Below are 115,343 nucleotides of genomic sequence, written 5' to 3' on the forward strand. Positions count from 1 at the left end.
GATTCCGATGACTGAAAAGCTGTTAGAGATCAAAGGTGTGGGAATCAGGACAGTGTCAGGATTCCTTGCAGAAGTAGGTGATATCAGCCGCTTCAACAATCCGAAGGAACTGCAGAAACTTGCAGGATTGGCATTGGTTGAAAATAGTTTGGGAAAGCACAAGGGCGAGACAACAATAAGCAGACGAGGTCGAAAGAGACTTATATATCTACTCTTTGAGGTTGCAATGTCACTTGTGTCGAAGAACCAGGAGTTCAGGGAACTCCATAATTATTACACAACCAGAAGACTAAATCCATTGAAGAAAATGCAGTCACTTATGGCAATTGCAGCTAAGCTGATACGAGTCTTTTATGCCATTCTGACGAAAGGTGTGGATTATGATCCGAAAAAGATGGTCAGTGACATCAAGAGACCAGCAGTTTATCTACAGGCTGCGTAAGAAAGATAAGTAACTGTAATGGAGGCTGTCATGTGGACAGCCACTGAATCAAGCGGAATGTAACAGATAACGTCCACTGATCACAGTGCTGGAACAGGAAGCGAGTCAGTAATCAATAATACAAAGAATGAGCCAGTAGTCGGCAGAAATCATCACCAAGGGGCATGACCCCGTAAAGGAGCATAGCTGACACCCTGGTTATGGGTAGGCAGAACGAAGGAAGTTAGGACCTCTGGAGACAGAGATGATCCTGGTGGATATAGGAGGTTAGCTGCCATAGAGGGAAGGGCATACGCAAGACCAGTAAAGCGAAAATCAATGACGTTTTATTTCGTATACCATTCAACCGCTATTTCAGTACCTGATACATCGAAATGCTCATAGCTGTGGCTTATTCACTGAGATATGAAAGGTTGAAAAACCTTGAATTTTCAATAAAAAACACTTGATTATATGAGGAGGAGATCTGTATGCGACTGGAAGAACATCCTGTCCTGGATTTTGACCGGGGAGAAGAGGTCGTTTTTTACTATAACGGTCAGCCCATCACCGGCTTTACCCACGAAACCATCGCCGCCGCCCTGCATGCGGCTGGCATCCGCACACTGGGACACAGTCCCCATCTGCACCGTCCAAGAGGTCTTTTTTGTGCCATCGGCAACTGTTCCTCTTGTTTCATGACTGTAGACGGTGAGCCAAATGTCCGCGTCTGCGTGACCCGCGTAAAGGCCGGCATGAAAGTGGAAGAACAGCACGGAAAGGGGGTTGTCCTATGATCAAACAGACCGAAATTCTCGTCATCGGAGGCGGACCGGCGGGTCTCTCTGCTGCCTGTGCCGCCGCCGAGCTGGGAGCCAGCGTCCTCTTATGTGAGCGCGATTACCTCCCCGGCGGTCAGTTAGTCAAACAGACGCACAAATTTTTTGGTTCCGAAAAACAATATGCCGGAGAACGCGGCATCCACATCGGAAACCTGCTGATAGAAAAAGCGAAACACCATCCAAATATTGAAATTTTGACAGAAGCAACCGTGCTGGGAATCTATGAGGACGGCATCGTTACTGTTTTTTATCACGGAAAACACATGAAAATCCGCCCATCCAAAATCATTCTCGCCACCGGCGCTTCTGAAAAGTTTCTGGAATTTCCCGGCAATGATCTTCCCGGCATCTACGGTGCCGGTGCCGTGCAGACCCTCATGAATGTCGCCGGCGTCAAACCGGCTGAACGTGTTTTAATGGTCGGTGCAGGCAATATCGGTCTGATTGTCTCCTATCAGCTGATGCAGGCAGGGGTTGAGGTTGCCGGCATTATCGAAGCCGCCCCAAAAATCGGCGGTTATCTGGTCCATGCCTCGAAAATCCGCCGCTCCGGTGTTCCTATCCGGACTGGCTATACGATCGAAAAAGCGTATGGAACCGATGCCCTTGAGGGCGTTGTCATCGTACAGGTTGACTCCCAGTTCCAGCCTGTCCCCGGCACGGAAGAGACGATTCCCTGCGATACGCTCTGTCTGGCAGTCGGACTGGCTCCGCTGACCGAGCTTTGCTGGCAGGCTGGCTGTGATATGGCATTTATCCGCGAATTATCCGGGCATATCCCGCTGACCGATGAAAACCTGGAAACCTCGGTTCCGGGCGTCTATGCAGCCGGCGATGTTTCCGGAATCGAAGAAGCCTCTTCCGCTATGGTGGAAGGCCGTCTCGCCGGATGTGCCGCTGCCGAAAGCCTCGGCTATGAGCCTGTCCGGGCGGCAGCCGAAAAGGAAGCTGCCCGTTCGGAGCTTTCTGAACTGCGCTCCGGTCCTGCCGGTGCCAGAATTTTAAGCGGTCTGGAAAAAGCCCGTAAACTTCGCCTGGAGCATGACATATGCAGGAAAGGAGGCGCGTCCGTATGTTAATTCAGACAGGAATCCCGGATAAAGAAGCCATTGAAGCAGTTACGCCGAATGAAACACGTTTTTTAAAGGGCGCCGTTGCCATCGCAGAGTGTTTTCAGAAAATCCCCTGCAATCCCTGTACAAAGGCCTGTGTAAAAAAAGCAATCCACATCGAGCCGGATATCAACGAGACACCCAAAATTGATTTTGATGTCTGCAATGGCTGCGGTGCCTGTATGCTGAAGTGCCCGGGTCTTGCCATTTTCATCGTTGATAAAACATACAGCCCGACCGAAGCCCTCGTAAAGCTTCCGTTTGAATTTCTGCCGCTTCCTAAAAAAGGAGAGCTTGCCTGCGGTCTGAACCGCTCCGGCGAAGCTCTCGGCTGGTTCCCGGTCGTACAGCTCATCCAGGGCGGCGCTAAAAATAAAACCAACATTGTCTGTCTGGCGGTTCCGAAGGAACTTGCATGGACGTTCGGGCAATCAAAGTAGGGGGGTATCAAAATGGATGATAAAAACACAATCCTCTGCCGATGTGAAGATTTAACCCGCGAGGACATTTTAAAATGTATTCAGGATGGTTACCGCACCATCGACGAAATTAAACGTGTAACCCGCGCTGGAATGGGTCCCTGTCAGGGACGTACCTGCCGGATGTTGATCGCACAGGAACTCTCTTCCTATTATAAACTTCCTCTGGAAGAGGTCCTGATGCCAACCTTCCGCCCTCCTGTCAAACCTATCAGCATGGGCACTCTGGCAGACGCCTGGGAAGAAACCGTCCGGGACGGGGATGAAGGTTCTTACGGATCCTACGATCCGTCTGCTACAAAAGGAGGTGGCTGCGAATGAAAAAAGCCTACGATGTCATCATTATCGGCGGAGGCATTATTGGATGTGCCACCGCATTTGAACTCGCCAAGCGTGGAATCACGGACATCCTCCTGATTGAGAAACGCTTTCTGACCTCCGGCGCAACGGGCCGCTGCGGCGCCGGTATCCGCCAGCAGTGGGGATCCGAGCTGAACGCGCGGATCGCTCTGGAAAGTACCCATATCTTTGAACATCTGGAAGAATATACCGGCTATACGCGCAGCTGCGGTCTCCATCAGGGCGGCTATCTTCTGGTTGCTTATACAGAAAAAGAATGGGCACAATTTCAGGAAAACCTCAAAGTCCAGCATAAGCTCGGCATTGATTCCCGCGCCGTCGATTTAAAAGAAGCAAAAGAGATTGTTCCATACCTGAATACCGACGGTATGTTTGGCGCTACCTTCTGCCAGAAGGATGGTCACGCAGATCCGTTCCAGTGTACACAGGCCTACGCACAGGGTGCCAAACGGATGGGTGTTGAATTTCTGACCTACACCGAGGTCACCGGGCTTCAGACGAAAGCCGGACGCATCCACGCCGTTGAGACAACAAACGGAACCTTTGAAGCCAGAACCGTCATCAACTGTGCCAACGTCCATGCGCCAGAGCTGGCTAAAATGGTTGGTGAGGATATTCCTGTTACCTCGGAACGCCATCAGGCGCTGGTAACCGAGCCGGTTGCACCTCTCATCGACTGCATGGTTATGTCCTTCCACCGTTCCTATTATGTCCAGCAGACACCACATGGAAGCTTCGTCATGGGCATCGGTCCCCACGAAGCCCCCAGCTACAATTTCAATTCTTCCTGGCAGTTTCTGGAAAAGAACTGCGCTGTCATGTGTGAAGCACTTCCGATTCTGCGGAAACTGAAAGTGGTCCGCCAGTGGGCTGGACAGTACGATTTAAGCCCGGACTGCAACCCTGTCATCGACGAGGCGGCTGAGGCAAAAGGATTTTACAGCGTCTGTGGGTTCTCTGGTCACGGTTTCATGGTCTCCCCCCGCATCGCCATTCTCATGGCAAACCATCTCGCCGGGCAGGAGGACAGCATGGATATCAAGTTATTCAGCAAAGAACGCTACAAAACCGGCAAGCTCCTCCTGGAGCCGGCGGTTGTATAGATATAGCATAAACGCAAAAATCGGCAGTAAACGAACCAATTTTCGTTTACTGCCGATGCTTTTACGCCTCTTTCGTCCCTTTATTCTTTCGATCCAGAATAACCAGAACCACAATCAGCGCTGCGAATCCCACGCCGGTTCCCACCCAGCCATTGGCGGTAATTCCGGCCGCCAGATAACCGAGGAAACAGCACGCCGCTACGCACAGCACATACGGGATCTGGGTCGATACGTGGTTGATGTGGTGGCACTGGGCGCCAGCCGACGCAAGGATGGTCGTATCCGAGATCGGGGAAACATGGTCGCCGCAGACCGCACCTGCCAGAATCGAAGCCGTCACGATTGTAAGGCTGTTCATATTTTCAGCGCCAACCACCGCAAATGCAATCGGAAGCAGAATACCGAAGGTACCCCAGGACGTACCGGTCGAGAACGCCAGCCCCGCCGCGATGACGAACATCAGGGCCGGCATCAGGGAGCCGACCAGCGCATTGCCGCCCACTACCTCTTTGACATAGCCGCCGATGTTTAAGTAATCCGCACTGCAGATACCAGACAGAGTCCAGGCAAGGCACAGAATCATGATCGCCGGGATCATCGCCTTGACGCCGATCGTGAAGGATTCACAGAACTCATTGAACCGGATGACACGGCGGATCATGTAAAATGCAAAGATAAACACCAGTGTGAAGAAGGAACCAAGCACCAGGCTCAGTGCCGAATCACAGTTGGCGAACGCCTCGACCAGACCAACGCCGTCCAGGATGCCGCCTGTATACAGCATACCGCTGACGCAGAACGCAATCAGAACCAGGATCGGAAGAATCAGATCGATAACCTTTCCGTTGCCGGAGATCTCCATCGCCTCCGCCTCGACCGTCGTCTCTTTTCCGGTCTTTTTCACCTGTTCTTCATAGCGTTTCATCGCCGCGAAATCAAAATCGCCTGCTACCAAAAAGAGCATGAAGCAGATCGTGAGAAGCGCATACAGATTAAACGGAATCGTGTGAAGGAACAGACTGAAGCCGTCCACTCCGCTGTCCTCCGGAAGCGAAGAACCGACCGCTGCCGCCCAGCTTGAGATCGGCGCGATGATACAGATCGGCGCCGCCGTCGCATCGATGATGTAGGCTAACTTCGCACGTGTGATCTTGTGCTTGTCCGTCACCGGACGCATAACCGTGCCGACGGTCAGGCAGTTAAAATAGTCATCCACGAAAATCAGCATTCCGAGGAACATGGTTGCAAACAGCGCGCCCTTCTTCGTGCGGATCGCGTGGGACGCCCACTCACCATAAGCCTTCGACGCACCAGACTTTGTGATCAGTGCTACCACGATGCCGAGAAATGCCAGGAAAAGCAGAATGTTGACATTGCCCCCGATCTTCTCGCCCATGATCGCGATCATTGTTTCCACCGCATGAAGCGGATTTGGACCCGTAAATAAAAACGCGCCCGACATAATACCTATCAGCAGAGACAGGTACACCTCTTTCGTAATCAATGCAAGCGCAATGGCTACGATAGGCGGTATTAAAGAAAAAATCGTACCGCTCATAATTACCCCCTTATGGATTATCTGTACACATTCGGGCAAATTCTGCCCGTTTTTGAGCACACTATATCTACATAATAAATGTCCCCGGGCACTTTGTCCAGCGTCCGGGGACATTTTTTCATATTTTCTCTCTTTTTACTTTCTTTTCCTGCTTTTTACTCTGCTTTCTCCAGCTCTGCCAGTTCCAGAGCTGTCGCCTCGTATTTGGCAAGAATGACATTTTGAATCATGTCTCTGGTTTCCGAATTAATCGGGTGGGCAATATCCCGGTATTCTCCATCCGCAGCCTTACGGCTCGGCATAGCAATAAAAAGTCCTTTCTCTCCCTCAATAACCTTGATATCATGAACCACAAATTCATTGTCAAGTGTGATGGATACGATGGCTTTCATCTTACCTTCCTTCTCTATCCGCCGCACTCTTACGTCTGTAATCTGCATACCCATTTACCCCTTCCGTCTGTTCTTTGATGTACCCTATAATGTAAACCGCTCGTTCTTCTCAATGACAATCTTTACATCTTCCGGCGTACCGATGTGCGTCGTGTTGGCGCGGATCGTATCACGGCTCTCTACAATACAATTCTCAATCACTGTATTGTCCCCGATGTAAACATCATTTAAAATAACAGAATTCCGGATGATACAGTTATTGCCTACATATACCTTCTTAAACAGAACCGAGTTCTCCACCGTACCATTTAAGATACAGCCGCTGGATACCAGGCTGTTCTTGACATTTGCACCCGGATTGTATTTTGCCGGCGGAAGATCATCTACCTTGGAGTAGATCTCCGGGTATTCCTTGAAGAAATAGTGGCGTACATCCGGTTTTAGGAAATCCATGTTCGTCTTGTAGTACGAATCAACCGAAGCGATGTTGCTCCAGTAAGTTCCTAACTTATACGCGTAAATGCGTTTGAGGTTCTTATATCTGACTAAAATATCGGTAACAAAATCATACCGATCCTCTGCTGCACAGCGCTCCAGAAGTTCGATGAGCTGACGGCGGCGGATTACATAGATACCGCAGGAGATCATGCTGGAGGTCGCCAGCATCGGTTTTTCCTCAAAATCTGTGATACGTCCGTCATCATTTAACTTCACCAGACCGAAGCGGGTAACGTCCTCCTCCGGAGGCATCTCCTTGCATACTACGGTAATATCCGCTTTCTTTTCAATATGATACTCCAGTACCTTGCCGTAATCCAATTTATAGACACAGTCGCCGCCTGCAATGACCACATACGGCTCATGACTTTTCTTTAAGAAATCGAGGTTCTGATACAGCGCATCTGCGGTACCGCGGTACCAGTCGCTGCTCTCTGCCGTGATCGTCGGTGTGAATACATACATGCCGCCCTGCTTACGTCCGAAATCCCACCACTTGGAAGAACTCAAGTGCTCATTCAGGGAACGGGAGTTGTACTGCGTCAGTACCGCCACACTCTGGATGTGGGAATTGCTCATATTGCTCAGAGCAAAATCGACACTGCGGTAGCTGCCTGCGATAGGCATCGCTGCGATGGCTCTCTTATTGGATAATTCTCTCATTCTCTTGCTGTTGCCGCCAGCTAAAACAATCCCGATCGCTCTCATTGTATTCCACCTGCCTTTATGATATAATCGCCGCTCTCCAGCTCGCCGCCGTGATAATCGTCTGCCGTCGTCACACCGGAAATCGCTGTGTTCCGTCCTATCTTCACTCCATCCGGTATCACGGAGCGCTCTCCGATCGTTACCAGATCGAACTGATATACCTTCTTGTCGTACTTGCTCTCGGCATATTCTCCGACGCCGACCTCGGCATTCTCACCGATGGTAACGTCCTCCGCCACGATCGCCTTATCCACAACCGTGCCAGCGCCGATCGTCGTGCCCTTCATGATGATCGAATCACGGATCACCGCACCTTCTCCGATCGTAACGCCTGCTCCGATGACCGAGTTAATGACTTCGCCGTATACCTCGGTGCCCTCGCCGATGATACTGCGCTCTATCTTGGACTGCTCCGATATAAATTGTGGGGGAATAATATCGCTCTTCGTGTAAATCTTCCAGTATTCTTCATACAGGTTGAACTCTGGAATGATGTCGATCAGTTCCATGTTTGCCTCCCAGTAGGAGCCAAGGGTTCCGACATCTTTCCAGTAGCCGTTGTACTCGTATGCGAAGATACGTTTTCCAGCTGCATGGCAATACGGGATAATGTGCTTTCCAAAATCACATCCAGGCTCGTCCGAGAGCTTGATGAGCGCTTCCTTGAGCACCTTCCAGCTGAATATGTAAATACCCATGGAAGCTAAATTGCTGCGCGGATTCGCCGGTTTCTCCTCAAACTCCGTAATGCGGTTGTTGTCATCGGTTATAACGATACCGAAACGGCTTGCCTCCTCCATCGGAACCTGCATCGCCGCGATCGTCACATCCGCATTGTTTGCTTTGTGGTATTCCAGCATTACCTCGTAGTCCATCTTGTAGATGTGGTCGCCGGACAAAATCAGCACATACTCTGGATTGTACGTTTCCATGTATTCCAGGTTCTGGTAGATCGCGTTCGCCGTACCGGTGTACCAATCGCTTCCTTTGCTCCGCTCATACGGCGGAAGTACCGTCACACCACCTACGTTGCGGTCCAGATCCCACGGAATACCGATTCCAATATGTGCATTCAGCCGCAGCGGCTGATACTGGGTCAGAACGCCTACCGTGTCCACTCCCGAATTGATACAGTTACTTAACGGAAAATCGATGATTCGATACTTTCCTCCGAAAGAAACCGCAGGTTTTGCTACTTTTTGAGTTAAGACACCCAGACGACTGCCCTGTCCGCCTGCCAACAGCATAGCTATCATTTCCTTTTTAATCACGATATCACCCCTCGATGCTCACATATAATGTGTATTTTAAACCTGTTTTTATTATAACATACTTCACGAAAATAGTGAACAAATTTTTAATAGAATTTGTCCCAATTTTGTACATTTTCCGACATTTTTCGTTCCTTTTACATAATATTTTCGTAATTCCGGGATGTGGAATCTACCTTTGATTTTCCCATGGATAACCCCACGCTTCGCTTGGATATGCAGATGCAGTATTAAGTTCCCGTCATTTTGCTGCCCAGTGAAAAAGACTGATAATTTTTTCCTTCTATCCCCCCAGATTTTCCCTCCGTCCCTTGAATCTACAAGGAAAATACAGTATAATGAAAGTTAAACACGGTCTGCACACTGCAGGGCAGTCCGCATGAGAAAGTTTATTTTGCAAAATAAGGAGTTTACTGAGATGAATTTAACCACTGTAAGAGAAATTTACCGTTCCAGAGAGACGTATCTGGACAAAGAAGTTCAGATCGGCGGCTGGGTACGAAGCGTGCGCGGTTCCAAGAACTTTGGCTTCATCGTTGTGAGCGATGGCAGCTACTTTGAGACGCTTCAGGTTGTTTACCATGATACAATGCCGAACTTTGCGGAGATCTCCAAGTTAAACGTAGGCGCATCCATTATCGTAAAAGGTACCCTGGTTGCGACCCCGGAGGCAAAGCAGCCGTTCGAGATTCAGGCGACCGAGGTAGCCGTTGAGGGACCGTCCGCTTCGGATTATCCGCTTCAGAAAAAACGCCACAGCCTTGAATATCTGCGTACCATCTCCACCTGCGTCCGAGAACCAACACCTTCCAGGCTGTGTTCCGTGTACGTTCCCTGGCAGCTTACGCGATCCATCAGTATTTCCAGGAGCGCGATTTCGTGTATGTCCACACTCCACTGATTACCGCAAGTGACTGCGAGGGCGCCGGTGAGATGTTCCAGGTTACCACGATGGATCTGAACAATGTTCCGAAAAAGGACGACGGCACGGTTGACTACTCCCAGGATTTCTTCGGAAAACCAACTAACTTAACTGTCAGCGGTCAGTTAAACGGCGAGACCTACGCGATGGCATTCCGCAATATCTACACCTTCGGACCGACCTTCCGCGCAGAGAACTCCAACACGACCCGTCATGCAGCTGAGTTCTGGATGATCGAGCCGGAGATGGCATTTGCGGATCTGAACGACAACATGGAAGTTGCCGAGGATATGTTAAAATATGTCATCCGCTACGTCTTAGAGCACGCACCGGAAGAGATGAATTTCTTCAACCAGTTCATCGACAAGGGACTCCTTGACCGCTTAAACCACGTATTAAATTCCGAGTTCGGTCATGTAACCTACACCGAGGCTGTCCGCATCCTCGAAGAGCACAACGACGAATTCGACTACAAGGTATTCTGGGGCTGTGACTTACAGACCGAGCATGAGCGCTACTTAACCGAGAAGATCTTCCAGAAACCGGTCTTCGTTACCGATTATCCGAAGGAGATCAAGGCATTCTACATGAAGATGAACGAGGACGGCAAGACCGTTGCAGCGATGGACTGTCTCGTACCGGGCATCGGCGAGATCATCGGCGGCAGCCAGCGTGAGGACAGCTTAGAGAAGTTAGAGGCGCGTATGGACGAGCTTGGACTCAAAAAGGAGGACTACGATTTCTATCTGGATCTGCGTAAATACGGTTCCGCAAGACACTCCGGATTTGGTCTTGGATTCGAGCGCTGCGTGATGTACTTAACCGGCGTTTCCAACATCCGTGATGTCATCCCGTTCCCGAGAACCGTAAACAACTGTGAACTGTAAACAATAAGCAACTATGGGGCTGTCGCAAATACTGGAATCCGCTTTCTGCTATTTGCAGCAGTCCCTTTTCTATTATTATTTCAATATGTACATACGGAGTGACAGACTCCTGAAAGGGGGAGAGAATGTGAAATTTATCCATACCGGCGATATCCACTGGGGCATGTCCCCGGACAGCGACAAGCCGTGGAGCCGGGAGCGCAGCCGCGATATCCGCGATACGTTTACCGCCATCATCGCCAAGGCAAAGGAACTGCGCGTGGACTGCCTGTTCATCGCGGGGGATCTGTTCCACCGCCAGCCGCTGCTGCGCGACCTGAAAGAGGTCAATTACCTGTTTTCCACGATCCCGCAGACACAGGTTATCATCATCGCAGGCAATCACGACCGGATCCGCAAAAATTCCGCTGTTTTAAGCTTTTCCTGGGCTTCCAACGTGACGTTTCTGGAAAGTGAGGATGTCTCATCCGTCTATTTTGAGGATATCAACACCGAGGTGACCGGCTTTTCTTACTATACTGCGGAGATCCCGGAGCCGCGCCTCGATACTCTTGAAGCGCCGGAGGATGGAAAAATCCACATTCTGCTGGGGCACGGCGGCGACGCGAACCACGTCCCGATTGACCGGGCGGCGCTGGCTTCCTCCGGATTTTCGTATATCGCACTGGGGCACATCCACAGGCCAGAGATCCTACTGGACAAAAAGATGGCATACTGCGGTTCCCCGGAGCCGCTTGATAAGACCGAGACCGGCAGGCACGGCATCCTTTACGGCGAGATCGACCCGGAAAGCTGTCAGGTAACGACACTGGACTTTATTCCGATGGCGAAGCTCCGCTACATCCCGCTCATCGTCCGCGTCACGCCGGATACGACCAACACGGAGCTGTACTTAAAAATTGCCCATGAGATCGAACAGCGCGGCAATGACAATATTTTCCGCTTCAAGGTGCAGGGCATGCGCGATCCCGATATTTCCTTCGATCTGGACGCCTTAAAGCTGCGTTTCCGCATCGCGGATATCATCGATGAGACGGAACCGCAATACGATTTTTCCGCCCTGTTTGCCGAGCATCCAAGCGATATGATCGGCTTTTACATCCAGGCACTGAAAAAACCGGACATGAGTCCGGTGGAGAAAAAGGCGCTGTTTTACGGCATCCACGCCCTGCTTCTCACCACCGATGAAAGGAGTTAGCTTCCATGCGTTTTCTTGATCTTTATATCAGTGGGTTTGGAAAATTTCATGACACAGCCGTCTCCTTTGAGGACGGGTTAAACGTCATTTACGGTAAAAATGAAGCCGGCAAATCCACGATCCACACCTTTATCCGCGGCATGCTCTTCGGCATCGAGCGTCAGAGGGGGCGCGCCGCCAGAAACGACATCTACAGCAAATATGAGCCGTGGGAAAACAGCGGCACCTACGAGGGGCAGCTCCGGCTTGAATCCGACGACGGCACCATTTACCGGATCGAGCGCTCGTTCCAGAAAAACAAGAAGGAATTTACCGTCATCAACGAGACGACCGGACGCGAGGAACCGGACGGCCGCGCCGTATTGCAGGAAATTTTGGGCGGCATGAGTGAAACCATGTACAACAACACCATCAGCATCAGCCAGTTAAAGAGTGCGACCGATGAAGGTATGGTTTCGGAACTGAAAAACTATATTGCTAACATGAATACCTCTGGCAATATGGCGCTCAATATCACTAAGGCGACCGCCTATCTGAAAAATCAGCGCAAACAATTTGAATCCCAGTTAAGCCCGGAGGCTTCGGTCAACTATACCTCCCTTCTTAGCGAGATCCGCGCGCTGGAACGCGAGCTTTCTTCGCCAAAATATGAGAATCAGTTACAGGAATACTCAAAGCTGCGTGACTCGGTTCGAAATGAACTGGAACATCAGAAAATAGAAAAAGAAGATTTATCCGACCGGCTGCAGAAGAGCCGTCAGGTACTGGATGAGTTTTCCTTTACGGATGAGGCGTCCATCGAGGCGTACCGCAGTCAGGCTGAAACACTCTACCAGGACTATCAGCATGCACAGGTGTCTTCCTCCAGCAAGGGATCCCGGTTTTTCCAGGTGTTTTTCTTTATCGCAGCGGCGATCTGCGCCATCTGCGCGGCATACTGCGGATATCTGGCGTTCTTCCCGCTTCCGTCCCCGTGGCTGGGAGCTGGTCCCACCGCCCTCATCTTTGGCGTCGCTGCTCTTGTGCTTCTCATGCTGGGAATCTGCGTCACACGGCACCGGAGCCGCCGCAGGCAGGAGGCGGAGAAAAGCGCCTCTGTTTTATCGGAGATTTTGCGCCGCCACCTGGGCGAATCCGAGATTTCGGATGAATCCATGAAGCTTTTGTCCCAGCGGCTGGACCGCTTCATCACGCTCTGCCACGCCGTTACAAACTCGGAGGATTCACTGGTAAAACGTTCCGAACAGATCTCGGCGCTGATGGCAAAGCAGAATGACTGCAGCCTTGTCATCGAGGAACAACAGCGCGTCCAATGGGAGTTAGAAAAAAAGCTGGAGCACCTATCCGCCTGCAAAGACCGGGCAGCGGCGCTCAAACACATTTTAAATGAAAATGAGCGCATCCATCAGGAGATCGCCTCCGTGGATCTGGCGCTTGATACCTTAAAAGAGCTTTCCACGACCATCCGGGATTCTTTCGGCCTGTACTTAAATAAGACTGCATCCGACCTGATCGCCGGAATTACCGGCGGAATTTATTCCAGCATCAGCATCGATGAGAACCTGAATGCGTTTTTAAACACCCGCCGGAAGCTGATCCCGCTTGAACAGGTCAGCAGCGGCACCGCCGACCAGATCTATCTGGCGCTGCGCCTCGCCGCCGCCCACTTTATCCAGGGCGATGCAGACCGGCTGCCGCTCATCTTTGACGACAGCTTCGTCCTCTACGACGACGAGCGCCTGAGAACCGTCCTCAAATGGCTGCCAAGTGCCTATTCCGGGCAGATTCTTGTATTTACTTGTCATGAGAGGGAGATGCGGGTGCTGAAGGAAGAAGGAGCTGCGGTGCATGAGGTGCGGTTGTAGGACCCTTTTCATACATAACCGTGACGTTGCCTGTTTCCTATGACATTAAAAAGAACGCCATTTTCTGACATGTACTGGTCCGGAAATGACGTTCTTTTTGTTTCTATTTTAAAGGTCTATTTTTAGTCCCGTATTCCCGCCCGATACTTCGCCAGCAGCTTATTGATACGTCCAGTCGGATTTAACAGCTCGCTTAAGGAGGCATCGTGGTTCAGGTTATCGATGATGAGCGCGATGTATTTGCTCATATCGACGCTGATATAGTACGGTCTGGAGAGAAGCTCCGGTGTCTGGTATACCAGGTTGGTGGTCAGGACGCGGTCGATCAGACCGTTCTCATAGTACTCGTCAAACTTCTGCAGTCCGTTGGTAAACAGACCGAAGGTCGCACATACGAATACCTTTCTCGCCTTGCGGCTCTTTAATTCCTTCGCTACATCTAACATGCTCTCGCCGGAGGAGATCATATCATCGATGATCAGGACATCCTTGCCCTCTACGCTGGATCCCAAGAACTCATGAGCAACGATCGGGTTGCGTCCGTTGACGATCCTGGTGTAATCGCGGCGTTTGTAGAACATACCCATGTCGAGTCCCAGCACGTTGGAGAAGAAGACAGCGCGGGACATACCGCCCTCATCCGGGCTGATGACCATCATGTGATCGCTGTCAATCTCCAGCTCTTTCTCATTTTTCAGCAGATATTTGATAAACTGGTAAATCGGCTGAACGGTCTCAAAACCCTTGAGCGGAATCGCGTTCTGGACACGCGGATCGTGTGCGTCAAAGGTAATGATATTCTCAACGCCCATATCTACCAGCTCTTCCAGTGCCAGCGCGCAGTCTAAGGACTCACGGCCGGAGCGCTTATGCTGGCGGCTCTCATACAGGAACGGCATGATTACGTTGATACGGCGTGCCTTTCCGCCTGCTGCCGCAATGACACGTTTCAGATCCTGATAATGATCATCCGGGGACATATGGTTTACCATGCCGCACAGAGAATATGTCTGGCTGTAGTTGCAGACATCCACGATCAGATATAGATCATCGCCGCGCACCGACGCTTGATCTCGCCCTTTGCCTCGCCGGAACCAAATCTCGGTGTGTTTGCCCCGATGATGTAGGAGTCTCTCTGATAACCTGAAAATGCGATCGACGTCTTGTGCTCGCTCTCGCGCTCATTTCTCCAGTCCACCAGATATTTGTCTACCTTACCTACCAGTTCCTCACATCCCTTTAATGGAATCAGTCCCAGCGGACCTACCGGTATCGTCTCAATGATTTTCTCTTCGTACAGCATTTTCCATTTTCCTCCAGCCTGTTTACTCTCTGTTAATTCGCTTTTTTTGCATATGTTAGCGCATTCTAACGTCTCTTTTATATCATTATGTCCCTTATAAGTCAACCCATTACCGGTTTTCCAGCTTTTTTCGTATCCGGATATCCTCGCCGTAGAGCGGAATGATCTGATACTGGCTTATGATCCGTGACATGACGCGATCGGTAAACTCGTCGCGCATCTCATTGACCGGCAGATTGGTGGAAATGATCGTGCCTTTCTTCCGGTTTAAGCGCTCGTTGACCACATAGAAGAGCTGGGAAGTCGTAAACGTATTCACCAGTTCCGTCCCCAGATCGTCGATGATCAGCAGATCGCACTCTAATAAATACTGGGAGCGGTCGCGATCCTCATCGGTCGCATCATTTGCGAAGCGGTCCCTTGAAAATATCTCATACATCTCCACCGCTGGGAGATACACGACGCTGAAACAGCGCTCAATCAGCTCTTTCGCGATGCAGTTGCTTAAAAACGTCTTTCCAAGCCCCGTTTTTCCGGTAAATAAGATATTTCCCTTTTCTTCTTTAAATCCGTCCACATAGCGGTGGCAGAACGCCGTCACTTGCTCCATATACGCGCGGGCAGTCTTGCCGCTACGCGGATCGATCTTCGTGTCATCAAAATAATCATAGGAAAAATGAGAAAAATTTTCCCGCTCCAGCACTTCCCGGATATTCGACTGGGCGTATAACAGATCGATCTCCCGCTGACGGAAACAGTGGCATTTTTTGCCGTCTTTGTACCCGGTATCCTTACAGTTCGGACAATTATACTGCATCTCCAGATAGTCCGCCGGATAGCCGTAGGCGCTCATCAGCACCTGGCGCTGCTCTTTCAGGTCTGCGATTGTCCCTCGCAGACGTTTCACCGCGTCCGCATCGCCCGCCAGAAGCTCTTTCGCGCTCTTGACCGCCGCGGCGGCGATCGCGTCGTTCATCTCCCGGACCGCCGGTATTTTCTCATAGACCTCATCAACCCGCGCGTCCAGCTCATGTTTCTTCTGAAGCTGTGTCCGGTTATAAACACGCATGATCGATTCATACTGCGAATTACTGAGTGCCATCGTCCCCTCCTGTCTTCTGCGCTCCGTTTATCATGCTCCATACCATCTCGTCGTAATCATATCCGTGTTCCTCCAGATTGTGGAACCGGTTGGAAGAACGGCTGCTGCCTGCAGACGCCTGCCGGCGCTTCGCCCCGCCTTCTTCCTTCCGTTTTTTATCTAGCTCTGACACATCCCGGAAGCTCTTGACCCCGGCATTTTTCCAATCCCGCAGGATCTTGTCTGCATAGTCAAACGACGGTTTATGTATCTGCCGGATCGTGCGGCTGCACGCCTCGACGATCAGCTCGCGTGTGAAACCGTACTCCCAGAACCATTTTTCGATAAATTCACTCTCGACCTCCGCCGGGCTCCGGTCCGAAAGCCCCATCGCCCGCATAACCGCGAATGAACCCTTCGTGTAGCCTCTGCCGCTCGCTTTCGCCTGTTCCACATCCTTGATGCCGCGCTTATGCCAGCCGAGCGCCACCTTTTCCATATAGCGCAGGCTGGTGTGGTGGTTCTGCACGCAGTACTCAATCAGGTATTCCAGCAATTCCCCGGAAAATCCCAGATTCGAATAGAGATTTCCAAGAATCTGGCAGTCCGTCGGTGTGAGCAGCTTGTTTAAATACTGCTGGGCAATATAAATAAGCTGCTTAAACGACTCATCCGAGGTCAGGCGTGACATATCGCAGGCTGCGGCTTCCCGCGCGGCAGTTTTTGTAGATGGCGCAAAGGAACCAGCGCCTGCCAGGGATTCCGTTGAAGCAAAAACCGGCGAAATTTGCTGTCCCGGCGTCTCCTGAAACGATCGCTGTGCCTCTTCACCGACTTCCGTTCCCAGCACCCCGGCTCTCTGCCAGTATGCCAGCGCGCGCTGCACGTCCGCCTCCGTGTGGTTGAGCGCGTCCGCGATCTGTCCGATCGAGACTTCCTCCTGCTGGTGGCGGAGCAGGTACAGATATACCTTCACATATTCTCCACTGGCTCCCGCCATATATGTATCAATAAATACGTCCGGAACCGGCGTCGCGCCCACCGCCAGCCGGTTTTTGAGTCCTATTCCCATCTTCTAACTTCCCTCTTAGCCATTCTGCGTTCTCACATTTCCTGTTACCATTTATCTATCAGCAGCCTGTGGCTGTGTGAACCGTTCAAACTGCTGTATTTTACTTTCATTTTAAAATATTCTCTATTTGTTCCATCTAAATCTTCCTGTTTTCTTACTTTTCCACCGTTTTTATTTTGTTTCCGGACTTTTCCACAGTTTTGCTCCGGACAAGACAATTTTCATCCATTTATCACAGGCTCACTGCGTCTGTTCCTATCATAACATACCTTTTTTTAAAAAGAAATACTCCTAATTATGGTTCGCGACCGACACTTTTAGACCGATTTTTCCACTATTTTGATTGTGGATAATGTGGATAATGTGGAAAAAGCCTTCAAGAATCCTCAAAAAACAACCCTGCCCCCGACAAAATCCTTATTTTATCAACATTTTCGGCATTTCGCCATTTTCACATTTAGGCGCAAAAAATCCACATAGTTCCTTTACATAATATGTTGAAAACTATGTGGATAATGTGGATAACTATATGTACTCTGGGAGTGCATCTATTTCGCAAGGAGGTTTTCCCCTACATTTACAACGTCTCCGGCGCCCATGGTTATCAGCAGGTCACCCTGTGCACAATGTTCCATGACAAATTTTTCTATTTCATCGAACGTCGGCAGATACCAGGCTTCTTTTCCTTTTTCTTTTAGAAGCTTCACGATATCCTCCGAGCTGATGCCCAGTGTGTCGGTCTCGCGCGCCGCGTAGATATCCGCCAGAATGACCTTATCTGCCAGTGAGAGCGCCTCGGCAAACTGCGGCAGAAATGCCTTCGTCCGCGTGTAGGTGTGCGGCTGGAAGATGCACCAGAGTGTCTTGTGTGGATAGTTCTGCGCCGTCTTTAAGGTAGCCTCGATCTCATGCGGATGATGCGCATAGTCGTCGATGATGGTAAATCCATTTACCTCACCCTTCTTTTCGAACCGGCGGTTGGTTCCAGTAAAATGTGCCAGTCCCACGCGGATGGCGTCCATGGAGATGCCATTTTCCAGGGAAACAGCGATGGCTGCCAGCGCATTGTATACATTGTGCTCACCTGCCACACCGAGCGTCAGGCGCTCTTTCTTCTCACCGCCGATATAAAGATCGAAGGACGGATGCGCGTAATCGTCATACTGGATATCACCGGCACTGTAATCGTTGCCGCGGCTGTGACCAAAAGTAATAACCTTGCCTTTTGCCGCTTCTATGATCTCCTGATAGTTCTCGATATCGCCGTTGATGACAATCGCGCCCTGAGCCGGTACGCGCTCGGCAAACAGCTTGAAGGAATGACGGATATCCGCCAGATCCTTGAAGAAATCGAGATGGTCTTCTTCTATATTAAGAATGACCGCCATCGTCGGGTAGAAGGATAGGAAGCTGTTGGTATACTCACACGCCTCCGTCACGAAAAATTCCGGTCCGCCGACGCGGATGTTGCCGCCGATCGCCGGAAGGATGCCGCCGACCGAGATCGTCGGGTCATTTTTCGCCTGCAAGACAATCTCCGTTACCATTGAAGTGGTTGTCGTTTTGCCGTGTGTTCCAGCAATCGCGATCGCATTTTTATAGTTCCGCATCATCTCGCCCAAGAGCTCTGCACGGGTCAGCATCGGAATGCCGCGCCGTTTTACTTCCTGAAATTCCGGGTTATCCGGGTGAATCGCTGCGGTATAGACAACCACATTGATGCCATCCTGGATATTCTCCGCTTTCTGTCCGATATATACCTTCGCGCCGCGCGCCTCCAGGTTATCGGTCAGCTCCGAACGGTGTGCGTCCGAGCCGGACACAGTGAATCCCTCGTCCATCAAAATCTCTGCCAGTCCGCTCATGCTGATACCGCCGATTCCGATGAAATGGACGGATTCTGGTTTATTAAAATCAATCTGATATACATTCTCACTCATATTTGTGCATTCCTTCCCCGCCGCAGGCGGTTTTTGTTTTCGCAGACGCCATAGAAAAACGATATGGAACCGCGAGGCATTGTGTTTTCACGTCCTTTTAATTTAACTTCTTTTACATGAAATTGTCAATATAAGGCAAAAAAAAATAAAAGATACACGCCAGCCATCGCACTGCGATCCGTCTGTAACATGCATCTTTTATATCATTTAAGTTATGTCTTTTTCTTAGCGTCCCGTTGCCAGACACTTGCCGAACAGCATGGTTTTATAACGGTTTAACGCCGCCAGAAGAATGCTTCCCAGCACGCCGATTGCCAGCACCTCGCCGATCCCGACAGTCAGCATCATGAACGGAATCAGATCCTCAGAGCCGTATGCAAACCGGAGCACCCACGGTACAATGATCGTGTTAGCCAGGATCGGCGGTACACATACTAAAACCTTACTCTTGCGAAGCGCATAGGAGCCGACGGCACCGATCAGGGTTGCCAGGCTTCCGAATACGATATCCAGTCCGGCTGCCCCGCAGAACAGATTGGATAAAAAGCATCCGACAAAGAGTCCCGGAATCGCTGCCGGGGTAAAGAACGGCAGGATGCAGAGTGCTTCCGAAATACGGAACTGCACTGGTCCGAAGCTGATCGGCTGGAATGCCATCGTCAGCGCTACGTAGATGGCCGCGATCGCCGCGCCATACGCCAGAAAATACGTGTTTTTCAGGTTGTTTTCTTTCATATTCAATTCTCCTTTAGTTTTGTTTTACGAGTGGAAGGTCACGAACACTCGATTCATTTTACGCCGGAAATCGGCGGCAGCCCTGTAAGACCTTGTTTTTGCGGGCTTTGCAACGGGTATGAGTATAACATAGAGCAGATAGAAATACAAGTTTTCTTTTCGCTTATCGCCACTTCAAGTTCTGCCACTGGCCACACGGAACACGGGCAAAAATTTTTTCTCTATTTCTCTATCACTCTGCCATAAAAAAGCACTTTCCCTTTCTTTCTATCTCCTGTATAATAGAATCCACATGATTTTGTGCCGGATGCTGCACAGACAGTTGAATCATTCGGGAGATATTGCATTTGCACATTTGACTCAGCTCCCCGACACTCGTCAACCCCATTTCATCATCACAAAGGAAGTATGTATTTTATGAAAGCACTCTATGAACGCTGGACAGCCATCAGCCTGCCTAAACGAATTCTGGGCGGCATGATTCTCGGCGCTGTCCTGGGAATGATGATTCCGCAGGCAGTCGGACTCTCAATCCTTGGAAATCTATTTGTCAACGCATTAAAGGGCATCGCGCCCCTGCTCGTATTTTTCCTTGTTATCAGTTCCCTCTGTCAGGCAAAGCAGAGCCACGGCGGCATCATCCGCACCGTTGTCTGCCTTTACCTGTTCAACACACTGCTCGGCTCTGTGATCGCGGTCGTCGCAAGTAAACTGTTCCCGATCACCCTGACACTTGCACAGGCTGCAGAAGAAACCTCTGCCCCACAGGGAATCGCAGAAGTCCTGCAGACACTTTTATTAAATGTCGTAAAGAACCCGATCACCTCCATCGCAGAGGCAAACTACATCGGTATCCTGGCGTGGGCGGTTCTCTTCGGCGTGGCGATGCGCGGCGCCAGCGAACGCACGAAAGAAATTATGGACAATTTTGCGGCGGCACTGTCCAAGGTTGTTACCTGGATCATCAACTTTGCCCCGTTCGGTATTCTCGGACTTGTGTTTGACACTGTATCCACCAACGGTTTACAGGTATTTACCGAATATGGACGGCTTCTCGCCGTGCTGGTTGGCTCGATGCTGTTTATCTACTTCGTAACCAACCCGATTCTCGTATACTGGTGCATCCACCAAAACCCGTTCCCGCTGATTTTCAAGTGTCTGAAACGAAGCGCGGTCACCGCCTTCTTTACCCGGAGCTCAGCGGCAAATATCCCGATCAACATGGAAGTCTGCGAGGAAATGGGACTGGACAAAAATACCTACTCCGTTACCATCCCGCTCGGTGCGACCATCAATATGAACGGTGCGGCTGTTACCATCACCGTCATGACGCTGGCGGCAGCCAATACGCTGGGAATTCCGGTGGATATTCCGACCGCCATCATTTTAAGCGTCCTGTCGGCACTTTCCGCCTGCGGCGCATCCGGTGTTGCCGGTGGTTCCCTGCTCTTAATTCCGCTTGCCTGCTCCTTGTTTGGCATCTCCAGCGATGTGGCCATGCAGGTCATCGGTGTCGGATTTATCATCGGCGTGGTGCAGGATTCCGTCGAGACCGCCCTCAACTCTTCCTGTGATCTTCTGCTTTCCGCAGCGGCACAGTTTAGGGAGTGGAGAAAAGAAGGACGAGAGATTACCTATTAAAATTATATTATATGCATATTGAAATCAATTTTTCCATATGCTATAATGCCAATAGGCAAACGAATGACAGTACTCACAGAGTACACAAAAAGCCCCCGGTGTGTGCTGACACCGGGGGCTCGCCTTTTTTGAAAAGGAGGCTTAAACCTTTGCTACCTACTCATCTCCATCCAGCCACTTACAAATATAGTAAGCCACAATGCTGGCTATCACAGAGAGCACGAATGACAGTATTCCTCCCACACAGTACACCCCCTTTCCGCACCTGTCTAGGGGTGGTAGCTGTATCAGTATAACACAGAAATTAATCACTCGCACTATATTTGTGCTTCTGCATCTTTTTTAATTGCATTTTAAAAGCGGCTTGATTTTTTCCAGCCGCTTTTATCTTATTTATTCTTCTTATAGATAATCCACAACCCCCGCAATAACAATTCATCATCTAATTCTATCTGATGCCGGCACAGCGGAATGATTTTTCTGGCAAGACCGCCGGTGGCTACAACGGTGGCTTTCTGGCCGAGTTCCTCTTCAATCCGATCTACCATACCGTCGATGCAGGACGCATTGCCATAGAGCGCGCCGCTCTGCATACATTCAACCGTATTCTTGCCGATCAGGCGCTTTGGCGGGTCAAGGCTGATGCGCGGAAGCTGGGCAGTCCGGCTGGTCAGGGAATTCATCGATACACCTATTCCCGGCAGAATCATGCCGCCGATGTACTGCTTGTTCTCATTCACCACGCAGATGGTGGTTGCCGTTCCCATATCGATCAGAATGAGCGGCACCGGATACCGGTTGATTCCCGCGACGGCACCGACGATTAGATCGGTACCGACGGAGGACGGATTGTCCATCAGCACTTCCAGACCGATATTCATATCCACATTGACGACCAGAGCTTCCTGCCCCGTCACCTTGCGGATCGCCTCCCGCATCAGAGATGTAACCGGCGGCACTACCGAACCGATGATCGCGCCGGTGATCTCACTTACCTTGATTTCCCGCAGCTCCAGCACCATTTTCAGGGAAATCGCATAGTCAAGCTCTGTTTTCCCGCTGTCTGTCGCCATCCGCTCGGTAAAGAGAATTTCCCCATCCGCAATACAACCGAGAACCACATTCGTATTTCCGATATCCAATGCCAAAATCATACTGTCTTACCCCCTGCTTTTTTCCAGAGCCGGTACAAATTTTGCCCGGTAAAGCGCTGCACCGACTGCACCGGTGAGGATTGTGGACGATACCATCTCGCATACTGCATTGATTCCTACGAAACCGCATACGAACAGGATGATATTTTTTCCGCCGATCAGCCCCTGCATATATTCGGTATTGCCAAACAGAACGACTAAAGCCGTCATAAAGAAAACTGTATTTAAAAACGCGGAACAGAATCCGGTTACCAGACTTGCCATGTACACATCGGTTCTGCGGCGTACAAACTGGAAAATGTAGCCTAACAGAAGACCATCCAGCATACGCGGAACGAATCTCTGTACAAATGCCAAAAACGGGTTAATGCTGAAAAGCATCGCGCCCATCGCACTGCTGCCGCCGATGCCGATGCACTGTAAAAAGCTGGTCATGCCAAAGACTGCACCGATCGCTGCGCCGCCTGCCGGTCCCAGTGTGATCGCCGCGATCGCAACCGGAATCACATTAAATGTAATCGCCAGCGGCCCAATATTCAGATATCCGAGGGGAGTGTACGCTATCAGCAGAAGAATGCCGGTCATAAGACCTAAGATGACAAGTTTAGATGTGTTGTTTGTTGTGTTCATGAAATTTTCCTCCTTGTTATTATTCCCGTTCGAAAAACCTGCTGCACCTTTTGTTCACCAGACTGCCGCTTACCTGCGCCAATATCATGTGCATAAAATCCTTACAAATTCCGTTCTTTCCGGCGATACCATCCAGAAAAGCTGCGAGCCAGGGCATTTTAATTCCCCGTCTCTTCCGGTATGATTCTCCATCTCAGATACAGATCCGTATGCAGATACGCACATTCCGGCAGAAGTTTCTTCTGCCGCTTTCCGCGGATTTGCTGCCAGCACGTTCAGTGCCTGTTTTCTATGGGATACAATACAACTGCTGCCGCCTGTCCCTGTTCACATCCAGTGAAAACCAGGCCAGTCAGCAGACACTTCCACACTATATCACATCACTTTTCAACATACAACCAACAATTCTACCAGAATATGTACTGTTTTTTATTGTCTTTTCACAAAATAGATATTTCTTTCCTCTCCTGTTATATGCGCTTACCAAAGAATCTGGCAGAGAACGGAAGCCAAAAAGGGTTTACAATTTTTCCTCCAGATGCTATGCTGTTCGAAAATGACCCAGAAAACCAGAGTACAAACCGAAAGGATATATATTATGTTAACTGGAAAAACGATTATTTTGGGAGTAACCGGCGGAATCGCCGCATACAAGGCGGCGAACCTTGCCAGCCTTTTAAAGAAACAGCACGCGGATGTACACGTGATTATGACTAAAAATGCGATGGAATTTATCACACCGCTTACCTTTGAGACCCTGACCGTCAATAAATGCCTGACGGACACCTTTGACCGGAATTTTAAATTTGAAGTGGAACACATCGAGCTGGCGAAAAAAGCTGATCTCGCGATCATCGCCCCGGCGACTGCCAATGTCTGCGCCAAACTGGCACACGGACTTGCCGATGATATGCTAACGACCACGCTCTTAGCCTGCCAGTGCCCGCGCATCATTGCTCCGGCGATGAACACACGGATGTATGAGAATCCTATTACCCAAGATAATCTCCGCCTGTTAGAACATTACGGCTTTACCATCATCGAACCAGCAAGCGGTCTGCTCGCCTGCGGCGATTCCGGAAAGGGCAAATTTCCGGATGAGGGGCTGATCCTGGAATATATTCTCCGCGCGATCGCCTACCCGAAGGATCTCGCTGGAAAGAAGATCCTTGTGACCGCCGGTCCGACCCAGGAAGCGGTCGATCCGGTGCGCTACCTCACGAACCATTCGACCGGCAAAATGGGCTATGCGCTGGCACGGATGGCGATGCTGCGCGGTGCCGACGTGACACTCGTCACCGGCGAAACTTCACTGACTCCGCCTCCATTTGTCAATACTGTCCACATCAAAAGCGCACACGACCTCTTTAAGGCAGTCACCTCCCGGAGTGAGGAACAGGACATTATCATCAAGGCGGCAGCCGTCGCTGACTACCGTCCGGCAGTCGTTTCTGATGAAAAGGTCAAGAAATCCGACGGCGATCTGAGCCTGGCGCTGGAGCGCACTGAGGACACTTTAAGCTACCTCGGCGCACACAAACGTCCGGGACAGCTGCTCTGCGGCTTCGCGATGGAGACCTCCCAGCTCGAGGAACGCGCCCGCGGCAAGCTGGAACGCAAAAATCTGGATCTGATCGCTGCCAACAACTTAAAGGTAGCCGGCGCCGGATTCGGCACCGATACAAACGTCATCACGCTGATCGATAAGCAGCAGACCCGCCATCTGGAGCAGATGAGTAAGGAAGCGGCGGCGATGGAGATATTGACGGTTTTACGCGATATGATGAAATAGATTTTGATTGAAATAGATAGAGAAAGAGGAAGCAACCGAGGTTGATGGACGGATGCCTCCTCTTTCATTGAATATGGAATATATCATAAGCGTTATTTTTAGAATGTGGCTATTTAAAACGAATCCGCCATACTCCTATGATCAAGATAATTTCAGAAAGCAATCGCAATACTTTCGTGATTCGATAAGCTGTATCCTCTTTTATCTCTGGACTCTCCTGCAAGTATTTGCATTCAATAAAAGCCCTTGCCGCAATTTCTCCAAAAACTGCCAGCGCTAAAAATAAAGAAAAGCCTGCCATGCCTTTTGCATAACTGTACAATGACAGTAAGAATAAAATAGAGACGCCTATATTGTATAATGTCAGCCAGAATTTTTTCTTCATATTGATCACCTCTCGATTCAATCCAAGTGTAACAGAGTCTTTTATTAAGCAAAAATGTTCTAATGACGAGGCCATACTCCTACCACCAAAATAAGACCACAAAGATATCCGAGTGTTTTTGCGATCCGATAGGTTGTATCCTTTTTGATTTCCGGATTCTCTCGTAAAAATTTCCATTCAAATTTTGCCTCTATAATACTTGCTGCCAATACCGGTATCGCTAAACATAAGGTCACTGTTGTCAAGCCTTGAAGAGACGTGTACAGTAACAATAAAAGTACCACCGAACCGCCTAAATGGTATAATATCAGCCAGAATTTTTTCTTCATATCGATCACCTCTCGATTCACTATCCTGACAGGGCTGAAATCTCACAAAACAGCAACCTCTCTTTATTTTTGCAAAACCAGACATATCTCTTATTTATTCTAATAATATCAGATTTATATTCCAAAATATATAGACATTTTCTTACTTTTCTTACAAAATAGTTACAAAAATAACTCTACCAAAATGGAACGATACTTTTATAAATGAGAATATCCGCCCTCTTTTAATATCTGCTCTCGAATATCCCTTGCCTTTGGATATCCTTCTTCCATAAGCTGGATGGACATTTCATTCAGCGCTTGTCGATGTTATTTTCATTCCAAATCACCCTATTTTTTGTTCGAACGGCTATATAATTGTTTTGGTGAAATAATAAAGCCGTTCGGCTATGTCAACATTGTTCAGTTTTACTCTATACCCGCTTCTTACCCCTGCGTAATCAGTTCCGCGATCAATCTCGCCCCATTCACAATATCCCCCACCTTCGCATACTCCCGCACGGAATGAACATCGTACATACCGCAGGAAAGCACCGCGCATGGGATTCCGTGCTGCATCATCGTGTTTCCGTCGCTGCCGCCGAAGGTGCTGCCGAATTTCGGCTCGATTCCCAGGGTGCGGCAGGCCCCGGCAAAATGAACTGCCACCGGCGCGTCCGGTTCCAGATGGAAGGCTTTGACATGGAGGCGGTGTGTGAAAGAAAGCTCTGCCCCCGCCTCTTTGACAGCGGTTTCAAACACCGCACGGACATCTTCCAGGGTCTCCATTGCCTTTTCATGGCTGTAGCTGCGGATCTCGCCCCGGCAGGTGCAGAGTTCCGGCACGGCATTCACAACCGAACCGCCCGAAATCAAGCCCACATTCAGGGTTGTTTCCTCATCCACGTGCCCCAGCTTTAATGCGGCAATCGCGCGGGCCGCCGTCTGAATCGCGTGGATGCCTTTCTCCGGCTCAAATCCAGCGTGCGCTGCGCGCCCCTTGACTGCCGCCTCAAAGGAAAGGATCGTCGGTGCCTGCAGGATCGCTGTCCCGACTGGTCCAGTTACATCCAAAACGTAAGATTCCTTCGCTTTCATTTGGCTGAAATCGAACTCCGAGCTTCCTCTTGTAAACGGCTCTTCCGCCGCCGCAAAGAGGATCTCGATATCCCGGTGCGGGATTTCTGCCTCCTGCACGGCACGGATGCCTTCTAAGATGGCGATTACCCCGGTCAGATCGTCCGCGCCAAGCACGGTGGTTCCATCCGAAGTGATGGTTCCGTCCTCATGAAAAACCGGCTTCTTTCCGATTCCCGGCGCGACCGTGTCCATATGCCCGGACAGCAGGATCGGCGTGCCAGACATCCCTCCCTTTAACGTTCCAAACAGATTTCCCGCATTGCCTCCTATTTTCTCGGCTGTGTCATCTTCCTTTGCCTGGATTCCCAGCTCTGCGAGCTTTTCCTTCAAGCGATCCGCCATCTCGCGTTCCCCGAAACTTTCTGAGTCGATCCGCGCCAGCTCATCAAATTCAGCGCGGATGCGGGCTACGTTTATCTGGATTTTATCTGTATCAGTCATGAGTGAATCCTCCTGTGAAAAATTTATATGCCTATCATTTCTATCTGTTTTTATCCCTTATTATATACCCAGACAAAACATCTGTGAAGCTGATTAATTCTACTTTTAATTTTTCTATATTTTTCTCAAAAATTTGATATACTAAATATACTAAAAAACAGCAAGATTCACTTTCACTTTTACAGTAATACAGTTGAATATAGAGTATGCAACAAATAGGCCGGCGCAATCTGCCCCACACACTTTGAAACAGAGAAAGGAGAAATGACTATGTGTACAGCAGCAACTTACAAAACCATCGATTTCTATTTCGGCAGAACTTTAGATTATGAATTTTCTTACGGGGACGAAGTAACCGTCACACCTCGCAACTATCCACTTACTTTCCGCCACGCAAGCGCGGTTTCGACCCACTATGCCATCATCGGCATGGCACATGTGGCGGGGGATTATCCGCTTTATTATGATGCTTTTAATGAGAAGGGGCTTTGCATGGCGGGACTAAATTTCGTCGGCAATGCCTCCTACCAGAAGCCGCAGGAGGATCATGACAACATCGCACAGTTTGAGTTCATCCCCTGGATTCTCAGCCAGTGTGCGTCCGTGAAAGAGGCTCGCGTCCGCCTCGCCCAGATGGTACTGACCGACACTCCATTCAACGAGCAGTTTGCCCCGGCGCAGCTTCACTGGATTCTTGCCGATAAAAATGAATGCATCGTCATCGAGCCGATGGCGGACGGACTGCATATCTACGACAATCCGGTGGGTGTCCTGACAAACAATCCGCCGTTCCCGCAGCAGCTGTTCTCCCTCAACAATTACATGAACCTGTCCCCGAAGCAGCCGCAGAATACATTTTCTGCCGATCTGCCGCTTACAACCTACAGCCGCGGCATGGGCGCTCTCGGACTTCCGGGAGACCTCTCCTCCGCTTCCCGGTTTGCACGGGTCGCTTTTACAAAATCAAATGCCCGCTCCGGCGCATCCGAACTAGAAAGTGTCAGCCAGTTTTTCCATATCCTAGGTTCGGTTGACCAGCAGCGCGGATGCTGCGAGGTCTCCGATGGAAAATATGAAATCACACTCTACACCTCCTGCTGCAATGCGGATAAGGGGATTTACTACTACACGACATATGAAAACCATCAGATCACGGCAGTGGATATGAACCGGGAGAACCTGGACGGGGAGACGCTTTCGCGGTTTCCGCTGGTGCAGGGGGAGCAGATTCGATGGGAGAACTGATCTTCTCTGCTTCCAGCTTGCCCCATCCTCGTTGCAAAAACTGACAATATCGGTACCGGAGAGACAACATTTCTCTTCCCATTCGCCTTGTTTTCTAGTATACTGATAAATATGCATCTGAAATCACTGGAAATTGTCCGTTTGAGGAAAATTGTCCATTACCGCATATCAATATCATTTGGAGGATTTTAAAATGTCTGAAATCACAGGACGCAACGTCGGCAAAACCTGCCGCACACATTACAGAGGTACTTTTAACGATGGCACACAGTTCGATTCTTCCTACGATCGCGGCGAACCGCTGGAGTTCGTCTGCGGCGCCGGTCAGATGATCAAGGGCTTCGATGCCGCTGTCGCTGATATGGAAGTCGGCGAGGTAAAGGAGATCCACCTGATGCCGGAGGAAGCTTACGGCATGCCGGATCCGAACGCAATTCTGGAGCTTGAGATTGCCAAACTGCCGGGTTCCGAGGAACTGCAGGTAGGTCAGCAGGTTTACTTAACCAACCAGATGGGACAGCCGTTCCCGGTAAAGGTTATCGCAAAGGATGAAGTAAATATCACGTTTGACGCCAATCATGAGATGGCTGGTAAGGAGCTGAACTTCAAGATCGAATTAGTTGAAGTAAAGTAATTACTATTATTTATGGTAAATACCATGGAAAGTGAACGTACTATCCAAACACATTGCGGCTATGGAAATTTTTCATACTTCATAAAATGCCACGCCGCTGCATTCTGTGTTGCTGCCCACCTACATACAAACAGCAACACAACTGCCCTTACATTATAACAACACGCGCCGTCAGCGCCCATCCCGGGAGCTGGCGGTATTTTTTTCTTGACAACTTCTCATTTCCCTATATAATTATCTATGGTAATTATCGCAAGCAACTATTTGATAAGGAGACTTTCTATATGACCATCGAAACAATCAAGCGGATGTTGGACGCCTGTTATCAGGGCAAGCGGATCCGGGATATGCTTCCGCCGCTGCCGAAGGGAGTCACTTCCTCCTATATTCAATATCTGGATGTCATCCAGTCGCTGGAACGAAACGGCGTCCACGTGAAAATATCGGACATCAGCGATGCGCTGAACCTGCCGCGCCCCGGCGTGACCCGGACCGTCAAGGAGATGGAGACGGGTGGTTATCTGCAAAAGAAAACCTCGCCGGACGACAGACGCATCACCTACATTTCCATCACCGAAGCGGGCAGGGCGCTCTCACAGACGTATGACGCCGAATACTTCAGCGCGCTCGCCCCATCTTTAGATACCATCTCTGAGGAAGATGCCCGCCAGATGGTTCAGACGATGGAGACATTTTATCAGATTATGTGCAAACGGAGGGATTCCCATGAACAATGATAAAGCTGATTTTACACAAGGCAGTATTCTGAAAAAACTGATTGCCTTCATGATTCCGGTACTCGGCGCACTGATTCTGCAGGCGGCATACGGCGCGGTCGATCTGCTGGTGGTTGGACGGTTCGGTTCGACTTCCGGCCTTTCCGCTGTCTCCACCGGCAGCCAGGTCTTAAACCTCGTCACCTTCGTCGTAATCCAGTTCGCTATGGGTATCACGGTTTTGATCGCCCGCTATCTCGGTGAAAAGAAACCGCAGCAGATCGGCGCGGTTGTCGGCGGAGCTTCGATCGTGTTTACGCTCATTTCCGCCGTTTTATTCGTCGTCATGGTCTTTTTTGCCCGCCCGATCGCCATTCTCATGCAGGCGCCCGAGGAGGCGGTGGATCTGACCGCCAGCTACATCCGCATCTGCGGAGGCGGCATTTTCTTCATCGTCGCCTACAACCTGCTGTCCGCCATCTTCCGCGGGCTCGGTGACAGCCAGTCGCCGCTTCTCTTTGTCCTGGTTGCCTGCATCGTCAATGTGATCGGCGACCTCGCACTGGTAGCTGGTCTTCATATGGACGCCGCCGGCGCCGCCATCGCGACCGTCTCCGCGCAGGCGCTCAGCGTCGTATTTGCTATTCTTCTTTTAATTAAGAAAAAACTGCCATTTACGATCACCCGGCATGATTTCCGGTTCAACACCCAGTGCCCGAAATTTCTTTCCATCGGGCTGCCGCTCGCGCTCCAGGAATTTTTAACCCAGCTTTCCTTCTTAGCCCTGTGCGCGTTCGTCAACCGCCTGGGACTGGAGGCATCCTCCGGTTACGGTGTAGCCTGCAAGATCGTCAATTTCGCCATGCTCGTCCCGAGCGCCCTGATGCAGTCGATGGCTTCCTTCGTCTCCCAAAACGTAGGGGCAGGGAAAGTCAAGCGTGCCAAGCACACCCTTTTTACGGGAATCGGCGTCGGTCTGTGCGTCGGCTGTATCGTCTTTACCCTGGTTCTCCTAAAGGGCGATATCCTGTCCGGCTTCTTCTCGACGGATGCGGCGGTCATCCAGAACAGCTATGATTACCTGAAAGGATTCGCACTTGAGTCCATCGTGACCGCGGTTCTGTTCAGCATGATCGGATATTTCAACGGAAATAACCAGACACTCTGGGTTATGACACAGGGACTCATCCAGACGCTTCTGGTGCGTCTCCCGCTAGCGTATTTCATGAGTATCCAGCCGGACGCCAGCCTGACGAAAATCGGTCTCGCAGCCCCGGTTTCTACGATCGTCGGCATCATCCTGAACATCGGATATTATATCTACTGGACCCGGAAACAGCAGCACCCGCCAGTGGAAGAAATCATATAAAAACATAGGAACTGCTCCGTAACAGGCAGGCACTTTCAGAGCGAAGGTGTCTGCCTGTTATCATTACGGTACTTTCGGTTCCAAAAGTGCCTACCCGTGAATAATTGCGTTGTTCACAAAAACTTCACAGAAAATTAGCACTCACCTCTTGACAGTGCTAATTATGTGTGTTATATTACAGCTAGAACAAAGGAAAGGACAAGGAAATGAATGAGTTCCCCTTTTCCTCCCAATGTTTTTACATAGATGATAACTACAAAGACATTTACAGATAACTAAAAGGAGAGATGACTTATGTATATGCCGAGTATTTTTAATAATAGTGTATTTGATAACTTTGATAACTGGATGGATTTTTCCTTCCCGAGCTTTAACCAGAGACTGTATGGCGCTTCCTCTTCCCAGCTGATGAAGACGGATGTCAAGGAAACCGATAAGGATTATGAAGTTTCCATCGACCTGCCGGGATTTAAGAAAGACGAACTTCAGATTGAGCTGAAAGATGGCTATCTGACCGTCAGCGGTTCGAAAGAAGTCACATCGAAAGATATGCCGGAGGAGAATCAGAAAAATGCAACGACCGCAGAATCAGATGCTTCCAAGAAGGACGCTAAAGCCGAGCAGAAAACCGTTAAATATATCCGCCAGGAACGCTACAGCGGCAATGTAAGCAGAAGCTTCTACGTCGGCGAGAACTTGGAAGAAAAGGATATCCATGCCAAATTTGAAAATGGCACTCTGACCCTGACCTTCCCGAAAGAGCTGGAAAAGAAAGCGGTTGAAGAGAAGCATTTCGTTTCCATCGAAGGTTAATAATCAGATAGGCAGCTGCGGCTCACACATTGTGTTGCCAGCAGCCAGATAGCTTCAGGAGCTGTCGCAGGAATGCGGCAGCTTCTATCATACCCAATCTTTTATCATAACCTAAATAATTGAAACTTAAATCACTGCATCTACGGAGGTGATAATCAATGGCAGAGAAAAGAGACTATTATGACATACTGGGGATAAAGCGGGACGCCAGTGCGGAGACGATCAAAAAGGCATTCCGGAAACTTGCCAAAAAGTATCACCCGGATTCCAATGCCGGTAATCCCCAGGCAGAGCAGATGTTTAAGGATGTCAACGAAGCCTATTCGATCTTAAGTGATCCAGAAAAAAAGAAACTCTACGATCGCTTCGGTCACGCCGCATTTGACCCGAACAGCGCCGCATACGGCGGAGCTGGCAGTGCCGGCGCTTCTGGAAATGGTCCATTTGGCTCCGGCTTTGGCGGTACCGGTCAGGGCGGTGCCTGGCACTATCAGAGCGGTCCGGGCGGTTATGCAGAATACCATTTTACCGGGGATGACATGGACGATATGGGTGACATTTTTGGAGATATGTTTGGCGGCATGTTCCACGGCAAGAGTTCGGGCGGCAGTTCCCGCAGCCGACATTTCACGGGCGGTTCCGGGTTTGGCGGCTCTGGGACTCATTTTACCGGTGGTTCCAGTTTTGGCGGTTCTAGCGCTCATTTTGGCGGCGGGTCTGGCTTTGGCGGCTTCGGCGGCAGTCAGGGCTTTCACAGCGCCAATTCCCGTGAGAAAGGTTCTAACCTCACGTCCGATGTAACCATAAGCTTTGATGAAGCCGTATCCGGCTGCGAGAAGCTCATCACTCTGCAGAACCCACAGACCGGCAAGCGCCAGTCTTTACAGGTTCACATCCCAGCGGGCATCGATACCGGTAAATCTATCCGTCTGAAAGGAAAGGGCATGCCGGGAACGGGCGGCGGCGAGGCGGGCGATCTTCTTTTAAATATCACCGTCACCGCAAAACCGGGATGGGAGCGCAAGGAGATGGACGTTTACTCGACCGTCCGCATTCCGTTTACCACCGCAGTCTTCGGCGGTGAGGCGCTGGTTTCCACCCTGTACGGCAATGTCCTGTGCAAGATCGCAGCCGGGACGCAGTCGGGAACCAAGATTAAATTAAAGGGAAAAGGCGTTGTTTCCATGAAGAATCCGTCCATCCATGGCAATCAGTACGTGACGGTTCAGATCGATGTCCCGAACCATCTGACCCCCGAGGCAGAACAGAAACTTCGCGAATTTGAACACGCCTGCGGACTGAACAAAAACAGTCAGGGCGGACCCAACGGCAGGAGCGCAGCTTGACGGCTCCTGCCGTTTTTTACTGAACGTCTGTAAAGCCAAAAATATCATAGAATTTTCGCCTTATTATTTTCATATATATGGTTGTGATTTTCATAAATATGATATTTTAATTGCGAGCAATCCACAATTTCATCACTTTTTAATTGTCATGAAATTACCGCAGCTATATATTCAACATTTTTTCACACTTTATACCTATCTTTCTTATCTATTTTATCTGTTTTTACCTCACTTTCATTTCTTTTTAGATATTTTGCAATAAATATCTTGTATTTTTCGCTCGTTTTATGCTATAGTAAACACATAATTGCATCGAAAAATATAACGCATTTTATTTCACATTTATGAAAGGAGTTTACACCTTATGAGCAGACTCGTTATACCTACTAACAGCGAGGCTCAGAATGTCGTAGAAGGGCTTTACAAGGATCTGGAGCGGCGTATCATCGCCAGCCCGCCGGGCCTGTGTCCTGTCGATCTGACCGCTGCATTTTTAAAAATGTGCCATGCACAAACCTGCGGCAAATGTGTTCCCTGCCGAATCGGTCTCGCGCAGCTCTCCAATCTTCTGGAAGACATCCTGAACGGAAAAGGAACCATGAAGCATTTAACCATGCTGGAGGAAACAGCCCGTGTCATCGAAAGCACGGCTGACTGTGCCATCGGCTATACCGCTGCCCAGATGGTTTTAAAAGGACTGGACGGCTTCAAAGAGGATTTTATGGAACATATCTTACACAACCGCTGCCGCAGTAATCTTGATCAGCCGGTTCCCTGCGTAGCTCTGTGCCCGGCCGGAGTTGATATTCCGGGTTACATCGCCCTGACCGGCGAAGGACGCTATGCCGATGCAGTCCGCCTGATCCGCAAGGATAACCCATTCCCAACCGCCTGTGCGCTGGTATGCGAGCACCCATGCGAGTCCCGCTGCCGCCGCAACATGCTGGATAATTCTATCAATATCCGCGGTATCAAACGTGTAGCTGTGGATATGGCAGGATATGTACCGGCACCGGCCTGTCCAACCTCCACCGGCAAGCGCATCGCGATCATCGGCGGCGGCCCCAGCGGCCTGAGCGCTGCTTATTATCTGCAGCTGATGGGACATCAGACCACTGTATTTGAAAAACGCAAGAAACTCGGTGGCATGCTGCTGTACGGAATTCCAAGCTACCGCCTGCCACGAGCGCGCCTGCAGGATGATATCAATGTTATTCTGGAAACCGGTGTGGAAGTCCGTCTCGAAACTTCAGTCGGCAATGAGCCGGGACAGCTGTCTCTGGAAGAACTCCGCAAAGAATATGATGCTATCTACATCGCCATCGGCGCTCATAGTGATAAAAAGATTGGTATTGAGGGAGAAGATGCCGGCGGTGTTATCTCAGCCGTCGAATTCTTACGTGCCATCGGTGACGGCAAATATCCAGATCTTAGCGGCAAGAAGGTCTGTGTTATCGGCGGCGGCAACGTAGCCATGGACGTAGCCCGTTCTTCTGTCCGCCTGGGCGCAGACAAGGTGGCAGTTGCCTACAGACGCCGCAAAGCTGATATGACAGCTCTTCCGGAAGAGGTTGAAAGTGCCATGGCTGAAGGCGTAGAGATCATGGAACTTTACGCACCGGAGCGGATTGAAGCAGACGAGGACGGCCAGGTAAAAGCTCTCTGGGTAAGCCAGCAGATGCCGGGAGAAATCCGCGGCGGACGTCCTTCACCGAAGGCTATCGGCACCGACTCTATCCCGGTTGAATGTGATATCGTCATCGCAGCTGTGGGTCAGGGCATCGAAAGCCGTTACTTCGTAGAACAGGGTATCGACGCAAAATGGGGCATCATCCAGGCAACCGGATGGACCTCCATTCAGAATATGCCGGGTATCTTCGCCGGAGGCGACTGTGCAACCGGACCGGCAACCGTGATCCGTGCAATCGCTGCCGGCAAGGTAGCCGCAGCCAACATCGACCAGTATCTCGGCTACAACCACGAGATTACCTGCGATGTGAAGATTCCGGAACCGGATCTCTCCGACCGTACTCCTTGCGGACGTGTCAACCTGACAGAGCGTCCTGCCGGAGAACGCAAATGTGACTTTACACTTACCGAATGCGGCATGAGCCTCAAGGAGGCTGGCCAGGAAGCCAGACGCTGCCTGCGCTGTGATCACTTCGGTTATGGAAACTTCAAAGGAGGGCGGACCACATCATGGTAAATACGAATCTTGTATCCATCAAAATTAATAATATACCACTGCAGGTTCCAGAAGGAACCCGGATTCTGGACGCCTGTCGCGACAACGGTTTTCACGTTCCTTATCTTTGCTATCTGAAAGATATCAATGAGATCGGTGCCTGCCGTGTCTGCGTTGTAGAAGTGAAGGGAATCCACCATCTCGTTACCTCCTGCAACAACCAGGTTCAGGAAGGCATGGAGATTCTCACAAACTCCCCGCGGTCCGCGAAGCCCGCAAGATCAACGTGGAACTGCTTCTTTCCCAGCATCACACCAACTGTCCCACCTGTGTGCGCAGTTCCAACTGTGAATTAAAACAGGTGGCAAGTGATCTGAACCTGACCGTTGACCGTTATAAAAACGAATATCCGGAAATGATCTGGACTTCTACTTTCCCACTGATCCGTGATGCAGGAAAATGTATCAAATGCATGCGCTGCGTCCAGATCTGCGACAAGATCCAGACCTTAAATATCTGGGATGTGTCCGGAACCGGTTCTCATACAACCGTCGATGTTTCCCACAATCTGGAAATCAAAGAATCCGACTGTTCTCTCTGCGGACAGTGCGTTACCCACTGCCCGACTGCCGCTCTCCAGGAGCGGGATGATGTGGAAGCCATCAATGGTATCCACGGTGAACTGGCAAATGATGACAAGGTAACCGTAGCGGTTGTCGCTCCGGCTGTCCGGGCCGCATGGGGTGAAGAATTTGGTCTTTCCCCGGAATTTGCTACTGACAGACGTTTCGTATCCACCTTAAAATCCGTTGGATTTGACTATGTATTCGATGTTGACTTTGCAGCCGACCTGACCATTATGGAGGAAAGCAACGAGCTTTTAGCCCGCTTACAGCAGCCGGATAAATACAGCTGGCCAATGTTCACCTCCTGCTGCCCTGGCTGGGTCAGCTTTGCAAAGAGCCAGTATCCGGAGCTTCTGCCGCAGCTTTCCACTGCCAAGTCCCCGCAGCAGATGTTCGGTGCTGTCATCAAAACTTATTTTGCACAGAAAAAAGGCATTGCACCGGAAAATATCACCTGTGTTTCCATCATGCCGTGTATGTCCAAGAAGCGCGAACTGATTCTTCCGGGCATGGACAGCGCCGGAACCGGACAAGATATTGATTATGTTCTGATCACCCGTGAGATATGCCGTCTCATCAAGGCCGATCATATCGATGTATCCAGACTTTCGGAGTGCGATTTTGACGATCCTCTCGGTGAAGCAACCGGAGCCGGTGTGATCTTCGGTGCCAGCGGCGGCGTACTGGAAGCAGCGCTTCGTACCGCTTACCACACCGTAACCGGTGAAAATCCGGAGATCGGCGAGCAGAGTCCGCTGAAGGTTCTGCGCCAGATCGGTTCCTTTAAGGAACTGGAAATCGATATCAAGGGTGTGAAACTGCACTGTGCAGCACTCAGCAGCCTAGGAGAGGCCAGACGCCTCATTCAGGCGATGAAACGCGGCGAATGCCGCTATGATTTCGTTGAAGTCATGGCATGTCCGGGCGGCTGTATCAACGGCGGCGGTCAGCCGATCCGCCCATCTTTCCAGAATAAGCCGAGGACTGCGCAGACCGCGACCAGTGCCTGCGTGCTTATGATGTAAACAGCGCAATCCGCTTCAGCCATGAAAACCAGGCCGTTCAGACACTGTATGACGAGTATCTTGAAGCTCCGTTATCCGATCGTGCACATCATCTGCTGCATGTGGAGGAATATTAATATATCCAAACGGTCACACAACAAAACCCCAGAGAGTTGCCGCTCTCTGGGGTTTTGTGTCATTCACAGATGACCAATCTGAGGCTAGTTACCAACTACTTACTCCATCTTTTCTTCTAGCCTCTCAGCTCTCTTCAATCTCCTCCATCTCCGGAATTGCCGAGATTCCGCCGCGGCGTTCGACGCACAGGCTTGCCACTGCGTTGCCGACCCTGCCAAACTGAATCATCTGCGCCCGGGTCAGGTGTTCCGGCGAGGTTTCTTCCTGCAGATAGGAGGCGAGAAAACCTCCCCAGAAGGAATCACCAGCGCCGGTTGTATCGACCGCATGGGAGGAAAAGCCCTCCGCTTTTACGATTCCATTTTCATTGCCGATCAGGGCGCCATCTCTTCCGAGCGTCACTGCCACCAGGTGCACGCCCTGACGGAGCAGATACTGAATCGCTTCCTCCGGGTCCTGATAGGGGGTCAGAAGCGAGGTTTCTTCATCCGAAATCTTCATCATATCTACATAGGGAATCAGCGACTGCATCCGAAGCTGTGCGGTCTCCGGATCACTCCAGAGCGCCGCCCGGTAGTTCGGATCGTAGGAAATCACCGCACCGCTGTTTCTAGCAATATTGATCGCCTCATAGGTTGCCGTCCGGGATGGATCATCGGTCAGCGACAGGGAACCGACATGAAATACTCTCGTATTTTCCAGGATCTCCGGATCGATCTCTTTCATGCACAGATTCGTATCTGCCCCCGGCTTTCTCGCAAAGGCAAATTCGCGCTCCCCGTTTTCTTTCAGGCTTACAAATGCAAGCGTGGTAAAATACTTCTCATCCTGAATCAGGTTGTCCGTATTGATACCTGCCCGGATCAGGGTTTCCTTCAGGAAATCGCCGTGCATATCCTTACCCACCTTGCCAATAAATGCTGTCTTCCTTCCAAATTTCGCAGCAGCCGCCAGCAGATTGGCCGGCGCACCTCCCGGATTCTGCTCAAACAGACGCATTCCCTGCTGTGAAACACCTGCTGGAGTAAAATCAATCAGAAGCTCTCCCAGCGCTGTGATGTCTGTTTTTATTCTCATACGAATCATCCTCCGTATTACAAGTTATATCAATGGTGCCGCCATCCAGCCCTCTCACAGGCGGACAGCCACATCCGTTCGTCTCTCACAAGGAATTTTACTTCCGAATCGCGATATTTGCAAATTCTACTTTCGCGTCCTGCGCCAGCAGACCGATCTCGTACTCCGGTTTCCGGAAAATACGATAGGTAAATGCCACCTGCTCGCCCACGAACACCTCAACCATATCATGATCCACCGAAATCTTTACATCAATTGCCTGTCCATCTTTAATCTCAAAGGTCTTCTCAGCCACCCGAACGCCATCCGGTCCCGGTTCGGTTGCCTTCGGAACTGCCTGGCAGGACTGCTCCCAGAACGGGTCAACTCCCATCGGCAGGGACAGAAGGGACACTCGCTGCATCGCCACATCAAACTCTAAGAACAGGCAGCCGCTTGCCTCCCAGTCGGATTTCAACAGGATTCCGAAGGAATCATTCGCTTCTTTCGGGATCACCGTGCCGGTAAACAGGAACTTTTCTTCCGGCTGCTCCAGGAAACCATACGAGGTTGTCCCGCATCCATCCAGCTCAACCGTTGTATCTCCATACAGCTTGTATTCTCCCATGACCGGAAGGTATTTCCAGTCAACTTTCTCTTTAAAGCAGTTTACATATTCTTCCGGAAGCTTCACATCCAGCTGTCCGTCTGACGTTGCAACGACCTCATGCGGAATACAGAACGTGCCACCCCAGTACCACTCGCCGCGGTCGCTGTTTTCTGCACGGTCATGCGCCCAGGCAAAGTAGAAACGGCGCCCGTTGTCATCCTGCATGGATTTAGCTGCATAGAAGCGGCGTCCGCCGATGCCGTCTTTCTTCGGCTTTTTCCACGGTCCAAACGGAGATTTGGAAGTGCGGTAAATCGTGTTGACAAACTCGGAAAAGCGGGAATAGGAAAGATACCAGGTATCGCCTATCTTGTACATCTCGCTACATTCCGGACAATTCGTATTGCCTGCCGAATACAACGGACCATAATACTCCCAGTTTACCAGATCCTTTGAGCGGTACAGGACGATACAGCCGCGTCTTGTCACCGGCATATCCAGCCGTCTCGCCGAGATCAGAATCCAGTAGCATTTATCTTCCTCATTATAAAATACATACGGATCACGCCAGTCCAGCTTTTCATATAACTCTATCATCGGCGTGATAACCGGGTTTGCCGCGTCCTTCGTCCAGGTGATACCATCCTCGCTCGTCGCATGGCAGATCGTCTGCTGATATTCTGCCGTCAGGCAGTAACCCGTATAGAATGCGTGATATTTTCCTTCGCCGTAGATAACCGAGCCCGTCCACACGCCGGACGCATCCGGCTCATCGCCCTCGCCCGGATACAGGGCTGTCGGCAGCTCCTCCCAGTGCACCAGATCCTCCGAAACAGAGTGGCTCCATGTAGTACGCAGTCTCGCCGGATATACCGTGGTTCCTGGCGGGGATGTCAGTGAAAAAATATGATATTTACCTTCATGATAAAACGGAATCGCGTCACCGGTCGAATCCGCAAATGACATTTTTCTGAAAAAGTCCATTCTTCTCTCCTTGCCTTTCTAAATGTGCTCTTGGAATCATTTCTTTTTTCTGAGGAGTGCCAGATTGCCCTTCTGGGAATCCAGTACAACCGCGCAGGCAATGATCAGACCCTTTACAATCAGCTGCCAGTAGGAGCTGACACCGATCAGATTCAGACCATTGGAAATAATACCGATTACCATCGCACCGAATACTGTGCCGCTGATACGTCCGCGTCCACCTGCCATCGAGGTTCCGCCGAGGACACAGGCTGCGATCGCATCCATCTCATAGCCACTTCCGACGGACGGCTGTCCGGAATACATTCTCGATGCCAGAACCAGACCTGCAAACGCCGCCAGAGCGCCCGACAATGTAAACACGATGATCTCGACTTTCTTGATCGGAACACCTGAGAGACGCGCCGCCTCACGGTTTCCGCCGATTGCATACACATAGGTACCAAATTTTGTTTTAGAAAGCAGAAAACTAAATACGATAATTAAAATAATCATATAGACAACCGGCAGCGGAATAATGTTAAACAGATAACCCGTTCCGATTGCAATGAAAAACTTATCCGTAATACGGGTGGACTGTCCGCCCGAATATACATACGCGATACCGTTGCAGACATTCATCATTGCCATCGTAATGATAAATGCCGGAACACGGAATTTCGATACAACCATACCATCAATCAGACCAGCCACAACACCGATGATGATGCCAGCCGCAATCGCTACGCCAATCGGAAGTCCCTGATTAACTACAAATCCTACCGTCAGAGTTCCGCTCATCGCTACGATCGCGCCAACTGCCAGATCGATGTGTCCGAGAATAATAATCAACGTCATTCCCAGTGCAATGTATGTATTAATGGAAATCTGTCTGAGCACTGAAATGATATTGCTCGGTGTCAAAAATTTATCGGTTGCCAGTGCGACTACCACACATAAGATAACCAGCACTCCAATAATTCCTGTATTTCCGGTAAATACCGAGAGTACCGAATTGCCTGCTGTACTTTTCTTTCCGTTCATCACTCTTCGCCTCCTGCTGCATACTGCATGATTCTCTCCTGATCCAGTTCTTCTCTTCCGAGTATTCCCGTCATTCTTCCCGCCTTGATGACACATACGTTATCGCACATATTGATGATCTCCGGCAGCTCGCTGGATACCATGATAACGGCGATACCCGCTTTCGCCAGCTCATTAATAACGGAATAAATCTCAAACTTCGCATTGACATCGACACCTCTCGTCGGCTCGTCCAGAATCAGGACATCCGGCTTGATTGCCAGCCATTTTCCAAGGACAATCTTCTGCTGGTTTCCGCCGGAAAGACTTCCCGCTTCCACCAGTTCCACCCGGTCTGCCACTGCTTTGATATGAAGCTTTTCTTTATAATAATCAATCACTTCCTGACATTTCCGGTCGCTGATGGCAATTCCGTTAATATAAGAGTCAATCGATGCCAGCGTGAGGTTAAAACCGACCGTATTGCCAAGGACAAGTCCCTGTTTTTTCCGATCCTCCGGCACCAGTCCGATGCCCGCCTTGATTGCCTGGATCGGTGTCGTGAAGCGGACTTCCTTTCCATTTAAAAGAATGGTTCCGCTCTGGTATTTTCTGGCTCCAAAGATACATTCCATGATCTCGCTTCGTCCGGCTCCGACCAGACCCGCAAATCCCAGGATCTCTCCCTTTCTTACCCGGAAGCTGATATCTGAGAACACACCCTCACAGGTTAAATTCTTCACTTCCAACGCCGTTTCTGCATGTCCCAGATCGTTGTAATCTCTGGCATAGAAGCTCTCTAACTCCCGTCCTACCATCATGGCTACCAGCTCGTTCGCATTCGTCTCCGATGTTTTTTTCGTTCCCACATAGGCGCCATCGCGGATGATGGTAACCCGATCCGAGATCCGGAACAGTTCTTCCATACGGTGGGAAATATATATAATGCTTACCTGTTTTGCTTTTAATCTCTCAATGATTCCAAATAACTGTTCTACCTCGTCATTGGAAAGGGAGGACGTCGGCTCGTCCATGACGATGATCCGTCCGTCGAAGGATACCGCCTTTACAATCTCAACCATCTGCTGCTGGGCGATCGTCAAAGATTCTACCAGCGTATCCGGGTGGATATTGACCCCGAGGTTTGCCAGCATCTCGCCTGCCCGGCGGTTCGTCTCCCGCATATCCACGGTGCCGAATTTCGTCTTGATTTCCCGTCCCAGGAACAGGTTCTGCGCGACCGTCAGATACGGAACCAGGACGATCTCCTGATGTATGATTCCGATTCCTTTCTCCTGGGCGTCCGAAACACCATTTATCTCAACTTCCTGACCATTAATCTCGATTGTCCCGCTGTCCGGTTTATAAATTCCTCCAAGGACCTTGATAAGCGTTGATTTACCCGCTCCATTTTCTCCCAGAAGCGCATGAACCTCGCCCATTTCCAGGGAAAAATTGATCCCTGACAATGCATAGATCCCGGAAAAACTTTTCTTGATATCTATCATTTCCAGAATTGTTTTTCCCATAGAACCCTCCGTTTTTTAGAAATGCGGCAATGAACCCCATCGCCGCATTTTCCATGTTTTATTTTATTTCACGTAACTGTTAAGCTTCCTCGCAGTTCATTACTGCCAGTCGTTCAGAGTCTTCTCTGCCTCTTCTTTCTCTACCAGATGGGAATCCAGATATACTTTCTTCTCATCGATTGCGGTATCGCCGCCTACATATTTCTCAGCTGCGTCAAATGCATATTCTGCAATCTGAAGCGGAACCTGGCATGCAACTGCGGTGAACTCGCCGTCTAAGAGTGCCTGTTTTCCATCCGGGGATGCATCGATGCTATATACACCGATCTCGCCGGTCTTGTTTGCTGCCTTGATAGCTGCTGCCGCACCCAGGGCAGACGGGTCATTGATACAGAAGAATGCTTCCAGATCCGGGTTTGCTGTGATGATATCCTCAGCCAGTCCCATCGACTGATCGAGCGCTGCACCGCCATCCTGCTGTGCTACAATCTCAAATTTATCTTTCTGATCGCCAAGACCCTCAAGGAAACCATTGACACGATCCACGCAGCTTTCATTGGACGGGAAATCCAGAACTGCAATCTTTGCGCCATCCGGATAATCTTTCGTCATCTGCTCGCCCACTAACTGGCCTGCCATATATGCGTTGGTTCCAACGAACTGTGTCACGAACTGTTCGATATCATCATCGATGACCGCGGTATCTACGTTGAAAATCGGAATACCCGCATCTGCAATCTCAGCCAGTCCGGAGGTAATACCTGCGGAGTCAACCGGGATAACAAATACTGCATCGTAACCGCTGTTTGCACAGTCAGATAACTGGCTGAGCTGCTTGTTTAAATCATAATCCGGATCCAGGCAGGTATAGGAAATGCCGTTTTCCTTGCACAGCTCGCTGAGCTTTGCATCAATGGAACTCTGGAAAGTATTGTTTAAAGTATTCGTACAGAATGCAAACGATAAATCGCTGGTCTTTGCCTCAGCCCCCTGCGTATCTGCCGCTGCCTCAGAAGCATCGGCTGCCGCTGTTGTATCGGTACTGCTGGAAGAGCCGCATCCTGCCAGCATTGCTGCCATCATGCAAACTGAAAGACCTGCTGCTGTAAATCTAAGACTTTTTTTCATAAATCTGATCCTCCTCTTACTTCATCACTGTTTAGTGCATTTCAAACGGATTGTTATAGTTTTCTTTTTACGTAAAAAATTTTCTCTCTGGAAGGAGTCTCCCTGTCTGATATCTAGATATTACTCTATTCCATGCTCTTTCGTCAATACTCTTGTGGCATATTGCACTAATTTCAGCGATATATTCATCCTGTTTTATTGATATTTATGCACTTCTACCGCTCTTTCTAATTTTTTACGTAAATTATATTTACCTTATCGTTTTGCTCCTATTTTTGTGCTATAATCAAAAAAACAGAAACACAAAACTGCGGCAAATTCAAATCCAGCCGCGCAGGAACAGCCGGACTAATCCGTGCCAGCAAGGGGGAGTTTTATGACCATCAAAGAAATCGCCGCAAAGGCAGGCGTCTCCATCGCCACCGTTTCCCATGTTATCAACCATACGCGCTATGTCAGCCCGGAACTGGTGGATAAAATCGAAGCTATTATTGAAGAAAGTGGATATTCTGAAAAAATCAAAAAAAAGGTGCGTAAAATCCGCAGCGGACGCAGTTCACAGATTGTCGCTGTCTTTCCAAATATCAAGAGCGCGCTCTACTGCGATCTGTGCAATCAGCTGCAGTCCTACGCGACCAGCCAGGGCTATCAGTTTTACACCGCCGTCACCAACGACAACCTGGAAGAGGAGAAAAGCATCCTGCAAAACTTAATCTCCAGTGCCAAGACCATCGGCATCTTTCTCTCCCCGGCAAGCAGCAATCCGGCTACCTATTCATTTCTCTATGAATCCGGTATCCCGTTTGTATGTGTCGAACGATTCATCGATGACGATGTCACTCCGCGGATCCTTTTTGATTACACCAAAGCATTTCACTCCGCTACTTCCTATTTTTTTGAGAGCGGACACGAAAATGTGCTGTTTCTGGTAGAAAAAACAGACAGCCTCGCCAAACAGGACAAGATTGCCGGATATGAGCGGGCGCTTCTCTCCGCCAACCATACCCTGAGCAGTTCCTGCATCGCGGAGATCAATCTGTATCAGTCCAGTGATACCATCAGCCTGAATATTCAGAAAAGCATCACCCGGTATCTCCCCACCGCTATCATCGCCGGTGGAAACCGGCTGACTATGTTTCTTCTCAAGGCGCTGCGGGAGCTGGGAAAAGACTGTCCGCGCGATATTTCCATCATCGGATTTGACGATATGCTCTGGTGCGAGCTGACCGCCCCACCGCTATCCTGCATCCACCGGGACATCGACCAGATGGCAGAACTCGCCTCGCAGGCACTCTTTGACGAGATCAACCACCTCTCCGGCGCACCTTTGACCCGCTACGCAGATGTAGAGCTGATTTTGCGTGATTCCACCCGGATCATCGACAACGGTCCGCTCGGTGAACACGCCGTCTCCCCGGACAGCATCCGCCTCTCCAAGGAGGAAAAACAGCTTTTGCGAACTGGAAATTACCGCGTCGCCATCTCCTTCCACTACACTGGAACCGCCTGGGCTGCCCTGCATCAGAAAGGCATCCGGGATGAACTGGAACAGTACGGAATCGATATTATTTCCACCATGGACGCCCATTTTGATCCTGCCCTCCAGAATATGCAGCTCGAAAGCATCAAAATGCAGCACCCGGACGCCGTCATCGCCATCCCCACCGACGATGTCCAGACGGGTCCGGCATTTCAGGAATTGTCCAAAATGACGCGGCTGATCTTTTTAAGCAATGTCCCGCAGAATTTCAGCCGGAACAATTACGTCTCCTGTATCTCCGTCAATGAGCGGGAAAATGGCACCAATACAGGGCGCATGATCGGTGAATATCTGAAAGAAAAACCGCACGCCAAAGTCGGCTTCATCATCCACGGTGCCATGTTTTATGGCACTACCGAGCGTGATAACTGTGCCGAAAAAATATTAAGGGAATCCTATCCCGACATTGAAATCACTGCCAGAAAGGGATTTATTCAAATTGAAAATGCCTACAAGGTATGCTATGAGATGATAAACGAGCACCCGGATATCCAGGCGCTCTATGTGAGCTGGGACCGCCCCGCCCTGCTCGCCATCAAGGCCCTAAAAGCTTTGAACCGGACAGATATCGCTGTCTTTACCACAGATCTGGATTTTGAGATTGCAGAAGAAATGAATCAAGGATTTGTAAAAGGACTCAGCACCCAAAGACCATATGACCAGGGAAAAGCAGCCGCTCTTGCAGTCGCTAAATCCCTGGTTAGTGATAAGGTTCCAAAATATATTGGAGTGCAGCCTTATGTAGTTCATGAAAAACAGCTGAAACGTGCGTGGAAGGATATTTTCTTTGAGGCACTGCCGGAGGAGCTGGGGTAAAAAAGCTCACCGCTTCAGCAGCTCCGGCGCCATCTCCTGAAACAGCTTCGCGAGCGCCATCGCCGCCCGCGAGCGGTATTTTCCAGCGGGCCAGGCGAGCGCCAGATCGAGGAAAATACCATCTTTCCCGATCCGCAGATAGCGGAACTCATCCCGCATGATGCGGCAGGAACGGTAGGTGAATGCGAGTCCGACTCCCTCCCGCGCCATCGCCGCAGCAAAGGAGGCGGAGAGGTAGGTGTCGAGCCCCAGCGGTTCCACGCCAGCCTCGCGCAGGGAGCGGCGGCCAGTCCGTCCGAGGACGGTGCTGGGCGGTCCCAGAATATACTCAAATGGTGCGGTGTCCTTTAGGTCGATCCACATCTGTTCCGGCTCCGATTCACATGGCTTCGCAAACGCCATGACCGGGTGGTCGGCGGTGGTGGCGATCATGATCTCATCCCGCATCAGGAAATCCACACCGTGTTTGATCCGAACCGGTGGCGCGGCTATCAGCGCCAGATCTAAAAGTCCCTCTAAAATCTTATTTTCCAGATCAATACTGTCCATCTCACAGATCTCCACATGAACTCGTGGATACAGGGCATGGAATTTTTTCAGGACCGGCGGCAGCAGGTAGGTTCCCCGGTAGGTACTGATGCCGAAAATGACAGTGCCGCCCTTTAAATTTTCAATATCCGAAGCCTCGCTGCGTGCCTCCTGGTACTGCTGTAAAATCTGTCTGGCATGGAAAATAAACGCCTCCCCGGCAGAGGTTGGACGGACTCCGCGGGCTGTTCGGACGAAAATCGGCGTTCCCAGATCCTGTTCAAATAGGCGGACTGCCTGACTTAAGCTTGACTGCGCCATAAACAACTTTTCGGCCGCGCGGGAGATGCTCCCCTCGTTAGCGACGGTTACGATATAGTCTAGTTCTTTTAAATCCATGAGAATCCCCCTCACGAGATATCGGAATTTCCGATATCTGGTATAACAAATCTTGCCTTTCTCCTATAACAAAAATAGTATAAGATAAAAACAAGCAAAAATCAATGGCAGAGACTGAAGCAGCGGCTGGAAAATCGAATAGGAATCCGGCGAGGGAACGCAGCTTTGAAAAAGTCTCTGTGGACGATTATAAAATAGGAGGAATAAGCAAGATGAAACAGGATTTAATGAAGGGTGTTATCGACATGCACGTTCACACGAATCCGGATCTGCGTCTGCGGGCGTATGATGATTTCGAACTGATGGAGGCGGCGATCCGGGTTGGGGCACGCGCTATCGTCATCAAGACGCATCAGGGAACCACGATGGATCGGGCGTATCTGTGCAACCGCCACAACGAAATTGTACACGGGAAAACGAACAATTTTACGATGTTTGGCAGTATTACCTTAAATAAGGTAGTCGGCGGCATCAATCCGAAGGCAGTCGATGTGGCGCTTCGTCTGGGTGCTAAGGTAGTATGGCTTCCGACCCAGTCGGCAAAAAACCATATGCAGAAGATGAACCAGGATCTGAGCCAGAGCGTGGAGGTCGTAAAAGATGGAAAGATCGTGCCGGAGCTTCGTTCCGTGCTGGAACTGATCCGCGACCACAATGCGGTACTGGGAACCGCTCACATCGCACCGGAGGAAATTTTTACTGTTGTGGAAGCTGCCCGGGATATGGGAGTAAAAAACATCGTTGTAACCCATCCGGAATGGTGGATCGTAGGCATGAGCCATGAGGATCAGCTTCGTCTGGTAAAGGATTATGACGTTATCTTAGAGCGCTGCTATGCACAGAACATGGGTGGCGGAAAGTATAAGAGCAATCTGGCAGACAACCTGGAGCTTATCAAAGAGGTTGGCTATAAAAATGTCATGGTTGATACCGATGGCGGCCAGACAGAAAACCCGCATTGGGAGCTGGCGCTGGCAGAATATATGCAGTATCTGGTAGATCATGGAATTCCGGAAGAACACGTGTACCATATGACACACACTATTCCGGCAAAACTGTTGGGCATCGAAGAATAGGGGGACGCATCATATGTTAAGTGCAGTTTTGGTGGCATCCATTGCGGTTGCCGTTATATTGGGATATAAAACGAAAATCAATACGGGATTTTTCTGTATTGCCTTTGCATACCTGATTGGTTGTTTTGGCATGGGATTGAAAACAAAAGAACTGATTGGCTTCTGGCCGGTCAGCACCATGTTTGTCATCCTGTCAGTATCACTGTTTTACAACTTTGCAGCTGTGAATGGAACCCTTGAAAAAATGTCGGCCAGTCTTCTCTATATGTGCCGCAAGTTTCCGGGCATGCTTCCTTTTGCATTATTTTTTGTAGCAGTTGTACTTTCTGTTATGGGTGCTGCATACTTTACCGTTCTGGCATTCCTGGCACCGATTACCATCCTTATCTGTGAGGAAGCAAAGATGGACAAGCTGACCGGTGCGGTGGCGATCAACTGCGGTGCACTGGCAGGCGGAAACTTCCCCACAGCTTCGCTGGGCGTCGTATTCCGCGGTCTGATTGATACTGCTTATGAAGCAGAACCGGCATTTGAAGCAACGAATTCCTTTGTAGATGAAATGAAAATTTTTGGTTTCGCGATTGTATTTTCCCTGATTCTGATTGCAATTTTTCGCTTCGGTTTCAAGAGCAACCGCGGTATCGGAAAAGGCGTAACGTTCAATCGCCCGGAGCCGTTTGACAAGAAACAGAAAACAACCCTGCATTTAATGATTCTGATGATGGTGATTGTTCTGGTATTCCCGCTCTTAAAGATGGCGGTTCCTGGCAATGAACTGATTGGAAAAATTGCCGGAAAGGTTGATGTAGGACTGGTGGCATTCTGCTTTACCATCATTGCACTGCTCTTTGATCTGGCGCCGCAGAAGGAAGTTATCGCACGTGTTCCGTGGAACACCATCCTCATGATTGCCGGAGCCGGCATGCTTATCGCCGTTGCAGTTCAGGCCGGTACCATTGATGCATTATCTGCATGGATTGGTTCCAATGTTCCGACAGCCTGATTCCGCTGGCATTCAGCTTTGTAGGCGCATTTATGAGTTTCTTCAGTTCTACAACCGGTGTTGTAGCACCAGCCTGTTCCCGCTGATTCCGGGACTTGCGGCAGCAACCGGATTAAATCCGGCAGCACTCTTTGCCTGCACGATTCTTGGTGCACAGAGCAGTGCGATCAGCCCGTTCTCATCCGGCGGCAGCCTGATTCTTGGTTCCTGCGGAAACGAGGAAGACCGAAATCACCTGTTCAACCGCCTGCTTTTTGTGGCAGTGCCGATCAGCGTTATCTGCTGTGCGGTATATAACCTGATTGTAGCAGTTGTTCTGTAAGGGAAATTTTATCTCAGTCGAGAAAACTCCCACATCTTCAGGTGGTGAGTAATAGCAAATTTGTCTCAGTGGAAGCCTTGTCTCCGACTGAGATAAACGCTCCGCGAGGATGCGCAGTGATTCTGTAAAGAATATGTCAGCTACGCTGACCAGAATCACGCGCCAAGTCTCACGGACGTTCGACTTGAATAGAACGCAGAGATAGAGAGGAAAGAGGAAACATGCCCTGTTTAACAGAAAATTATGATGTAGCGGTCGTCGGGGCGGGACACGCCGGCTGTGAGGCGGCGCTGGCAAGCGCGAGACTGGGACTCGAGACGATCGTGTTTACCGTCAGCGTGGACAGCATCGCCCTGATGCCGTGCAACCCGAATGTCGGCGGAAGCTCGAAGGGCCACTTGGTGCGCGAGCTGGATGCGCTCGGCGGCGAGATGGGAAAAAATATAGATAAAACCTTTATACAGTCCAAGATGCTCAACCAGTCTAAGGGACCGGCGGTGCATTCGCTCCGCGCGCAGGCGGACAAGCAGGAATACACCCGCCAGATGCGCCGTACCATGGAAAATACCGATCACCTGACGATCCGTCAGGGAGAGGTGGCAGAGCTGATCGTGGAAGAAGGTCAGATCAAAGGACTGAAAACGTACTCCGGCGCGACGTATTACTGCAAGGCGGTGGTGCTGGCAACGGGAACGTACCTGAAAGCGAGATGTATCTATGGTGATGTGAGCAATCCGACCGGACCGAATGGTCTGCAGGCGGCAAACCATCTGACAGATTCCCTGAAAAAGCTGGGAATCGAGATGTTCCGTTTCAAGACGGGCACACCGGCGCGTGTTGATAAGCGCAGCATCGATTTTTCTAAGATGGAAGAGCAGTTCGGCGATGAGAGGGTTGTGCCATTTTCTTTTTCCACCGATCCGGAGTCGGTGCAGAAGGAGCAGGTGTCCTGCTGGCTGACCTATACCAATGAGAAAACACATGAGATCATCCGCAACAACCTGGATCGATCGCCCCTCTTTTCGGGCGCGATCGAGGGAACAGGTCCGCGTTACTGTCCATCGATCGAGGATAAGGTGGTAAAATTTCCAGATAAGAACCGTCATCAGGTTTTTGTCGAGCCGGAGGGAATTTATACGAATGAAATGTATCTGGGCGGTATGTCCAGTTCCCTGCCGGAGGATGTGCAGTACGCGATGTACCGTACCGTTCCGGGACTCGAAAATGTAAAAATTGTTCGAAATGCATATGCAATTGAGTACGATTGTATCAATGCACGCCAGTTAAAGGCATCGCTGGAATTTAAGGCGATCCGGGGATTGTTCAGCGGCGGTCAGTTTAACGGAAGCTCCGGTTATGAGGAAGCGGCGGTACAGGGCTTTATGGCGGGTGTCAATGCGGCGCGCGAAGTGCTGGGAAAAGAACCGATCATCCTCGACCGTTCCCAGGCGTATATCGGTGTCTTGATCGACGATCTGGTTACCAAAGAAAACCATGAACCGTACCGGATGATGACGTCGCGTGCGGAATACCGCCTGCTTTTGCGTCAGGACAACGCGGATCTGCGTCTTTCCCCGATCGGGCATGAGATTGGACTGGTCAGTGATGCGATGTATGAGCGTGTTCTCTGGAAAGAAAACATAATCGAGGAAGAGGCAAAGCGTCTGGAGAAGATCAACATTGGCGCTGGAAAAGAAGTGCAGGAATTTTTAGAGCGCCACGGAAGCACCCCGCTCAAGACCGCGGCAACGCTGGCAGAGCTGGTACGCCGTCCGGAGTTAAGCTATGAAGCACTGGCAGAACTGGATCCGAACCGTCCGGAACTTCCGGAAGATGTGATCGAGCAGATCAACATCAACATCAAGTATGACGGCTATATCCGCCGCCAGCTGCAGCAGGTTGCACAGTTCAAGAAGATGGAGAGCCGGAAGCTGGATGAAAACTTCGACTATTCCACGGTCGGAAGCCTGCGCCGTGAGGCAGTACAGAAATTAAATCTCTATAAACCGGCAAATATCGGTCAGGCATCCCGAATCGCGGGCGTGTCACCGGCGGACATTTCGGTGCTGCTGGTACACTTAGAGCAGAGCCGCCATGCGGGACATGGGGAAGAGAAGAAAGAACTGTAAATATAGAAACGAGCGGATTCAGAGACTGCATGGAAACAGGTAAACGCATTGCAGAAACTCAAAATGTAAGATAGATAAGAACCTGAGAAAAAATAGAACATATCATAAAGGATATATTTATGGCAGAAGAAAATAAAGTAGAAAGCGGTGTGGTTCTGCCTCCGGCAGACTTTACCGAGCAGCTTCAGAAAGAAGCGCAGGAGATGGGCGTCACGTTAAATGAACACCAGATCAAGCAGTTCTACGATTACTATGAACTGTTGATTCATTGGAATACGATGGTGAATCTGACAGCGATCACGGAACAGAAGGAAGTTGTGACCAAACATTTTTCGGATAGTCTGGCACTTGTGAAAGCGGTGCCGGATCTGGCAGAGAAAGAGTATACGTTGATCGATGTTGGAACGGGAGCTGGATTTCCGGGTATCCCGTTAAAGATTGCATTTCCAAATTTAAAGGTCACGCTTCTCGATTCTTTAAATAAGCGGATCAACTTTCTGAACGAGGTAATTCAGGCATTGGAACTGGAAAAAATTCAGGCGGTTCACGGACGGGCGGAAGATGCGGCACATGATAATGTTCACGTGAAACATTTGATTTCTGCGTTTCACGCGCGGTGGCAAATCTGTCCACGCTGTCGGAATACTGCCTGCCATTTGTCAAGGTGGGAGGCTGGTTTGTACCGTACAAATCAGGCAAACTGGAGGAAGAGATGAAGACGGGAAAAGGTGCGATCCGCAAGCTGGGCGGCGAGCTGGAGGATGTGATTTCCTTCCACCTTGCCAATGAGGATGAGCGTAACCTGGTCCGGATTCATAAGACAGAGAGGACGGGAAAGAAGTATCCGAGAAAAGCGGGAACGCCATCGCGGGAGCCGCTGAAATAAAGCAATCAAAAGGTAGAAAGAGAAAGACTGTATATGGAACACGTAGGGTATGCAGTCTTTCTTTTTCATATAGGCGGGGTTTAAACAAAAATGTATGACTGAATATTTGTCCTGGAAGATTGTGTTCCAGAAGCCGTATCAGGCATATGACAGAGGAAATCTGGAGAAACAGGTAGAGGCGATGGCAGAGCTGAAGATAATAGGAAAAATTTATAAAATTTGAGTTTTCGTTACAGAATATAGTTTTTTGTGCGAAAGCCGAGGAGATCGAGTGGGAATAATGTAGAATAAAGAGGAGCATTCCGGGGGTTTTGTTTGTATATAGATAGTGCGGCGGGACCTGGATGAAACATTAGGACCGTTCCTATCAAGAAGAAACAAACAAGGCGCACGGAAGGATGACGCTGTGAATATGAAAGATACTGGAAAATGGTATCTGCATCATGGTATGAGTATGAAAAAGCAATTTTTATGGAGATGTGGGAAAGAGAGAGTAACTGTTCGCGGGTAGCACTGTTGGAACCGAAAGTGCCGTAAGAAAACGTGGTGGCAGCAGGAATTTGCCGTATTTAAATGCGAAGCCACGGCAAATTCCGTTACTGGGCACGTATGCATGAACAGTAATAAGCTTCGTCCTATGACGAAAAAACGCTCCGCGGTATGCATACGCATTATCCTTTTTTAAGAAAAAAACATATGGATCGCATCCATCACGGCATCCGGCTGTTCTAACTGCGGCAGATGTTTGGTCTTTGGGATGATAGAGGACTCGATTGCGGAATTATAAATCTTGTAATCCTGAATCGTCGCCTCGATCATCGGTTCCTCGGAACCGCCGATGATGAAGATGCTGTTGTCGATCTTCCTGAGAGCATTGGAAATATTGCACTTGGTATAGCGGCATTCAATACTGGAGAAGATCGCTTTCGGACATTCGCCGAGATGTGCGGCTTCGTGGCTGCGGTCGATCTGAACCGGTTTTACGGTATACGGATTGTAAAAATATTTGGTGCGGAATGCCTCTTCGATCATAGAGCGGCTGCACGCAATGTGGTAAATGAGCGTTCCAGCCAGCGGGAGATCCAGAAGAAGCTTATAAAGCTTGGCATTTTTACCCGGAAGCTGACAACAGTCGGTAAGGCTGCTCGGGTTGATGAGCATGATCTGATCAAACAGTTCTGGAGAGTTGCTGCACGCCATGATAGACAGTGCCGCTGAATCACCGGTGGAGAGAATGTTGGTCCGATGTCCGATCTCAGATTTGATAAAATCACAGATCAGCTGGACAAACAGGTAATTTGTGTAGGTCAGGTTCGGCTTCTCGGAACGTCCGCAGCCGAGAAGGTCGAGCGTGTAGACGGTGTAGGAGTGGCTGAGCTGTTCGCGGATGGATTCCCACTCATAGCCGCTCGATGCAAAGTGCAGATCGTGAATCAACAGAAGCGGTTTGCCGGAACCGCATTTTGTATAGTAGATATTTCCCAGCCGCCATTTGTAGCAGAGAGAATTCTCTTCCCGGGTCAGACCGCGGGAGGTGGCAGAAAATTGAATATATTTATTTAAAAGTGCCAGTGAAACTGCGCCGCCGGCGGACAGCATCAGGCAGGTCATGATCTTGTTTTTTGTGTTCATATAGAAAGCTCCTTTTGAATCGAAAAATTAAACTTGAAAATATCTCATCAAGTAATTCTATTATACCATAAATACTAAATTCAGCTATCGCCTTTGGCTTGGCTTCATTAAGTATTTAGGTATGACTCGCACTAGGATCGAAAACACCTCGCTAAGTGCTCATATTATATCATATTTTCCTGTATTCCAGTTCAGCTATTTCCAGCGTTTTTTCACAGAATATCTGTTCACAGATGTGTGCCCAAGTAACGGGATTTTGCCGATGCTTCGCATTTCAAATCGGAAAAATCTGCAACCAGAATTGTAGCGTTCGGAATTTTCAGTTCAGAAAATTTCTACCTGTGAACAGTTATGAACATGCCATTTTATGTAAACAAAATTTCATTGAAAATCGATATTAAATTCATTATAATGTTCACGTATCAAAAAATCAATCGATGGGGAAAGAAATGCGCGATATGATAAAGAAGGAAAATAAGTTATGCTTTCGGCATCGTATGGAACGGAAGACAGAGAAATCTTTTCAGTTGTCGGCGGGCAGGCAGCGGCTGCTGGCGGAAACGATACGCGAACTGAAGCAGGAAGGGCGCTTAGACGAGGAGAAGCTGGCGATGCAGCATGGTACGACATCCATTTACCGCCACAGCCTCAATGTTGCCTACACAAGCCTTTGGATGATGGAACGGTGGCAGATTCGCTTGGAACCAAAATCACTTGTGAGAGGGGCACTGCTGCACGATTATTTTTTGTATGACTGGCATCAGAAGGATTCCTCGCACCGCCTGCACGGCTTCCGTCACCCGAAAACAGCGCTTGGAAATGCACAGAGAGATTACCATTTAAATTGGAAGGAAAAAAATATCATCGCACGTCATATGTTTCCGCTGATACCGGTGCCGCCTCAGTGCCGCGAGGCATGGATTGTGTGTCTGGCAGATAAATGGTGTGCTCTAGGGGAGACGGTGGAGCCGATGTTTCACGTGAAACATTTTAAATGAAATTTTTCTAAAAAAGTAGGAAATGAGTTTTAAGTGTGTTATACTATTAGGCAAGACAAGAACGGGAAAAAGCTGGAAATCGCTGTGCGTATGCCTGCGGGAAGGCTTTTTCCTGTCTTTCATGTGAGATAAAACCGAGGAAATGGAAGGAATACGGTATGGGACGAACGATTGCGATTGCAAATCAGAAGGGCGGCGTAGGTAAAACGACAACGGCGATCAACCTGTCGGCATGCCTGGCAGAGGCGGGACAGAGGGTTCTGACGATCGATTTTGATCCGCAGGGAAATGCAACCACTGGTTTGGGATTGGAAAAAGAACAGATTGAAGATACAGTCTATGAGCTGCTTTTGGGCGATTGCACACTGGAGGACTGTCTGATGCGCGATGTTCAGGAAAATCTGGATGTTCTTCCTTCGGATTCGAATCTGGCAGGAGCTGAGATTGAACTTCTGGATGTGGAAAATAAAGAGTCGGTGTTAAACGGTTATCTGGAGACAATCCGCGATCAGTATGATTTTATTATCATCGACTGCCCGCCGTCGCTGAGTCTTTTGACGATCAATGCGCTGGTAGCGGCAGATACGGTGCTGGTGCCAATCCAGTGCGAATATTATGCGCTGGAAGGACTGAGCCAGGTACTCCGGACGATCGGTTTGGTCCGGAAAAAGATGAATCCGTCGCTGGAGCTGGAGGGCGTGGTATTTACCATGTATGATGCGAGAACGAATCTCTCCCTGCAGGTCGTAGAGAATGTAAAACAGAACTTAAATGAGCGGATTTACAAGACGATCATACCGAGAAATGTGCGACTGGCGGAGGCGCCGAGCCACGGAATGCCGATCAACCTGTACGACAGCCGTTCGACTGGTGCAGAGAGCTACCGTCTGCTGGCAGCAGAGGTGATCAGCCGGGGAGAAGAGCTGTAGGCAGGAAAATAACGGTGAAGTGAAATTCAGAAAGGATGCCTGCCGGGGCGTCGGGAGGTTCGTGAGGAGGAAGGAAATGTCAAAGAGAACGGGGCTTGGCAGAGGACTGGGAGCTTTTTTTGGAAATGATTACGAGAATGCAGAAGCGGGAAAAAGCAGCGCAAAGCCATCGGATGAAGCCGGAAAAAAGACTTCCGTTCGTGAGACGGAACAGGAGATAGAGAAAAAGAGCCTGGAAGAGCTGGATATGGTGCTTCCGGGATCTAAAAAACAGAAAAAATCGGCGTCTGCCGGAAAGACAGCTGCGAAAACAGTGGGAAAAGGAAGCCGCGTGGGAGTTGCAAAGGCATCCGGAAAGACGACGGCAGAAGGAAAAACCCGCACAGCCGGGGAGACGGCGGCAAAATCGAAGACACAGACGGCAAAAGCGGAGCCGGTCGTAAGGATCGTCGAGGTGGAAAAAGAGAAATTTCTAAATATTTCGGAGATTGAGCCAAATGTCAGCCAGCCGCGTAAGATGTTTGATGAAGAACAGCTCGGAGAGCTGGCAGAATCCATCCGCCGTTACGGCGTGCTGCAGCCGCTTCTGGTTCAGAAAAAGGGCGATCGTTATGAGCTGATTGCCGGAGAGCGCCGGTGGAGAGCTGCCAAACTGGCAGGATTTCGGGAAGTTCCGGTGATCGTGCGCGAGTATACGAGACAGCAGACGATGGAGATCGCCCTGATCGAGAATGTACAGCGTGCAGATTTAAATCCGATTGAGGAGCGAAAGCCTACCAGATGCTGATTCAGGAGTTTGGGCTGCGTCAGGAGGACGTGGCAGAGCGCGTAGCGAAGAACCGTGCGACGATCACGAACAGCATGCGTCTTTTGAAACTGGATGAGAGAGTGCAGGAGATGCTGATTCAGGACCGGCTTACCGGAGGTCATGCGAGAGCGCTTCTTTCGCTGGAAGATGGTGAAAAACAGTACCAGTTGGCGCTTAAAACAGTAGAAAATCATTTGAGCGTCCGCGAGGTCGAGCGTCTGGTGAAAGAGCTTTTGAAGCCGAAAAAGGCGAAAAAGAAAGCAGAGCCGGAACGCGATATGGAGGTCTTTTTCAAGGATGTGGAAGAGAAGCTGAAAGGAGTTATGGGAACGAAGGTTTCGATCAACCGCAAGGATAAGAATAAAGGCAGAATCGAGATCGAATACTATTCATCAGCGGAACTGGAACGTCTGATTGAGCTTTTGGAGTCATTAAGACAGTAATCACACAAAATTCGTCCCAGGGGACGGATGATGGGAAATGAGGAATGAAAGATGGAGAGCAGTATTTTTAGCGGGATTGGCATCGATCCGGGGGTTATCGTGATCGTTCTGGCGATCCTGACACTCATATCATTTATTGCGTCCGTCATCTGTTTTTCGCAGTATAGGAAGTTGTATCGCAGATATGATATGTTTATGCGGGGAAAAGATGCGGAGACGCTCGAAGACACGATCATGGAACTGGTGGATGAGACCGAGTATCTGCGGGCAAAGGACGGAGATACAAAACGCCTGGTGGATTCGGTTGTCTCCAAGGCGCAGGCTGGATACCAGAAAACCGGTATTGTCAAGTACAATGCGTTTAAGGGCATGGGCGGCAATCTGAGTTTTGTCATTGCCATGCTGGATGATAACAACACGGGATTTGTGCTGAATTCTGTTCACAGCCGTGAAGGCTGTTACCTGTATCTGAAGGATGTCGTAGAGGGCAAGACCGAGGTGCTTTTAGGAAGTGAAGAGAAGGAAGCACTGGAGCGTGCGCTTGGGTATAAGTAAAGAAAATAAAGGATAGAAATGAGGCGGCTGTATGTGTTGGCAGCAGCTGCGGATTGTAGTTAGAAGGAGTCAATATGCATCGTTTTTTGCGAGCTGCCGGATTTAGTATGTATCAGAAGAAGAAGGACATCCGTGCCTGCTTCGCTGTCTGGCGAGAGAGGCGGGAACCTCCAGCTGTCTTCAGCTTGACAGGGAGACCGAATTATATGAGATCAAGACAGAAGTTGCGCCGGGGATCGGCGTGGCGATGTATGGGGAGCTGAATGAGCAGGATGAGATGGAGATAGAGTATTATTATCCCTATATCCTGAACGAGGAGGTAACCTCGCGGGCAGAATGTTCCATTCAGCGTCATACGGAGAAGGAAACCTATGCGGGGCTTCTGGATGAGTATAAGGTAGGGCTTTCGCTGATCTTTTATCTCTTGAATCCGATCGAATACAGGGAGTGTTACCGGAAAGAGCGCGAGCGCTTACAGGTGAATTCGGTTAGCCTGGCAGGATTTGCCAATCGGGGCAAGGTGCTTCTTCCGATCAAAAAGACGGCGCTGCAGATTGAAAAAGCCAAAGTGGCGGCGAAAAACCGGGATGAACTTTTGGAAGCGGCAAAAAATGGCGACGAGGATGCGATGGAGTCCTTAACAATCGAGGATCTGGATCTCTATTCGATGGCATCGCGCCGGGCGACGAGAGAGGATATTTATTCGATCGTCGATACAACTTTTATGCCAAGCGGGATCGAGTGCGATCAGTATTCGATTTTAGGCGAGATCAAAGAGGTTATATGTAAGAAAAACCGGTTTACCGGCGAGGAAATCTATGATCTCAAGGTGGAATGCAACGATCTGTATTTCCGCGTGGGTATCAATAAGATGGACCTGCTTGGAGAACCGCTTCCGGGACGTCGGTTTAAAGGAAAAATATGGATGATGGGAACGGCTCATTTTGCGTAAAGGTCTATAAAAAATCATCGGTTCCAAAAGTGCCTACCCGTGAACAGCTACACAGAAATTGCATACGGAGCATGTGAGAAGAGAAAATAGTTGCGGAACACATGAAAATGAATTATAATAAAATGCAGTATGAAAATACGATATATGTTTCACGTGAACATATAAATCTCTGTAGCTCAGTAGGATAGAGTGTTCGCCTCCTAAGGTAGAACCATGGCGGAACCCTTTTGAAGAAAAAGGGTAGCGTTTGAGGATCACTTAAGGAAGCGAAATCTGAAAAATCAGAAGAGATAAGAAAGAGATAATTCATCACGAAAGTGATTGAGTTCATAAAGTTGGTCGCCGTGACCGAAAAGGCTGAAAAAGCCCGAAAATACGGCATTTGTTCCCATAGTTAAATGGATATAACAAGCGCCTCCTAAGCACTAGTTGAGGGTTCGATTCCCCCTGGGAACGTGCATTTTTTGCAGCAATGATCGTAAAAGTTCATTGCTGCTTTTTCTTTTTTCCGGTGCTCGTGAGCACCGAGAGAACACTTAAACGCAGATATTGAGCACCGAAATTTCTTAACGGGCACCAATGCAATAATTCAATCCTGGTACCGAACGGAGATAACTACAGCGTAGGATAAGGATTGGGGTGTCAATGAATGTAAATATGGTTTTCTTGCCTGAACAAAACAGGCCTGACGGATCTATCCGCTCAGATTAGATTAAGAATCTATTCTGGGCGGATTTTTTCGTTACAGATATTTTAGAGGAGGATAGCTTATGGATAAAAAAACGGATGTAAGAGATCCGGATGAAAAAGTTGTTGAGATTGAAATGGAACGGTTAAGAGCATTTTCAAATCATCCATTTAAAGTGATCGGAGACAGTCAGATGATTGAGCTGCAGGACAGCATAAAAAAGTATGGTGTACTGAATCCATTGATTGTTCGTCCAAAGATTGAAGGCTACTACGAAATTATTTCTGGCCACAGAAGAAAATATGCGGCTGAGAAGCTGGGATATAAGAAAATTCCGGTAATCATTTGTATGTTGCAGGATGATGAAGCAGTAGTGATCATGGTCGATTCCAATTTGCAGAGAGAGCAAATTACACCAAGTGAAAAGGCCTATGCCTATAAGATGAAATATGATGCCATCAAAAAAAGGCAGGCAGAAAGAATTGTAGTCAAGTTGACCACAATACAGGAAAAAGGAGTATTGACGTAATCGGAGAACTTTGTGGTGACAGTGCGAAGCAGGTGCATAGCAGTATCAAATCAAAAAGGTGGAGTTGGAAAGACGGTATCGTGCGTGAATTTAGGAATCGGACTGGCACAGGAAGGGAAAAAGGTTCTTCTGATAGATGCAGATCCGCAGGGCAGTCTCACAATTAGTTTAGGGTATGAGGAACCGGATGAAATGGAGTATTCTCTTGCAACGCTGATGCTAAATATTGTGAATGATGAAAAACTGAACATGGAAAAAACAATCCTTCATCATAAGGAAGGTGTGGATCTGATACCGGCCAATATAGAATTATCAGCGATTGAGGTATCTTTGGTAAACGCAATGAGCAGGGAACTGATTATGAGGTCACTTATTGAGAGATTAAGGGAATTTTATGATTTTATCATTATAGATTGTATTCAGAAGTAGTAGATACGAATGGAAGCGGACATGGTGCATTGGCAGGAGTTCTTAATGCATTAAATGCCGATGTTTTGATCTGCGGCGGAATAGGAGGAGGTGCCCAGACTGCGTTAGCGGCAGCAGGCATTAAGCTTTTTGGCGGAGTTTCAGGAGATGCAGATAAAGCAGTAGAAGCTTTTATCAATGATACACTTGATTATAATCCAGATGTTAAGTGTTCTCACCATGAGCACAGCCACGGAGAGGGACATACATGTGGTAAACATGGATGTGGAAACCATAGCTGTCATTAAGAAGAATAGCAAAAAATACAATACGAAAGGATGCGTCAAGGTGATGGGAGAATTATCGTGATACATCCTTTTGTATTATTTGATAAGATGGCAGATTACATTTTCAATAAGGCGGTTAAAAACTGTGAATGCTACATCGATCTCTACATGGATTGAGTATTTTTCTTTTCTTACTTGTAGAAAGTGATGAATGGAAGGTATAATATTGTTAATGATCCAGAGATATTTATTTTGGAAACAGCTTAATCAATTTGGAGGTATAAAATGAAAGCACATAAATATTGGTCAATCGGAGCAATAGTTACAATGGTTGGAACTTTTTATACAGGATATAAAGGGTTAAAAGCAGCACACAAATACTTTGCATTTGGCTCTCTGATATGCATGATTATGGCAGTCTATTCTGGTCATAAAATGATTTCAGGTAATAAAAGAACAAGAAAACAGGTGGAAAATACAAAAGCGGAGGAATAGTAAATGTTAGAGATAGGAACAAAAGCACCGGATTTTGAATTGCCGGATCAGAACGGAGAAGTGCATAAATTAAGTGATTATTTAGGTAAAAAAATAATTTTATATTTTTATCCAAAGGATAATACACCAGGATGTACGAAGCAGGCATGTGGCTTTTCTGAGCGTTATCCACAATTCACCGAGAAAGGTGCGGTGATCCTTGGAGTCAGTAAGGATTCTGTAGCCTCTCACAAGAAATTTGAGGAAAAATATGGATTGGCATTTACACTTTTGGCAGATCCGGAGCGTAAGGTGATCGAAGCATATGATGTCTGGAAAGAAAAGAAAAAATATGGCAAGGTTTCTATGGGTGTGGTAAGAACCACATATCTTATTGACGAGCAGGGAATCATTAGAAAGGCAAATGATAAAGTCAAGGCGGCAGATGATCCTGAAAATATGCTTAAGGAATTAAATTGATGAAGATTATATTGTCACCTGCAAAAAAGATGATTGTAGATACAGATAACATAGCACCGGTTGAACTGCCTGCCTTTATTGATAAGACAGCAGAGATATTGAGCTGGATGAAAAGCAAATCAAAAGAGGAACTGAAAGCTATCTGGAAATGTAATGACAAGATTGCAGAGCAGAACTTTCACAGATTGGAAAATATGGATCTTTATAACAGACTTACTCCGGCTGTTTTAGCATATGAAGGGATTGCATTTCAATATATGGCACCATCTGTGTTTGAAATCCAGCAGTTTGAGTATCTGCAAAATCATTTAAGAATATTATCTGCATTTTATGGGGTTCTGAAACCGATGGACGGAGTGACGCCTTATCGTCTTGAAATGCAGGCAAAAGCAGACATTGGAGATGCAAAAAATCTGTATGAGTTTTGGGAAGACTTGTTATACCGCTCTGTGATCGATGATAGCAGGATTATCATTAATTTGGCATCAAAAGAATACTCAAAATGTATAGAAAAGTACCTGACATCGAAGGACAGATATATTACGATTACATTCTGCGAAATGTCTGGAGATAAAATGGTAACAAAAGGTACATATGCCAAAATGGCTCGTGGTGAAATGGTCAGATTCATAGCGGAAAATAATATTGAAAATCCGGTGGAGATTCAGAAATTTGACAGACTCGGATATTCGTTTAGGTCTGATTTATCTTCAGATTCAGAATATGTATTTGAACGCAAAATAAAATAGTTATTCAGGTAAAAGATGCTCAGTTTAGCACCTTTTATAATAATGAGAATCATTACTATTTTTATTGACAACAGGATGATAGTGGTATATAATCCTTATTAAGAACTAATCCTAATAAGGAGGACGGATGACAAGTAGGAGAAATACCATTCAAAAAGATCTCGTAAGAAATACCGTATACGAAATGAGAAGACACGTTACGGCAATTGAAGTGTATGAATTTATAAAAGAAGCATATCCATCAATTGGAAAAGGAACTGTATATAGAAATCTTGATATATTGGTAGAGGAAGGTGCATTAAGAAAGGTTGAAGTTCCGAATGGACCGAACCGATTTGATTTTACATTGAAAAATCATTACCATGTAAGATGTATAAAGTGCGGTGAAATTTTTGATGTGGATATGGATCAAATACCGGATTTGCTGGAAAGAATTCATAACACTCATGGAATTGAATTTGTGGATTACGATATTTCATTTAAAGGCATTTGCCCGAAATGCAGGGAGAAGGTAAAGGAGGAACAGCATGGATAGGAAAGCAATGTATAAGTTGAGTTATGGACTGTTTATATTGACCGCTAAAGAAGCAGAAAAAGATAACGGATGCATCATTAATACAGCCATTCAGGCAGCTTCGGAACCAAACCAGTTAAGTATCTGTGTAAATAAGGCAAATTATACGCATGATATGATTCAAAGAACCGGAAAATTTACTGTATCAGTCTTAAGTCAGAAGGCACAATTTGAATTGTTCAAACATTTTGGCTTCCAATCAGGAAGAGATACCAATAAGTTTGAAGCATTTGAGCAGTGTGCCAGGGGCACGAATGGTATTTATTATATTACAGAAGGTACAAATGCATACATTTCTGTGACAGTTACTAAAACAGAGGACTTAGGTTCACATACGATGTTTATCGGTGAGATAACCGATATGGAAGTTTTAAGCAATGTTCCTTCAGTAACATATGATTATTATCAGAATAACATTAAGCCTAAGCCACAGGAGGTTGGAAAAACAGAGGACAGTCAGACAATATGGCGTTGCAGAATTTGCGGATATGAATATGTAGGCGAGGAATTACCGTATGACTTTATATGTCCTTTGTGCAAGCACCCGGCATCAGATTTTGAAAAAGTAGTAAAGAAAACGGAGGTAAAAGAGATGGCAGAAAACAAATATGTAGGAACACAGACAGAGAAGAATTTACAGGAGGCATTTGCGGGGGAATCACAGGCAAGAAATAAGTATACCTATTTTGCTTCTGTAGCGAAAAAGGAAGGTTACGAGCAGATGTCAGCATTGTTTTTAAAGACTGCAGATAATGAGAAAGAACATGCAAAGATGTGGTTCAAGGAATTAGCAGGAATTGGTGATACAAAGGAAAACCTGGCGGTAGCGGCAGAAGGCGAAAATTATGAGTGGACAGATATGTATGACGGCTTTGCTAAAACAGCTGAGGAAGAAGGATTCCCTGAGCTTGCAGCAAAATTCAGGGCAGTAGGTGAGATTGAGAAGCACCATGAGGAAAGATATCGTGCACTTCTTAAGAATATTGAAACTGCACAGGTATTTGAAAAGAGCGAAGTTAAGGTATGGGAATGCCGTAACTGCGGACATATTGTGGTAGGAACAAAGGCTCCTGAGGTATGTCCGGTATGTAACCATCCACAAAGCTATTTTGAAGTACATGAAGAGAATTATTAAGGAGATAAGATTATTAGCAGTCAAGAACAGTGCTTATGAAATAATAAATAAAAAGCACGCTACATATTATGGAATGGCAATGTCTGTAAAAAGAATCTGTGAAGTAATTATGAGAAATGAAAAATCAATACTTCCGGTATCGCACATAATTCATGGCGTATATGATATTGACGGAGTATCGTTAAGTATGCCAGTTATTGTAGGTGTTGATGGTATTGAGTCTAATATACCTATTAATTTAAGTGGTGAGGAAGCATTAAAGCTTAAGAAATCTGCAGATTCTTTGAAAAGATTATAGAGACGATTGAACTATAAATTATACACATGGAAGGAGATAAAAGCATGGAAGTAAAGTATTATATATGTAAGCATTGTGGAAACATTGTTGAAAAGGTAAAGGATAAAGGTGTTCCTGTAATTTGTTGCGGAGAACCTATGCAGGAATTAAAAGCCGGTGTGACAGATGCGGCTGTTGAGAAGCACGTGCCTGTATATACAGTGGAAGGCAATTATGTTCATGTCGTGGTCGGAGAGACAAAACATCCAATGCTTGAAGAACATTTCATTGAGTGGATTACATTAAATACCAATCAGGGAATATACAGAAAACAGTTAAATCCAGGGCAGGAGCCGATAGCAGATTTTTGTCTTTGCGATGGTGAACAGGTAGAAGAAGTATATGCATATTGTAACCTGCATGGATTATGGAAATGCTAAAAGCATTTATACATATTAAGATTTAAGAACAACACAAATATAACCGTAATATAGGCTGTGTATTAATGTATTTACAAGGAGGAACAACAAATGAAATATGTATGTGATGTTTGCGGATGGGAATACGATGAGGAGAAGGGATATCCAGAAGGTGGTATTGCACCTGGTACAAAGTGGGAGGATATTCCGGAAGATTTTGAATGTCCGTTATGTTTTGTAGGCAAAGACCAGTTTTCAAAGGCTGAATAAAAATGAAGGCAGGACTAATGGATGTATGAAATGAAACCAGAATATTATAATGGAATAAATATGATAGAATTGATATAATATTGGAAAATCTTCGTGATTATACAGTAAAACACTTTACTGATGAAGAGCAGTATATGGAATCTATTAATTATAAGAAGTTATTTACACAGAAAGTTCAACATCTGAAATTTATACACAAACTTGATGAATTTATAGAACATCATAATGATGAGATAGAAGATCAAGATGAACAGATTATGGTTATATGTGTAGAGTCTGCGGATAGAGGATAGGGGAATGTGCAGCATGTTTCCGTATTACTCCCATGTTGTTACCAATTGCTATCCTTTTGCTACCATTCTACCTCTTTTTTTCAGAATTGACCTGTGCTAATATTATCATAGACAAATGAGACATGAGCTACAAACTTACATTTCATTTGTTTCTCTTTTGCAAAAGAATACGGACAAAATATAAAGCGTCTGCTCATTGCCGGAATGGTGATGAGTATGGCGCTTTTTTTGATGCCGAAAACCGGGTGATGACCTGAAAAATGAAACAGGAGGAAATAGCATGGCATATGAATATGGCCACGATTGCCCATTTGAAGCTTACATCACGAATCTCGGAAAATATAACGAAGGGGAGTTGGTAGGCGAATAGGTAAAGTTTCCTACCACATCAGAAGATCTGAAAAAAGTATTTGAACGAATTGGAATCGGTTCAAAAGATGACTTTGGTAATCCTTATGAAGAATGGTTCATAAGTGATTATGACTGTTATGTCGATGGGCTGTATGAAATGCTGGGAGAATACGAAAGTCTGGATGAACTCAATTATCTGGCTTTCTTTAAAAAGAAGCCGGTCATATTTTTTTATGAAAAATAAATTTTGTTGAGGTTAAATTGAGATTGACTTTGTATTGTATAAGTATGAAATAAAAAGGAATCAGGTGCTGTACAATGAAAAAGCATAAAATATGTAAAATCCTTCTTGTTATACTGGCAATTTTTTTATGTGTGGCTTTTTATGAATTGCTCGGAATCTGCGTTGCATATAAAAAGCAGCCGGAAGTGTCCAATACAACCAAAAAAGAAACAAAAAATGGGTCATGGAACGAATGCAGTGAAAATACAGAAAGGGCAGTAATCATAGAAAAGAATCCAGAAGCGCTTTTACAAAGAGTGCGTTTGATCAAGAATGCAAAAAAGGAAATTATTCTTTCTACGTTTGCATTTCAATCCGATGAAAGTGGAAAATTGATCTTAGGAGCACTGCATGATGCGGCAGACAGAGGTGTGCATGTTCGTCTGTTAGTAGATGGAATGGAGAGCTGGGTTGATATGGAAGGCAATCCGTATTTCTATGGATTATCTTCCCATGAGAATGTTGAAATTAAACTGTATAATAAGGCCAATCCGTTGAAACCATGGAAGATGATGGGGAGAATGCATGATAAATATTTGATTGCAGATGGTAAGACATATATTCTTGGTGGAAGAAATACATACAATTATTTCCTGGGTGATTTTCTGGGACATAAGAACTATGACAGAGATGTGTTAGTGGTTTGCGATGAACCTGAGAAAGAAAATTCAGTTAACCAGTTGCTAGAGTATTTTGAAACGATATGGGAACAAGAAGACAGTGGTTATTTTCATGACAATAAAAAACTGGCAAATAGAAAATCTGTAAAGAACGCAGTTTTAGAGCTGCAGAACGGCTATCAGAAATATTTTGAAGAGAATAAGGAAAGAATCTGCGATACCGATTACACGGACGAAACTTTTGAGACAGAAAAGATTGCATTAGTGTCAAATCCTATCCACACAGGTCCCAAGGAACCAGTAGTCTGGTATCAACTGGGAGAACTAATGAAAAATGCAAAAGAGCGCGTGAAAATTCATACACCATATATTATCTGCAATGATATGATGTATAATACATGGAAAGAGATTGCGGAGAGGGTTCCGGATTTTTCTATCATGACCAATTCGGTTGCCAACAATGGAAATCCGTTTGGTTCTGCTGATTATGCGAGAAACAGAAACAGAATTTTAAATACAGGAATTGATATCTGGGAGTATGAAGGCGGCTATTCTTACCACGGAAAAAGCATCCTGATTGATGATGATCTATCCGTAATCGGTTCCTTTAACATGGATATGAGAAGCACGTATCTGGATACGGAACTGATGCTTGTAATACGTAGCAAAGAGATTAATAAACAGTTGGAAGAAGGCATGATGGAATATGAAAGAGTGTCCCGACAGGTATTGGAAGATGGAACCTATCGTGATCCGTATCATGTAGAGCCAATTGAATTGACAAAGAAGCGTCAGAGAAACGTACTTTTGGTACAGCATCTGCTTGGATGGCAAGATATCTGTTCTGATAAAGGAGGAAGAAGATCGTGTTTCAAATATTAATTGTAGAAGATGATAAAGAATTAAGCCAGCTATTCCAAAAAGTGCTTGAGAAGAATGGATATCAGGTCAAAAGTGCATCGGATGGAGCACTGGCATTAGAAATATTGGATAAAGAGTATATTGATCTGATCATTTCCGATATTATGATGCCGGTTATGGATGGTTATGAACTGGTGTCGAAACTCCGTTCAGCAGGATATCAGATACCGGTACTTATGATCACTGCGAAAGGTTCCTTTGATGATATGCGCCAGGGATTTCTTTCGGGAAGTGACGATTATATGGTAAAACCGGTAAATGTGAATGAAATGGTTTTAAGAGTCGGAGCACTGCTTCGCCGTGCACAGATATTGAATGAACACAAAATTGTGATCGGTTCAACAGAGTTTGATTATGATGCAATGACGGTTACAACTGATAAGGAAAGTCTTGTTTTGCCTAAAAAAGAATTCCTGCTTTTATATAAGCTTGCAGCTTCGCCAGGCAGAACATTTACAAAACAACAGTTGATGGATGAAGTATGGGGATACGAGACGGAGGCAGACCCACATACGATAGAGGTACATATAGGAAGAATCAGGGAGCGTTTGAAAGATAACCCTGATTTTGAAATCGTAACAATGCGTGGAATTGGATACAAGGTGGTGAAAAAATAATGGAACAAAAGAAAGAAAAAGGATTGCGGATCCGATCCTGTCTGACTGGTGCAATCTGGCTGGCACTTGTATTTTCAACAGTCATATCTGCGTTATTAGTTGTTTTTTTGAATCATTTTTTTAATCTGCCTGGTAGCATACCTGTGCTTGGCTGGCTTTTGATTTTTAATACATTGATTGCAGGGCTGATTACTTCCTTTATCAATGCAAGGTTGCTGGAACCAATTACCAGACTCAGTAAAGCAATGAAGGAAGTTTCGCAGGGAGATTTTGAACAGCACTTGGAAACGAACAGCCGTATCGCAGAAGTTGGAGAATCTTACCAGAGTTTTAATGTGATGACAAAAGAGCTTCGTGCAACAGAAGTACTGCAGATGGATTTTGTCTCCAATGTTTCTCATGAGTTTAAGACCCCGATCAATGCCATTGAAGGATATACAATGCTGCTTCAGGGAGAAGAACTGTCTCCGGATCAAGAGGAATATGTAGAAAAAATCTTATTTAACACCCAAAGACTTTCAGGATTGGTTGGTAATATTTTGCTGTTATCCAAGTTAGAGAATCAGAACATACCAATGAAAAAAACAGAATATCGTTTGGATGAACAGATCCGTCAGGCATTTCTTTCCCTGGAGACAAAATGGACAGAAAAAGAAATTGGTTTTCAGGTAGAATTGGAAGAAGTTAAATATACTGGGAATGAAGGACTTTTTATGCATATCTGGATAAATCTTTTGGATAATGCGATTAAGTTCAGCCCTTCAAAGGGGACAATTACGATGTTTCTGAAACAAGAACAGGATTCTGTTAAGTTCATTCTGGAAGATGAAGGACCAGGAATAGAGGATGATGTAAAATCCAGAATATTTGACAAGTTCTATCAGGTAGATGGATCTCATAAAGCAGAAGGAAATGGTCTCGGCCTTGCACTTGTGAAACGGATCGTAGATAGTGCTGGCGGGACGATCAAGGCAGAAAACCGGGAATATGGTGGATGCAGATTTGTTGTAGAGCTTCCAATACAGAAAGATGAGGCCATATAAGTTTAAGAAAAACAGATAGAGGAGGAATTACATGACATTTTATCAGGAATTGCAGTTAAATCAGGCAGGTTCTAAAAACTTGTTGAAAAAGAGTGAAACAGTGAAAGAAAAATCATATCATATGCTGGTATATTTGGTAAAGATAGCTGTTACAATGGCATTTTGTTTTTTATTTGTTACTATTTTCAGTATCTTATTTGGAAATGAGAATAGTATTGTGGGTGTAGTAGTTTTATTATGCCTTATGGTATTTCGGAATGCGGATCTGGGGATCCACACCGGACAATCTACGATGCTTTTGGCTTTGTTCTTTGTAATTATGACTGTATGTCCGCATTTAGCAAATCAGTTTTCACCGGTACTTGGAATGCTGTTAAATATTGCGGCACTGGCTGTGTTGATTCTGTTCGGATGCCATAATCCATTCATGTTTAATCAATCTACATTGGTTCTTGGGTATCTGCTGCTATATGGTTATGATGTTACGGGAAAAAGCTATCAGATGCGATTAGTTGGAATGGCTTTAGGTGCAGCACTTACCTGCTTCGTATTTTATCGAAATCATAAAAACAGAACTTATAAAAGAAATCTGAAAGATCTGATACAAGAATTTGATATCACTTCTTCCAGAACAAAATGGCAGATATGTCAGATTTTATGCGTACCGATTGTCCTTTGCATTGCAGAACTTTGTAATATGCCACGTGCAATGTGGGCTGGTATTGCGGCCATGTCCGCGATTTTGCCGTTTATGGAAGATATGCACTACAGAGTCCGTAAAAGGATTGTCGGAAATATTGCAGGTGTTATATGTTTTACAGTATTATATTTTCTGCTTCCTTCGTCAATCTATGCATATATAGGAATTCTTGGTGGAATCGGTGTAGGACTTTCTGCAAAATATGGCTGGCAGGCAGTATTTAACACATTTGGTGCTTTGGCCATTGCTACAGAGAGTTATGGACTAAAAGGAGCAGTTGGTCTTAGAGTGATTCAGAATGTTTTTGGCGTTGTATTTGCATTAATATTTTGTGCTGTGTTTTATTGGCTTATGTCAAAAAAAGGAAACGTGGTAACCGTAGATGCAGAATAACGTGGGATGGAAAGAAAAAGGGTTAATCCGGAAATGGCAGCTTTGCTGACGAGTCTGGCGAAGAGTATGAAGATGTAAGGGAAAATTTAAGATCTGTTGGCTTTGGGAAGAATCCTAAGGGTGACAGATCTTTTTTTATACCTGCCTATCTTCCTTCATTTTAACACAAAGGTATTCTTCGTATTTAAAAAAGTCCAGGAAAAGAAGAAGGAACAGGAAGCGGCAAAGCCTGATCCGGATGCTGATTATGTGGACGATGACGAGGACTATGGGTACGATCCGGAGTTTGAGAACGATGATGCAGATAGCTCTGTCGATGAAGATGATAATGAACCTGTGTAAACAGGATAGGCTTGATGCCTGGGGCAGCCTTCGGGTTGCCTTTACATAATTTCCACTTTCAAAAAATAAAAAATTTTATGTTTTTGAAAGCGACATCTTGCATATACTATTAGCAGACAGTATAATAAGTACAGTGAAGCGGTTTCGAGAAATGAAAAAATTTCAATTTTTGAAAGCGGGTGACGATATGAAAACAATTACGAGAGCAAAATATCTCAATAGAATCATTGAACTGAATGACACTCCTGACATCAAGATCATCACGGGCATTCGTCGATCCGGTAAGTCCAAGCTGATGCAGGCGTATATTGAGTATCTGAAAAGCCATTTTGAAAACATCAATATCATATTCATTGACTTCATGGATTTGGCGTATGAAGAAATCAAGGAATACCATGCCTTACACGCCTATGTGGAAGAACATTATCAGGAAGGTAAAACGAACTACCTGTTTGTAGACGAGGTTCAGATGTGTCCCAAGTTTGAGTTGGCAATCAACAGCCTGTACTCTAAGGGAAAATACGACATCTATGTAACCGGCTCCAATGCTTTCCTGTTGAGTGCGGATCTGGCAACTCTGTTTACCGGACGCTATATTGAAATTCATGTGTTTCCTTTCAGCTTCCAAGAATATTGCCAATATTATGATGATGTTAGTGATAAAGATAAGCTCTTTGATGATTACGCTATCAAGGGCGGTTTAGCAGGTTCTTACGCTTACAGAACCGAAAAAGACAGAACAAACTATATCAAAGAGGTCTACGAAACGATTGTAACAAGGGATTTGGTGCAGAAATATGCGCTCCCGGACACTTTGGTTTTACAGCGTCTGAGCGAGTTCCTTATGGATAATATCAGCAACCTGACTTCTCCTAATAAGGTCAGTCAGCTACTGACAGCAAATGAGACTCCGACCAATCATGTAACCGTCGGCAAGTACATTAAGTATTTGTGCAATGCTTTTGTATTTTATGATATTAAGAGATACGACATCCGAGGCAAGAAATACCTTGAAAGCTCTGAAAAGTTCTATTTGTGTGACAGCGGTATTCGATATGCAATACTGGGAAGCAGAAATATGGATTATGGCAGAGTATATGAAAACATCGTTTGCATCGAACTTCTTCGCCGTGGATACGATGTCTATGTCGGCAAGCTCTATCAAAAGGAGATCGACTTTGTTGCTCAGAGAGGCAGCGAGAAGATTTATATTCAGGTCAGTGACAACATTTCCGGGCAGGAAACATTTGAGAGAGAATGCTCTTCTCTGCTTCAGATCCGAGATGCTTATCCGAAAATGATTATTGCCAGAACCAAACATCCAAAATATAGTTATGAAGGAATCGAAATCCATGATATAGCCGATTGGTTGCTACAAGAATAAGCAGGGCGAAATATCTCCGTCATTCTCTTTTGAAATGATGGAGATATTTTTATGTTGATGGAGATTCAGGGACAGAAAACTGTGTCCGGTTGCAAAATTCTTTCTGAACTTTTTACATAGCAGTCATGCATTACGGTGTGTGGCTGCTTATTTTTTTGCGAAAGGAGCAGATGCAAATGAAATTAGTTTTGGCTGAAAAGCCTTCGGTTGCACAGAGCATTGCCAAGGTGCCGGGTGCAAACAAACGTGAGGAGCGGTAAACTTTTGGCTCTATCCCTATCAAGAATATAAATCACGCGAAATGCAGATTATATCTAAGACACGATAGATGCGATAGGAGGAGTGAACAATGGAACAGAAAATGTTTTGTTATCAATGTCAGGAAACGGCCGGATGCAAGGGCTGTACGGTGGTCGGTGTCTGCGGTAAGCAGCCGGATGTGGCGGCAATGCAGGATTTGCTTGTGTGGGTGACGAAGGGTATCTGCGCGGTGACGACACGGCTTCGAGAGGAGGGACGTGCGGTGGCAGATGAGGTCAACCATCTGGTTACCGAAAATCTGTTTACGACGATCACGAATGCCAATTTTGATAAGGCGGCGATTGAAAAAAGGATTGAAAAGACGCTGGAAATGAAGACGGCACTGTGGGAGCAGCTGGAACGTCGGGACAATCTGCCGGAGGCGGCTGGCTGGACAGGTGAACCGTCTGAATTTATAAAAAAAGCGTCGGAAGCGGGCGTTCTGATCGGGCAGAACGAGGATATTATTTCCCTTCGCAGCTTGATTACGTATGGCTTGAAAGGTTTGTCTGCCTATACCCGGCATGCGAACGTTCTGCTGCAGGAGGACCGGGAGGCGGATGCATTTTTACAGCGGGCGCTTGCGGCGACGCTGGATGACAGCTTGAGTGTGGATGATTTGATTCACCTGACGCTGGAAACTGGCGAATATGGTGTCCGGGGAATGGCGCTTTTGGATCGAGCAAACACAGAGACTTATGGAAATCCGGAGATTACTACGGTTGATATCGGTGTCGGAAGTAATCCGGGTATTCTGGTTTCGGGACACGATCTGCGCGATATGGAAATGCTTCTGGACCAGACGCAGGGAAGCGGCGTCGATGTATATACGCACTCGGAGATGCTTCCGGCGCAGTATTATCCGGCATTTAAGAAATATCCGAATTTTAAGGGTAATTACGGCAATGCGTGGTGGTGCCAGAGGGAGGAATTTGAGACGTTCAACGGACCGATCCTGATGACAACGAACTGCATCGTGCCGCCGAAGGACAGCTACAAGGATCGCCTCTACACAACCGGTGCGGCGGGATATCCGGGCTGCACATATATCAACGGTGGAATCGGAGGAAAGAAGGATTTTTCAGTGATCATCCAGCATGCGAAGCGCTGTGAGCCGCCGGTCGGGATTGAGCAAGGACAGATTGTCGGCGGCTTCGCCCATGCACAGGTGCTGGCACTGGCAGATAAGGTAGTGGATGCGGTCAAATCGGGAAAAATCCGAAAGTTTGTCGTCATGGCGGGGTGTGATGGGCGTGCTAAGAGCCGCACTTACTACACCGATTTTGCAAAGGCGCTGCCGGAGGACACGGTAATTCTGACGGCTGGCTGTGCGAAATACCGCTACAATAAGCTGAATCTGGGCGATATTGAAGGGATTCCGCGTGTCCTAGATGCGGGGCAGTGCAATGATTCATATTCCCTGGCGGTCATTGCGATGAAGCTGCAGGAGATTTTTGGGCTGGATGACATCAACGACCTGCCGATTATTTACAACATTGCCTGGTATGAGCAGAAGGCGGTCATTGTTCTTCTGGCGCTTCTCTCACTCGGTATCAAGAATATCCATCTTGGACCGACGCTTCCGGCATTTTTAAGTCCGAACGTGGTAAATGTATTGGTGGAGAAGTTTGGAATCGCGGGAATTGACAGCGTGGAGAGCGATGTGGAATTATTTTTCGGGGAGAAGTGATAAATACAGGACGGAACTGGTAAGAGGGAATCGAAGAAAGCCGGAATTTGGATCTGAAATCTGGAGATAGATTTGCAAAAAATCTGTGTTGGTTTTACAAAAAGCGGTCGGAACGATCTTGAAAATGGCAGTTAGTGAAATAGGGGGCGGTTCTCTGGCAAATGCAGGGAACCGTCTTTTTTCGTCTATAGAAATATTGATATGGAAAATGAAAGTGTGATATGATGGGAAAGATGAATGAGTTCTAAAATATAAAAGAAATTGATACGGCAGATCAATCGATAGAGGATGCGGGAGGAAAACAGCCATGTCACTGGAAAAAGCAGAAAGTTACTTAAAGGAAGCCGGATTTTTGGATCATGTTATTGAGTTAAAAGAGTCCACAGCGACGGTTGCGCTGGCAGCGGAGGCATTAGGCGTGGAGCCGGGGATGATTGCGAAAACGATGTCCTTTTTACAGGGAGAACAGCCGGTATTGATTTTGACAGAAGGTACTGCGAAAGTGGATAACCGGAAATATAAAGATACGTTTCACGTGAAAGCAAAGATGATCCCGTTTGAGCAGGTGGAGGAGGTTACCGGTCATGCGCCGGGTGGGGTCTGCCCGTTTGGTATCAAGGATGGAATTGAAGTGTATCTGGATGAGAGCCTGAAGCGTTTTGAGACGGTTTATCCGGCAGCAGGAGACGACCACAGCGCGGTACGTCTCACGATCCCAGAGTTGGAAGAAGTGTCCGGAGCGAAAGGCTGGGTGGATGTCTGCAGGGAGCCGGAGGATCAGCAGCACGAGTAGGTGTGGGAGATTTTAGGAGAATTCATATGAGAGATGTGAAAGCAACGGGGAGAAGCAGGGGAGAAAATGAAAACGGCGGAATCAGGGTGGGTTCCAGATTGGGAAAGAAAGGTCGCCTGTGCCGGAAAATGTTCGTCCGCCTGCTTTGCCTGACAGCAGCCATGATGGTTCTTGGATCTTTTACCGCCTTTGCCAGAGCGGGAGGTGCTTCCGGCGGCGGAGGCGGCGGAGGTGGCGGAGGTGGTTCTTCCCATCATCATACAAGCAGCAGCCGGGGACAAGGCGGACGGGCGGGTGCGTTTCAGGCGCTTTTGCTTACGGGAACCTTTGTGATTCTGGGAAGTGCCGGAACCATTACATACCTGCACCGGGCAAAAAAGAAACAGGCGGCAGCCCGTGAAAAATTGAAAGAATTTTCCATCGGAGAAGATCATTGGGATCGGAGTGAGATACAGGAGCGGGTGCGGGAATCATATTACCGGATTCAGGAATGCTGGCGGGATCGAGATCTGGAAAAAGGGCATCCTTACCTGAGCCAGAAGATGCAGCAGGAGTTTCAGACGAAATTTGAGTGGAGCAGGATGCGCCATGAGGTGTTTGTCATGGAAGGGATCCAGCTTCTGGATGCGATTTTGGTGGAAGCGGAGAATGAGGACGGCGACGACCGCGACTATATCTGGTATTTGATCCATGGAAAGATGATCGACTATGTGTATCACGAAGAAACCGGAGAACTTTTGAAGGGATCCCGGAAAATGGAAGATTTCTTCGAATATTGGAGGTTTGTTCTGGAAGATGGAAACTGGGTGCTGGATGAGATCTGCCAGAAGGAAGAAGTGGATAATGGGCGGAAGTTGTGCTGAGAGGTGCTTTGAGTGCTCGAAACACGACAGCTGCGGATGCTGTCCGGTGGATATGCTTGAAGAGGAAAAGTATAGAACCTAAAAGTGAATGGAGCAAGGAAAGCGGAGCAGCAGGAAGAGTGAGGAGACTTTAGCTGCGGCGCAGAAATGCCAGAATTGCGCGCAGATAAGGCGCCGGTGTCCGGAATATGGAAGTATGCCGTCCCCCGGTCATTAAAAGAAGCCGACTGGTTGGAATCTGCCTTGCTAACCAGCGGGAGTGTGAGGGCTTAACGAGATCCCGGGTTCCGGCGATCAGCAGCACAGGAACGGAGATGGTTTGCAATTTCCGGGCACTTAAACGGGGCGAGTGAAGTAAAAGAGAAGTCAGATTTCGGCGGCGGAGGACGCGGTGCGTCAGCCGGGTAAGAAAGTCAGGCTTCTTTTTTTGTTCTGCCGGAATCCGGGGGAAAATTGACACGAAATGACGTTGCCTTTCTTTGTCGGCACAAACTGCGGATGTGGCGGAAACAGAGAAATTCTTCTGAAATGGCAGGGAAACTTTCGGGGTGGACAGTGCAGAGACCACAGAGGACCCGGAGGATGCAGAGGCAGAAGAGAAGCTGCATTTTAAAACAGGCAGCAGGAGATTCCCCAGGAGATTTAAAATGCTGTGCAGCATTTGGGCGGCAAGGTATAGCGGCGTGAGAAGCCCGTCCGGTGAGGCGTTGGCGCTGATACAGATGAGCTTTTTCAGCCGCTCCGGGTATTTGCATGCAATCTCTAGCCCGATATTGGCACCATCGCTGAATCCCAGCAGGTGGACGGAGGAAAGATGTAAGTGGTTAAGCAGGGCGATAACGTCGTCTGCCATATCCTCTGTAGAGAACCCGTGGAGCGCTGTGTGGACAGACAGCCGGGAACGCCCATGTCCCCGGCTGTCCATCAGAATCACCTGAAAATCGGGCAGAAACGTGCGCAGAAATGGATAAAAGACGGCAAGGGACTGGCTGTTTCCATGCAGGATAAGGAGCGGTGTGCCGCTGCCGTACTGTTCATAGTAGATTTCTGCGCCGGAGGTGGTAAGATAACCGGAATGTTTCATCGTAAGAGCGCCTCTTTTCTGGTAAAAAAATGAAATTTATCAGGCTGCATCCAGCATGATAAAAGCTGAGTTTAGTCTGCCTTTTTATCTGCATCTGTCTGCTTTCTTGTGTCGGGCTGCTTCGTGCTGGAAGAAGCAGTCCAACTTACCTGGCGAGATGGTTTACTTTGATGTGTCGGGGAAGTCCTCTTGTTTCTCAGTCGCTGCGCGCATCCTTTTACCAGATCCTCCGCTGCCTCGCGGATCTGATGCGGATTCTGAATCGTCACAAGGGCATAAAACATGTCTGGTGTTGGAATCTTCGGCAGGTAAATATAATAAGAAGGAACCCATTCGGTCGGGCTGTATTTTTCCTTGGCACGGTAGAGATCGCGGAATCCATAACAGTCATTCAGGTGGTTGTAAGCGAAGCAGAGCAGCTTTTCGACCGGATTAGAGCTGTCATTTTTCAAGCCAGCGAGCGGGGCAACACCGAGGCTGCCATACTCAATGCCCTCGTCTTTGAAAACCTGAAATGCGTCGTAAAGAATCGTCTCCATCACGCCGCTCGGTGCGCCGGTTCCGTGGCGGGTGACGTCCGCCATGTAGCCTCTTTTGCCGAGAAATGGGACAAACACGATGAATGCCACGATTTTTCCGTCGGCGTCGGTGGCGTAGAAATAACGCTTGTCCATCGGATTTTCCAGCCCGACAGTTCCCATAACGAAAGTCAGCATCGAACTCTTTTTCTGTTGCAGCCATTCGTTCGTGATGCGGTTCAGATCTGCCTCAATCTGTGCATCCCGCTGTTTCAGCGGGCAGTATTCATGGACGACGACCCCGGCTTTCCGGGCGTGGTTGATGTTCATACGCATCTTGGCGCCTTTCTTGCCAGAGATTTCATAGTCCGCAAGGTGGAAACGGGCTTCCTCCCCGTTTTTGACCCATCCAAAGCCCTGCTTTTTATATTCTTCCAGAAAATGGTCAGTGACGCTGATAAAAAACAAGTTGTGAGCGCTGCGCTGGCAAAATTCTTTAAATTCTGCCAGGAGAACCGGAAAATCGCTGTCCGCGCAGATGGGATCGCCGTTGATGACGATGGTGCTGCCGACGACTCCGTAGGGGATGACGCCGTCTACCTTCTGACCGAAATATAGGAGTTTGTCATCCTCCAGCGTCAGGTAGGCGCTGGGATTCTGGCTGTACAGGTTGACGAGGGTGCGGGCATGCATCAAATCCGAAGCATGGCTGACTGGATGCAGCAGCCATGGGCGGACCGCATACAGAATGGAGGCGAGGATGCAGCCCCAACTGAACCAGAATGTAACCAGTTCGACTACATGTGTTTCACGTGAAACATTGCTCGGATTTCCCATGCCGAAAATCATGGCAGTTCCCTGAATGAGACTATCCATCAGCGAGTCAAGAGAGGTTTCTCCCAGCGGTTTTACCGAAAAATGATAGCTGATACCGGCATTGACGATGATGCCTGCCAGTGCCAGCAGCAGAAACAGGAGAGAGCGTCCGAGGCTGCGCCGGTCAGACGGGCAGCAGAAGTCCTTCCGAAAACACAGGAGAAGCAGAAATAATACGGCTTCTGCCAGGTGGAACGGAAGATACAAAGGCGAAGAAAGTGCTGTCAGCCCGCGTAAAAAGCTTAAAAACAGCAGGATAACAGCAATGTTCCAGGCGGCGCGCTTCCGTTTCCAAAGCTGGAAGGTCAGGATGAAGAGCACGACAGAAAAGGCACGCTGTACCATGTGCCCCATTTCCAGAAGGATACCGACGCGGTTTGCCAGTCCCAGCCCTGGCAGGAAGCTGAGAATAAAAAGTACAAGGGAAAGAACGCCAAGTGCGCCGATCAAGGTGTTTTCCAGTTGGATTCGTGAGTTCTGTTTCATATTATAATGTCCTCCGTGTCAGTCTTGTACAGATATAATCTGTAAGGTGCTATGAAACGGGCATAAGCGCACAGGCGGCTTATGCTTGCCCTTGTTATAGTACGGAAAAACAGGGATGTCAAGATAAGATTTTGCATGGAAATAGGAGTGGAGAAATTCCGTTACTGTTTACGGGTAGGCACTTTTGGAAGCGAAGGTGCCGTAAGAAAACATGGTGGCAGCAGGAATTCTTTATGATAGAGGCAAAGGCACAGGGGGATTATGCAGACAGAAAAGGAACGGTTCAAAATGGAGAAAAGAAGCAGTTTGTTGGATGATTGACAAGCGAAGAACGCAGTTTCTATGGAAATCAAAGTAATAAAATGTAAAATTTTTGAAAAATACACAAATATATCAAAAGTGAATAGTTAAAACAGTTGAAATCCACCAGAATGCGTGCTATAATCTGGACATAGGGTGGTTAAAAAATTAACAGGAGGTAGTATCAATATGGCTAGATTTACATTACCGAGGGATCTCTATCATGGAGAAGGATCTTTAGCGGAACTGAAAAATCTGAAAGGCAAAAAGGCAGTCGTTGTCGTTGGCGGTGGTTCCATGAAACGCTTCGGTTTCCTTCAGAAAGTAGAAGATTATCTGAAAGAAGCTGGCATGGAAGTGGCTCTGTTTGAGGGAGTAGAGCCAGATCCGAGCGTTGAGACCGTTATGAAGGGCGCAAAGCTTATGCAGGAATTTGGTCCGGACTGGATCGTAGCGATCGGCGGTGGTTCTCCAATTGATGCAGCGAAAGCGATGTGGGCATTCTACGAGTATCCAGATACCAAGTTTGAGGATCTGATCACTCCGTTCAATTTCCCGACACTGCGTACAAAAGCAAAATTCTGCGCGATTCCGTCTACTTCTGGTACAGCAACTGAAGTTACGGCATTCAGCGTTATTACCGATTATCATAAGGGTATCAAATATCCGTTAGCAGATTTCAATATCACACCAGATGTAGCGATCGTGGATCCGGAGCTGGCTGAGACCATGCCGCAGAAGCTGACCGCAAACACCGGTATGGATGCGATGACCCATGCGATCGAGGCGTATGTATCCACACTTCATTGTGATTACACCGATCCGCTGGCACTTCACGCAATCAAGATGATTCATACCTATCTGGTTAAATCTTACAATGGCGACAAAGAAGCGAGAGCACGTATGCACAACGCACAATGCCTGGCAGGTATGGCATTCTCCAATGCACTGCTTGGTATCGTCCATTCTATGGCACACAAGACAGGTGCAGCTTACTCCGGCGGACATATCGTTCACGGTGCAGCGAATGCGATGTATCTTCCGAAGGTTATTAAATTTAACTCCAAGGAACCAGAGGCAGCTTCCCGTTATGCAGATATCGCGAAGTTCATCGGTTTACAGGGAGACAGCGACGAGGCTCTGGTTGACGCTCTGATCGCCGAGATCAAAGAGATGAACAAGCAGTTAAATATCGCTCCGAGCATTAAGCTCTATGAGGGCGGAATCATTGACGAGAAAGAATTCAATGACAAACTGGCAACCGTAGCAGAGCTGGCAGTTGGCGATGCATGTACCGGTTCCAACCCGCGTTCGATCAATCCGGAGCAGATGGCGAAACTTCTGACCTGTTGCTTCTATGATACAGAGGTTGATTTCTAATTTAAGAAGCTTCTGAATTTGGAATGCAAAATTAGAATGTAAAACATCGTGTTTCGATGTTGGAAGCGGTTCTGAAAAGAATCAAATATGTAAAACAAAGAAGCCATCCGGCTAAAAACTGGATGGCTTTTATCATTGTGTTTTTTGTTAGCTGGTGTTTTACTTTTTTGGTGATTGGCGCGTTTGTGTCCTATGTGTTTTCTGCGTGGCTGTTTTTCTCACCGTTTTCTCCGTCTGCCATTGCGTCATGCTGTCCGGTCAGCTGTGCCAGAAGTGCTTTCGCTTCCTCCGTACAGCGGAGAAGCTGTGCCTGGTCCGGCAGCTCGATGTCGTGGATCAGGACATTCCGCAGCTTGCGGAGCTGGACAATCTGGTTGATCATTTCTTTGTCAAAGAGATCCATCCGCTTGAGTGTATTGATATTGAAGGCACCGCGGGAACGCGTCGAGGTGCGCCGTGCAGTCTTGTTGAGCAGGCGCTCTAATGGCACCCACTCTTCGAGGAACTGGTTGACTGCCTGCAGGGTTTCCGGTGAGGCGGTTTCCGGTTCCGCCCGCAGCTCCTGGTAGCACTGGTAGCGCTTTTCATTGCCGGAGATAATCTGATCGATGATCTGCTGGGAAATGGTGCGCCGATCCTTTTCAAATTTGACAGACCGAAGAATCGGGGTAATATCTTTGAGACCGGTGAGCTGTAAACGCTGCAAAAGCCGGTAGAGCAGGGCAATATTTCCCATTCGAAGTTCGATGTCCTCGGTTTTGAGATGGCTGCTCAGGAAATTATAGAGATAGGACGCCAGCTCGTACTGGCTTCCAAACGCGGCATTGCGGCTGCGAAGCCGCTCATTTCCGGCTGCCTGTAGGCGTTCCAGCGCGATCTCGCCGGCAAGGACCAGACCATTTAACTCATCTAAGATCGACAGCTCTTCCTCGGATAAAGTTCCCTGCATTGGCTTGTAAATCAGATCATGTTCAACCTCGGACCAGGCGTGCATGATCAGGGACGCCACCTGGATCTCGATGCGCGCCGATTCGTATTTTTTCTGTGATTCATTCAAAATTTCATCGCGCATCCGCGCGCGGTAATGGTTCGCCCAATAGCCGGAAAACCGTTTGTGGTAAGTCGGGGGTTTCGACTGTTCCGGGAACTGTTTAAATTCCAGGATGTTGAAAAGCTCCGAGATGATCGCATCTACCTTGCCGCGGTCACCGGGGAAATACAGGGAGACGCGTACACCGGACAGATCGGCAATGTCGTCGTAGATTTCCTCGATTGTCTGGTATGGTTCTTCACGTCTGGAATTGCGCCGCTGCACTTTTGTGCGGAGTCTGGCGGGATTCTTGGCGCGAGAGGTCACGATCGCCCGGATACCGGCATTTTGCAGGGCGAGCTGGAGTTTCTCTGCCGCGAGCCGTCCGGCTGCGTCGTAGAACGTCCATTTCATCTTGTATGTATCGATAAATTGTTGTATTAAATCCATAAGCAGCCCCTCCCAAGGTGCATAATAAAGCTTAGAAGAAAGCATTCTGATAAAAGAAATGCTTCTTCGTTCTATCATGAAGTATAGCAAAGATGGAAGCACTCTGCCAGTGGTTCTATGTAAAAAATATGTTACTGTACACGCATACGTGTCCAGTAACGGAATTTGCCGTGGCTTCGCATTTAAATACGGCAAATTCCTGCTGCCACCACGTTTTCTTACGGCACTTTCGGTTCCAAAAGTGCCTACCCGTGTATAGTAACAAAAATATTACTGTCCCCACATGTGTGCCCGGTAACCTAATATGGACTTATACACAGATTTGTGGTAAAGTTATGGACAGTGACAACGTGAAGAAAGAAAAGTAAGAGGTAACGCAGAGAAAACGGAACCGTTACAAAGAGACGAGAATTATGGGACAGTTTATAGTATTGGATCTGGAATGGAACCAGAGTCCGGCGGGCAAGGAAGGCTCGATGAATCGGCTTCCATTTGAGATTATTGAGATAGGCGCGGTAAAATTAAATAAAAATCTTCAAATCATTTCGGAATTTCGCCGTCTGATCCGCCCGCGGGTGTACCGGCAGATGCATTATAAGATATCAGAAGTGACGCATATGTCGATCGAGCAGCTTGACACAGAAGGCGAGGATTTTGTGCGTGCGATGACCGAATTTTTAGAATGGTGCGGGGATGATTACCGGTTCTGTACGTGGGGCTCGATGGATCTGACCGAATTGCAGCGGAATATGGTGTATCACGGGATGGAGCTGCAGTTTCCATCGCCGCTTCTCTATTATGATTTGCAGAAAATCTATGCCCTGATCCACGGCACCAAGCAAAAGGAGTCGTTAGATACCGTGGTAGAGGAATTGCACCTCACGGAAGATCGCCCGTTCCACCGGGCGCTGGATGATGCGTACTACACGGGGCGTGTCATGAGTGAGATGGACTTTTACAGCATGATGGAGTATGTTTCAGTGGATTATTACCAGCCGCCGCTGACGGAGGAGGAAGAGATCTACCTGGAATTTCCAGAATATGCGAAATTTGTGTCGCGTGAGCATGAGACGAAGGAAGAGATTTTGGAGGAACGGCGTGTGGCGGAGATGGTTTGTTACAAATGCCGCCGGACCTTGCGGAAAAAGATCCGCTGGTTTTCCTCAAACCAGAAATTTTACTTCTGTCTGGCGGTCTGCCCGGAGCACGGTTATATGAAGGGAAAGATTCGGATGAAGAAGTCGGAGGACGGCTCGTTCTTTGCTGTTAAGACGACGAAGCTGGTCGGTGAAGAGGGAGCGGCCTACGTGGAGCAGAAGAAGGAGGAAACGAAGAAGAAGCGCGCGGAACGCAACAAGGCGAAGAAGTCTGGAAAGGCGGTAGAAGCAGCCGAGTAGGGTGAAGGCAGCCGAGCGGATGGAGCGTATGAAATAGAAATTAGAGAAAAGAAAAAATTCATAGAAAAGAGTTACTGGATATGGAAATGTTTCTCCTGCCTGTTTAGAGTAAGGTAAAAGAAGAGAATTTCCACATCTGGTAACTCTTTTTGTGTCAGTTATGGGATTTTATGCGATCGTTTCTTCCTTTTTTTCGCCAGCGCCGTTCGGCGGTCCTGCATCATCAGGTCGAAATCTGCTTCGGACATTCCGCTGTCGCGCAGACGTTCCGCGCGCCGTCTGCGGCGTTCTGCGAGGGCGTCCTCCTCCTGGCGGCGCTGCATCTGGAGAAAACGGATGCCGGCGGTGACCGCGCCGATCACGACAAGAATGGCGGTCAGTGCGGCGATGAATGCCGGTGGAACGCGGACGGAAATATGAAACAGCTGTCCAAAGGATTTACCGGTGGAACTATTTTCCTGATTAGCAGCCGATTCGGGCGGATTGGAGAGCGGCAAGGCCTCCGAGGAGCCGTTTGAGAGGGCAGTGTCGGAGCTGTCCTGCGCGGTAGCTGTTGCCGCCTGGGATACGAGCTTTTCAGGAATATCTGCCGCTGTCTGGCTGCTGTCGGTGAGGGTCAGATATGCCTGGCCAACCTTGTGATCGCCGAGCGAATAAGTGACACAGGCGATCGTGCCGTCCGGTGCGCCAGCCGGGATCTCATAGTCGAAGGAGGTCGTTGTCTCCGAGAAATCCGCTGTTTTTGGAAGTACCACGCGGCTATCTGGGTCGATGGACAGGGATTCGCCCCCGGCGGTAGACACATCTGCAATTTTTAAATCTTTTCCGATATTTGAAAAAGTTTGATCATAATCTGCAATTTTGACCGACTGGAAATTGTTAAATCCAAAGTCGAGTAGCCGGCAGGTATCCTCATACTGCGTGTTGTTGCTGTGCAGGATGACGGTAATCAGTGTCGTATCGCCCTGTCTGGCACCATTGACCAGTGTGTTGAGGGCGATGGAGGTATAACCGGTTTTGCCGCCGAGGACGTCCGGACGGTAGTACTGCGGCCAGTTCTTTTTGACCAGCTTATTGCCCGGGGAGATGCCCTGTCCCTCGGGATTTTTCTGGTTCGGCGGCAGTTTATAGTAGGTTGTCTCGACGATCTTGGCAAACGTAGGATTTTCAAATGCCGCCCGCGTGATGAGCGCCATGTCGTAGGCGCTGACATAGTGTTCCTCGTTATTCAGACCGCTCGGATTTGCAAAATGCGAATCCTGGCACCCAAGCTCGGCGGCTTTTTCATTCATCAAAACAGCAAATGCATCAGCGGAGCCAGCAACGTGCTCGGCGAGTGCGTTGGCAGCCTCATTGGCTGATTTTAAAAGCAGGGCGTAGAGGCAGTCCTTGACGCTGGCAGTATCGCCTGTATCGTATCCGGCGCTGCTGCTGTTGGACTCCACGTTGTAGACCGCGCTCTCGGAAAAGGTGACCGTCTCATCGAGGGAACAGTGCTCCAGAACGATGAGGGAGGTCAGAACCTCGTGATACTGGCGGGAGAGTAGGTTTCATGGATGTTTTTTCCATATAAAACGACTCCGGTGTTGGCGTCCATGACGATCCCGGCATCGGAGTCAATGGAAATGTCCGCTGGCCAGTCGGTGGAGGCAAGCGCTGCATCGGGGCGGCGAGCAGGGACAGCAAAAGTGTACCAATTAAAAACAAGGACAACTTGCTGCCTGTGCTGCCAGCAATTTTCGTCTTCAAATCCGGAGCAGCCGGGTGGCTGGAACTACCTGGAGAGCTGCCGCCTCCGGAATTTCTGGAATTTTCTGCTCCTGATTTGCCCCTGCGGTGTTCCCGCAGGATACATGCAAGACAGAGAAGAAACAGGGCGCCGGTCATCAGGCAGAAGGTGATGCCGATCCGGGCGGCGGTGTCCATGAAAAATGGTTCCGGCACGATGTTGATCAGAAGATCGGTCCGCGGATCGAGCTGCCAGAGATCGTTGGTAAAGAAGATTTTGTGGAAAATAATAAAATATTTCGTAAAATCAGTGGAAATGATCCCGGCAAGCAGGGCGGTCACGCCCAGAAATAAAACCGTCCCGGCGCAGAGCATCCGTGGCAGCAGGTGTTTTAACGGAACCTTGAAAAGTGCCAGCAGTGCAACCGATGCCGCTGCCAGAAACAGGCAGAGGCGGCGCAGCGCCAGTCCTCCGAGAAAGAGGTTGCGGACATCCGCCATGTGCGCCTTCTCCCTGGCGTTGAAAAATTCGCGCGGCGTCCCGTCTACGACGGTGTCAATGTTCAGATCGTCGCGGCTGCCGCGCAGATACGCCATCATCTCGTCCGTCACGTAAAGCAGGTCGTCCATTTCCATATGGACATCATCGGCAACCTGGTAGCGGGTATATTCATTTTCATAATAATGCGGCGTCCAGTAGGCGACGGCTTCCACCGAGGTGATCAGAAACACGATCATCAGACTGAAAGCACAGATAAGCCCCAGAAGCCAGCTTAAATATGTTTTTTTCTGTGTCATATAAAACCTTTCGCGGCTGTCAGGTTGTGGTACAGCTGCAGCCTTTTATTTTATGTGATAAATTTGTAAAGAGGTCGTTTGTTCTATTTTCCCTGAAACGGCTCTGTATGTTAAAGTTTCCGCTTCGCTATCCAGTATAACAGTTTCGGGGAAGCATGAAAAGGCGAGAAATGGAAAAATATGTGAAATTTTTGTTACTGTTTACGGGTAGGCACTTTTGGAACCGAAAGTGCCGTAAGAAAACATGGTGGCAGCAGGAATTTGCCGTATTTGAATGCGAAGCCACGGCAAATTCCGTTACTGGGCACGATGCGTGAACAGTAATAAATTTTTCGAAAGAATGGCGGGAGGGTGGAATAGGGGCTTGTCAGCTGGCGGGGGATTCCTGTATACTGGGGGAAGATGTTATAATCTGGAGCAGAAAGAGAGAGGATACGAATATGATAAAGGCAGTCATCTTTGATATGGATGGGGTCATCATTGACAGTGAAGGAATTTATCTGAATTATCTGTATGAATATGCAAAAACGAAAAATCCGGAGGTGACTCTGGAAAGTCTGCACGGGACGGTGGGGACGACGAAGCAGGACTGCTGGATGGTTGTGGAGAAGGCGATCCACAATGGTCAGACCTGGCAGGAGCTGCATGACGAGTATCTGGGGCGCTGGACGGACATTTTTAATTCGATTGATTATCTCTCGATCTTCCGCCCGGAGATTCTGGATGTGATGGATCGCCTGAAAGCGGAGGGCTTCCGGCTGGCGGTCGCATCCGCGACGAATATTGAGCAGGTGGAGCGCATTTTAAAGGAAAATGGCGTGGCGTCCCGTCTGGAGCGGATGATCAGTGCGAGTACGTTCAAGCGCAGCAAGCCGGATCCGGCGGTTTACCTCTATACGGCGGAGCAGATGGGCCTGCAGCCGGAGGAGTGCCTTGTGATTGAGGATTCGACGGTCGGCATCACGGCGGGGCACTGCGCGGGAATGACAGTGGCGGCGCTCATCGATAACCGTTTTTCCTTTGACCGGAGCCTGGCGGACTATGAGTTAAATTCGCTGGAGGAGATTGTGCCGCTGGCGGAGAAAATTCGGGATTTGAAGTAAAATTTGAGTTGAGTAAATTCAGGGATTCATTGCGGAAAGTATAATTGCGAAAGTGATGAACCATTGTACAAAGAAAATGAAAAGGAACCATGTATGTCAGGGAGAAGAATCACTGCATGTATGGTTCCTTTTTTGGCTGATTACTGCGAAACCTGCCGGATAAAGTCTCTGGAAACGTAGGCTTCCTGTCCGTTGTAGCTGATTACCGCCCATTTTTCGTCGTAATCACGGAGATATTCCACATCGGTATCTGGTGCTAGAACACCAATCCTGTCAGTGTCGGTGGATGGTTCCGGACGGACATTGACTGTGTCGGTGGTCCGGTAAACGGTCGATTCTGCGGCAACGGTCTCTGCCTCGGTTTCTGGAGCCAGCGATTCGGTGCTGACGGCTGCAGTAGAATCCGGTTTGGCATCCGTCGCAGGGCGTATCATCTTGATGATCAAAAGCAGCAGGATGATAATAATAATCAGAAGCACTGGTTTAATAATGCTTCGAAATTCAAAAGACGGACCGCCTGCATAGGCGCGCGGACGGCGTCCCCCGGAGTTGCCGGAACGTGTGCCGGCAGGTTTTCCGTTTCCAGAGCCGGCAGAGGGATGGCGGCTGTTCCCGCGAAGGCGGGAAGAAGCGGAGGTTGGAGCTGCACTTCGGGAAGCCCGGGTGGATTTTTTTGTGTCATTGTAGTCATTTGCGAAGGTGTAGACCTCCTGCGACAGAAGGTGATGCGCCTGATTGGCGTTGTAGGCGCTGTTGTCTCCCTCATGGATCGCCTTGTTGCCGATCGTGCGGATCTTGTGGTAATGTTCGCAGGTGGTCTTGCTGATTTTTCCGGCGCTGTAGAGGGCATCGATCATTTCCAGAAGGCCGGTCTCCAGAATGCCATACCGCTCGCAGAGGCATTTGACCATGTATTCAAGGGTCTGGCGGGCTTTCACCATCGCCAGGTTATAATTCTTCTGTCCGATCAGGCGCTCGGTCTCGCGAACCCCGCCGTGGATTTGTTCCCAGGTGCTCTGACCTGTGTTAGCTGTTGTTCCCATAGGCATATCCTCCTGTGTATATGATGCAGGTCCGAAACCGGCGTGCCGACGGCTGTTCCCGGACGGATCCTGACTTTTGAATGTCCGGCGAACGGGTGAAAAGACGGCAGCCATTTCGTGACCGTATGTTTGGTTTTGTTCTAAAATTATTATAATATAATCGGTTGAATTATTCATCTATAAAATGATGAAAATTGGAAAAGTTATGAAATTTGTAAGAAAAGGACACAAAGTCGGACGGATTAGAAAGGACGGCATGGAGGAGAGTGGAGGCTGTTTATGGGCAGGCATTTTTGGAACCGAAAGTGCCGCAAGAAAACGTGGGGGCAGCAGGAATTTGCCGTATTTAAATGCGAAGCCACGGCAAATTCCGTTACTGGGCACGTATGCGTGAACAGTAACACGGGGATCGTATGCGTGAACAGTAACACGGGGATCGTAAAATGGTGTGAAAATAGAGCACCTTTGCTTGCGAAATGGGGGCTTCAATGGTAAGATAAGGATAGATCCGGCGGGTAAGCCGGGGCGTCTCAACGGAATGATACGGTACGGAAGAAAGTCCATCCGGGACGGCGCAGATTGTAGACAGCAGGAGGAACGAAGATGAGATTACGCCATATACCGGGCGCAGAGCAGATGATAGAAGAAACCCCGCATGTGGTTCATGGGGCGAAGGAGAAGAAGGGAACCTGGCAGCAGATTTTTGGAAATGACCATCCGATCCGCATCGAGGTGGGTATGGGTAAAGGTCAGTTTATTTTGGAGCAGGCGTCCCGCAACCCGGATGTGAATTTTGTGGGTATTGAGAAATATTCGACGGTTCTTTTAAAGGCGATCCGCAAGAGAGAACAGATGGAACTGTCCAATATCTATTTCTTATGTGAGGATGCCAGAGAATTGGCAGAGATTTTTGGACCGGGGGAAGTAGAGCGGATTTATTTGAATTTTTCGGATCCGTGGCCGAAGGACCGACATGCGAGACGGAGACTGACCTCGCCGCCATTTATGGCAGTGTACGATCAGATTCTCCAGAAGGATGGAAGAGTCGAGTTCAAGACGGACAACCAGGATTTATTTTCCTATTCCCTGGAAGCCATCCCGGAGGCGGGCTGGCACATCACAGAATATACCCGTGACCTGCACCACAGCGAGATGGCAGAGGGCAACGTTATGACCGAGTACGAGGCAAAGTTCTCGGCGCAGGGCAAGCCGATCTGCAAGCTGGTGGCAGTGCGGTAGGAAAATCATTACTGTACACGGGTAGGCACTTTTGGAACCGAAAGTGCCGTAAGAAAACGTGGTGGTAGCAGGAATTTGCCGTATTTAACGGTTATCTGAGCTGGCAGAGCCGGAATAAAGAAAATAAAAGCTGCATATAGTTACTATAATATAAAGAGGGATGGCTGGATGCGCGGCGGTGCTTTTTGTGAGAAACCTGGACTCACATGAACGGTGACGATGCGCGCCGTGTGTTTGCCAGAAGTCAGGAATGGATATTAAAAAGCAGCTCACACGGAAACTTGTTCAGGCGACCAGCGATAAGGTGGAACTGAATAAACAGGCGTTAAAATGGAAAAAATCGATGGAAGAGGCAGCAAAGGCACTGGGAGGCGGTAAAAAGAAGCCGTCGTAAAGAGAAACAGGGCATTTCTGTTGACTGCCTGTATGGATAGAACGAAAGGAGGAAATGAGTGATGGAGATGAAGTTTACGACCGCGAATTTTGAGGAGGAGGTACTGAAATCGGAGATTCCGGTACTGGTTGATTTTTATGCAGACTGGTGCGGTCCGTGCCAGATGATGGCGCCGGTGATCGGGCAGCTGGCGGGCGAGTATGAGGGAAGAGTGAAGATCGGAAAGCTGAATGTCGATGAGAACCCGGATATTGCAGTCCGGTATAAGGTTATGTCGATCCCGACGATGATTATTTTCCGGAATGGGGAAGTATTCAGCAAGGAAGTCGGCGCTAGTTCAAAGAAGGAAGTGGAGAAGGCGATTGGGCGGGCACTGTAAAAGCTGCGTCTTTGGAGTCCGGCGTGGGGCGGGGTAAAAAAGGTTGCGTCTTTGAGTCCCGGCGTGCGGCAGCTCGAAAAAGCTGGCGCTTTTCCTCGCTGTCGGGCATTCGCCCTATAAAGAAAAAAAGAGATAACGGATGCTGCTTATGTGCAAGCACAACGCGTCATCCGCCATCTCTTTTTTTCTTTGCACGCCTCATTGCTAACGCACAAAGTGCCTGCCCCACAGCTCTCGGTCTGCGAAACAAGCACTTGATAGTGCGCCTTCAGGGACTCGAACCCTGGACAAATAGATTAAGAGTCTACTGCTCTACCAACTGAGCTAAAGGCGCTTATTTTGTTTTCTTGCGGATGCCTCATCCGTAAGACATGTGTTATTCTACTCCATCCAGAATAAAATGTCAACAGTTTTTTAAATATTTTTAAAAATATTTTAAAAAGCATTATTTTCGGTATTTTTAAAACAGATAAGGGTATGGGCGAAGGAGACTCAGAGGGTATATGGGATGCAGCCATGGGAGAAATGACGAGGTGGGTTTTGCACATGGGACGGTGGATAAGTCTGGAAAGAACGTCGTGGAAAGGAGATCACAGATTTGGGTGTTTGTAAAGGGAGAAAATGATTTTTGTGCAAAATTCTGATTCGAAAAAATATAGGGGAATCCTCTTCCATTTTTAATCTAATTGGTGTATGCTTAAATACGTCACGACGAACACACTATATATTGTGTTATGAAAGAAATCGAGTTCAATATTTTGTATGTAATTCTAAAAATTACCTAAATACAAATCAAAAATAAAGCCAATCGTAAGACAAGTCGGAACGGAAAAGAATCCTGTCAGTGAAGGCATCCGGACATGAAAAATAGCCTGTCAGAAGAAGGCGCTGCTCTCATGAATGAGGAAATGAGAGTAAGCTGGGGGACGGGAAATGGATACAGATGGATGTTCGATGTATGCCATAAAAGTAGAAAGAGAAATCACAGAAACAGGAACCGGCGAGTCAATTGATAGATTATAGAAGACAAGTCATAAAACGGGCTTAAGGGTAAGGAGAGGGAACAGGGATGGAAGACACAGTAACAACCAATGTAATCAAACGAAATGGAGAAGAAGTACATTTTGACCGGGAGAAGATCGTAAATGCGATCACAAAAGCGAACGGCAATGTGGAGCGTATTCACCAGATGAACCCGTACCAGATTGAAGCGATTGCAGATACGATCGCCGAGCAGGTGCAGGAGACGCCGCACGCGGTGAATGTGGAAGACATCCAGGATATGGTAGAGACCAGCATTATGGAGATGCGTGGTTATGAGGTTGCACAGAAATATGTGCGCTACCGCTACCGCAGGGAGTTAAAACGCAAGTCCAACACGACCGATAACGGCATCCTGGCACTTTTGGACCATATTAATGAAGAAGTGAATCAGGAAAACTCCAACAAGAACCCGGTCATCAACTCGACCCAGCGTGACTACATGGCGGGCGAGGTCAGCAAGGACTTATCCAAGCGTGTGCTGCTGCCGGAGGAGATCGTCCGCGCGCATGAGGAAGGCATCATCCATTTCCATGATACCGACTATTTTGCACAGAAGGAGCACAACTGCGACCTGATCAATCTGGAGGATATGCTGCAGAATGGCACTGTGATCAGTGAGACGATGATCGAGAAGCCGCACAGTTTCTTTACGGCCTGCAACGTGACCACCCAGATCGTGGCGCAGGTAGCCAGCAACCAGTATGGCGGACAGTCCTTTACTCTGGCGCATCTGGCACCGTTTGTGGACATCAGCCGTCAGAAGCTGCGCAAGAACGTGATTGCAGAGCGCACCGAGTGCGGCGAGGCACTGGATGAGGATATCATCAACCGCGTGACCGAACGCCGTCTGCGCGAGGAGGTTAAGAGCGGCATCCAGACGATCCAGTACCAGCTTATCACCCTGATGACCTGTAACGGACAGGCTCCGTTTGTCACGGTATTTATGTATCTGGACGAGGTCCCGGAGGGACGGACCAGAGATGACCTTGCGATGATCATCGAGGAAGTGATGCTGCAGAGAATGCAGGGCGTCAAGAATGAAAAGGGCGTCTGGATCACACCGGCGTTCCCGAAACTTATCTATGTGCTGGATGAGGACAATATTACGGAAGGTTCGAAATATTGGCACCTGACTGAGCTGGCAGCGAAATGTACCGCGAAACGGATGGTTCCGGACTACATTTCCGCTAAGATTATGAAGGAATTAAAGAAGGGCGAGGTTTACCCGTGCATGGGCTGCCGTTCTTTCCTGACGGTAGAAGATTCCCAGATGCTGCCGAACGGTAAGCATAAATTCTATGGACGTTTCAACCAGGGTGTTGTCACGATTAACCTGGTCGATGTGGCTTGTTCTTCGGAGGGAGATATGGACCGTTTCTGGCAGATTCTCGATGAGAGACTGGAACTGTGCCATCGTGCGCTCCGCTGCCGTCATGAGAGGCTGCTCGGCACGATCTCCGATGTGGCGCCGATTCTGTGGCAGAATGGTGCGCTTGCCCGCCTGAAAAAGGGTGAGACGATCGACAAACTCCTGTACAACGGCTATTCTACGATTTCTCTGGGATATGCAGGTCTGTATGAGATGTGTATGCGGATGTTAGGAAAATCCCACACCGATCCGGAGGCGAAGCCATTTGCACTGAAAGTTATGCAGCGTCTGAATGATAAATGCAAAGAGTGGAGAGAGGCGGAGAACATCAGCTATTCTGTATACGGCACGCCGATGGAGTCTACGACTTATAAATTTGCAAAATGCCTGCAGAAGCGCTTCGGTATCATTCCGGGCGTTACGGATAAGAACTATATCACGAACAGCTACCATGTACACGTATCCGAGAAGATTGACGCGTTCAGTAAGCTGAAATTTGAGGCAGAGTTCCAGAAGCTCTCCCCGGGCGGTGCGATCAGCTACATCGAGGTGCCGAATATGCAGACTAATATTCCGGCAGTTCTCTCTGTAATGCAGTTTATCTACAATAACATTATGTACGCGGAGCTGAACACCAAGAGTGATTTCTGTGAGAAGTGTGGCTATGACGGCGAGATCAAGATTGTTGAGGATGAGGCTGGCAAGCTGGTGTGGGAGTGCCCGAACTGCGGCAACCGCGACCAGAACAAGCTCTTTGTCGCACGCCGTACCTGCGGCTACATCGGAACCCAGTTCTGGAATCAGGGACGTACCCAGGAGATCCGCGATCGGGTGCTGCATCTGTAGGATGTGGTGAAAGCCTCCGAGAGTACTTTGGTCTAGGGGAGGAAGATATGTATTACGGAACCATCAAAAAGTATGATATTGCCAACGGTCCTGGCGTGCGCGTCAGCTTGTTTGTGTCGGGCTGCCGCCATCACTGTAAGGGCTGTTTCAATGCGGAGACGTGGGATTTCCGATATGGACAGTTATATACAGAAGAGACGGAGAAAGAGATTTTAGCGGCATTGGAGCCGGGATATATACAGGGCTTTACGCTGCTCGGCGGAGAACCGTTTGAGCCGGAAAACCAGATGGAACTGGTACATTTACTCCGGAAGGTGCGCGAGACGTATCCGGAGAAGGATATCTGGTGCTACAGCGGCTATCTCTGGGATCGGGATCTGGCAGCCGGCGGCGTGGTCCATACAGAGGTGACAGACGAGATGCTGTCCTATGTAGATGTGCTGGTGGACGGAGAGTTCGTGGAAGCGGAGAAGGATCTGACCCTGCAGTTTCGCGGAAGCCGGAACCAGAGGATTCTGGAGCTTAAGAGAATAGGAAGAAAATAATAAGAATGAGATAAAAAGCTGCTGCAGATCGGAAAAAACTTTCTGATCTGCGTCAGCTTTTTGCATTACAAGGGAGATACAGCAAGCATATACGTGCCTTTGTAATCCGGGGCAGGCTATCATAAGTGGATATTTGCTTCAAGGGGCATAAATAACCCACCTAAGCATCCGTATTTGTGGTAAGATGGACTTAATAGGGGGTATAGCTATGGAGTCTGGAATTCTGATGATTGTGATAGTGGTTATGGGCATCTTTTATCCGGCATATACGGCCTGGATTTCCCTTGTGGAGGCACCGGTGTATCTAAAGATAGGTTTCTTGTTTACTATGTCAGGAGCGCTTCTCGTCATGAGAATCCTGAGGAAAGAAAAGCAGATAAAATGGATGGTTCTGCTTGGCATTCTGGGGGTATATGCCTGGAGTCTGTATAGTTGGTATGACGAAGAGTGCCATTACCAGTATGCGAGAAGCGTGCATGGAGATTCGGGCAATGCTTTGATGCTGTTTGTTGGCACCTTTACATGTCTGATACCGTTGTTTTTGCTGGATGCTGAACTGACCAGGTGGATGGAGTCCCGGAAGAAAAAGAAAGAAGAGAGTCCTGAATCTGAGAAGGAAACAGAGAAAAAAGAAAACCGTCTGGCAGCAGGAATGAAAAACTGGTTTGGAAAGCATCGCCAGACTCTCTGTACGCTGCTTATCTGTGCGATGGGCTGTGGACTTCTTATGATCCTGCTGTATCCGTATAAGTGCCGGGAGGAAGGATGTTACAATCTGGCCTCGATGACTTATACTGTGAACAGCACTGGGCAGAGAAGATAGAAGAAAGTAAACGGGAAGAAGAGGAACGTAAAAAAAGAGAACGGGCTGAGCTGATAGAATTACAGAAGAAAAAAGAAGAAGAGGAATCCAGAAGCCATGAGGAATATCTTAAGCGGATAGAAGAGGATCCCTTGTGGGAACTGAAACAACGGAGTCGTAAAAACACACCTGCGCAGAGGGGAATACCACCGGTGCAAAAGAATCTCCAGAATCCCTATGCGGCTTATGATGCAGGATATGATGATGTTATGGAAGGTGATGATTATGACTGGGATCGCTACCGCCGGGATTCAGAATATGCCGATGGTGTAGATGATGCCCTGGATGAGCGGGAAGAGTATGGACGGGATGACTGGTAAGGTATCTTGCTGGTGGACACCTTATATATAATATTCGGATAGGTTAAGCGGTACTGTCTTTTCAGAGGCGGTACCGCTTCTGTTTTTAAAAATAGGATCACCAAAAAGAGCTGTCACAAAAGCCGGTACAAACCGTCGGTTGACAGCTCTTTTTTGGCGTGCGATCCGCACATGAAATTACTTGTTTCCGAATGTTTAATACATTCCATCGTAAGGATCTTCTTCCTCATGAACTTCAAATAGATCGCCGGGCGTACAGTCCAGTGCGGAGCAGATGCGGGCGATGGTGCTGAAGCGGATGGATTCAGTTTCATTGTCCAGAATCCGGCTGGCATTTTTATAGCCAAGCCCGGTCATGGCGATAAAACGGTATTTCGTCAGACGCTTTTCAGCCAAAAGTTTATGAATGCGAAGTTTAATCGTGACAGTTTTCAATTCGGAATTTCCTCCTTTGTATACACACAGTGTCACATTAAATATAAAGGATTTTCAATGTGCGGATAACTGGCTTAAACAATAGCTGATGTAGAGGAACTGATAGATACATTAAAAAACTGTTCACTGGTTTGTGTATAAAAAAGAACTGCCACGCTCATGACAGTTCTTACGAAAACAAATAGATAGTAAAAAACACCAGCTGTGAATCGCCTCTAAGGCGCCTCACTCCCCCCATTCTCTTCTGCGTAAAACATCCGGTACTGCGCCGGGGTGATGCCGATCTCCTGCTTAAATACGCGGATAAAATAGGATGGGATCCGCAGTCCTACCATCTCACCGACCGACTGGATCGTGGCGTCGGAGTGGAGGAGAAGCTGGGAGGCGTGTTCGATCCGCAGTTTTTTCAGGTACTGCATCGGGCTGGCACCGTATGCCTGGTGGAAGCTGCGGATTAAGTGGGACGGGCTGTAGGAATACTGGCGCGCCAGATCGTTTAAGGAGATCTCCTCCGTGTAGTGGGCATCCAGATAGTCGCGCAGCGTCCGGGCGATGCTTTCCTTCTCGCGGCTGTAGCAGTACGGCGCATAGAGAACCTGGAGAAATTCAATGAAATCATTCTGGAGCTCAAACGGCGTCCGCACGGAGGACGGAAAGCTCTTTTTCTGTGTGTATTTGCTGAAAGAAACCAGGTTCATCCGCTGCAGATACTTTTCCAGCTTCTCCCGGTTGGCTTCCGGCACGGTGCCGGTGCGCGGCAGGGAGAGAATGAAATTCTGCGGCGAATAGTAAAATTTCGGCGCGGCGCGCCGGGTTACGTTGTCCGGGTAAAATTCATCGGACAGGCTGTATTTGCCGTTGGTATAGAAATGCACCCAGCTCGTCGTGGTCTTTTCCTGGCAGACGCGGCTGCCGCGGTGCGGGGTATCGGGGGTAATGATAAAAAACTGCCCGGCATTCAGTTCAACGCGGAACGGATCCTGTTCGAGATATAAAGTTCCGCTGTGAACATAGATAAGATCAAAGACATTTCGGATCGTCCGGCGCTCATGGATATCGCCGGGGCGGTAAACACATCCGCCTCCGACGATAAAATAAGGAAGGGGTGGACAGTTTAAATTAATAAAATTCATGATGTATGTACTCCCGTTTAAATAAAAACAGCCACGTAACAGGAATCCTGTCTGAACCGCAGAGAAGCAAACGAAAAACAGGACAACTTTGTCAGGTTGTTAAACAAATTTAAAATATCAATTTTATTATATCAAATAGAAAGAAAAACAGCAAGAATCTGTTTGGGAAATCCCTTATATTTGCTGAAATAAAACACTCTACTTGGGAAAATAAGAGGGGATGAATGAAAAATGAAGAAAAATCAGAGAAAAAGAAAGAATGAAATCAGGCTGATTTTGTTCTATAAAAATACGCGTATTCTTTTCTATAATATGCAAAATGTGTTAGATCGCTTTTCCACTATTTGAATGGTATACTTATAAGAAAACATACAAAAAAAGAAGTCTTTTTCAGATTATTGATAGGCGCTTACGGATAAGTGAATAATAAATCAGGAGGTTTTCTGTGAATGATAAAAAAGGAGACAAGTTTCATTGATTTGAAACAGGTAAAGATAGATGACCCGTTCTTTTCGCGGGTACAGAATGTGGTAATTCACACGATGATTCCGTATCAGGAACGGGTGCTTCACGATGAGGTGTCCGGAATCCGAAAGAGCCATGTGATTAAAAACTTCCGCATTGCAGCGGGAGATGAGAAAGGAACGTATTACGGGCGTGTATTTCAGGACAGCGACCTGGCGAAATGGCTGGAGGCGGTGGCGTACTCACTGACCGTCGAGGCAAATCCAGAGCTGGAGGCGCGTGCCGATGCGATCATCGACCTGATCGGGCGGGCGCAGCAGCCGGACGGCTACCTGGATACCTATTTCATTGCGGCGGAGCCGGAACATAGGTGGCAGAACCTGACGGACTGCCATGAGATGTACTGTGCCGGACATATGACGGAGGCAGGCGTCGCGTACTATCAGGCGACGGGAAAGACGAAGCTTTTAGATATCTGCTGCAAGCTGTGCGATCATATCGATCGGCGGTTCGGACGGGAAGCAGGCAAAGTAACCGGCATTCCGGGACATGAGGAGATCGAGCTGGCACTGATGCGGCTTTATCAGGCAACCGGGGAAGAGAGATACCGGAAGCTGGCGGCATATTTTATCGATGAGCGCGGACGGGATCCGGAGTTCTTCCATAAAGAAGCGGCGGCTAGAAGCTGGAGCCGCACCGATTACATGGACAAGCAGCCGCCGTCCTACATGCAGAATCACAAGCCGGTGCGTGAGCAGGATACGGTGGAAGGACACGCGGTCCGTTGTATGTATCTTCTGACGGCGGCGGCAAACCTGGCAGCGCAGAATCACGATGAGGCGCTGATGGCAGCCTGCCGGAAGATGTGGGACAACATGGTAGACCGGCGGATGTACATAACGGGTGGAATCGGTTCCACCTATTACGGCGAGGCATTTACCGTGGATTATGATTTGCCGAATGATACCGCTTACGCGGAAACGTGTGCGGCGGTGGGGGTCTGCTTCTTCGCGAAACAGATGCTGGAGGCGGATCCGGACGCGCGGTATGCAGATATTCTGGAGCGGGAGATTTACAACGGAACCATCAGCGGCATGCAGTTAGACGGAACGAAATTCTTTTATATCAATCAGCTTGAAGCCAATCCGGGCATGCCGACCAACGCATACGGCGAGGAAGAGTACACGCCGGAGCGGATCGGCTGGTATGACTGTGCATGCTGCCCTCCGAACCTGGCGCGTCTGATGACTTCACTTGGTTCTTATGTATGGTCTTCAAGTGAAGATACGATCTATTCCCACCTGTTTGTCGGGGGAACGGCTTCCTTTGAAACGGCGGGCGGCGTGAAGATAGCGCTTACATCGAAATATCCGTGGAACGGCTCCGTTACCTACACGGTAGAACCGGAGCAGGCGGGAACAGAATTTACTTTGGCAGTCCGTTATCCGGGCTGGTGCCATCAGATGCAGGTAAAGGTCAATGGCATACCGGTTTCCGGGGCAGTCAAGACAGACAAGGGCTACTGGATGATCCAGAGAAGCTGGCAGCCTGGTGATACTGTTTCCTGCGAGATGGAGATGGAGCCGGAGCGGGTCTATGCACACCCGATGGTGCGGGCGGATGCCGGATGCGTGGCACTCAGATGCGGACCAATCATCTACACCTTTGAGGGCGTGGACAACGGAGAGGATCTTCAAACACTGCGGATTCCGCGGGAGGCGAAGATTGAAGCGCTTCCGTATCAGGCGGATCTGCTGGAAGGTATCGTGGCGCTGCGCGTGACGGGCTGCCGGAAGAAAACGGCGGTTAATCCGGCGCTTTATGCAGAAGATGCGGCACCGGAGGAGATGGTAACCCTGCAGGCAATTCCGTACTATGCATGGTGCAACCGTGGCATGACGCATATGCGCGTGTGGATGCAGGAATAGAGAGATAAAACCGTTTGTCTTATTTTATACTTCGGAGCTGAAAGAATATCCGGGCTATAAGAGAAGGAGAGAGACGTATTATATAAGAAAGAAGGGAGTACGGACATGAAGAAATATATCGGAAAACGTATCATGATTTCTCTTGTCACGCTTCTGATCATCATCCTGGTACTTTTTATGCTGCTGCAGCTGATGCCGGGATCTCCGTTCAACGATGAAAAGCTGACCGCGGATCAGATTGCGATGATGTCGAAGAAATATGGACTGGACAAACCGTTGATCGTACAGTTTTTCACGTATGTGAAGAACCTGCTGCAGGGCGATTTTGGTGTATCGTATGTTATCTCCAAGGATACCTCCATCTCGGTTCTGTTAAAGAACCGTGTGCCGGTCAGCTTTGGAATCGGACTGGAGGCAGTTTCCTTCGGTGCGGTAGTCGGACTGATTTTAGGTATTCTGGCAGCGCTCAAGAAAAATAGCTGGCTTGATACCATCTGTACTGTGATTTCAGTTCTGGGCGTCAGCTTCCGTCCTATGTTTTTGCATTGGTTATGGCATATTTCATCGGCTACAAGGCACAGTGGCTGCCGCTTCTGTTTGACGGCAAGAAGTTCTTCGCATCGTCGATCATGCCGATGCTGGCGCTGTCGATGTTTACGGTAGCGACGGTGGCTCGATTTACGAGAACCTCCCTTCTGGAGGTGCTGGACAGCGACTACATGCTGCTTGCGGAGAGCAAGGGAATCACGGGACGCCCGCTTCTGGTGCGCCATGCACTTCGAAACGCGCTGATCCCGATCATTACGGTACTGGCGCCGTTGGTTGTCGATCTGATGATTGGTTCCCTGGTTATCGAGAAGATCTTCTCGATTCCGGGCATCGGAAGCTTAATGATTGCAGCGATTCAGTCCAACGATTACAACGTGACGATTTCGCTGGCATTTATCTACAGTGTCATGTACATTGTCCTGATGCTGGTGGTTGACGTCCTGTACGGAATTATCGATCCGAGAATCCGTCTGGCGAAGAAATCGGATTGAGAGGTGATGGCATGAAAAAACGGAGTGACGAAAAGACAGATGAGAAAATGACAGGCGGGGATGCGGCTTCCGTTCGGGAGCATGTGTTATCACCCGAAGAATATTTAAGCCAGATCGAATTTCTGGACGATGATTTTGAATTCCAGCACAAAGATGGCTTTGAACATGTCGATACAAACTTTGCAAGCCAGAGCTACTGGAAAGAGGCAATTGCACGGTTTAAGAAAAATAAGGGCGCAATGTTCAGCTTTGTCTGTATTCTGTTTCTGATTGTGATGGCGCTTGTCGGACCTCACATGAACCAGTTTACCTACGATCAGCAGATTATTACCAACCAGAACATGGCGCCGAGAGTGCCGGGACTGGAAAATATGGGTATCTTAGATGGTTCTGAGACGATCCGTACATCCACCGGAAGTAAAGAAATCAACTATTATGAGAGCAACGATCTGACCGATACCTACTATTGGTTTGGTTCCGATTCGCTGGGACGCGACCTCTGGACCAGGACCTGGAGCGGAACGCGGATCAGTCTCTATGTAGCGGTTCTGGCGGTATTCATCGACCTTGCGTTTGGTCTGACGTATGGACTTGTATCCGGATATTTCGGCGGAAAAGTCGATATGATCATGCAGCGTATCGTTGAGATACTAAACAGTATTCCGTACCTGATCACGGTTACCCTGCTTTTGTTAGTCATGAAACCGGGGCTTATGTCCATCACGTTCGCCCTGATGTTTTCCGGGTGGCTGGGCATGAGCCGAATCGCCCGCGCGGAGGTCTTAAAGCTGAAAGAGCAGGAATATGTGCTTGCTTCCCGGACGCTGGGAGCAAAGAGTTTCCGCATTATTTTCAAAGAGATTTTACCAAATATTTTTGGTCCTCTGATTACACAGACGATGTTCTCGATCCCGCATGCGATCTTTACCGAGGCATTCTTAGCCTTTATTGGCCTGGGTGTGCCGGAGCCGATGGCTTCGCTGGGTTCCCTGATTTCGAGTGGATATCAGAACTTTACAAGCCATCCGTACATGATCGTGTTCCCGTTAATTGTCATGGGACTTCTGATGCTGTGCTTTAACATGCTGGCGGATGGTCTGCGTGATGCATTGGATCCGAAGATGAAGGATATGTAGGAGGAAATGGCATGGAGAAAAAAGAAGAAATTTTACGAGTGCGGAATCTGGACATTTCCTTCGAGACGACAGCCGGAGTGGTCAATGCCGTCCGGGGCGTCAACCTGACGGTAAACCGGGGCGAGACGGTTGCAATCGTTGGGGAGTCCGGTTCCGGTAAATCGGTTTCTGCGAAGGCGATCATGGGAATCCTGGCAAAGAACGGAACGATCGACCGCGGACAGATCACATTTTCATATTACCGTAACCCGGAGGAACGGGTCACCAGAGAAATTCTGCAGATGAAAAAAGAGGAAATCCGCCGTCATATCAACGGAAAACGGATCGCGATGGTCTTCCAGGATCCGATGACCTCCTTAAACCCGCTGATGCCGGTTGGAAAACAGATCATGGAAGGCATGATCTGGCATTACCATACACCGAAGGAAGAGGCATATGAGAAGGCGCTGGAGATGATGAAACTGGTCGGCATCACCGACGCGGAGAAGCGAATCAAAAACTATCCGCACCAGCTCTCCGGTGGTATGCGCCAGAGAATCGTCATTGCGATCGCACTGGCGTGCGATCCGGAACTTTTAATCTGCGACGAGCCGACGACGGCGCTGGACGTTACGATTCAGTCGAAGATTCTGGAACTGATTCAGGAGATTCAGAAAAAACGGCAGCTGTCGGTTATCTATATCACGCACGATCTGGGCGTCGTTGCGAAGGTTGCCGATTATGTCAACGTCATGTATGCAGGCAAGATCGTCGAGAGCGGCACGGTCGAGGATGTATTCTACGATCCGCGCCACCCGTACACATGGGGACTTCTCTCCGCGATGCCAGATCTGGGAACGGACGACGAACGTCTTTACACAATCCCGGGCAGCCCGCCAAACCTGCTTCACAAGGTAACGGGTGATGCGTTTGCACCGCGGAATAAATATGCGTTAAACATTGACAGTCGTCTGGAGCCGCCGATGTTCAAGATATCGGGGACACACAGCGCCGCGACATGGCTGCTGCATCCGAAGGCGCCGAAGGTCGATATGCCGCCGGAGCTTCGGGATCGAATTGAGAGAATGAAGAAAGAGGGGGGAATCGCATGAGTGCAGTGACAGAGACAAACAAAAAGCCCCTTCTGGAAGTAAAAGGACTCAAGCAGTACTTTCCGGTCAGCCGGAAATTTACCGTAAAAGCGGTTGAGGATGTCAGTTTTTATATCAATCCGGGCGAGACCTATGGTCTTGTGGGGGAATCCGGATCGGGAAAGACGACGATCGGGCGGGCGCTGATCCGCCTCTACGATCCGACCGCAGGACAAATTACCTTTGACGGGATGGATATTTCCGGAAAAATGAGCCGCCAGACAGAGGCGAGACTCAGAAGTGATATGCAGATGATTTTCCAGGATCCGATGGCATGTTTAAATCCGCGCCAGAAAGTAGCGGATATCATTGCACAGGGGCTGGATATCCATCACCGGTACCATTCCCAGAAAGAGCGGACCGAGATGGTGGCAGACATCCTCCACAAGGTAGGTCTGGCGCCGGAACATGCAAACCGGTACCCGCATCAGTTTTCCGGTGGTCAGCGGCAGCGTGTCGGCATCGCCCGGGCGCTTGTCATGAACCCGAAGCTGATCATTGCCGATGAGTGTATCTCGGCGCTGGATATGTCCATTCAGGCGCAGGTTGTCAACCTGATGAAGGACATCCAGGACGAGACGGGGCTTGCATACCTCTTCATCGCCCACGACCTCTCGATGGTTAAATATATTTCCGACCGCATCGGCGTTCTTCATCTGGGCTACCTTCTGGAGACGGGCACGACGGAGGAGATTTTCTCCCATCCGGTACATCCGTACACCCGAAGCCTGATTTCGGCGATCCCGAACCCGAACCCGGTGGTAGAGCGCAGCCGGATTGCACTGCACTATGATTATAAGACGAGCGGCCTGGATTACGGCGCAGGTACGATGCATCAGATTGAGGGCACACATTTTGTGCGCGGAACCGATGCAGATTTGGAAAAATGGGTGTAGATTTAAAAGAAAGCCGATGCATTCCGGCACAAAATCAACCATAATAAATGTGATAAAATGACCTGTTTAGCGGGTGATTTTATAGATGAGCCGAACCAGCAGACAAATGAGGATAGACAGCCGGGACCAGGAAATGCAGCATGAAACGGGAATGGTTTGGTTTTATTAAAAAAACAAAAAAGGAGGAAGTATTATGAAGCTAAAAAAAGTAATGGCGTGGACGCTGGCTTCTGCTATGTTTGCTGGACTTTTAGCAGGCTGCGGCGGATCGACCCAGACAACAGAGACAGCAGCGGCTGAATCTGGAAGCGCAGAGGGCGGCAGCTCGGCTGAGGGCGGCAAGGTGCTTCGCTATCAGGCAAGCACTCTGGTAGACTCCCTGGATCCGGCACTTTCCAACGACTACACATCCAGTGGTGTTATCTCCCAGTTTATGATGGGGCTGATGACCAAGGATGAGTCAGGTGCTCCGGTTTACGGCGTGGCGGAGAGTGAGGAGAAGTCCGAGGATGGTCTGACCCTGACCTTCAAGATCCGTGACGACGCAAAATGGTCCAACGGCGATCCGGTAACGGCAAACGATTTCGTTTACGCATGGAGACGAGTAGCCGATCCGGCAACTGCAAGTGATTACCAGTTCTTTATCACAACCGCCTGCATCGCAAATGCAGAAGAGGTAACAACAGGTGAAAAACCGGTTGAGGAACTGGGTGTAGAGGCAGCGGACGATAAGACATTAGTCGTAACTTTAAGCTCCCCGTGTGCTATCTTTGATTACCTGATGGCATCCGGCGCATGCTTCCTGCCTTTAAATCAGAAATTTGTAGAGAGCTGCGGCGGCAACTTTGCAACTTCCGCAGATACCCTGTTAGCAGATGGTCCGTTCAAGGTATCTTCCTATGAGCCGTCTGCCATGAAGGTAGAATTAGTAAAGAATGATCAGTTCTTCGGTGCATCCGATGTCAAACTGGACGGTGTTGAGTTCTCGATCATTACCGACAGCCAGACAGCAGCCCTTTCTTTTGAAAATGGCGATCTGGACGTTGTAACCTTAAGCGGTAACCTGGTAGAGCAGTATGAGGATGATCCGAGATTCTCCACCAGAAGTGACGGTTACAACTGGTATCTGACCCCGAACATGAAGAAAGAGGGGCTTGACAATGTAAATATCCGTAAGGCACTGGCAAAATCGTATGACAAAGAAGCGATCACAACCCGTGTTCTGAAAGATGGTTCCACACCGATGGATTACTTCGTACCGCAGGGCCTTGCAACCAATGAAAGGGGCGAAGATTTCCGTGAGGCAGCAGGTAGCGCATACGACAGCTGGACCTACGATGTAGAGGCAGCAAAAGAGCTGTGGAAGACAGGTCTTGGCGAGCTTGGCAAAGATTCCTTATCCTTCACTTTAATGTGTGAAGATACCGATTCTGCACAGGCTGTTGCACAGTTCTTACAGAGCGAGTGGCAGAACAATCTGCCGGGTCTGACCATCGAACTTCAGGTACTTCCGAAGAAAGCCCGTCTGGAATACATGCAGAAAGGTGAATATGATATCGGTCTTACCCGCTGGGGTCCGGACTACGCAGATCCGATGACTGATCTGGATATGTGGATAACCGGCAGCTCCACCAACTACTCCCAGTTCTCCGATGCAGACTACGATGCAACCATCCAGTCCGCAAAGAAGGGCGATCTGGCACTCGACCAGGATGCTCGTTGGGAAGCTTTAGTTGGCTGTGAGAAGACGCTGGCAGATCAGTGTGTTCTGTTCCCGATTTACGGACAGTCTGTAGCCGTTATGACCAATCCGGATGTAAGCGGTATCCAGTACTACTCCGTAGGGCTTCCTTATCTGTTCATCAATGTAGATAAAAAGTAATAAATAAAAACAGATGGATCAAAATCTGAAATGATTTTAGATTCAAAGCGGACCGCAGAGTGAGAAAATGTACCCTGCGGTTCGTTTTTTTTGTTATTTTATGGCATTTTCGCTGTCAAACTGCAGCCTGCTTGTAACGGTTCACAGGTGGGAATTTTCTGAACTGAAAATTCCGTACGATACAGTAAGGGATGATTTACACGAATCGGAAATGATGATACAATCATAGAAATAGTACAGAGTATTGAGGTGGAAAAATGGCAGGGAAAAAACGAAACAGCAGCTTTGAAATACTGACAGCCATGCAGGACTTAAACACCCCGGCGGGAGCACTCCAGCTGGCGCAGATCCTGCATCTTCCGTCCGCCAGCATTGGGCGGGAGCTTCTGGAGCTGGAGAAAGCAGGGCTGCTTGTCAAGGTGCAGAACAAGGGGCGGATCCTGACGCCGCAGGGCGAACGCTTTCTGGAAGAAGAACGGTCACGCCGGGAGAAGATGAAGGCGGCGAATGAGCTTATCGAGGCGGCGTCGATGGAGACAGAAAGCGGGCTGGAGGATATTCTTTTGGTGCGGAAACTCCTGGAAGGATATGCGGCGGAGGCATGTGCAGAGCGGATTGAGCCGAAGGAACTTCAGAAATTAAAAGATCTGCAGGCAGACTATCTCTATGCAATCCGCCATGGAAGGGCGGGAAGCGAGGAAGATCTGGCGTTCCATCTGAAGATCGCGCATCTCTCAGGCAGCCCGTCTATCCTGCGGATGTTAAAGCTTATCCTGACCGACCAGGACGCTTATGCGCGCATCTCTCAGGCAGCAGTCCGCTCTGACGAAGTCCGGGAAAATGAACACGAAAGTCTTCTGGCAGCGATTGAAGCCGGAGACGGGGCACTGGCGCGCCGGGAGATGGAGCGGCATCTGGAGCATGTAGGGGAGAACCTGCAGGCGTATTTTGCGGGGAGAAAGTAGGATTTGTACGGATTATAAATAAGAAAAAATTTATGCAAATCACATTTTCGATGCGGAATTTGTATGTGCATAAATTCTGTTCTTAAATATGCTTGCGTTATCTGAAATAAAAAATAATGGTCTGCAGAATAAAATCTAAAACAGAAAAAGAAAATGAAAAAAAGATACTTAAAAATGTGAGGATTTATAGCGGATAAATAACAGATATTCATGTTTGATTATGAATCAAAAAGATATAAATTTCATATAAGTGAAATCCAAATGAACAAAATTCACGTTTAAACAAATGAAAATGGAAAATTATGAAAGCGTGTGAACCGTTATTTTTTTAAAAAATACTCGATCAAATAGCAGAAAGGAAGAATACAAATCTTCAAATAACACAACATTTGAACGGAAGTTATGCTGAAATTCTGTAAGTAAACAGATATTACAAGGGTAAAATAGCATGTTGAAAATCCCGTATTGAGGTAAAATAAGGGGCGAACAAGTGTCCTGTCGATGTAAAAAATTTCAAAATTATGAAAAATGAGATTGACTTTCGATGAAAAGCAGAGTACCATAGAGGTATCAAAACCAAAATAGAAACAATCTGTTTTTCGAGCCGAAATTGCTAAGCGGGAAACCGTATGCAGTCAGGCCAATGGGTACATCTGGAAATGGAAGTGCCTTCCGCATTTGAAAAGAAAGAGAGATTCGCTTTACATCGATGGATACGGGAAGCTGTCAGGCTTCTTGTATAGATAGGGTATATATGTGCTGACAGATAGGTATAGGTATAGATATAGGTGTATCCATATCTATAGGTGCAGATGTATATACAAACTCGGATACGTTAAGCGGTACTGTCTTTTCAGAGGCGGTGCCGCTTTTCTTTTTGTGTTTCTAAGAACAGGAGGTGCGGATGGAGCCGGATATTAAAAAACTGAACCAGCTGCTTTTATCGGGAAGCTGCTGCAGTCAGGCACTTGTTTCGCTGGGACTTACCCTTAAGGGCGAGGAGAACCCGAGCCTTCTGAAGGCATCTGCAGCACTCTGTCTGGGAGTCAGAAGCGGGCTGACCTGCGGAGCTTTGACCGGTGCGGCGATGATGATGGCGCTCTTTGAGCCGGAAGCGGCATACAGCGAGATGATACCGGAACTGGCAGACTGGTTTCAGGAAAACTATGGTGAAATCTATGGAGGAAGTGATTGTCATTCGATTTTAGGAGATAACATGGCCAACAAGGCACTTCGGTGTCCCCAGGTGGTAGAGAATACCTACCGCAAGGCCAGAGAACTTCTGGAGGACTATGGCGTGGATCTGGCGGATCTGGCAGAGATGCTGGAAAACGCGGATGACTAAGGAATCGTAAGTATTGGGTATGATGCGGAAGGATAGTCGGAAGCATCAGGGCTCTATTTATTTTAAAGAAGGAGGACGAAACAGCATGAAATTAAGAAAAATGATGTTGAACATCAACGGTGTTGATCGTATGTTTATGTGCGATCCGGAAAACGATAAACTGTCAGATGTTCTGCGCCGGATCGGTCTGACCGGTGTTAAGGTTGGATGTGGAACCGGTGTCTGCGGTTCATGTTCCATCATTCTGAACGGACAGGTAATCCGTTCCTGTACCAAGAAAATCAGCCAGGTAGAAGAGTATTCCAAGATTACCACCATCGAGGGTATCGGTACTCCGCAGCATCTGCATCCGTTACAGGTTGCATGGATGAACTGCGGTGCTGTACAGTGTGGTTTCTGTGTACCAGGCTTCATCGTTTCCGCATATGCTCTGTTAGAGCAGAACCCGGATCCGACCCGTGAAGAGGTTCGTGACTGGTTCCAGAAGACAAGAAACGTATGCCGTTGTACCGGATACAAACAGATTGTAGATGCAGTTATGGCTGCAGCTAAGGTTATGCGTGGCGAGTGCAGCATCGAGGATATCAAGTTCCACAATCCGGAAGATGGCAACTACTACGGAAAACCGGTTGTTCGTCAGGATGCACTTGGTAAGGTTTGTGGTCTGACCGACTACGGCGATGATCAGGCTCTTAAGATGCCGCAGGGCGTTTTATATGCAGCTATCGTTCAGCCGAAGGTTACCCATCATGCAAAGATTCTGGCTATCCATACTGAGGAAGCTGAGAAGATGCCGGGCGTTGTTAAGGTTATCACAGCAAAAGACCTCATCGCAGCAGGCGGAACTAACATCATGGCTGAGGGTCAGTTCCATGAGAGAAGTACTGTTATGACACCATCCCGTAAAGTTCTTCAGGATGAGAAGATCTATCGTTACGGTGATGTTATCGCTATGGTAGTAGCTCATACACATCGTCAGGCTCGTGCAGCAGCCGCTAAGGTTACGATGGAATACGAGCAGCTGCCAGAGTATCTGACATATCTGGATGCAGTTATGCCGGATGCTATCCGTATCCATGAGGATACTCCGAACATCTTCTGCGAGCAGCCGGTATTAAAGGGAGCAGGTCTGGAAGATGCAGAAGAGGTAAGAGACTTAATCGACAAAGCACCGCATGTAGTAGAAGGAAGCTTCTCCTCCTCCCGTGAGCCGCATCTTTCCATCGAGGGTTGTGTACTTCAGTCTTACTGGGGCGATGATGGCCTGCTGACCATTCAGTGTAAATCCCAGTGTGTATACTCCTCGATCGGACGTCTGGGTAACTGCCTTGGTGTACCGAAGGATAAATACCGTATCATCATGAACCCGACCGGCGCAAGCTTTGGATGGTCTACCAACGCAGGCGATATCGCACTGTGTGCAGCTTGTACCGTAGTTACCGGCGAGCCGGTATCCCTGTCCATGTCCTATGAAGAGCATCAGCACTTCAGCGGCAAACGCTGCCCGGCATACTCCAATGGCCGTCTGGCATGTGATAATGAAGGTAAGATCCTGGCTGCTGAATTTGATATCGGTATGGACCACGGCGCTTACTCCTGGGGCGGTGACGACGTTATGACCAAACCGGCACGTTTCACCTTCTTCCCGTACAATGTACCGAACGTAGCAGGTCTGGTTCGTGTAGCGAACGTTAACCATGCATTTGGTACTGCTTACAGAAGCTACGGTTCTCCGCAGGCATATACACTCAGCGAGCCGCTGATGGATATGATGGCAGAAGAACTGGGCATGGATCCGTTCGAGTTCCGTTATAAGAATATCTGCCGTGAAGGCGATAAGAATATCAACAGCTATGTATATCCGCAGTATCCGATGGAGAAGATCATGGATACCATGCGTCCAATCTATGAGAAGGCGGTGGCTGATGCGAAAGCGGCTGACACACCGGAGAAGAGAAGAGGCGTTGGTATCGCATGGGGCGGCTTCAACGTTACTGAGGGCGGCGGCGACAGCGCTGAGGTTGCTCTTGAGCTTATGCCGGGCAACAAGATCCGCAAATACGACACATGGCATGCAATGGGCCAGGGTGCTACAACCGGTTCTCTGGTAGTAACACTGGAAGCTCTGAAAGAAATGCATCTGACACCAGAAGATATCCAGCTGATTCAGAATGATACCAAGACCTGTCCGGATACCGGTATGGCTGGTGCCAGCCGTTCCCTGTACATGGATGGTAATGCAACCATCATCGCAGCTAACAAGCTTCTGGCAGCTATGAGAAAAGAAGATGGTACACTTCGTACCTATGATGAGATGAAGGCAGAAGGCATCGAGACCAAGTATCTTGGCCGTTATGAGACCAACACAACTCCGGGTCTGTGCCGTCTGGATCCGAATACCGGTATCGGCGACCCGACTCCGGCATTCACATACTGCCTGAACCTGGCAGAGGTTGAGGTTGATACCAAGACCGGTAAGACTACCGTTCTGAAATTCACCTGTGTTGACTTCGTTGGACGTATCGGTAATATCGATGCTGTTAACGGTCAGGCATACAGCGGTATCATGCATGGTATCGGCTTCGCCCTGAAAGAGGACTACGCAGACGTTAAGAAACATGCGAACATGTTTGGCGCTGGTACTTCCTACATCAAGGATGTTCCGGATGATATCAACCTGATTCATATTGATGGCGCTATCTCTGATGGTCCGTTCGGTTCTTCAGGTGCTTCTGAGGCATTCCAGGCATCTGGCCACTGTGCAGTTCTGAATGGTATCTACAATGCCTGCGGCGTACGTATCCATGAGATCCCGGCACTTCCGGAGAAGGTAAAAGCTGGTCTGGATGCAATCGCAAAGGGCGAGAAACCGTACGAGCCGAAGAAATACTTCCTTGGTTCCGATATGTATGAGGAACTGGAGAACATCAAAGAGAATCCGGTACAGGTAGGAACCCAGAGCTTCTACGTATCCTTGGATGATCCGACAGCTGAGCGTCCGTTCTAATCCGATTCGGAAGAGGAATGCGTGGCTGCACATGAAGCGGGCAGCTGCGGCAAGGCGTATCGCGTGATTGTAAATAAGAATTAAATAAAAGCTGCTGCGAACCTGCAGAATCTATGTTTAGAGAGGTAGGTTTTGCAGCGGCTTTTTTGTGTAATAGGAAATTCCTTGGAATTCCCTATTACGCAAAAAGGCACTAACGTGCCGATGATGCGCACTCGCGCGAAGATGTAGGTTGTCGCAAGCGACCGCGCTCGGCGCGAGAATGTGCCAAGACATATTCTTTGGTTATGGTGTATAATAAAAAGTATTAAAATTGGCTCCTGGAATTTTTACTTATTGATGGAGGACGGGATAAATGATTCTGGGAGAGGATAAATGGTTACTGTTCACGGGTAGGCACTTTTGGAACCGAAAGTGCCGTAAGAAAACGTGGTGGCAGCAGGAATTTGTCGTATTTAAATGCGAAGCCACGGCAAATTCCGTTACTGGGCACGTATGCGTGAACAGTAACGATAAATGCAGGAGAAAAGAAGGGAGGTCCGCCCTGTGAGCTATTTGGAAGATTTTGAGAAGACGCTGGCGGAGAAATGCCATCAGAACGAGCCGCCGTTCTGCCAGGCAGCCTGTCCGTTCCGGCTGGATATCAAGGGGCTGGAAGAAAAGTGGAAAAAGGGACGTTTCAACGCGGCGTACCGGACCTATCAGAATACGGTGGGATTTCCGGATATTGTGTCGAAGCTGTGCAGCCATCCGTGCGAGAAGGCATGTCTGCGTGCGAAGCTGGACGGGGGGATCGCGATGGGGCTTTTAGAGCGGGCGACTGTCGAGTACGCGAAGCGGAAAGCACCGAATGCGTATAACCTGCCGTCGAAAGGAAAAAAGATCGCGATCGTCGGAGGCGGTCTTTCGGGGCTTGGCTGTGCACTGCGTCTCTGCAATAAAAAGTACGAGGTAACGGTTTATGAGCGGGAAATGGTTCTGGGCGGTCAGGCGAGAAACCAGATGGATCCGGCGGAATTTGATGCGGAGATCGAGGCACAGTTCCAGTTTGAGGAATTTTCACGCCATCTCGGTGAAACGGTAACGGATCTGGAGGCACTCCGGGCGGACTATGATGCCGTGTATGTGGCAACTGGGGCAGATGGCGCGGACTTTGGTCTGGAAATGGACCCGGACGGCGCATTTGCAACCCGGACACCGGGCGTTTTCATTGGAGGTTCCCTGACAGGCGGCGACAGCATGAAGGCGCTGGCAGATGGGCTGGCGGTTTCGCTTGCGATCGAACGGTATCTGAAAACGGGCGGTATGAATGAGCCATTTCGAAAGGAAGGGACACTTTTAAATCTTCAAACGAATGGGATCGAGCGTGCCGATCGGGTGGTTCCGGCAAACGGGGAATCGTATACGGAGGAAGAGGCGATACAGGAGATCACGCGCTGCCAGAAGTGTTCGTGTGATGCTTGTATGCGTGCCTGTGATCTGATGCGCCTGCATGAGAAAACACCGCGCCGTTTGTATGAAGAAGTTTACATAACAATCCATCCCGGTACGTTATCGCGCGATGGTACGTGGGCGACCAGACTGATCAGCACCTGCGACCACTGCGGGCTTTGCAAGGAAGTCTGTCCGCAGCATATCGATTTCAGCCAGTTTCTGCTTGACAGTATGCGGGCAATGCAAAAAAAAGGCGCGATGCCGTGGCCATTCCACGATTTCTGGCTGCGCGACATGGCGTATGCCTCCGGAAAAGCGGGGCTTACGCGGAAACCGGAGAATGTTAAGAAGAGTTCCTATGCATTCTTTCCGGGATGCCAGCTCGCCGGTTCGGATCCGCGCTATGTGACGCGGACGTATGAGTGGCTGCGTTCCAAAAAGCCGGATGCGGCGATCTGGATGACCTGCTGCGGTGCGCCTGCCGAGTGGGCAGGCGAAGTGGACATCCACGCGGCACATCTGGAGGAAATGCGGCGGCAGTGGAGAGAGCTTGGCGAACCGACAGTGGTTTTAGCATGCCCGAACTGCCGGAAGATGTTTGAAGAATACCTGCCGGAGCTTCCGGTTGTCTTTCTGGCGGAAGTGATGGAAGAGTGGGGCGTGGAGAAAGATGCTGCTTTGGAACCGGACAATGCTGAAAAGGGTGAAATGGAAGCAGGAAGTACCCAGCAAGCGCAGTCGTATGCCTTGTTTGATCCCTGCGCCAGCCGCTATTACCCGGAATTGCAGGAGAGTGTACGCCATCTGGCGGATGCGGCGGGGATTACGTGGGAAAATCTGCCGTATGACGGGAAAAAGGCGCGCTGCTGCGGATACGGCGGACATATCGGGATTGCTTCTCCGAGCCACACAAGCTATATGACAACTTCCCGTGCAAAAGAGGAGGAACTGCCGTATGTGACCTACTGCGTCAACTGCCGGGAGTCCTTTGCCGGACAGGGCAAGGAGGCGGTTCATATCCTCGATCTGTTGTTTGGGTTAAATGGCGCGGGGCGCCCGGCGGCGACGGTGACGGAGCGCTGGCACAACCGCCTGGCGGCGAAACGGGAACTGCTTAAGACGTACTGGAATGAGACGATCGAAGAGGAAACACATATGAAATTAGAAGTTGAGAAGGAGCTGGAACGCAAATTGTCAGCGGGTCAGATTTTGATCGAAGATATGGAGCAGGTCATTGAACACTGTGAGCGGGAAGACCGCGGTATTATCGACCCGGAGACGGGACATCGGATCGGGCATCTGAAGATCCAGCATATGACCTACTGGGCAGAGTACGAGGTGCTGCCGGACGGCGGTTATAAGCTCTGGAATGGCTACAGCCACCGCATGAATCTGGAAGGAGAGTGATGAGTATGCCGACGATCGATGGAGGCGGAAGAGATCAGCGGATCAAAGAGGCGTTGGAGAAAAAAGTCATCTGCCGCCGGTGTCAGGTGGAGATGGTGCCGAAATCCACATTTTTTGACTATCTGGGGCACAATTTCCACACCGAGATCCTGTGCTGCCCGAAGTGCGGCGAGGTATATCTGCCGGAAGCGCTGGTAAAAGGGCGTATGGCGGATGTGGAGAGAGAGCTGGAAGATAAGTAGATATAAGTATGATTCATGAGAGATGCTTTTGGATCTGAAAAGGATAGGTGAGACAGGCTGGCTGCGGGGATTTGCCATGTGTGAACATGAGAACACAGCCCATCTGCGGCTGGCTTCATCATGGGAGAATTGCAATGAATTGAGATAAGGGGATGAAGGACGATGGTAATGAACTTACAGGACAGAGCCCTCCTGCCAGAAGAAATGCGCCATACATACAGTGTCTGTCCGGTCTGTTTAAAACGCATTCCGGCAAAGCGGGAAGAGCGGGACGGGCAGATATATCTGGTAAAAACCTGCCCGGATCACGGGACATTTTCCAGTATAATCTGGAGAAATAAGCGCAAGTTTGCCGACTGGCGCGGGGAACGTCCGGCGGTGGGAGAAAATGAAAATCTAAATTGCCCGGCGGGCTGCGGTTTGTGTGCGGAGCACAGACGCGCCACCTGCTGTACCTTGCTGGAGATCACAGCGCGGTGCAATATGAACTGTACCTTCTGTTTTGCGGAGCCGGACGGGACCAAGGATCCGTCCTTAGACATGGTAAAACGCTGGATCGACGACCTGACGGATCCGGGAAAGACACTTTTGCAGCTTTCCGGCGGGGAACCGACAGTGCGGGACGACCTGCCGGAGATCGTGGCGTATGCGAAGCAGGCGGGCTGTAAATATGTGCAGTTAAACAGCAACGGTCTGCGCCTGGCGGAGGACGAAGCATTTGTAAAGCGTCTGGCGGATGCGGGACTTTCGTTTGTATTTATGCAGTTTGACGGCGTGGACGATGCCGTATATGAAAAACTGCGGCGCCGCCCGATGCTGGAAGTGAAAAAACGGGCGATCGAGCAGTGCGGCCGGTATGGAATCGGCGTGACGCTTGTTCCGGTCATTGTTCCGGGCGTCAATACGGAGCAGATCGGGGACATCATCCGGTTTGCCATTCAGCGGTCGCCGTATGTGCGCGGCGTGCATTTCCAGCCGGTCAGCTATTTTGGACGTATCCCGGAGCTTCCGGCGGATGATGACCGCTATACGCTGGATGAGCTTCTGGAGGCGGTTGTCAGCCAGAGCGGCGGGCTTATCAAAGAGGAACAGATCGCGCCATCCTGCTGCGATCACCCGATGTGTGGGTTCCACGGGGATTTCATCGTGATGCCTGGGGATAAATTGATGCCGCTGACAAATTATAGTGGAAAAACCGAGACAGAACCGGAGGGCGAAGGCTGCTGCTGCGGTCCGGATCCGGCGGAGAAGAACCGTGAATTTGTCGGACGGCGCTGGGAACGGCGCGATCTGGAAGAGACGTGCTGTTGTGGAGAAAGTCAGCCGGAAAAAGAAAGCTGCTGCTGTGGCGGAACCCAGCCAGAACCAGAAAGCTGCTGCTGTGGCGGAACTCAGCCCGAACCAGAAAGCTGCTGCTGTGGCGAAACTCAACCAGAACCAGGAAACTGCGGTTGTGGCGGAACTCAGCCCGAACCAGAATCCTGCTGCTGTGGAGAGGAGTCGGTTGACATAACAAATATGGAGGACTTCTTAAAGCGTGCAAAAAGCCACGGCTTCACGATCACATCCATGGTGTTTCAGGATGCCGGAAATCTCGATATCGAGCGCCTGCGCCAGTGCAGCCTGCATGTGTATAAAGATGGGAAGAAGATTCCGTTCTGTGCATACTACTTGTCTCCGATGGAAAGAGGCAGATAATAGAAGCGCAGAAAGGAGAGGTGCAAAAAATGGATACAAATGAGAGCAGTCTCTGCCGGCCGGGCGGATTTGCGCTGACGAGGCAGATGTTCCAGTTTGCGGGAATTGAGATACCGGAGGCGGGAGCGGCAGAGACGGAGTCTACAGATCCTGCAGTGCCGTTTCGCGTCATCGACATCGGCTGCGGAACCGGCGGCACGATGCGATGGCTTTCTGAGCATTTCCCGGGCTGGCAGATTTCCGGATTGGATAAGAATCCGGATGTGCATGAACCTGGCTGGATAGAGACTGGATGTGCGGAGAAACTGCCATATCCAGATCAGACGGCAGATATCATTCTGATGGAATGCAGTTGTTCCAAAGCTGCGGAACCGGCGGCGGCGCTCCAGGAGGCGTACCGGGTGTTAAAGCCGGAGGGATGGCTTTTGATGAGCGATATGTATGCCCGGAAAAAAGAGCTTTTCTTAGACGGGATGCTGGGACGGCT

The 115,343-nt window shown here is 48.6% G+C and carries 102 protein-coding genes, 2 tRNA genes, 7 pseudogenes and 1 riboswitch (1 of these 112 running past the window's edge); of the genes and pseudogenes, 80 read left to right on the forward strand and 31 right to left on the reverse strand.

Annotation, left to right across the window (positions count from 1 at the left end; all coding sequences use genetic code 11):
- The 6 genes from DWX91_RS08065 to DWX91_RS08090 all read left to right on the forward strand — a co-directional run.
- Positions 1 to 442, forward strand: a 442-nt coding sequence (locus DWX91_RS08065; protein WP_147354392.1) for a transposase, incomplete at its 5' end; no start/stop codon positions are given.
- A 470-nt stretch (positions 443 to 912) separates the two neighbouring features.
- Complete coding sequence (locus tag DWX91_RS08070; RefSeq protein WP_022359568.1) at positions 913 to 1,218, forward strand: (2Fe-2S)-binding protein; 306 nt, start codon at positions 913 to 915, stop codon at positions 1,216 to 1,218.
- On the forward strand, positions 1,218 to 2,342 hold the full coding sequence (locus tag DWX91_RS08075; protein ID WP_118473022.1) for an NAD(P)/FAD-dependent oxidoreductase: 1,125 nt from the start codon (positions 1,218 to 1,220) through the stop codon (positions 2,340 to 2,342). Before DWX91_RS08070 ends, DWX91_RS08075 begins: the two co-directional genes overlap by 1 nt.
- Positions 2,336 to 2,815, forward strand: coding sequence for a 4Fe-4S binding protein (locus DWX91_RS08080; RefSeq protein WP_118538625.1), 480 nt, complete (start codon positions 2,336 to 2,338; stop codon positions 2,813 to 2,815). Before DWX91_RS08075 ends, DWX91_RS08080 begins: the two co-directional genes overlap by 7 nt.
- Positions 2,816 to 2,827: 12 nt before the next feature.
- Complete coding sequence (locus DWX91_RS08085; protein ID WP_118473000.1) at positions 2,828 to 3,175, forward strand: (2Fe-2S)-binding protein; 348 nt, start codon at positions 2,828 to 2,830, stop codon at positions 3,173 to 3,175.
- The gene (locus DWX91_RS08090) at positions 3,172 to 4,317 is read left to right on the forward strand and encodes an NAD(P)/FAD-dependent oxidoreductase (protein WP_022359572.1); all 1,146 of its coding nucleotides are present in this window, start codon (positions 3,172 to 3,174) and stop codon (positions 4,315 to 4,317) included. Before DWX91_RS08085 ends, DWX91_RS08090 begins: the two co-directional genes overlap by 4 nt.
- A gap of 61 nt (positions 4,318 to 4,378) precedes the next feature.
- On the opposite strand, the gene DWX91_RS08095 is transcribed toward DWX91_RS08090, so the two are convergent.
- The 4 genes from DWX91_RS08095 to DWX91_RS08110 all read right to left on the reverse strand — a co-directional run bounded on the left by DWX91_RS08095 (position 4,379) and on the right by DWX91_RS08110 (position 8,744).
- On the reverse strand, positions 4,379 to 5,875 hold the full coding sequence (locus DWX91_RS08095) for a Na+/H+ antiporter NhaC family protein (RefSeq protein WP_107001699.1): 1,497 nt from the start codon (positions 5,873 to 5,875) through the stop codon (positions 4,379 to 4,381).
- 155 nt (positions 5,876 to 6,030) lie between these two features.
- Positions 6,031 to 6,315, reverse strand: coding sequence for a septation regulator SpoVG (spoVG, locus tag DWX91_RS08100; protein WP_107001781.1), 285 nt, complete (start codon positions 6,313 to 6,315; stop codon positions 6,031 to 6,033).
- Between the two features lie 36 nt (positions 6,316 to 6,351).
- Positions 6,352 to 7,473: a glucose-1-phosphate adenylyltransferase subunit GlgD gene (gene glgD, locus DWX91_RS08105; protein ID WP_022359575.1), complete on the reverse strand. Its 1,122-nt coding sequence runs from the start codon at positions 7,471 to 7,473 to the stop codon at positions 6,352 to 6,354.
- The gene (locus tag DWX91_RS08110) at positions 7,470 to 8,744 is read right to left on the reverse strand and encodes a glucose-1-phosphate adenylyltransferase (protein ID WP_118473001.1); all 1,275 of its coding nucleotides are present in this window, start codon (positions 8,742 to 8,744) and stop codon (positions 7,470 to 7,472) included. Before DWX91_RS08110 ends, glgD begins: the two co-directional genes overlap by 4 nt.
- Positions 8,745 to 9,162: 418 nt before the next feature.
- Between DWX91_RS08110 and asnS the strand changes: the two are divergent.
- The 3 genes and pseudogenes from asnS to DWX91_RS08125 all read left to right on the forward strand — a co-directional run bounded on the left by asnS (position 9,163) and on the right by DWX91_RS08125 (position 13,616).
- Positions 9,163 to 10,553: pseudogene (gene asnS / locus DWX91_RS08115) on the forward strand (asparagine--tRNA ligase).
- Between the two features lie 127 nt (positions 10,554 to 10,680).
- Positions 10,681 to 11,751 (forward strand): metallophosphoesterase family protein, encoded by a 1,071-nt coding sequence (locus DWX91_RS08120; protein ID WP_118473002.1) that lies wholly within the window; start codon positions 10,681 to 10,683, stop codon positions 11,749 to 11,751.
- Positions 11,752 to 11,756: 5 nt separating this feature from the next.
- Positions 11,757 to 13,616: an ATP-binding protein gene (locus DWX91_RS08125; RefSeq protein WP_118473003.1), complete on the forward strand. Its 1,860-nt coding sequence runs from the start codon at positions 11,757 to 11,759 to the stop codon at positions 13,614 to 13,616.
- 122 nt (positions 13,617 to 13,738) lie between these two features.
- Here the strand turns inward: DWX91_RS08125 and DWX91_RS08130 are convergent.
- From DWX91_RS08130 to DWX91_RS08150, 5 genes and pseudogenes are all read right to left on the reverse strand, one after another.
- A pseudogene (locus DWX91_RS08130) lies at positions 13,739 to 14,919 on the reverse strand (ribose-phosphate pyrophosphokinase).
- A gap of 109 nt (positions 14,920 to 15,028) precedes the next feature.
- On the reverse strand, positions 15,029 to 16,021 hold the full coding sequence (locus DWX91_RS08135) for an ATP-binding protein (RefSeq protein WP_118473004.1): 993 nt from the start codon (positions 16,019 to 16,021) through the stop codon (positions 15,029 to 15,031).
- Positions 16,008 to 17,072, reverse strand: a complete 1,065-nt coding sequence (locus DWX91_RS08140; protein ID WP_118293765.1) for a DnaD domain protein — start codon at positions 17,070 to 17,072, stop codon at positions 16,008 to 16,010. Before DWX91_RS08140 ends, DWX91_RS08135 begins: the two co-directional genes overlap by 14 nt.
- 548 nt (positions 17,073 to 17,620) lie before the next feature.
- Positions 17,621 to 19,012, reverse strand: coding sequence for a UDP-N-acetylmuramate--L-alanine ligase (gene murC / locus DWX91_RS08145; RefSeq protein WP_118473005.1), 1,392 nt, complete (start codon positions 19,010 to 19,012; stop codon positions 17,621 to 17,623).
- A 225-nt stretch (positions 19,013 to 19,237) separates the two neighbouring features.
- Positions 19,238 to 19,747 carry a QueT transporter family protein gene (locus tag DWX91_RS08150; protein ID WP_022359584.1) on the reverse strand — a complete coding sequence of 170 codons (510 nt, stop codon included), beginning with the start codon at positions 19,745 to 19,747 and terminating at the stop codon, positions 19,238 to 19,240.
- A gap of 417 nt (positions 19,748 to 20,164) precedes the next feature.
- Between DWX91_RS08150 and sstT the strand changes: the two genes are divergently transcribed.
- A complete protein-coding gene (sstT, locus tag DWX91_RS08155; protein ID WP_118473006.1) occupies positions 20,165 to 21,388 on the forward strand; it encodes a serine/threonine transporter SstT in 1,224 nt (407 codons plus the stop codon).
- Between the two features lie 389 nt (positions 21,389 to 21,777).
- Here the strand turns inward: sstT and DWX91_RS08160 are convergent, their stop codons facing one another.
- Positions 21,778 to 22,542 carry a type III pantothenate kinase gene (locus tag DWX91_RS08160; protein ID WP_107001714.1) on the reverse strand — a complete coding sequence of 255 codons (765 nt, stop codon included), beginning with the start codon at positions 22,540 to 22,542 and terminating at the stop codon, positions 21,778 to 21,780.
- A 6-nt stretch (positions 22,543 to 22,548) separates the two neighbouring features.
- Positions 22,549 to 23,172, reverse strand: coding sequence for an ECF transporter S component (locus tag DWX91_RS08165; RefSeq protein WP_118473007.1), 624 nt, complete (start codon positions 23,170 to 23,172; stop codon positions 22,549 to 22,551).
- Between the two features lie 598 nt (positions 23,173 to 23,770).
- Here DWX91_RS08165 and coaBC point away from each other — a divergent pair.
- Entirely contained in the window at positions 23,771 to 24,964 is a 1,194-nt protein-coding gene (gene coaBC / locus DWX91_RS08175) for a bifunctional phosphopantothenoylcysteine decarboxylase/phosphopantothenate--cysteine ligase CoaBC (protein ID WP_118473009.1), read from the forward strand.
- A 109-nt stretch (positions 24,965 to 25,073) separates the two neighbouring features.
- Here the strand turns inward: coaBC and DWX91_RS08180 are convergent, their stop codons facing one another.
- The 3 genes from DWX91_RS08180 to DWX91_RS08190 all read right to left on the reverse strand — a co-directional run bounded on the left by DWX91_RS08180 (position 25,074) and on the right by DWX91_RS08190 (position 27,238).
- Positions 25,074 to 25,349: a hypothetical protein gene (locus DWX91_RS08180; protein ID WP_107001717.1), complete on the reverse strand. Its 276-nt coding sequence runs from the start codon at positions 25,347 to 25,349 to the stop codon at positions 25,074 to 25,076.
- 59 nt (positions 25,350 to 25,408) lie between these two features.
- Positions 25,409 to 25,678 carry a hypothetical protein gene (locus DWX91_RS08185; protein WP_022359590.1) on the reverse strand — a complete coding sequence of 90 codons (270 nt, stop codon included), beginning with the start codon at positions 25,676 to 25,678 and terminating at the stop codon, positions 25,409 to 25,411.
- Positions 25,679 to 26,104: 426 nt separating this feature from the next.
- Entirely contained in the window at positions 26,105 to 27,238 is a 1,134-nt protein-coding gene (locus tag DWX91_RS08190) for a M20/M25/M40 family metallo-hydrolase (RefSeq protein ID WP_118473010.1), read from the reverse strand.
- Positions 27,239 to 27,508: 270 nt separating this feature from the next.
- On the opposite strand from DWX91_RS08190, the gene bsh reads away from it, so the two are divergent.
- From bsh to DWX91_RS18010, 10 genes are all read left to right on the forward strand, one after another.
- Positions 27,509 to 28,483, forward strand: coding sequence for a choloylglycine hydrolase (gene bsh, locus DWX91_RS08195; protein WP_118473011.1), 975 nt, complete (start codon positions 27,509 to 27,511; stop codon positions 28,481 to 28,483).
- A 193-nt stretch (positions 28,484 to 28,676) separates the two neighbouring features.
- Entirely contained in the window at positions 28,677 to 29,117 is a 441-nt protein-coding gene (locus tag DWX91_RS08200; protein WP_022359593.1) for an FKBP-type peptidyl-prolyl cis-trans isomerase, read from the forward strand.
- Between the two features lie 284 nt (positions 29,118 to 29,401).
- Positions 29,402 to 29,854 carry a MarR family winged helix-turn-helix transcriptional regulator gene (locus DWX91_RS08205; RefSeq protein WP_118473012.1) on the forward strand — a complete coding sequence of 151 codons (453 nt, stop codon included), beginning with the start codon at positions 29,402 to 29,404 and terminating at the stop codon, positions 29,852 to 29,854.
- On the forward strand, positions 29,844 to 31,202 hold the full coding sequence (locus tag DWX91_RS08210) for an MATE family efflux transporter (protein ID WP_118473013.1): 1,359 nt from the start codon (positions 29,844 to 29,846) through the stop codon (positions 31,200 to 31,202). Before DWX91_RS08205 ends, DWX91_RS08210 begins: the two co-directional genes overlap by 11 nt.
- A 294-nt stretch (positions 31,203 to 31,496) precedes the next feature.
- Positions 31,497 to 32,015, forward strand: a complete 519-nt coding sequence (locus tag DWX91_RS08215; protein ID WP_118473014.1) for an Hsp20/alpha crystallin family protein — start codon at positions 31,497 to 31,499, stop codon at positions 32,013 to 32,015.
- Positions 32,016 to 32,173: 158 nt separating this feature from the next.
- Entirely contained in the window at positions 32,174 to 33,361 is a 1,188-nt protein-coding gene (locus DWX91_RS08220) for a DnaJ C-terminal domain-containing protein (protein WP_118473015.1), read from the forward strand.
- Positions 33,362 to 33,725: 364 nt separating this feature from the next.
- Positions 33,726 to 35,567 (forward strand): NAD(P)-binding protein, encoded by a 1,842-nt coding sequence (locus DWX91_RS08225; RefSeq protein WP_118473016.1) that lies wholly within the window; start codon positions 33,726 to 33,728, stop codon positions 35,565 to 35,567.
- The gene (locus tag DWX91_RS18005) at positions 35,561 to 35,902 is read left to right on the forward strand and encodes a 2Fe-2S iron-sulfur cluster-binding protein (protein ID WP_412693856.1); all 342 of its coding nucleotides are present in this window, start codon (positions 35,561 to 35,563) and stop codon (positions 35,900 to 35,902) included. The genes DWX91_RS08225 and DWX91_RS18005 overlap by 7 nt, the downstream gene beginning before the upstream one ends.
- Positions 35,833 to 37,197, forward strand: coding sequence for a [FeFe] hydrogenase, group A (locus tag DWX91_RS08230; RefSeq protein ID WP_412693857.1), 1,365 nt, complete (start codon positions 35,833 to 35,835; stop codon positions 37,195 to 37,197). The genes DWX91_RS18005 and DWX91_RS08230 overlap by 70 nt, the downstream gene beginning before the upstream one ends.
- A gap of 8 nt (positions 37,198 to 37,205) precedes the next feature.
- A complete protein-coding gene (locus DWX91_RS18010; RefSeq protein ID WP_412693862.1) occupies positions 37,206 to 37,313 on the forward strand; it encodes an iron hydrogenase small subunit in 108 nt (35 codons plus the stop codon).
- A 124-nt stretch (positions 37,314 to 37,437) separates the two neighbouring features.
- Here the strand turns inward: DWX91_RS18010 and DWX91_RS08235 are convergent, their stop codons facing one another.
- From DWX91_RS08235 to DWX91_RS08255, 5 genes are all read right to left on the reverse strand, one after another.
- Positions 37,438 to 38,391 (reverse strand): carbohydrate kinase family protein, encoded by a 954-nt coding sequence (locus DWX91_RS08235; RefSeq protein WP_182427361.1) that lies wholly within the window; start codon positions 38,389 to 38,391, stop codon positions 37,438 to 37,440.
- Between the two features lie 97 nt (positions 38,392 to 38,488).
- Positions 38,489 to 39,964 (reverse strand): glycoside hydrolase family 32 protein, encoded by a 1,476-nt coding sequence (locus DWX91_RS08240; RefSeq protein ID WP_118473018.1) that lies wholly within the window; start codon positions 39,962 to 39,964, stop codon positions 38,489 to 38,491.
- 36 nt (positions 39,965 to 40,000) lie between these two features.
- A complete protein-coding gene (locus DWX91_RS08245; RefSeq protein WP_118473019.1) occupies positions 40,001 to 40,987 on the reverse strand; it encodes an ABC transporter permease in 987 nt (328 codons plus the stop codon).
- Positions 40,987 to 42,495, reverse strand: coding sequence for a sugar ABC transporter ATP-binding protein (locus DWX91_RS08250; protein ID WP_118481781.1), 1,509 nt, complete (start codon positions 42,493 to 42,495; stop codon positions 40,987 to 40,989). Before DWX91_RS08250 ends, DWX91_RS08245 begins: the two co-directional genes overlap by 1 nt.
- 99 nt (positions 42,496 to 42,594) lie before the next feature.
- Entirely contained in the window at positions 42,595 to 43,623 is a 1,029-nt protein-coding gene (locus DWX91_RS08255) for a sugar ABC transporter substrate-binding protein (protein ID WP_107001728.1), read from the reverse strand.
- A 376-nt stretch (positions 43,624 to 43,999) separates the two neighbouring features.
- On the opposite strand from DWX91_RS08255, the gene DWX91_RS08260 reads away from it, so the two are divergent.
- Positions 44,000 to 45,979, forward strand: coding sequence for a LacI family DNA-binding transcriptional regulator (locus DWX91_RS08260; RefSeq protein ID WP_118469467.1), 1,980 nt, complete (start codon positions 44,000 to 44,002; stop codon positions 45,977 to 45,979).
- 6 nt (positions 45,980 to 45,985) lie between these two features.
- On the opposite strand, the gene DWX91_RS08265 is transcribed toward DWX91_RS08260, so the two are convergent.
- Entirely contained in the window at positions 45,986 to 46,906 is a 921-nt protein-coding gene (locus DWX91_RS08265) for a LysR family transcriptional regulator (protein WP_022360660.1), read from the reverse strand.
- Positions 46,907 to 47,118: 212 nt separating this feature from the next.
- Between DWX91_RS08265 and DWX91_RS08270 the strand changes: the two genes are divergently transcribed.
- The 6 genes and pseudogenes from DWX91_RS08270 to DWX91_RS18015 all read left to right on the forward strand — a co-directional run bounded on the left by DWX91_RS08270 (position 47,119) and on the right by DWX91_RS18015 (position 52,545).
- Positions 47,119 to 47,982 carry a DUF6282 family protein gene (locus DWX91_RS08270; RefSeq protein ID WP_022360659.1) on the forward strand — a complete coding sequence of 288 codons (864 nt, stop codon included), beginning with the start codon at positions 47,119 to 47,121 and terminating at the stop codon, positions 47,980 to 47,982.
- Between the two features lie 13 nt (positions 47,983 to 47,995).
- Complete coding sequence (locus DWX91_RS08275) at positions 47,996 to 48,985, forward strand: SLC13 family permease (RefSeq protein WP_243015340.1); 990 nt, start codon at positions 47,996 to 47,998, stop codon at positions 48,983 to 48,985.
- Positions 48,969 to 49,307, forward strand: a complete 339-nt coding sequence (locus DWX91_RS17355; RefSeq protein WP_243099006.1) for a hypothetical protein — start codon at positions 48,969 to 48,971, stop codon at positions 49,305 to 49,307. The genes DWX91_RS08275 and DWX91_RS17355 overlap by 17 nt, the downstream gene beginning before the upstream one ends.
- A 221-nt stretch (positions 49,308 to 49,528) precedes the next feature.
- The gene (gene mnmG / locus DWX91_RS08280) at positions 49,529 to 51,436 is read left to right on the forward strand and encodes a tRNA uridine-5-carboxymethylaminomethyl(34) synthesis enzyme MnmG (protein WP_118469368.1); all 1,908 of its coding nucleotides are present in this window, start codon (positions 49,529 to 49,531) and stop codon (positions 51,434 to 51,436) included.
- A gap of 203 nt (positions 51,437 to 51,639) precedes the next feature.
- Positions 51,640 to 52,322: pseudogene (gene rsmG, locus DWX91_RS08285) on the forward strand (16S rRNA (guanine(527)-N(7))-methyltransferase RsmG).
- Positions 52,323 to 52,416: 94 nt separating this feature from the next.
- Positions 52,417 to 52,545, forward strand: a complete 129-nt coding sequence (locus DWX91_RS18015) for a hypothetical protein (protein WP_270224374.1) — start codon at positions 52,417 to 52,419, stop codon at positions 52,543 to 52,545.
- Positions 52,546 to 53,003: 458 nt separating this feature from the next.
- Here DWX91_RS18015 and DWX91_RS08290 read toward each other — a convergent pair whose 3' ends face one another.
- Positions 53,004 to 53,954: an alpha/beta fold hydrolase gene (locus DWX91_RS08290; RefSeq protein WP_117796780.1), complete on the reverse strand. Its 951-nt coding sequence runs from the start codon at positions 53,952 to 53,954 to the stop codon at positions 53,004 to 53,006.
- Positions 53,955 to 54,412: 458 nt separating this feature from the next.
- Here DWX91_RS08290 and DWX91_RS08295 point away from each other — a divergent pair, with 458 nt between their 5' ends.
- From DWX91_RS08295 to DWX91_RS08435, 28 genes and pseudogenes are all read left to right on the forward strand, one after another.
- Positions 54,413 to 54,952 (forward strand): HD domain-containing protein, encoded by a 540-nt coding sequence (locus DWX91_RS08295; protein WP_243017758.1) that lies wholly within the window; start codon positions 54,413 to 54,415, stop codon positions 54,950 to 54,952.
- 158 nt (positions 54,953 to 55,110) lie between these two features.
- Positions 55,111 to 55,881, forward strand: coding sequence for a ParA family protein (locus DWX91_RS08300; protein ID WP_107000951.1), 771 nt, complete (start codon positions 55,111 to 55,113; stop codon positions 55,879 to 55,881).
- A gap of 76 nt (positions 55,882 to 55,957) precedes the next feature.
- Positions 55,958 to 56,668, forward strand: a complete 711-nt coding sequence (locus DWX91_RS18020; protein ID WP_412693858.1) for a ParB/RepB/Spo0J family partition protein — start codon at positions 55,958 to 55,960, stop codon at positions 56,666 to 56,668.
- On the forward strand, positions 56,662 to 57,132 hold the full coding sequence (locus tag DWX91_RS18025) for a hypothetical protein (protein WP_412693859.1): 471 nt from the start codon (positions 56,662 to 56,664) through the stop codon (positions 57,130 to 57,132). The genes DWX91_RS18020 and DWX91_RS18025 overlap by 7 nt, the downstream gene beginning before the upstream one ends.
- Positions 57,133 to 57,183: 51 nt before the next feature.
- Positions 57,184 to 57,687, forward strand: a complete 504-nt coding sequence (locus DWX91_RS08310; RefSeq protein ID WP_107000950.1) for a DUF4446 family protein — start codon at positions 57,184 to 57,186, stop codon at positions 57,685 to 57,687.
- 148 nt (positions 57,688 to 57,835) lie between these two features.
- A complete protein-coding gene (locus DWX91_RS08315; protein WP_412693863.1) occupies positions 57,836 to 58,639 on the forward strand; it encodes a DUF3881 family protein in 804 nt (267 codons plus the stop codon).
- Positions 58,640 to 59,023: 384 nt separating this feature from the next.
- A tRNA-Arg gene (locus tag DWX91_RS08320) sits at positions 59,024 to 59,095 on the forward strand.
- A 314-nt stretch (positions 59,096 to 59,409) separates the two neighbouring features.
- The gene (locus DWX91_RS08325; protein WP_243099007.1) at positions 59,410 to 59,856 is read left to right on the forward strand and encodes a ParB/RepB/Spo0J family partition protein; all 447 of its coding nucleotides are present in this window, start codon (positions 59,410 to 59,412) and stop codon (positions 59,854 to 59,856) included.
- A gap of 21 nt (positions 59,857 to 59,877) precedes the next feature.
- Positions 59,878 to 60,276, forward strand: a pseudogene (locus DWX91_RS08330) (AAA family ATPase); the annotation flags it as partial.
- Positions 60,270 to 60,572 (forward strand): annotated as a pseudogene (locus DWX91_RS08335) (NifB/NifX family molybdenum-iron cluster-binding protein); the annotation flags it as partial. The pseudogenes DWX91_RS08330 and DWX91_RS08335, both read left to right, overlap by 7 nt.
- A gap of 264 nt (positions 60,573 to 60,836) precedes the next feature.
- A complete protein-coding gene (locus DWX91_RS08340) occupies positions 60,837 to 61,046 on the forward strand; it encodes a DUF6219 family protein (RefSeq protein WP_015516636.1) in 210 nt (69 codons plus the stop codon).
- A 3-nt stretch (positions 61,047 to 61,049) separates the two neighbouring features.
- Positions 61,050 to 61,505: a thioredoxin-dependent thiol peroxidase gene (gene bcp / locus DWX91_RS08345; protein ID WP_118293336.1), complete on the forward strand. Its 456-nt coding sequence runs from the start codon at positions 61,050 to 61,052 to the stop codon at positions 61,503 to 61,505.
- Complete coding sequence (gene yaaA, locus DWX91_RS08350; RefSeq protein ID WP_118538627.1) at positions 61,505 to 62,254, forward strand: peroxide stress protein YaaA; 750 nt, start codon at positions 61,505 to 61,507, stop codon at positions 62,252 to 62,254. Before bcp ends, yaaA begins: the two co-directional genes overlap by 1 nt.
- A 127-nt stretch (positions 62,255 to 62,381) precedes the next feature.
- Complete coding sequence (locus DWX91_RS08355) at positions 62,382 to 62,789, forward strand: Fur family transcriptional regulator (RefSeq protein ID WP_107000938.1); 408 nt, start codon at positions 62,382 to 62,384, stop codon at positions 62,787 to 62,789.
- Entirely contained in the window at positions 62,782 to 63,963 is a 1,182-nt protein-coding gene (gene rbr, locus DWX91_RS18030) for a rubrerythrin (RefSeq protein ID WP_118538629.1), read from the forward strand. Before DWX91_RS08355 ends, rbr begins: the two co-directional genes overlap by 8 nt.
- Positions 63,947 to 64,261, forward strand: a complete 315-nt coding sequence (locus DWX91_RS08365) for a hypothetical protein (protein WP_347475107.1) — start codon at positions 63,947 to 63,949, stop codon at positions 64,259 to 64,261. The genes rbr and DWX91_RS08365 overlap by 17 nt, the downstream gene beginning before the upstream one ends.
- 44 nt (positions 64,262 to 64,305) lie before the next feature.
- Positions 64,306 to 64,680: a desulfoferrodoxin family protein gene (locus tag DWX91_RS08370; RefSeq protein WP_107000936.1), complete on the forward strand. Its 375-nt coding sequence runs from the start codon at positions 64,306 to 64,308 to the stop codon at positions 64,678 to 64,680.
- A 90-nt stretch (positions 64,681 to 64,770) separates the two neighbouring features.
- Positions 64,771 to 64,929, forward strand: coding sequence for a rubredoxin (locus tag DWX91_RS08375; protein ID WP_107000935.1), 159 nt, complete (start codon positions 64,771 to 64,773; stop codon positions 64,927 to 64,929).
- 573 nt (positions 64,930 to 65,502) lie between these two features.
- A pseudogene (locus DWX91_RS08385) lies at positions 65,503 to 65,775 on the forward strand (antirestriction protein ArdA); the annotation flags it as partial.
- Positions 65,776 to 65,891: 116 nt separating this feature from the next.
- Positions 65,892 to 67,358, forward strand: a complete 1,467-nt coding sequence (locus DWX91_RS08390; protein ID WP_118538631.1) for a phospholipase D family protein — start codon at positions 65,892 to 65,894, stop codon at positions 67,356 to 67,358.
- On the forward strand, positions 67,343 to 68,014 hold the full coding sequence (locus DWX91_RS08395) for a response regulator transcription factor (RefSeq protein WP_107000933.1): 672 nt from the start codon (positions 67,343 to 67,345) through the stop codon (positions 68,012 to 68,014). The genes DWX91_RS08390 and DWX91_RS08395 overlap by 16 nt, the downstream gene beginning before the upstream one ends.
- Positions 68,014 to 69,057: a sensor histidine kinase gene (locus DWX91_RS08400; RefSeq protein ID WP_118471713.1), complete on the forward strand. Its 1,044-nt coding sequence runs from the start codon at positions 68,014 to 68,016 to the stop codon at positions 69,055 to 69,057. The genes DWX91_RS08395 and DWX91_RS08400 overlap by 1 nt, the downstream gene beginning before the upstream one ends.
- A 31-nt stretch (positions 69,058 to 69,088) precedes the next feature.
- Positions 69,089 to 70,150, forward strand: coding sequence for an FUSC family protein (locus DWX91_RS08405; RefSeq protein WP_118471711.1), 1,062 nt, complete (start codon positions 69,089 to 69,091; stop codon positions 70,148 to 70,150).
- A gap of 120 nt (positions 70,151 to 70,270) precedes the next feature.
- Positions 70,271 to 70,492, forward strand: a complete 222-nt coding sequence (locus DWX91_RS08410; RefSeq protein ID WP_227589456.1) for a calreticulin — start codon at positions 70,271 to 70,273, stop codon at positions 70,490 to 70,492.
- Positions 70,493 to 70,643: 151 nt separating this feature from the next.
- On the forward strand, positions 70,644 to 71,876 hold the full coding sequence (locus DWX91_RS08415) for an ATP-binding protein (RefSeq protein ID WP_117796787.1): 1,233 nt from the start codon (positions 70,644 to 70,646) through the stop codon (positions 71,874 to 71,876).
- Positions 71,877 to 72,225: 349 nt separating this feature from the next.
- Positions 72,226 to 73,866, forward strand: a complete 1,641-nt coding sequence (gene hcp, locus DWX91_RS08425) for a hydroxylamine reductase (RefSeq protein WP_118471709.1) — start codon at positions 72,226 to 72,228, stop codon at positions 73,864 to 73,866.
- Positions 73,867 to 74,173: 307 nt separating this feature from the next.
- Positions 74,174 to 74,659, forward strand: coding sequence for a YbaK/EbsC family protein (locus DWX91_RS08430; RefSeq protein WP_118293332.1), 486 nt, complete (start codon positions 74,174 to 74,176; stop codon positions 74,657 to 74,659).
- A gap of 26 nt (positions 74,660 to 74,685) precedes the next feature.
- Positions 74,686 to 75,522 carry a Tim44 domain-containing protein gene (locus tag DWX91_RS08435; RefSeq protein ID WP_118471707.1) on the forward strand — a complete coding sequence of 279 codons (837 nt, stop codon included), beginning with the start codon at positions 74,686 to 74,688 and terminating at the stop codon, positions 75,520 to 75,522.
- A 130-nt stretch (positions 75,523 to 75,652) separates the two neighbouring features.
- Here the strand turns inward: DWX91_RS08435 and DWX91_RS08440 are convergent, their stop codons facing one another.
- Both DWX91_RS08440 and DWX91_RS08445 read right to left on the reverse strand, forming a co-directional pair.
- Positions 75,653 to 76,606, reverse strand: coding sequence for an alpha/beta fold hydrolase (locus DWX91_RS08440; RefSeq protein ID WP_118471705.1), 954 nt, complete (start codon positions 76,604 to 76,606; stop codon positions 75,653 to 75,655).
- Between the two features lie 71 nt (positions 76,607 to 76,677).
- Entirely contained in the window at positions 76,678 to 78,486 is a 1,809-nt protein-coding gene (locus tag DWX91_RS08445; protein ID WP_118468992.1) for a bifunctional lysylphosphatidylglycerol flippase/synthetase MprF, read from the reverse strand.
- A 489-nt stretch (positions 78,487 to 78,975) separates the two neighbouring features.
- On the opposite strand from DWX91_RS08445, the gene DWX91_RS08450 reads away from it, so the two are divergent.
- Entirely contained in the window at positions 78,976 to 80,166 is a 1,191-nt protein-coding gene (locus tag DWX91_RS08450; RefSeq protein ID WP_022359140.1) for an iron-containing alcohol dehydrogenase, read from the forward strand.
- Between the two features lie 190 nt (positions 80,167 to 80,356).
- Here the strand turns inward: DWX91_RS08450 and DWX91_RS08455 are convergent, their stop codons facing one another.
- A complete protein-coding gene (locus tag DWX91_RS08455) occupies positions 80,357 to 81,646 on the reverse strand; it encodes a RelA/SpoT domain-containing protein (RefSeq protein ID WP_118471703.1) in 1,290 nt (429 codons plus the stop codon).
- A 413-nt stretch (positions 81,647 to 82,059) separates the two neighbouring features.
- Between DWX91_RS08455 and DWX91_RS08460 the strand changes: the two genes are divergently transcribed.
- Positions 82,060 to 83,043, forward strand: a complete 984-nt coding sequence (locus DWX91_RS08460; protein ID WP_118471701.1) for a 3'-5' exonuclease — start codon at positions 82,060 to 82,062, stop codon at positions 83,041 to 83,043.
- A 158-nt stretch (positions 83,044 to 83,201) separates the two neighbouring features.
- On the opposite strand, the gene DWX91_RS08465 is transcribed toward DWX91_RS08460, so the two are convergent.
- The 3 genes and pseudogenes from DWX91_RS08465 to DWX91_RS08470 form a co-directional block, all read right to left on the reverse strand.
- Entirely contained in the window at positions 83,202 to 84,563 is a 1,362-nt protein-coding gene (locus tag DWX91_RS08465; protein WP_412693864.1) for a D-alanyl-D-alanine carboxypeptidase, read from the reverse strand.
- Positions 84,560 to 84,640, reverse strand: coding sequence for a hypothetical protein (locus tag DWX91_RS18035; RefSeq protein WP_412693865.1), 81 nt, complete (start codon positions 84,638 to 84,640; stop codon positions 84,560 to 84,562). The genes DWX91_RS08465 and DWX91_RS18035 overlap by 4 nt, the downstream gene beginning before the upstream one ends.
- A gap of 302 nt (positions 84,641 to 84,942) precedes the next feature.
- Positions 84,943 to 85,569, reverse strand: a pseudogene (locus DWX91_RS08470) (TIGR01906 family membrane protein); the annotation flags it as partial.
- 440 nt (positions 85,570 to 86,009) lie between these two features.
- Between DWX91_RS08470 and DWX91_RS08475 the strand changes: the two are divergent.
- Positions 86,010 to 86,672 carry an HAD family hydrolase gene (locus tag DWX91_RS08475; RefSeq protein ID WP_107000922.1) on the forward strand — a complete coding sequence of 221 codons (663 nt, stop codon included), beginning with the start codon at positions 86,010 to 86,012 and terminating at the stop codon, positions 86,670 to 86,672.
- A gap of 140 nt (positions 86,673 to 86,812) precedes the next feature.
- On the opposite strand, the gene DWX91_RS08480 is transcribed toward DWX91_RS08475, so the two are convergent.
- Positions 86,813 to 87,715, reverse strand: coding sequence for an SH3 domain-containing protein (locus DWX91_RS08480; protein WP_118471699.1), 903 nt, complete (start codon positions 87,713 to 87,715; stop codon positions 86,813 to 86,815).
- Positions 87,716 to 88,318: 603 nt separating this feature from the next.
- Here DWX91_RS08480 and trmB point away from each other — a divergent pair.
- From trmB to trxA, 3 genes are all read left to right on the forward strand, one after another.
- Positions 88,319 to 88,954: a tRNA (guanosine(46)-N7)-methyltransferase TrmB gene (gene trmB / locus DWX91_RS08490; protein WP_118471695.1), complete on the forward strand. Its 636-nt coding sequence runs from the start codon at positions 88,319 to 88,321 to the stop codon at positions 88,952 to 88,954.
- A 250-nt stretch (positions 88,955 to 89,204) separates the two neighbouring features.
- On the forward strand, positions 89,205 to 89,348 hold the full coding sequence (locus DWX91_RS16600) for a hypothetical protein (protein WP_182426662.1): 144 nt from the start codon (positions 89,205 to 89,207) through the stop codon (positions 89,346 to 89,348).
- A 61-nt stretch (positions 89,349 to 89,409) separates the two neighbouring features.
- Entirely contained in the window at positions 89,410 to 89,727 is a 318-nt protein-coding gene (trxA, locus tag DWX91_RS08495; protein WP_118468980.1) for a thioredoxin, read from the forward strand.
- 261 nt (positions 89,728 to 89,988) lie between these two features.
- Here trxA and DWX91_RS08500 read toward each other — a convergent pair.
- Positions 89,989 to 90,061: transfer RNA gene (locus DWX91_RS08500), tRNA-Lys, on the reverse strand.
- Between the two features lie 735 nt (positions 90,062 to 90,796).
- Here DWX91_RS08500 and nrdD point away from each other — a divergent pair.
- The 4 genes from nrdD (at position 90,797) to DWX91_RS08520 (ending at position 94,713) form a co-directional block, all read left to right on the forward strand.
- Positions 90,797 to 92,986: an anaerobic ribonucleoside-triphosphate reductase gene (nrdD, locus tag DWX91_RS08505; RefSeq protein WP_118471693.1), complete on the forward strand. Its 2,190-nt coding sequence runs from the start codon at positions 90,797 to 90,799 to the stop codon at positions 92,984 to 92,986.
- 47 nt (positions 92,987 to 93,033) lie between these two features.
- The gene (gene nrdG, locus DWX91_RS08510) at positions 93,034 to 93,531 is read left to right on the forward strand and encodes an anaerobic ribonucleoside-triphosphate reductase activating protein (protein ID WP_118471691.1); all 498 of its coding nucleotides are present in this window, start codon (positions 93,034 to 93,036) and stop codon (positions 93,529 to 93,531) included.
- Between the two features lie 208 nt (positions 93,532 to 93,739).
- Entirely contained in the window at positions 93,740 to 94,354 is a 615-nt protein-coding gene (locus tag DWX91_RS08515; RefSeq protein WP_118538633.1) for a hypothetical protein, read from the forward strand.
- Positions 94,297 to 94,713, forward strand: a complete 417-nt coding sequence (locus tag DWX91_RS08520; protein ID WP_118538635.1) for a hypothetical protein — start codon at positions 94,297 to 94,299, stop codon at positions 94,711 to 94,713. The genes DWX91_RS08515 and DWX91_RS08520 overlap by 58 nt, the downstream gene beginning before the upstream one ends.
- A gap of 195 nt (positions 94,714 to 94,908) precedes the next feature.
- Here DWX91_RS08520 and DWX91_RS08525 read toward each other — a convergent pair whose 3' ends face one another.
- Both DWX91_RS08525 and DWX91_RS08530 read right to left on the reverse strand, forming a co-directional pair.
- Entirely contained in the window at positions 94,909 to 95,148 is a 240-nt protein-coding gene (locus DWX91_RS08525) for a helix-turn-helix domain-containing protein (RefSeq protein ID WP_022359127.1), read from the reverse strand.
- Between the two features lie 215 nt (positions 95,149 to 95,363).
- Entirely contained in the window at positions 95,364 to 96,281 is a 918-nt protein-coding gene (locus DWX91_RS08530) for an AraC family transcriptional regulator (protein ID WP_117796802.1), read from the reverse strand.
- A gap of 449 nt (positions 96,282 to 96,730) precedes the next feature.
- Here DWX91_RS08530 and DWX91_RS08535 point away from each other — a divergent pair, with 449 nt between their 5' ends.
- The 14 genes from DWX91_RS08535 to DWX91_RS08595 all read left to right on the forward strand — a co-directional run.
- Positions 96,731 to 98,674, forward strand: a complete 1,944-nt coding sequence (locus DWX91_RS08535) for a glycoside hydrolase family 127 protein (RefSeq protein WP_118471687.1) — start codon at positions 96,731 to 96,733, stop codon at positions 98,672 to 98,674.
- A gap of 105 nt (positions 98,675 to 98,779) precedes the next feature.
- Positions 98,780 to 99,337, forward strand: a complete 558-nt coding sequence (locus DWX91_RS17370) for an ABC transporter permease (RefSeq protein ID WP_243015326.1) — start codon at positions 98,780 to 98,782, stop codon at positions 99,335 to 99,337.
- Positions 99,226 to 99,714, forward strand: coding sequence for an ABC transporter permease (locus DWX91_RS17375; protein WP_243015327.1), 489 nt, complete (start codon positions 99,226 to 99,228; stop codon positions 99,712 to 99,714). Before DWX91_RS17370 ends, DWX91_RS17375 begins: the two co-directional genes overlap by 112 nt.
- Positions 99,715 to 99,725: 11 nt before the next feature.
- Positions 99,726 to 100,850: an oligopeptide ABC transporter permease gene (gene opp3C / locus DWX91_RS08545; RefSeq protein WP_227589457.1), complete on the forward strand. Its 1,125-nt coding sequence runs from the start codon at positions 99,726 to 99,728 to the stop codon at positions 100,848 to 100,850.
- 11 nt (positions 100,851 to 100,861) lie between these two features.
- The gene (locus DWX91_RS08550; protein WP_118471685.1) at positions 100,862 to 101,941 is read left to right on the forward strand and encodes an ABC transporter ATP-binding protein; all 1,080 of its coding nucleotides are present in this window, start codon (positions 100,862 to 100,864) and stop codon (positions 101,939 to 101,941) included.
- Positions 101,938 to 102,876, forward strand: a complete 939-nt coding sequence (locus DWX91_RS08555) for an ABC transporter ATP-binding protein (RefSeq protein ID WP_107000910.1) — start codon at positions 101,938 to 101,940, stop codon at positions 102,874 to 102,876. The genes DWX91_RS08550 and DWX91_RS08555 overlap by 4 nt, the downstream gene beginning before the upstream one ends.
- Positions 102,877 to 103,069: 193 nt before the next feature.
- Positions 103,070 to 104,758: a peptide ABC transporter substrate-binding protein gene (locus DWX91_RS08560; RefSeq protein WP_243017752.1), complete on the forward strand. Its 1,689-nt coding sequence runs from the start codon at positions 103,070 to 103,072 to the stop codon at positions 104,756 to 104,758.
- Positions 104,759 to 105,015: 257 nt separating this feature from the next.
- The gene (locus DWX91_RS08565) at positions 105,016 to 105,723 is read left to right on the forward strand and encodes an FCD domain-containing protein (RefSeq protein ID WP_118471681.1); all 708 of its coding nucleotides are present in this window, start codon (positions 105,016 to 105,018) and stop codon (positions 105,721 to 105,723) included.
- 585 nt (positions 105,724 to 106,308) lie between these two features.
- A riboswitch (molybdenum cofactor riboswitch) is annotated at positions 106,309 to 106,428 on the forward strand.
- A 199-nt stretch (positions 106,429 to 106,627) separates the two neighbouring features.
- Positions 106,628 to 107,068 (forward strand): DVU_1555 family C-GCAxxG-C-C protein, encoded by a 441-nt coding sequence (locus tag DWX91_RS08570; protein ID WP_107000907.1) that lies wholly within the window; start codon positions 106,628 to 106,630, stop codon positions 107,066 to 107,068.
- A gap of 85 nt (positions 107,069 to 107,153) precedes the next feature.
- Entirely contained in the window at positions 107,154 to 110,075 is a 2,922-nt protein-coding gene (locus tag DWX91_RS08575) for a molybdopterin-dependent oxidoreductase (RefSeq protein WP_022359117.1), read from the forward strand.
- 546 nt (positions 110,076 to 110,621) lie between these two features.
- Positions 110,622 to 112,916, forward strand: coding sequence for a pyridine nucleotide-disulfide oxidoreductase/dicluster-binding protein (locus DWX91_RS08580; RefSeq protein ID WP_182431253.1), 2,295 nt, complete (start codon positions 110,622 to 110,624; stop codon positions 112,914 to 112,916).
- 5 nt (positions 112,917 to 112,921) lie between these two features.
- On the forward strand, positions 112,922 to 113,158 hold the full coding sequence (locus tag DWX91_RS08585) for a DVU_1557 family redox protein (RefSeq protein ID WP_022360474.1): 237 nt from the start codon (positions 112,922 to 112,924) through the stop codon (positions 113,156 to 113,158).
- 162 nt (positions 113,159 to 113,320) lie between these two features.
- Positions 113,321 to 114,856, forward strand: a complete 1,536-nt coding sequence (trsS, locus tag DWX91_RS08590) for a radical SAM (seleno)protein TrsS (protein ID WP_118471677.1) — start codon at positions 113,321 to 113,323, stop codon at positions 114,854 to 114,856.
- 29 nt (positions 114,857 to 114,885) lie between these two features.
- A protein-coding gene (locus DWX91_RS08595; protein ID WP_118471675.1) for a DVU_1553 family AMP-dependent CoA ligase crosses the window boundary here: on the forward strand, positions 114,886 to 115,343 show its beginning. It continues 1,432 nt past the right edge of the window; only the first 458 of its 1,890 coding nucleotides appear in the window; it begins with the start codon at positions 114,886 to 114,888; its stop codon lies off the right edge, out of view.

The organism is Clostridium sp. AF22-10 (assembly GCF_003478725.1).
Classification (GTDB): domain Bacteria; phylum Bacillota; class Clostridia; order Lachnospirales; family Lachnospiraceae; genus Otoolea; species Otoolea fessa.

Excerpts from the sequence above, each read along its gene's own strand:
- DWX91_RS08255 (WP_107001728.1), bottom strand. The coding sequence starts at position 43,623 with ATGAAAAAAAGTCTTAGATTTACAGCAGCAGGTCTTTCAGTTTGCATG.
- DWX91_RS18015 (WP_270224374.1), top strand. The coding sequence starts at position 52,417 with ATGACTGAATATTTGTCCTGGAAGATTGTGTTCCAGAAGCCGTATCAG.
- murC (WP_118473005.1), bottom strand. The coding sequence starts at position 19,012 with ATGAGTGAGAATGTATATCAGATTGATTTTAATAAACCAGAATCCGTC.
- DWX91_RS08125 (WP_118473003.1), top strand. The coding sequence starts at position 11,757 with ATGCGTTTTCTTGATCTTTATATCAGTGGGTTTGGAAAATTTCATGAC.
- DWX91_RS08080 (WP_118538625.1), top strand. The coding sequence starts at position 2,336 with ATGTTAATTCAGACAGGAATCCCGGATAAAGAAGCCATTGAAGCAGTT.
- nrdD (WP_118471693.1), top strand. The coding sequence starts at position 90,797 with ATGGAAGACACAGTAACAACCAATGTAATCAAACGAAATGGAGAAGAA.
- DWX91_RS08475 (WP_107000922.1), top strand. The coding sequence starts at position 86,010 with ATGATAAAGGCAGTCATCTTTGATATGGATGGGGTCATCATTGACAGT.
- DWX91_RS08480 (WP_118471699.1), bottom strand. The coding sequence starts at position 87,715 with ATGGGAACAACAGCTAACACAGGTCAGAGCACCTGGGAACAAATCCAC.
- coaBC (WP_118473009.1), top strand. The coding sequence starts at position 23,771 with ATGTTAACTGGAAAAACGATTATTTTGGGAGTAACCGGCGGAATCGCC.
- DWX91_RS08570 (WP_107000907.1), top strand. The coding sequence starts at position 106,628 with ATGGAGCCGGATATTAAAAAACTGAACCAGCTGCTTTTATCGGGAAGC.
- DWX91_RS08375 (WP_107000935.1), top strand. The coding sequence starts at position 64,771 with ATGAAATATGTATGTGATGTTTGCGGATGGGAATACGATGAGGAGAAG.
- DWX91_RS08340 (WP_015516636.1), top strand. The coding sequence starts at position 60,837 with ATGAAAGCACATAAATATTGGTCAATCGGAGCAATAGTTACAATGGTT.
- DWX91_RS08355 (WP_107000938.1), top strand. The coding sequence starts at position 62,382 with ATGACAAGTAGGAGAAATACCATTCAAAAAGATCTCGTAAGAAATACC.
- DWX91_RS08265 (WP_022360660.1), bottom strand. The coding sequence starts at position 46,906 with ATGGATTTAAAAGAACTAGACTATATCGTAACCGTCGCTAACGAGGGG.
- rbr (WP_118538629.1), top strand. The coding sequence starts at position 62,782 with ATGGATAGGAAAGCAATGTATAAGTTGAGTTATGGACTGTTTATATTG.
- DWX91_RS08165 (WP_118473007.1), bottom strand. The coding sequence starts at position 23,172 with ATGAACACAACAAACAACACATCTAAACTTGTCATCTTAGGTCTTATG.
- DWX91_RS08220 (WP_118473015.1), top strand. The coding sequence starts at position 32,174 with ATGGCAGAGAAAAGAGACTATTATGACATACTGGGGATAAAGCGGGAC.
- DWX91_RS08200 (WP_022359593.1), top strand. The coding sequence starts at position 28,677 with ATGTCTGAAATCACAGGACGCAACGTCGGCAAAACCTGCCGCACACAT.
- DWX91_RS08260 (WP_118469467.1), top strand. The coding sequence starts at position 44,000 with ATGACCATCAAAGAAATCGCCGCAAAGGCAGGCGTCTCCATCGCCACC.
- DWX91_RS08295 (WP_243017758.1), top strand. The coding sequence starts at position 54,413 with ATGATAAAGAAGGAAAATAAGTTATGCTTTCGGCATCGTATGGAACGG.
- trxA (WP_118468980.1), top strand. The coding sequence starts at position 89,410 with ATGGAGATGAAGTTTACGACCGCGAATTTTGAGGAGGAGGTACTGAAA.
- DWX91_RS08140 (WP_118293765.1), bottom strand. The coding sequence starts at position 17,072 with ATGGGAATAGGACTCAAAAACCGGCTGGCGGTGGGCGCGACGCCGGTT.
- DWX91_RS08520 (WP_118538635.1), top strand. The coding sequence starts at position 94,297 with ATGTTACAATCTGGCCTCGATGACTTATACTGTGAACAGCACTGGGCA.
- DWX91_RS08250 (WP_118481781.1), bottom strand. The coding sequence starts at position 42,495 with ATGGGAAAAACAATTCTGGAAATGATAGATATCAAGAAAAGTTTTTCC.
- sstT (WP_118473006.1), top strand. The coding sequence starts at position 20,165 with ATGAAAGCACTCTATGAACGCTGGACAGCCATCAGCCTGCCTAAACGA.
- DWX91_RS08405 (WP_118471711.1), top strand. The coding sequence starts at position 69,089 with ATGACATTTTATCAGGAATTGCAGTTAAATCAGGCAGGTTCTAAAAAC.
- DWX91_RS18035 (WP_412693865.1), bottom strand. The coding sequence starts at position 84,640 with ATGGACGCCAACACCGGAGTCGTTTTATATGGAAAAAACATCCATGAA.
- DWX91_RS08090 (WP_022359572.1), top strand. The coding sequence starts at position 3,172 with ATGAAAAAAGCCTACGATGTCATCATTATCGGCGGAGGCATTATTGGA.
- DWX91_RS08550 (WP_118471685.1), top strand. The coding sequence starts at position 100,862 with ATGGAGAAAAAAGAAGAAATTTTACGAGTGCGGAATCTGGACATTTCC.
- hcp (WP_118471709.1), top strand. The coding sequence starts at position 72,226 with ATGGAACAGAAAATGTTTTGTTATCAATGTCAGGAAACGGCCGGATGC.
- glgD (WP_022359575.1), bottom strand. The coding sequence starts at position 7,473 with ATGAGAGCGATCGGGATTGTTTTAGCTGGCGGCAACAGCAAGAGAATG.
- DWX91_RS08575 (WP_022359117.1), top strand. The coding sequence starts at position 107,154 with ATGAAATTAAGAAAAATGATGTTGAACATCAACGGTGTTGATCGTATG.
- nrdG (WP_118471691.1), top strand. The coding sequence starts at position 93,034 with ATGTATTACGGAACCATCAAAAAGTATGATATTGCCAACGGTCCTGGC.
- DWX91_RS08555 (WP_107000910.1), top strand. The coding sequence starts at position 101,938 with ATGAGTGCAGTGACAGAGACAAACAAAAAGCCCCTTCTGGAAGTAAAA.
- DWX91_RS08400 (WP_118471713.1), top strand. The coding sequence starts at position 68,014 with ATGGAACAAAAGAAAGAAAAAGGATTGCGGATCCGATCCTGTCTGACT.
- DWX91_RS08325 (WP_243099007.1), top strand. The coding sequence starts at position 59,410 with ATGGATAAAAAAACGGATGTAAGAGATCCGGATGAAAAAGTTGTTGAG.
- DWX91_RS08430 (WP_118293332.1), top strand. The coding sequence starts at position 74,174 with ATGTCACTGGAAAAAGCAGAAAGTTACTTAAAGGAAGCCGGATTTTTG.
- DWX91_RS08455 (WP_118471703.1), bottom strand. The coding sequence starts at position 81,646 with ATGGATTTAATACAACAATTTATCGATACATACAAGATGAAATGGACG.
- DWX91_RS18005 (WP_412693856.1), top strand. The coding sequence starts at position 35,561 with ATGGTAAATACGAATCTTGTATCCATCAAAATTAATAATATACCACTG.
- DWX91_RS08215 (WP_118473014.1), top strand. The coding sequence starts at position 31,497 with ATGTATATGCCGAGTATTTTTAATAATAGTGTATTTGATAACTTTGAT.
- spoVG (WP_107001781.1), bottom strand. The coding sequence starts at position 6,315 with ATGCAGATTACAGACGTAAGAGTGCGGCGGATAGAGAAGGAAGGTAAG.
- DWX91_RS08310 (WP_107000950.1), top strand. The coding sequence starts at position 57,184 with ATGGAGAGCAGTATTTTTAGCGGGATTGGCATCGATCCGGGGGTTATC.
- DWX91_RS18020 (WP_412693858.1), top strand. The coding sequence starts at position 55,958 with ATGTCAAAGAGAACGGGGCTTGGCAGAGGACTGGGAGCTTTTTTTGGA.
- DWX91_RS08190 (WP_118473010.1), bottom strand. The coding sequence starts at position 27,238 with ATGACTGATACAGATAAAATCCAGATAAACGTAGCCCGCATCCGCGCT.
- DWX91_RS08185 (WP_022359590.1), bottom strand. The coding sequence starts at position 25,678 with ATGAAGAAAAAATTCTGGCTGATATTATACCATTTAGGCGGTTCGGTG.
- trmB (WP_118471695.1), top strand. The coding sequence starts at position 88,319 with ATGAGATTACGCCATATACCGGGCGCAGAGCAGATGATAGAAGAAACC.
- DWX91_RS08515 (WP_118538633.1), top strand. The coding sequence starts at position 93,740 with ATGGAGTCTGGAATTCTGATGATTGTGATAGTGGTTATGGGCATCTTT.
- DWX91_RS08530 (WP_117796802.1), bottom strand. The coding sequence starts at position 96,281 with ATGAATTTTATTAATTTAAACTGTCCACCCCTTCCTTATTTTATCGTC.
- DWX91_RS08370 (WP_107000936.1), top strand. The coding sequence starts at position 64,306 with ATGGAAGTAAAGTATTATATATGTAAGCATTGTGGAAACATTGTTGAA.
- DWX91_RS08225 (WP_118473016.1), top strand. The coding sequence starts at position 33,726 with ATGAGCAGACTCGTTATACCTACTAACAGCGAGGCTCAGAATGTCGTA.
- DWX91_RS08290 (WP_117796780.1), bottom strand. The coding sequence starts at position 53,954 with ATGAACACAAAAAACAAGATCATGACCTGCCTGATGCTGTCCGCCGGC.
- DWX91_RS08390 (WP_118538631.1), top strand. The coding sequence starts at position 65,892 with ATGAAAAAGCATAAAATATGTAAAATCCTTCTTGTTATACTGGCAATT.
- trsS (WP_118471677.1), top strand. The coding sequence starts at position 113,321 with ATGGTAATGAACTTACAGGACAGAGCCCTCCTGCCAGAAGAAATGCGC.
- DWX91_RS18025 (WP_412693859.1), top strand. The coding sequence starts at position 56,662 with ATGCTGATTCAGGAGTTTGGGCTGCGTCAGGAGGACGTGGCAGAGCGC.
- opp3C (WP_227589457.1), top strand. The coding sequence starts at position 99,726 with ATGAAAAAACGGAGTGACGAAAAGACAGATGAGAAAATGACAGGCGGG.
- DWX91_RS08210 (WP_118473013.1), top strand. The coding sequence starts at position 29,844 with ATGAACAATGATAAAGCTGATTTTACACAAGGCAGTATTCTGAAAAAA.
- DWX91_RS08585 (WP_022360474.1), top strand. The coding sequence starts at position 112,922 with ATGCCGACGATCGATGGAGGCGGAAGAGATCAGCGGATCAAAGAGGCG.
- DWX91_RS08070 (WP_022359568.1), top strand. The coding sequence starts at position 913 with ATGCGACTGGAAGAACATCCTGTCCTGGATTTTGACCGGGGAGAAGAG.
- DWX91_RS08150 (WP_022359584.1), bottom strand. The coding sequence starts at position 19,747 with ATGAAAGAAAACAACCTGAAAAACACGTATTTTCTGGCGTATGGCGCG.
- DWX91_RS08445 (WP_118468992.1), bottom strand. The coding sequence starts at position 78,486 with ATGAAACAGAACTCACGAATCCAACTGGAAAACACCTTGATCGGCGCA.
- DWX91_RS17355 (WP_243099006.1), top strand. The coding sequence starts at position 48,969 with ATGTTCCGACAGCCTGATTCCGCTGGCATTCAGCTTTGTAGGCGCATT.
- DWX91_RS08235 (WP_182427361.1), bottom strand. The coding sequence starts at position 38,391 with ATGAGAATAAAAACAGACATCACAGCGCTGGGAGAGCTTCTGATTGAT.
- DWX91_RS08450 (WP_022359140.1), top strand. The coding sequence starts at position 78,976 with ATGGCTAGATTTACATTACCGAGGGATCTCTATCATGGAGAAGGATCT.
- DWX91_RS08560 (WP_243017752.1), top strand. The coding sequence starts at position 103,070 with ATGAAGCTAAAAAAAGTAATGGCGTGGACGCTGGCTTCTGCTATGTTT.
- DWX91_RS08085 (WP_118473000.1), top strand. The coding sequence starts at position 2,828 with ATGGATGATAAAAACACAATCCTCTGCCGATGTGAAGATTTAACCCGC.
- DWX91_RS08365 (WP_347475107.1), top strand. The coding sequence starts at position 63,947 with ATGAAGAGAATTATTAAGGAGATAAGATTATTAGCAGTCAAGAACAGT.
- DWX91_RS08535 (WP_118471687.1), top strand. The coding sequence starts at position 96,731 with ATGATAAAAAAGGAGACAAGTTTCATTGATTTGAAACAGGTAAAGATA.
- DWX91_RS08270 (WP_022360659.1), top strand. The coding sequence starts at position 47,119 with ATGAAACAGGATTTAATGAAGGGTGTTATCGACATGCACGTTCACACG.
- DWX91_RS08440 (WP_118471705.1), bottom strand. The coding sequence starts at position 76,606 with ATGAAACATTCCGGTTATCTTACCACCTCCGGCGCAGAAATCTACTAT.
- DWX91_RS08460 (WP_118471701.1), top strand. The coding sequence starts at position 82,060 with ATGGGACAGTTTATAGTATTGGATCTGGAATGGAACCAGAGTCCGGCG.
- DWX91_RS08180 (WP_107001717.1), bottom strand. The coding sequence starts at position 25,349 with ATGAAGAAAAAATTCTGGCTGACATTATACAATATAGGCGTCTCTATT.
- DWX91_RS08205 (WP_118473012.1), top strand. The coding sequence starts at position 29,402 with ATGACCATCGAAACAATCAAGCGGATGTTGGACGCCTGTTATCAGGGC.
- DWX91_RS08300 (WP_107000951.1), top strand. The coding sequence starts at position 55,111 with ATGGGACGAACGATTGCGATTGCAAATCAGAAGGGCGGCGTAGGTAAA.
- bsh (WP_118473011.1), top strand. The coding sequence starts at position 27,509 with ATGTGTACAGCAGCAACTTACAAAACCATCGATTTCTATTTCGGCAGA.
- DWX91_RS17375 (WP_243015327.1), top strand. The coding sequence starts at position 99,226 with ATGGCATATTTCATCGGCTACAAGGCACAGTGGCTGCCGCTTCTGTTT.
- DWX91_RS16600 (WP_182426662.1), top strand. The coding sequence starts at position 89,205 with ATGGATATTAAAAAGCAGCTCACACGGAAACTTGTTCAGGCGACCAGC.
- DWX91_RS08095 (WP_107001699.1), bottom strand. The coding sequence starts at position 5,875 with ATGAGCGGTACGATTTTTTCTTTAATACCGCCTATCGTAGCCATTGCG.
- DWX91_RS08135 (WP_118473004.1), bottom strand. The coding sequence starts at position 16,021 with ATGGCACTCAGTAATTCGCAGTATGAATCGATCATGCGTGTTTATAAC.
- DWX91_RS08275 (WP_243015340.1), top strand. The coding sequence starts at position 47,996 with ATGTTAAGTGCAGTTTTGGTGGCATCCATTGCGGTTGCCGTTATATTG.
- DWX91_RS08435 (WP_118471707.1), top strand. The coding sequence starts at position 74,686 with ATGAGAGATGTGAAAGCAACGGGGAGAAGCAGGGGAGAAAATGAAAAC.
- DWX91_RS08240 (WP_118473018.1), bottom strand. The coding sequence starts at position 39,964 with ATGGACTTTTTCAGAAAAATGTCATTTGCGGATTCGACCGGTGACGCG.
- bcp (WP_118293336.1), top strand. The coding sequence starts at position 61,050 with ATGTTAGAGATAGGAACAAAAGCACCGGATTTTGAATTGCCGGATCAG.
- yaaA (WP_118538627.1), top strand. The coding sequence starts at position 61,505 with ATGAAGATTATATTGTCACCTGCAAAAAAGATGATTGTAGATACAGAT.
- DWX91_RS17370 (WP_243015326.1), top strand. The coding sequence starts at position 98,780 with ATGAAGAAATATATCGGAAAACGTATCATGATTTCTCTTGTCACGCTT.
- DWX91_RS08245 (WP_118473019.1), bottom strand. The coding sequence starts at position 40,987 with ATGAACGGAAAGAAAAGTACAGCAGGCAATTCGGTACTCTCGGTATTT.
- DWX91_RS08415 (WP_117796787.1), top strand. The coding sequence starts at position 70,644 with ATGAAAAAATTTCAATTTTTGAAAGCGGGTGACGATATGAAAACAATT.
- mnmG (WP_118469368.1), top strand. The coding sequence starts at position 49,529 with ATGCCCTGTTTAACAGAAAATTATGATGTAGCGGTCGTCGGGGCGGGA.
- DWX91_RS08565 (WP_118471681.1), top strand. The coding sequence starts at position 105,016 with ATGGCAGGGAAAAAACGAAACAGCAGCTTTGAAATACTGACAGCCATG.
- DWX91_RS08160 (WP_107001714.1), bottom strand. The coding sequence starts at position 22,542 with ATGATTTTGGCATTGGATATCGGAAATACGAATGTGGTTCTCGGTTGT.